At 60.8% G+C, this 114,932-nt stretch carries 107 protein-coding genes and 2 pseudogenes (1 of these 109 running past the window's edge); 74 read left to right on the plus strand and 35 right to left on the minus strand.

The annotated features are described in order from the left end of the window. Positions 1–1,063: PhoX family protein (locus tag RWK44_RS27300; RefSeq protein WP_316029656.1), on the plus strand; the 1,063-nt coding region annotated here is incomplete at its 5' end. 214 nt (positions 1,064–1,277) lie between these two features. Here the strand turns inward: RWK44_RS27300 and RWK44_RS27305 are convergent. After that, positions 1,278–2,186, minus strand: coding sequence for a LysR family transcriptional regulator (locus RWK44_RS27305; RefSeq protein ID WP_131641090.1), 909 nt, complete (start codon positions 2,184–2,186; stop codon positions 1,278–1,280). Positions 2,187–2,437: 251 nt separating this feature from the next. Here RWK44_RS27305 and RWK44_RS27310 point away from each other — a divergent pair, with 251 nt between their 5' ends. Genes RWK44_RS27310 through RWK44_RS27330 form a run of 5 tightly spaced genes read left to right on the plus strand, consistent with a single transcriptional unit; the run spans position 2,438 to position 6,693 of the window. Then, positions 2,438–3,214 (plus strand): 5-oxoprolinase subunit PxpA, encoded by a 777-nt coding sequence (locus tag RWK44_RS27310; protein ID WP_131641091.1) that lies wholly within the window; start codon positions 2,438–2,440, stop codon positions 3,212–3,214. 18 nt (positions 3,215–3,232) lie between these two features. Beyond that, on the plus strand, positions 3,233–3,475 hold the full coding sequence (locus RWK44_RS27315; protein ID WP_131641092.1) for an acetyl-CoA carboxylase: 243 nt from the start codon (positions 3,233–3,235) through the stop codon (positions 3,473–3,475). Further along, complete coding sequence (locus tag RWK44_RS27320; RefSeq protein WP_131663438.1) at positions 3,472–4,857, plus strand: acetyl-CoA carboxylase biotin carboxylase subunit; 1,386 nt, start codon at positions 3,472–3,474, stop codon at positions 4,855–4,857. The genes RWK44_RS27315 and RWK44_RS27320 overlap by 4 nt, the downstream gene beginning before the upstream one ends. After that, positions 4,857–5,732, plus strand: a complete 876-nt coding sequence (locus tag RWK44_RS27325; RefSeq protein ID WP_316029657.1) for a 5-oxoprolinase subunit B family protein — start codon at positions 4,857–4,859, stop codon at positions 5,730–5,732. Before RWK44_RS27320 ends, RWK44_RS27325 begins: the two co-directional genes overlap by 1 nt. Then, positions 5,722–6,693: a biotin-dependent carboxyltransferase family protein gene (locus RWK44_RS27330; protein WP_131663439.1), complete on the plus strand. Its 972-nt coding sequence runs from the start codon at positions 5,722–5,724 to the stop codon at positions 6,691–6,693. The genes RWK44_RS27325 and RWK44_RS27330 overlap by 11 nt, the downstream gene beginning before the upstream one ends. Before the next feature lie 22 nt (positions 6,694–6,715). Here the strand turns inward: RWK44_RS27330 and RWK44_RS27335 are convergent, their stop codons facing one another. Continuing rightward, the gene (locus RWK44_RS27335) at positions 6,716–7,735 is read right to left on the minus strand and encodes a GntR family transcriptional regulator (RefSeq protein ID WP_029875715.1); all 1,020 of its coding nucleotides are present in this window, start codon (positions 7,733–7,735) and stop codon (positions 6,716–6,718) included. Between the two features lie 550 nt (positions 7,736–8,285). Here RWK44_RS27335 and RWK44_RS27340 point away from each other — a divergent pair. The 13 genes from RWK44_RS27340 (at position 8,286) to RWK44_RS27400 (ending at position 21,174) form a co-directional block, all read left to right on the plus strand. Beyond that, positions 8,286–9,374, plus strand: a complete 1,089-nt coding sequence (locus RWK44_RS27340; RefSeq protein WP_206118575.1) for an ABC transporter ATP-binding protein — start codon at positions 8,286–8,288, stop codon at positions 9,372–9,374. Positions 9,375–9,411: 37 nt separating this feature from the next. After that, entirely contained in the window at positions 9,412–10,311 is a 900-nt protein-coding gene (locus tag RWK44_RS27345) for an ABC transporter permease (protein ID WP_221984935.1), read from the plus strand. Between the two features lies 1 nt (position 10,312). Further along, entirely contained in the window at positions 10,313–11,158 is an 846-nt protein-coding gene (locus tag RWK44_RS27350) for an ABC transporter permease (protein ID WP_316029658.1), read from the plus strand. Then, entirely contained in the window at positions 11,158–11,895 is a 738-nt protein-coding gene (locus RWK44_RS27355; protein WP_222011676.1) for an SDR family NAD(P)-dependent oxidoreductase, read from the plus strand. Before RWK44_RS27350 ends, RWK44_RS27355 begins: the two co-directional genes overlap by 1 nt. 13 nt (positions 11,896–11,908) lie before the next feature. Further along, on the plus strand, positions 11,909–12,682 hold the full coding sequence (locus tag RWK44_RS27360) for an SDR family NAD(P)-dependent oxidoreductase (RefSeq protein ID WP_222011677.1): 774 nt from the start codon (positions 11,909–11,911) through the stop codon (positions 12,680–12,682). 103 nt (positions 12,683–12,785) lie between these two features. Then, complete coding sequence (locus RWK44_RS27365) at positions 12,786–14,021, plus strand: ABC transporter substrate-binding protein (RefSeq protein WP_316029659.1); 1,236 nt, start codon at positions 12,786–12,788, stop codon at positions 14,019–14,021. A gap of 106 nt (positions 14,022–14,127) precedes the next feature. Continuing rightward, positions 14,128–15,237 (plus strand): ABC transporter ATP-binding protein, encoded by a 1,110-nt coding sequence (locus tag RWK44_RS27370; protein ID WP_316029660.1) that lies wholly within the window; start codon positions 14,128–14,130, stop codon positions 15,235–15,237. Positions 15,238–15,290: 53 nt separating this feature from the next. Then, positions 15,291–16,172 (plus strand): polysaccharide deacetylase family protein, encoded by an 882-nt coding sequence (locus RWK44_RS27375; protein WP_131641102.1) that lies wholly within the window; start codon positions 15,291–15,293, stop codon positions 16,170–16,172. Between the two features lie 12 nt (positions 16,173–16,184). Then, positions 16,185–16,517 (plus strand): hypothetical protein, encoded by a 333-nt coding sequence (locus RWK44_RS27380; protein WP_206988406.1) that lies wholly within the window; start codon positions 16,185–16,187, stop codon positions 16,515–16,517. Then, positions 16,510–17,559: a CobW family GTP-binding protein gene (locus RWK44_RS27385; RefSeq protein ID WP_222011679.1), complete on the plus strand. Its 1,050-nt coding sequence runs from the start codon at positions 16,510–16,512 to the stop codon at positions 17,557–17,559. Before RWK44_RS27380 ends, RWK44_RS27385 begins: the two co-directional genes overlap by 8 nt. Then, positions 17,556–18,770, plus strand: a complete 1,215-nt coding sequence (locus tag RWK44_RS27390; protein ID WP_316029661.1) for an ABC transporter substrate-binding protein — start codon at positions 17,556–17,558, stop codon at positions 18,768–18,770. The genes RWK44_RS27385 and RWK44_RS27390 overlap by 4 nt, the downstream gene beginning before the upstream one ends. A 19-nt stretch (positions 18,771–18,789) precedes the next feature. Next, positions 18,790–20,163: an amidase gene (locus RWK44_RS27395; RefSeq protein ID WP_222011681.1), complete on the plus strand. Its 1,374-nt coding sequence runs from the start codon at positions 18,790–18,792 to the stop codon at positions 20,161–20,163. A gap of 42 nt (positions 20,164–20,205) precedes the next feature. Next, a complete protein-coding gene (locus RWK44_RS27400; protein WP_221976212.1) occupies positions 20,206–21,174 on the plus strand; it encodes a cyclase family protein in 969 nt (322 codons plus the stop codon). Positions 21,175–21,354: 180 nt separating this feature from the next. On the opposite strand, the gene RWK44_RS27405 is transcribed toward RWK44_RS27400, so the two are convergent. The 5 genes from RWK44_RS27405 to RWK44_RS27425 are packed head-to-tail and all read right to left on the minus strand — an operon-like array spanning position 21,355 to position 26,733. Then, positions 21,355–22,371 (minus strand): ABC transporter ATP-binding protein, encoded by a 1,017-nt coding sequence (locus RWK44_RS27405; protein WP_316029662.1) that lies wholly within the window; start codon positions 22,369–22,371, stop codon positions 21,355–21,357. Then, positions 22,368–23,339 (minus strand): ABC transporter ATP-binding protein, encoded by a 972-nt coding sequence (locus RWK44_RS27410; RefSeq protein WP_316029663.1) that lies wholly within the window; start codon positions 23,337–23,339, stop codon positions 22,368–22,370. Before RWK44_RS27410 ends, RWK44_RS27405 begins: the two co-directional genes overlap by 4 nt. Then, on the minus strand, positions 23,339–24,256 hold the full coding sequence (locus RWK44_RS27415; protein WP_065282748.1) for an ABC transporter permease: 918 nt from the start codon (positions 24,254–24,256) through the stop codon (positions 23,339–23,341). Before RWK44_RS27415 ends, RWK44_RS27410 begins: the two co-directional genes overlap by 1 nt. Next, positions 24,253–25,173: an ABC transporter permease gene (locus RWK44_RS27420; RefSeq protein WP_168281429.1), complete on the minus strand. Its 921-nt coding sequence runs from the start codon at positions 25,171–25,173 to the stop codon at positions 24,253–24,255. Before RWK44_RS27420 ends, RWK44_RS27415 begins: the two co-directional genes overlap by 4 nt. 39 nt (positions 25,174–25,212) lie before the next feature. Continuing rightward, positions 25,213–26,733 carry an ABC transporter substrate-binding protein gene (locus tag RWK44_RS27425; protein ID WP_316029664.1) on the minus strand — a complete coding sequence of 507 codons (1,521 nt, stop codon included), beginning with the start codon at positions 26,731–26,733 and terminating at the stop codon, positions 25,213–25,215. A 214-nt stretch (positions 26,734–26,947) separates the two neighbouring features. On the opposite strand from RWK44_RS27425, the gene RWK44_RS27430 reads away from it, so the two are divergent. The 8 genes from RWK44_RS27430 (at position 26,948) to RWK44_RS27465 (ending at position 36,816) form a co-directional block, all read left to right on the plus strand. Beyond that, a complete protein-coding gene (locus RWK44_RS27430; RefSeq protein WP_020046928.1) occupies positions 26,948–27,733 on the plus strand; it encodes an IclR family transcriptional regulator in 786 nt (261 codons plus the stop codon). Between the two features lie 70 nt (positions 27,734–27,803). Continuing rightward, positions 27,804–28,526 carry a ribonuclease activity regulator RraA gene (locus RWK44_RS27435; RefSeq protein ID WP_020046929.1) on the plus strand — a complete coding sequence of 241 codons (723 nt, stop codon included), beginning with the start codon at positions 27,804–27,806 and terminating at the stop codon, positions 28,524–28,526. Between the two features lie 419 nt (positions 28,527–28,945). Further along, on the plus strand, positions 28,946–29,785 hold the full coding sequence (locus tag RWK44_RS27440; protein WP_246621819.1) for a DUF6030 family protein: 840 nt from the start codon (positions 28,946–28,948) through the stop codon (positions 29,783–29,785). Positions 29,786–29,972: 187 nt separating this feature from the next. Beyond that, positions 29,973–30,251, plus strand: a complete 279-nt coding sequence (locus RWK44_RS27445) for a type II toxin-antitoxin system TacA family antitoxin (protein ID WP_020046930.1) — start codon at positions 29,973–29,975, stop codon at positions 30,249–30,251. Continuing rightward, entirely contained in the window at positions 30,248–30,775 is a 528-nt protein-coding gene (locus tag RWK44_RS27450) for a GNAT family N-acetyltransferase (protein WP_168302548.1), read from the plus strand. Before RWK44_RS27445 ends, RWK44_RS27450 begins: the two co-directional genes overlap by 4 nt. Positions 30,776–31,070: 295 nt before the next feature. Then, positions 31,071–32,717 carry an acetolactate synthase large subunit gene (locus RWK44_RS27455; protein WP_316029665.1) on the plus strand — a complete coding sequence of 549 codons (1,647 nt, stop codon included), beginning with the start codon at positions 31,071–31,073 and terminating at the stop codon, positions 32,715–32,717. A gap of 350 nt (positions 32,718–33,067) precedes the next feature. Further along, complete coding sequence (locus RWK44_RS27460) at positions 33,068–34,192, plus strand: metallophosphoesterase family protein (protein ID WP_222011686.1); 1,125 nt, start codon at positions 33,068–33,070, stop codon at positions 34,190–34,192. Continuing rightward, positions 34,189–36,816, plus strand: a complete 2,628-nt coding sequence (locus RWK44_RS27465) for an AAA family ATPase (protein ID WP_316029666.1) — start codon at positions 34,189–34,191, stop codon at positions 36,814–36,816. Before RWK44_RS27460 ends, RWK44_RS27465 begins: the two co-directional genes overlap by 4 nt. 13 nt (positions 36,817–36,829) lie before the next feature. On the opposite strand, the gene RWK44_RS27470 is transcribed toward RWK44_RS27465, so the two are convergent. From RWK44_RS27470 to RWK44_RS27495, 6 genes are all read right to left on the minus strand, one after another. Then, the gene (locus tag RWK44_RS27470) at positions 36,830–38,098 is read right to left on the minus strand and encodes an MGH1-like glycoside hydrolase domain-containing protein (protein WP_316029667.1); all 1,269 of its coding nucleotides are present in this window, start codon (positions 38,096–38,098) and stop codon (positions 36,830–36,832) included. Positions 38,099–38,117: 19 nt separating this feature from the next. Beyond that, complete coding sequence (locus RWK44_RS27475; protein ID WP_316029668.1) at positions 38,118–39,176, minus strand: ABC transporter ATP-binding protein; 1,059 nt, start codon at positions 39,174–39,176, stop codon at positions 38,118–38,120. A gap of 13 nt (positions 39,177–39,189) precedes the next feature. Then, entirely contained in the window at positions 39,190–40,047 is an 858-nt protein-coding gene (locus RWK44_RS27480; protein ID WP_168281445.1) for a carbohydrate ABC transporter permease, read from the minus strand. Then, positions 40,044–40,895: a carbohydrate ABC transporter permease gene (locus RWK44_RS27485; protein WP_316029669.1), complete on the minus strand. Its 852-nt coding sequence runs from the start codon at positions 40,893–40,895 to the stop codon at positions 40,044–40,046. Before RWK44_RS27485 ends, RWK44_RS27480 begins: the two co-directional genes overlap by 4 nt. A gap of 72 nt (positions 40,896–40,967) precedes the next feature. Continuing rightward, complete coding sequence (locus RWK44_RS27490; RefSeq protein ID WP_316029670.1) at positions 40,968–42,242, minus strand: ABC transporter substrate-binding protein; 1,275 nt, start codon at positions 42,240–42,242, stop codon at positions 40,968–40,970. Positions 42,243–42,284: 42 nt separating this feature from the next. After that, positions 42,285–43,295: a LacI family DNA-binding transcriptional regulator gene (locus tag RWK44_RS27495; RefSeq protein ID WP_316029671.1), complete on the minus strand. Its 1,011-nt coding sequence runs from the start codon at positions 43,293–43,295 to the stop codon at positions 42,285–42,287. Positions 43,296–43,725: 430 nt separating this feature from the next. On the opposite strand from RWK44_RS27495, the gene RWK44_RS27500 reads away from it, so the two are divergent. Next, the gene (locus RWK44_RS27500; protein ID WP_316029672.1) at positions 43,726–45,540 is read left to right on the plus strand and encodes a putative bifunctional diguanylate cyclase/phosphodiesterase; all 1,815 of its coding nucleotides are present in this window, start codon (positions 43,726–43,728) and stop codon (positions 45,538–45,540) included. 85 nt (positions 45,541–45,625) lie between these two features. Next, positions 45,626–46,585: an HD-GYP domain-containing protein gene (locus tag RWK44_RS27505; protein ID WP_316029673.1), complete on the plus strand. Its 960-nt coding sequence runs from the start codon at positions 45,626–45,628 to the stop codon at positions 46,583–46,585. A gap of 117 nt (positions 46,586–46,702) precedes the next feature. Here RWK44_RS27505 and RWK44_RS27510 read toward each other — a convergent pair. Then, positions 46,703–47,570 (minus strand): annotated as a pseudogene (locus RWK44_RS27510) (helix-turn-helix domain-containing protein). Between the two features lie 99 nt (positions 47,571–47,669). Here RWK44_RS27510 and RWK44_RS27515 point away from each other — a divergent pair. From RWK44_RS27515 to RWK44_RS27555, 9 genes are all read left to right on the plus strand, one after another. Continuing rightward, positions 47,670–48,986 (plus strand): alpha-glucosidase/alpha-galactosidase, encoded by a 1,317-nt coding sequence (locus RWK44_RS27515; RefSeq protein WP_316029674.1) that lies wholly within the window; start codon positions 47,670–47,672, stop codon positions 48,984–48,986. A gap of 187 nt (positions 48,987–49,173) precedes the next feature. Next, positions 49,174–49,968, plus strand: a complete 795-nt coding sequence (locus tag RWK44_RS27520; RefSeq protein ID WP_003550733.1) for a DeoR/GlpR family DNA-binding transcription regulator — start codon at positions 49,174–49,176, stop codon at positions 49,966–49,968. Further along, positions 49,965–50,924, plus strand: a complete 960-nt coding sequence (locus RWK44_RS27525) for an N-acetylglucosamine kinase (protein WP_221945621.1) — start codon at positions 49,965–49,967, stop codon at positions 50,922–50,924. The genes RWK44_RS27520 and RWK44_RS27525 overlap by 4 nt, the downstream gene beginning before the upstream one ends. A 30-nt stretch (positions 50,925–50,954) precedes the next feature. Continuing rightward, positions 50,955–52,211: an ABC transporter substrate-binding protein gene (locus RWK44_RS27530; protein WP_316029675.1), complete on the plus strand. Its 1,257-nt coding sequence runs from the start codon at positions 50,955–50,957 to the stop codon at positions 52,209–52,211. After that, a complete protein-coding gene (locus tag RWK44_RS27535) occupies positions 52,208–53,125 on the plus strand; it encodes a carbohydrate ABC transporter permease (RefSeq protein WP_131663468.1) in 918 nt (305 codons plus the stop codon). Before RWK44_RS27530 ends, RWK44_RS27535 begins: the two co-directional genes overlap by 4 nt. 23 nt (positions 53,126–53,148) lie before the next feature. Next, positions 53,149–53,982 (plus strand): carbohydrate ABC transporter permease, encoded by an 834-nt coding sequence (locus RWK44_RS27540; RefSeq protein WP_316029694.1) that lies wholly within the window; start codon positions 53,149–53,151, stop codon positions 53,980–53,982. An 11-nt stretch (positions 53,983–53,993) separates the two neighbouring features. Next, complete coding sequence (locus tag RWK44_RS27545) at positions 53,994–54,947, plus strand: SIS domain-containing protein (RefSeq protein ID WP_316029676.1); 954 nt, start codon at positions 53,994–53,996, stop codon at positions 54,945–54,947. After that, positions 54,944–56,242 (plus strand): D-tagatose-bisphosphate aldolase, class II, non-catalytic subunit, encoded by a 1,299-nt coding sequence (locus RWK44_RS27550; RefSeq protein ID WP_316029677.1) that lies wholly within the window; start codon positions 54,944–54,946, stop codon positions 56,240–56,242. The genes RWK44_RS27545 and RWK44_RS27550 overlap by 4 nt, the downstream gene beginning before the upstream one ends. Positions 56,243–56,309: 67 nt before the next feature. Beyond that, entirely contained in the window at positions 56,310–57,380 is a 1,071-nt protein-coding gene (locus tag RWK44_RS27555) for an ABC transporter ATP-binding protein (RefSeq protein WP_316029695.1), read from the plus strand. Between the two features lie 93 nt (positions 57,381–57,473). On the opposite strand, the gene RWK44_RS27560 is transcribed toward RWK44_RS27555, so the two are convergent. Continuing rightward, complete coding sequence (locus RWK44_RS27560; RefSeq protein ID WP_168267557.1) at positions 57,474–58,154, minus strand: redoxin domain-containing protein; 681 nt, start codon at positions 58,152–58,154, stop codon at positions 57,474–57,476. Positions 58,155–58,389: 235 nt separating this feature from the next. Between RWK44_RS27560 and RWK44_RS27565 the strand changes: the two genes are divergently transcribed. From RWK44_RS27565 to RWK44_RS27600, 8 genes are all read left to right on the plus strand, one after another. Then, a complete protein-coding gene (locus RWK44_RS27565) occupies positions 58,390–58,557 on the plus strand; it encodes a hypothetical protein (protein WP_020046963.1) in 168 nt (55 codons plus the stop codon). A gap of 24 nt (positions 58,558–58,581) precedes the next feature. Continuing rightward, the gene (locus RWK44_RS27570) at positions 58,582–59,046 is read left to right on the plus strand and encodes an NUDIX domain-containing protein (protein ID WP_131663473.1); all 465 of its coding nucleotides are present in this window, start codon (positions 58,582–58,584) and stop codon (positions 59,044–59,046) included. A gap of 171 nt (positions 59,047–59,217) precedes the next feature. Continuing rightward, the gene (locus RWK44_RS27575; protein WP_316029678.1) at positions 59,218–59,499 is read left to right on the plus strand and encodes a hypothetical protein; all 282 of its coding nucleotides are present in this window, start codon (positions 59,218–59,220) and stop codon (positions 59,497–59,499) included. 272 nt (positions 59,500–59,771) lie between these two features. Then, positions 59,772–60,638 (plus strand): DMT family transporter, encoded by an 867-nt coding sequence (locus RWK44_RS27580; protein WP_131663475.1) that lies wholly within the window; start codon positions 59,772–59,774, stop codon positions 60,636–60,638. Positions 60,639–60,803: 165 nt separating this feature from the next. Further along, a complete protein-coding gene (locus tag RWK44_RS27585; protein ID WP_003550760.1) occupies positions 60,804–61,718 on the plus strand; it encodes an ABC transporter permease in 915 nt (304 codons plus the stop codon). Positions 61,719–61,721: 3 nt separating this feature from the next. Then, positions 61,722–62,648, plus strand: coding sequence for an ABC transporter permease (locus RWK44_RS27590; protein WP_316029679.1), 927 nt, complete (start codon positions 61,722–61,724; stop codon positions 62,646–62,648). Beyond that, entirely contained in the window at positions 62,641–64,275 is a 1,635-nt protein-coding gene (locus RWK44_RS27595) for an ABC transporter ATP-binding protein (protein WP_222060926.1), read from the plus strand. The genes RWK44_RS27590 and RWK44_RS27595 overlap by 8 nt, the downstream gene beginning before the upstream one ends. Then, complete coding sequence (locus RWK44_RS27600) at positions 64,272–65,219, plus strand: 2-hydroxyacid dehydrogenase (protein ID WP_316029680.1); 948 nt, start codon at positions 64,272–64,274, stop codon at positions 65,217–65,219. Before RWK44_RS27595 ends, RWK44_RS27600 begins: the two co-directional genes overlap by 4 nt. 27 nt (positions 65,220–65,246) lie before the next feature. On the opposite strand, the gene RWK44_RS27605 is transcribed toward RWK44_RS27600, so the two are convergent. Then, the gene (locus RWK44_RS27605) at positions 65,247–65,966 is read right to left on the minus strand and encodes a GntR family transcriptional regulator (RefSeq protein WP_168281480.1); all 720 of its coding nucleotides are present in this window, start codon (positions 65,964–65,966) and stop codon (positions 65,247–65,249) included. A gap of 143 nt (positions 65,967–66,109) precedes the next feature. Here RWK44_RS27605 and araD point away from each other — a divergent pair, with 143 nt between their 5' ends. The 7 genes from araD to RWK44_RS27640 all read left to right on the plus strand — a co-directional run bounded on the left by araD (position 66,110) and on the right by RWK44_RS27640 (position 75,022). Beyond that, positions 66,110–67,846, plus strand: a complete 1,737-nt coding sequence (gene araD, locus RWK44_RS27610; protein ID WP_316029681.1) for an L-arabinonate dehydratase — start codon at positions 66,110–66,112, stop codon at positions 67,844–67,846. Positions 67,847–67,855: 9 nt separating this feature from the next. Then, positions 67,856–69,046 (plus strand): L-talarate/galactarate dehydratase, encoded by a 1,191-nt coding sequence (locus tag RWK44_RS27615; protein ID WP_168281482.1) that lies wholly within the window; start codon positions 67,856–67,858, stop codon positions 69,044–69,046. Positions 69,047–69,068: 22 nt separating this feature from the next. Continuing rightward, positions 69,069–69,779: a ribonuclease activity regulator RraA gene (locus tag RWK44_RS27620; protein ID WP_020046973.1), complete on the plus strand. Its 711-nt coding sequence runs from the start codon at positions 69,069–69,071 to the stop codon at positions 69,777–69,779. A 60-nt stretch (positions 69,780–69,839) separates the two neighbouring features. Then, positions 69,840–71,357, plus strand: a complete 1,518-nt coding sequence (locus RWK44_RS27625) for an aldehyde dehydrogenase (NADP(+)) (RefSeq protein ID WP_316029682.1) — start codon at positions 69,840–69,842, stop codon at positions 71,355–71,357. Between the two features lie 12 nt (positions 71,358–71,369). Further along, a complete protein-coding gene (locus tag RWK44_RS27630; RefSeq protein WP_020046975.1) occupies positions 71,370–72,275 on the plus strand; it encodes a 5-dehydro-4-deoxyglucarate dehydratase in 906 nt (301 codons plus the stop codon). 93 nt (positions 72,276–72,368) lie between these two features. Next, positions 72,369–73,889, plus strand: a complete 1,521-nt coding sequence (locus RWK44_RS27635; protein ID WP_077980683.1) for an ABC transporter substrate-binding protein — start codon at positions 72,369–72,371, stop codon at positions 73,887–73,889. A gap of 71 nt (positions 73,890–73,960) precedes the next feature. After that, entirely contained in the window at positions 73,961–75,022 is a 1,062-nt protein-coding gene (locus RWK44_RS27640; RefSeq protein ID WP_316029683.1) for an Ldh family oxidoreductase, read from the plus strand. A gap of 58 nt (positions 75,023–75,080) precedes the next feature. On the opposite strand, the gene RWK44_RS27645 is transcribed toward RWK44_RS27640, so the two are convergent. Continuing rightward, the gene (locus RWK44_RS27645; RefSeq protein WP_316029684.1) at positions 75,081–76,847 is read right to left on the minus strand and encodes an SLC13 family permease; all 1,767 of its coding nucleotides are present in this window, start codon (positions 76,845–76,847) and stop codon (positions 75,081–75,083) included. Positions 76,848–77,122: 275 nt separating this feature from the next. On the opposite strand from RWK44_RS27645, the gene RWK44_RS27650 reads away from it, so the two are divergent. Both RWK44_RS27650 and ligD (RWK44_RS27655) read left to right on the plus strand, forming a co-directional pair. After that, positions 77,123–77,434, plus strand: a complete 312-nt coding sequence (locus tag RWK44_RS27650) for a DUF982 domain-containing protein (RefSeq protein WP_077980686.1) — start codon at positions 77,123–77,125, stop codon at positions 77,432–77,434. Between the two features lie 143 nt (positions 77,435–77,577). Next, positions 77,578–80,223: a DNA ligase D gene (gene ligD / locus RWK44_RS27655; RefSeq protein WP_077980687.1), complete on the plus strand. Its 2,646-nt coding sequence runs from the start codon at positions 77,578–77,580 to the stop codon at positions 80,221–80,223. Positions 80,224–80,562: 339 nt separating this feature from the next. Here ligD (RWK44_RS27655) and RWK44_RS27660 read toward each other — a convergent pair whose 3' ends face one another. Next, positions 80,563–81,117, minus strand: a complete 555-nt coding sequence (locus tag RWK44_RS27660; RefSeq protein ID WP_168281492.1) for a methyltransferase family protein — start codon at positions 81,115–81,117, stop codon at positions 80,563–80,565. 213 nt (positions 81,118–81,330) lie between these two features. On the opposite strand from RWK44_RS27660, the gene RWK44_RS27665 reads away from it, so the two are divergent. Together RWK44_RS27665 and RWK44_RS27670 are read left to right on the plus strand one after the other, a co-directional pair. Continuing rightward, a complete protein-coding gene (locus tag RWK44_RS27665; RefSeq protein ID WP_168281493.1) occupies positions 81,331–82,209 on the plus strand; it encodes an alpha/beta fold hydrolase in 879 nt (292 codons plus the stop codon). A 322-nt stretch (positions 82,210–82,531) separates the two neighbouring features. Further along, the gene (locus RWK44_RS27670) at positions 82,532–83,011 is read left to right on the plus strand and encodes a hypothetical protein (RefSeq protein WP_077980690.1); all 480 of its coding nucleotides are present in this window, start codon (positions 82,532–82,534) and stop codon (positions 83,009–83,011) included. A gap of 64 nt (positions 83,012–83,075) precedes the next feature. Here the strand turns inward: RWK44_RS27670 and RWK44_RS27675 are convergent, their stop codons facing one another. Together RWK44_RS27675 and RWK44_RS27680 are read right to left on the minus strand one after the other, a co-directional pair. Further along, entirely contained in the window at positions 83,076–83,711 is a 636-nt protein-coding gene (locus tag RWK44_RS27675) for a hypothetical protein (RefSeq protein ID WP_131641144.1), read from the minus strand. Between the two features lie 67 nt (positions 83,712–83,778). Continuing rightward, a pseudogene (locus RWK44_RS27680) lies at positions 83,779–84,071 on the minus strand (PRC-barrel domain containing protein). A 211-nt stretch (positions 84,072–84,282) separates the two neighbouring features. On the opposite strand from RWK44_RS27680, the gene RWK44_RS27685 reads away from it, so the two are divergent. The 6 genes from RWK44_RS27685 (at position 84,283) to RWK44_RS27710 (ending at position 90,662) form a co-directional block, all read left to right on the plus strand. Beyond that, positions 84,283–85,011, plus strand: a complete 729-nt coding sequence (locus RWK44_RS27685) for a FadR/GntR family transcriptional regulator (protein ID WP_131663488.1) — start codon at positions 84,283–84,285, stop codon at positions 85,009–85,011. A gap of 21 nt (positions 85,012–85,032) precedes the next feature. Continuing rightward, complete coding sequence (gene denD / locus RWK44_RS27690) at positions 85,033–86,019, plus strand: D-erythronate dehydrogenase (protein WP_131663489.1); 987 nt, start codon at positions 85,033–85,035, stop codon at positions 86,017–86,019. A 166-nt stretch (positions 86,020–86,185) separates the two neighbouring features. After that, the gene (locus RWK44_RS27695) at positions 86,186–87,253 is read left to right on the plus strand and encodes an ABC transporter ATP-binding protein (protein ID WP_131663490.1); all 1,068 of its coding nucleotides are present in this window, start codon (positions 86,186–86,188) and stop codon (positions 87,251–87,253) included. Positions 87,254–87,401: 148 nt separating this feature from the next. Continuing rightward, a complete protein-coding gene (locus tag RWK44_RS27700) occupies positions 87,402–88,706 on the plus strand; it encodes an ABC transporter substrate-binding protein (RefSeq protein ID WP_077980695.1) in 1,305 nt (434 codons plus the stop codon). A gap of 83 nt (positions 88,707–88,789) precedes the next feature. Then, positions 88,790–89,722: a carbohydrate ABC transporter permease gene (locus RWK44_RS27705; protein WP_017956497.1), complete on the plus strand. Its 933-nt coding sequence runs from the start codon at positions 88,790–88,792 to the stop codon at positions 89,720–89,722. Between the two features lie 40 nt (positions 89,723–89,762). Beyond that, entirely contained in the window at positions 89,763–90,662 is a 900-nt protein-coding gene (locus tag RWK44_RS27710) for a carbohydrate ABC transporter permease (protein ID WP_077980696.1), read from the plus strand. A gap of 95 nt (positions 90,663–90,757) precedes the next feature. Here RWK44_RS27710 and RWK44_RS27715 read toward each other — a convergent pair whose 3' ends face one another. The 4 genes from RWK44_RS27715 to RWK44_RS27730 all read right to left on the minus strand — a co-directional run bounded on the left by RWK44_RS27715 (position 90,758) and on the right by RWK44_RS27730 (position 93,541). Next, positions 90,758–91,153, minus strand: coding sequence for a hypothetical protein (locus RWK44_RS27715; RefSeq protein WP_131661231.1), 396 nt, complete (start codon positions 91,151–91,153; stop codon positions 90,758–90,760). Positions 91,154–91,193: 40 nt separating this feature from the next. Continuing rightward, positions 91,194–91,427: a BrnA antitoxin family protein gene (locus RWK44_RS27720; RefSeq protein WP_316029685.1), complete on the minus strand. Its 234-nt coding sequence runs from the start codon at positions 91,425–91,427 to the stop codon at positions 91,194–91,196. 177 nt (positions 91,428–91,604) lie between these two features. Further along, complete coding sequence (locus RWK44_RS27725; RefSeq protein ID WP_316029686.1) at positions 91,605–92,906, minus strand: MFS transporter; 1,302 nt, start codon at positions 92,904–92,906, stop codon at positions 91,605–91,607. Between the two features lie 182 nt (positions 92,907–93,088). Beyond that, positions 93,089–93,541 carry a MarR family winged helix-turn-helix transcriptional regulator gene (locus RWK44_RS27730; protein WP_003562469.1) on the minus strand — a complete coding sequence of 151 codons (453 nt, stop codon included), beginning with the start codon at positions 93,539–93,541 and terminating at the stop codon, positions 93,089–93,091. 201 nt (positions 93,542–93,742) lie between these two features. Here RWK44_RS27730 and RWK44_RS27735 point away from each other — a divergent pair, with 201 nt between their 5' ends. From RWK44_RS27735 to RWK44_RS27760, 6 genes are read left to right on the plus strand one after another with little or no spacing between them, the layout of a single operon-like run. Continuing rightward, a complete protein-coding gene (locus RWK44_RS27735) occupies positions 93,743–94,279 on the plus strand; it encodes a flavin reductase family protein (protein ID WP_316029687.1) in 537 nt (178 codons plus the stop codon). A 10-nt stretch (positions 94,280–94,289) separates the two neighbouring features. Next, a complete protein-coding gene (locus RWK44_RS27740; RefSeq protein ID WP_221980538.1) occupies positions 94,290–95,522 on the plus strand; it encodes a flavin-dependent monooxygenase in 1,233 nt (410 codons plus the stop codon). Between the two features lie 47 nt (positions 95,523–95,569). Continuing rightward, positions 95,570–96,550 carry a gamma-resorcylate decarboxylase gene (gene tsdA / locus RWK44_RS27745; RefSeq protein ID WP_221976196.1) on the plus strand — a complete coding sequence of 327 codons (981 nt, stop codon included), beginning with the start codon at positions 95,570–95,572 and terminating at the stop codon, positions 96,548–96,550. A gap of 1 nt (position 96,551) precedes the next feature. Continuing rightward, positions 96,552–97,610, plus strand: coding sequence for a maleylacetate reductase (locus RWK44_RS27750; protein ID WP_221980536.1), 1,059 nt, complete (start codon positions 96,552–96,554; stop codon positions 97,608–97,610). An 18-nt stretch (positions 97,611–97,628) separates the two neighbouring features. Further along, positions 97,629–98,477 carry a dioxygenase family protein gene (locus tag RWK44_RS27755; protein WP_221976194.1) on the plus strand — a complete coding sequence of 283 codons (849 nt, stop codon included), beginning with the start codon at positions 97,629–97,631 and terminating at the stop codon, positions 98,475–98,477. Then, entirely contained in the window at positions 98,474–98,770 is a 297-nt protein-coding gene (locus RWK44_RS27760) for a YciI family protein (RefSeq protein ID WP_168255636.1), read from the plus strand. Before RWK44_RS27755 ends, RWK44_RS27760 begins: the two co-directional genes overlap by 4 nt. A gap of 31 nt (positions 98,771–98,801) precedes the next feature. Here RWK44_RS27760 and ligD (RWK44_RS27765) read toward each other — a convergent pair whose 3' ends face one another. The 11 genes from ligD (RWK44_RS27765) to RWK44_RS27820 all read right to left on the minus strand — a co-directional run bounded on the left by ligD (RWK44_RS27765) (position 98,802) and on the right by RWK44_RS27820 (position 109,694). After that, entirely contained in the window at positions 98,802–99,845 is a 1,044-nt protein-coding gene (ligD, locus tag RWK44_RS27765; protein WP_221976193.1) for a non-homologous end-joining DNA ligase, read from the minus strand. 8 nt (positions 99,846–99,853) lie between these two features. Beyond that, positions 99,854–100,672: a non-homologous end joining protein Ku gene (gene ku, locus RWK44_RS27770; protein ID WP_168255640.1), complete on the minus strand. Its 819-nt coding sequence runs from the start codon at positions 100,670–100,672 to the stop codon at positions 99,854–99,856. Between the two features lie 12 nt (positions 100,673–100,684). Next, positions 100,685–101,584, minus strand: coding sequence for a non-homologous end joining protein Ku (ku, locus tag RWK44_RS27775; RefSeq protein ID WP_077980709.1), 900 nt, complete (start codon positions 101,582–101,584; stop codon positions 100,685–100,687). 482 nt (positions 101,585–102,066) lie between these two features. Continuing rightward, positions 102,067–102,522 carry a D-erythrulose-4-phosphate isomerase gene (derI, locus tag RWK44_RS27785; protein WP_003562478.1) on the minus strand — a complete coding sequence of 152 codons (456 nt, stop codon included), beginning with the start codon at positions 102,520–102,522 and terminating at the stop codon, positions 102,067–102,069. A gap of 11 nt (positions 102,523–102,533) precedes the next feature. After that, complete coding sequence (locus RWK44_RS27790; RefSeq protein ID WP_131641157.1) at positions 102,534–103,304, minus strand: triose-phosphate isomerase; 771 nt, start codon at positions 103,302–103,304, stop codon at positions 102,534–102,536. Beyond that, positions 103,301–104,077 carry a DeoR/GlpR family DNA-binding transcription regulator gene (locus RWK44_RS27795; protein WP_131663498.1) on the minus strand — a complete coding sequence of 259 codons (777 nt, stop codon included), beginning with the start codon at positions 104,075–104,077 and terminating at the stop codon, positions 103,301–103,303. The genes RWK44_RS27790 and RWK44_RS27795 overlap by 4 nt, the downstream gene beginning before the upstream one ends. Positions 104,078–104,177: 100 nt before the next feature. Next, a complete protein-coding gene (locus RWK44_RS27800; protein ID WP_168281503.1) occupies positions 104,178–105,113 on the minus strand; it encodes a sugar-binding transcriptional regulator in 936 nt (311 codons plus the stop codon). Between the two features lie 70 nt (positions 105,114–105,183). Further along, positions 105,184–106,116: a sugar phosphate isomerase/epimerase family protein gene (locus RWK44_RS27805; protein WP_168281505.1), complete on the minus strand. Its 933-nt coding sequence runs from the start codon at positions 106,114–106,116 to the stop codon at positions 105,184–105,186. A gap of 11 nt (positions 106,117–106,127) precedes the next feature. Next, entirely contained in the window at positions 106,128–107,639 is a 1,512-nt protein-coding gene (locus tag RWK44_RS27810) for a glycerol-3-phosphate dehydrogenase (protein WP_168281507.1), read from the minus strand. 32 nt (positions 107,640–107,671) lie between these two features. Continuing rightward, positions 107,672–109,246 (minus strand): FGGY-family carbohydrate kinase, encoded by a 1,575-nt coding sequence (locus tag RWK44_RS27815; protein WP_245503825.1) that lies wholly within the window; start codon positions 109,244–109,246, stop codon positions 107,672–107,674. 79 nt (positions 109,247–109,325) lie between these two features. After that, positions 109,326–109,694, minus strand: coding sequence for a hypothetical protein (locus RWK44_RS27820; RefSeq protein WP_222000457.1), 369 nt, complete (start codon positions 109,692–109,694; stop codon positions 109,326–109,328). A 343-nt stretch (positions 109,695–110,037) separates the two neighbouring features. Here RWK44_RS27820 and RWK44_RS27825 point away from each other — a divergent pair, with 343 nt between their 5' ends. The 5 genes from RWK44_RS27825 to RWK44_RS27845 all read left to right on the plus strand — a co-directional run. Further along, positions 110,038–110,694 (plus strand): DUF2291 domain-containing protein, encoded by a 657-nt coding sequence (locus RWK44_RS27825; protein ID WP_077980716.1) that lies wholly within the window; start codon positions 110,038–110,040, stop codon positions 110,692–110,694. Next, positions 110,691–112,235, plus strand: coding sequence for a sugar ABC transporter ATP-binding protein (locus tag RWK44_RS27830; protein WP_168281511.1), 1,545 nt, complete (start codon positions 110,691–110,693; stop codon positions 112,233–112,235). Before RWK44_RS27825 ends, RWK44_RS27830 begins: the two co-directional genes overlap by 4 nt. A 22-nt stretch (positions 112,236–112,257) precedes the next feature. Next, on the plus strand, positions 112,258–113,310 hold the full coding sequence (locus RWK44_RS27835; protein WP_168281512.1) for an ABC transporter permease: 1,053 nt from the start codon (positions 112,258–112,260) through the stop codon (positions 113,308–113,310). A 112-nt stretch (positions 113,311–113,422) separates the two neighbouring features. Then, complete coding sequence (locus tag RWK44_RS27840; protein ID WP_003550839.1) at positions 113,423–114,370, plus strand: D-ribose ABC transporter substrate-binding protein; 948 nt, start codon at positions 113,423–113,425, stop codon at positions 114,368–114,370. Between the two features lie 149 nt (positions 114,371–114,519). Beyond that, positions 114,520–114,932, plus strand: partial view of a DeoR/GlpR family DNA-binding transcription regulator gene (locus RWK44_RS27845; protein ID WP_062941572.1) — the 5' end (the start) only. It continues 430 nt past the right edge of the window; only the first 413 of its 843 coding nucleotides appear in the window; its start codon is at positions 114,520–114,522; its stop codon lies beyond the right edge, outside the window.

The raw sequence follows: 114,932 nt of genomic DNA on the forward strand, positions 1-114,932 counted from the left end.
CTCCAAGGAGCCGAACGAGCCGAACCGTTTCGGCTGGATCGTCGAGGTCGACGCCATGGACCCGACGTCGGCGCCGAAGAAGCGCACGGCGCTCGGCCGCACCAAGCATGAGGGCGCCGAGTCGATCGTCGCCAAGAACGGCAAAGTCGTCTTCTATCTCGGCGACGACGAGCGTTTCGACTATGTCTACAAGTTCGTGACCGACGGGACATTCAACCCGAACGACCGCGCCGCCAACATGAACCTGCTCGACAGCGGCACGCTCCATGTCGCCAAGTTCAACGAGGACGGCACCATGCAGTGGCTGCCGATGGTCTTCGGCCAGGGTCCGCTGACGGCGGAAAACGGCTTCACCAGCCAGGCCGATGTGCTGATCGAATGTCGTCGCTCCGGTGACGCGCTCGGCGCCACCAAGATGGACCGCCCGGAAGACGTCCAGCCGAACAGCGTCAACGGCAGGGTCTATGTCATGCTGACCAACAACACCCGCCGCAAGGCCGACCAGGTGGATGCCGCCAATCCGCGCGCGGAAAACGCCTTCGGCCACATCATCGAGATCTCTGAAAACGACGGCGACTTCACTGCCACATCAGGCAAGTGGGAAGTGCTGCTGAAGTGCGGCGATCCCTCGGTTGCGGCCGTCGGTGCGACCTTTTCAACCGAGACGACCAAGAACGGCTGGTTCGGAATGCCTGATAACTGCGCCATCGATTCCGCCGGCCGCCTCTGGGTTTCGACCGACGGCAACAACAACAAGGCCACCGGCCGCACCGACGGTCTGTGGGCCGTCGATACGGAAGGGGCGGCGCGCGCCACTTCGAAACTGTTCTTCCGCGTGCCGGTCGGCGCCGAAATGTGCGGCCCGCTCTTCACACCGGATGACGAAACCGCCTTCGTCGCCGTGCAGCATCCTGGCGATGGCGGCGAGGACTGGCCAGGCCATGGCCGCCCGTCCTATTACGAGGATCTTTCGACCCGCTGGCCGGACTTCAAGCCTGATATGCCGGTACGTCCTGCGGTCGTTGCGATCACCAAGATTGGCGGTGGCAAGATTGCCGTCTGACGGTTGAAACGCGGCGTCGAGGCGCAATGGGAGTGGTAGTCAGGCTACCAGCTAGCTGTGAAGGCCAGTTAGCTGCCGGGATGAGGGCATCATCCCGGCGCCCTTTTTTTAGAAGCTATCTGCACCTGTTCACGCTGCGTCGCCGTTTAGGTTTTCGAGCTACACACAGACCGTAGTAGGCCCGAAAATCATAGATCTTTCCACGAATGAGAGTTTATCCATTGGTGCCCGGCAGGCCGAAAGCCTGCTGAAAATATCGGCGAAAGACATGCATGGCCGGAGTGAAGTCGGTGTTGGCGCGCCAGGCGAGACCGACATCCATCGGTGGCACCGGATCCGTGATGTTGATCGTCTCGATCCGCCGGCCTTCCAGCGACCAGGGGCGGTGCACCATATCGGACAGGATCGCCACGCCGAGGTTGTTGGCGACCATGGAGCGTACCGCCTCGATCGACGACGTGCGCAGCATCACGCGGGGTTGATAGGGCGTCGTGCTCCAATACTTCAATGATGAATAGGCCGCCTCGTCCACCGTCAGCATGATGTAGGGCTCCTCGGCGACGTCTTGCAGGCCAACGCCCGCGCGCTTCAGCAGCGGATGCTGCGCCGGCACCCAGAGCCTGCGGACGGAACGCAAAAGCGTCTCTGTGGTAAGTGCGTTATTCAGGATATTCGAGGTCAGCAGCACCGAAATGTCGTAGCGGTTGACCAGCAGGCCTTCCTCGATCGACTCGCGGTTCACCTCGTAAAGCTGGATACGGAGCTTGGGATAGAGCCGGCGCATGCGCTCGATGTGGAGTGGCAGAAAATAGCCGATGACGGTGTAGGTGGCCGCGACAGTCAGATCGCCCTCGATGTCGCTGCTGACATAGTTGAGGTGCGTCGCCTCATCGACCTTGGCGAGGATCTCGTAGGCGTAGGAAAGAAACTGCCGGCCAGCGACGGTCAGTTCCATGCCCTGTGGCATGCGGGTAAACAGTGCGACGCCGATTGACTTTTCCAGTTCCTTGATTGCGGTCGTTACTGCCGATTGCGAGATAGATAGTTGTGCAGCCGCATAGGAAATCTGTCCCTGCTCGGCCGTTGTGACGAAATAGCGGAGTTGGCGGAAACTGAGGCTCATGGTTCGGTATTTCCCATCAATTTATCTGAATTCAGCCTCAAAAAATCCGATCGGCTGCATTTAGTTTATGCGCAGGGCCTCGCACTTCGGAGGCGAAATCAAACTAACTCTTTGGAAATAAACAAAACGCTTTTGCCTTTGATTTGAGCGCTAGTATCTATTTTATCGATAACGATGGCGCAAAAATTGAATTTTTCAATTCCCGTTTCGTCGCGTACGTTTTCGTCAGATGGCAATGGCGGGAAGACAGTTTGAAAGATATCGTCGACATCAACTGCGATATGGGAGAGGCCTTCGGTCGCTGGCGGATCGGCGATACGCAGGATTCGCTGCTGATCTCTCACATCAGCTCGGCCAATATCGCCACCGGCTTCCATGCGGGCGACCCGAACCTCATCGACGAGACCGTGGCACTGGCCGCCGCCCATGGCGTCGGGATCGGCGCGCATCCCGGCTATAACGACCTGCAGGGCTTCGGCCGCCGCAAGATTGTCGGCAGCAGCAAGGAACTGGTCAACGACATCATCTACCAGGTGGGGGCGCTGCGCGAGTTCGCCCGCCGTCACAGCGTGCCGGTGCAGCATGTCAAGCCGCATGGCGCGCTTTACATGGAGATGGCGGTCAATTCGGATTTCGCACAGATCTTCGTCCAGTATCTGCGCACCGTCTCGCCGAACGCCTTTGTCTTCTGCATGGGCGGCTCGGCGACGCACAGGGCGGCGCTTGATGCCGGCCAGCCTGTGGTGCGCGAATTCTACGCAGACCGCGACTACGACGACAGCGGTTCGATCGTCTTTACTCGCGATGCCGGCCGCCCGGACCCGATGGTGCTGGCGCAGAAAGTCCTGCGCGCCTGCCAGGAAGGCAAGGTCCGCACGGTCACGGGCAACGATATCGACATCGACTTTGAATCCATCTGCTTTCATTCCGATACGCTCGGCGCTCTCGATATCGTTCTCAGCATGCGCGAGCTTCTGATCGGTGCGGGAATCCGGATCGCGCCGGTGTCGCAGATCCTTGGCCAATAGATTTTGCGGAGACCGACCATGAGCAAGATTGAAATTCGTTCGCCCCTGCCGGGCACTTTCTACCGGGCTTCCGCGCCCGATGCTCCGCCCTTCAAAGCGGACGGTGATGACGTCACCGAAGCCGAGACGATCGGCGTGATCGAAGTGATGAAGACATTCCAGGAAGTTCCGGCCGGTGTTACCGGCAAGACGATCACCTTCCTCGTCGATAATGAGGAGCCTGTCATGGCCGGGCAGATCATCGCGGAGGTCGAGGCATGACGATCCGCTCGGTGCTCATCGCCAATCGCGGGGAGATCGCCGTTCGCGTCATCAAGGCGGCGAAGGCGCTCGGCATCCGGACCGTGCAGGTGTATAGCGCAGCAGACGCAGATATGCAGGCGGTGCGGCTTGCCGACGAGGCGGTGAACATCGGCCCGCCGGCGCCGAAGAAATCCTATCTCGATATTGCGGCAGTGATCGCCGCCGCCAAGGCGGCCGGCGTCGATGCCGTGCATCCGGGGTACGGCTTTCTGTCCGAAAACGGCGATTTCGCCGATGCGGTGCGCGACGCCGGCATGATCTTTATCGGCCCCTCCGGCGATGCGATCCGCACGCTCGGCGACAAGGTTGCGGCGCGGCAGGTGGCAAAACGCGCAGATGTACCGACGGTACCCGGCAGCGACGGTCGTGTCGCCGGGCTCGACGACGCGCGGTTGCTCGCAGGCGAGATCGGTTTTCCCTTGATGATCAAGGCAGCGGCCGGTGGCGGCGGACGCGGCATCCGGATCGCCGACAGCATCGCCGAGCTCGAGCAGCAGCTTCCGCTGGCTTCGGCCGAGGCGCTGGCCGCTTTCGGCGACGGCGGACTTTATCTGGAAAAGGTCATCGGCCGCGCCCGGCACGTCGAGGTGCAGATCTTCGGCGACGGACAGAATTTCGTGCACTTCTTCGAACGCGAATGCTCGCTGCAGCGGCGGCGCCAGAAGGTATGGGAAGAGGCGCCCGCCTTTCTGCTGCCTGCCGACATACGCGAACGGCTTTGCATGAGTGCGGTGGCGCTCGCGCGCGAGGTCGGCTATTGCGGCGCCGGCACGGTCGAGTATCTCTACGACGACGAAACGGGCGACTTTTACTTCATCGAAGTCAACACCCGCATCCAGGTCGAACATCCTGTTACCGAGATGATCACCGGCTTCGATCTGGTGCAGGAGATGTTCAAGGTCGCGGGCGGCGCGGTCCTTTCGGTCGCACAGCGAGACATCGCGGTCAGCGGCCATGCGATCGAGTGCCGCATCAATGCCGAGGATCCGTTCAAGGCCTTCCAGCCGTCGCCGGGCATGATCACGTCGCTGTCCATTCCGGAAGGCGAGGGCATCCGGTTCGATACGATGCTCTACGAGGGCTACACGATCCCGCCTTTCTACGATTCCCTGCTCGGCAAGCTGATCGTGCACGCAGAGACACGCGAGGCCTGCCTTGAAAAGCTCGCCGCAGCGCTCGCGGCACTCACCATCGAAGGCGTGCCGACGACAGTGCCGCTGCATCTGGCGCTCGCCCGCGCCGCAATCGTCGCCACCGGCGCCTTTCATACCCGCTTTCTCGAACAATGGCTGGAGCACGATTTCCCCGCTTCGGCCGGTCGGACCCAGGAGGTCGCCTGATGCCTGCGCGATATACGTTCGGAGGTGACGAACACCTCTTCGTCGAATGCAGCAACGAGATGTCACTCGAGGCCTTCTTCAAGAGCCTGTCCATGGCGACGGCGGTCCGCGAAAGCCGGATCAAGGGCGTCACCGAGATCTGCCCGGCCAATGCCTCCTTCCAGGTGAAGTTCAATCCCGATCTCATCAAGCCTGACGACATCCTGCAGGAGGTCCAGGCGATCGAGGGCGTTGCGGAAAAATCCGAGCCGGTCCTGAAGACCCGCATCATCGAGATCCCGGTCTTCTACAATGATCCATGGACGCACGAGACGCTGATGCGCTTTCGCGAGCGGCATCAGGATCCTGGTGGAACCGATCTCGATTATGCTGCGCGGATCAATGGCTATGGCGCTGTCGAGGATTTCGTTGCCGCGCATGCGGGTTCGCCCTGGTTCGTGTCGATGGTCGGCTTCGTGGCCGGGCTACCCTTCATGTACCAGATGGTCGAGCGGCAGCGGCAGATCGAAGTGCCGAAATATCTGAGACCGCGCACCGATACGCCCAAACTGACGGTCGGCCATGGCGGCTGCTTCGGCTGCATCTATTCGGTGCGCGGCGCCGGCGGCTACCAGATGTTCGGCGTCACGCCGATGCCGATCTTCGACCCGACGCAGCAAACAAGTTACCTGCGCGATTTCATGGTGTTCTTCCGTCCTGGCGATATCGTCAAGTTCAAACCGGTCGATCGCGACGGTTACGACACGGCAGTCGAAGAGGTCGACAAGAGGCTCTTCAGCCCGCCGATCCGCGAGGTCCGGTTCGACCTTCGCGAATTCAGCATGGATATCGACGGTTACAACGCCGCGCTGGGGGGCGTTCTCCATGGCCATTAAGGTGCTGCACCCGGGACTGTCGACCAGCGTCCAGGATCTCGGCCGTCCGGGCTATTTCCACCTCGGCATCCCGATCGGCGGCGCCATGGACCGCTACGCCATGCGCGCCGCCAATCTGCTCGTCGGCAACGACGAAGGGGCGGCGGGTCTGGAGGCGGTCTTCATGGGACCGAAGCTCGAATTCACCGAGGATGCTCTGGTGTCTATCACCGGCGCCGACATGCCGGCCAAGGTCGATGGTGTGGCGCAGCCCGGCTGGACGGCTTTCAAAATCAAGGCCGGCCAGGTGCTGAGCTTCGACTTCCTGAAATCCGGCGCGCGCATTCTGATCGCGGTCTCGGGCGGCATCGATGTGCCGGAAGCACTGGGCAGTCGCTCCACCTATCCGATCGGTGCGCTTGGCGGCTTCAAGGGCAGGGCACTGGCGGCCGGTGACGAACTGCCGGTCGGAAAGGCCGACCTTGCCGAAGAAGGAAAAACCGTCGCCGAAGAGCTGCGGCGCAAGCCCCGAACCCCGGCAGAGCTGCGCGTGCTGCCAGGGCTCTACTGGGACCGGCTGACGGATGCCGCCAAGGCGAGCTTCTTCGCCGACGAGTGGAAGGTGGCGCCTGAGGCCGATCGCATGGGCTACCGCTTCCGCGGCGGGCGCAGGCTCGAATTTCTGGACCGCAAGCAGCCCTTCGGCGCCGGTTCGGATCCGTCGAACATCGTCGACAGCTGTTATCCCTACGGCTCGATCCAGATACCAGGCGGGACGGAGCCGATCATCCTCCATCGCGACGCGGTCTCTGGCGGCGGCTATTTCATGGTCGGCACGGTGATCTCGGCGGACATGGACCTCATCGGCCAGTTGCAGCCGCATACGCCGGCGCGCTTTGTCGAGGTGACGATGGACGAAGCGCTGAAGGCGAGGGCCGATCGAGCAGCACTGCTCGACCGCCTGCGCCAAAGCCTGTCGTGAGGTGATGATGAGGGCCGGTCGATCACTCGACGTGCGTCAGGTAATCGGCAGTCACGCTGGGGCCAGGGATGATGGCAACGATCTTCATCTGGGCGATCATGCGCTTCATCGAGGCGTCGAGATGGGTCTCCAGCATGGCCGCGGCCGCATCGACGGCGCCGCGCATCAAAAGCTCGACGATCAGCCGCATCTCGGTGATTGCGGTCGGATCATCAGGCAGGCCGAGATGACGCAGCAGCCGCTCAGCGGCGTTGACGGGCAAAAGGTTGTTGCGGATCAGTTCCCGCGTCTTCTCGTTTGCCGTCGTCAGCACGCAGATGTCGATCATCTGCTCCTGGAGTTCCTCGAGCTTTTCGAGGTGGTCGACCGGCTGCGAAGCTTCAAGACCGGCCAAGCGGGTGAAGAGTTCGGTCAAGCGTTCGCGATCGACGGCGGCAGCGCCAGCCTTAAGCGCCGCGGGCTCCAGCATGCGTCTGAGCGTGAAGTGATCCTTGATCGTCTGGGCCGTCAGCGGACCGGCGATCCAGTGGGAGCTCTGATTCTTGCGGACAAGGCCGCGCTCCTGCAACCGGCTGAGGACGTCGCGCACCACCGTGCGGCTGACCTTGAAATGATTGGCGAGTTCGATCTCGATGATGCGGTACTGGCCAAAGACGACGCAGCCGGCCACGTCGCGCTCGACGGTGTTGTAGATGCGCGCCCAGGACGATCGGCTTTGCAACGCCTCATCGGCATGCTGGGCTATGACCAGGCCAAAGGACTTGATGTCCGTGCGGTTCGGCGTGAGACCCTCATCCTGAGGGCCGACCAGGAAGCCACGTCCCTGGAAACGGTGGACGAGGCCATCGGCCTCCAGACGGAGGAGGGCGCGCTGCACCGGCGCGCGCGAGGTTTGGAGAATATCGGCGATCGGCCCCTCGAGCAGGACCAGACCCAGCGGCAACTGTCCACCGACGATATTGTCGCGCAGGATATGCTCGGCAATCTCGTACCGACGCTGGGCCGTCTGTGCTGGGAGATTGCGTATCATTGGGCGGGGCATCCTCCATCCAATCGCGGATGGCAACAAAGTCGGAATTCTCTTTAGTGTATTTTGCCGTTCCGGACTATGTCAAAATAAATGTCTTTTGCATACCAAAATTGCATTTTTTCGCAGAGCGTCGCGTGAGGCGGCATTTCATCTTCGTCTAGGCCATTTTGCCCTGCAGATGGTCAGACGGGGCGAACAGCCCTCGCGTCGAGGCTCGGATGATGCAGAAATGCGCGGTTTCTGGCAACGATTCGCTGAAAAGCCGCGCATAACCGCGCATCTCGTTCCTTTCAGGATCCCTGCATGAATGCCCCGATTTTGTGATTTGTTGTTGCTCTGCACAAAATGTCGACTGTTTCATGAAAAAGCCTATTGAATACAAAAATCATTTATGTCATCAATTCTGCATAGGGATGCCGCTAGAAGCATTCTGAGGGTGAACGACAAAAAACGTCAGACTGCCGATCGATCTTCCGTCGTGTGCCTTGCCGCCCACGAACGGTTTCGGCTGCCGTTTCGCAAGGCGCGCGGCGGCATAGGAGCGATCCGTGGCTGGTGCAAAATGGAGAGGCTCTTGTCTTCGGTTCTCAAGCTCGCAGGTGTCACCAAGGCATATGGTACGCTGAACGCGCTCGACGGCATCGACCTGTCGCTGCCGAACGACAGCTACGTTTCGCTTCTGGGGCCGAGCGGATCGGGAAAGACGACGCTGCTGCGCGTCATCGCCGGTTTCGAGCAGCCGGACTCCGGCACGGTGATCTTCAAGGGCCAGCGTATCGAGACGGTACCGCCGCACCGGCGCGACATCGGTTTCGTCTTCCAGAATTTTGCCCTTTTTCCGCATCTGTCGGTCTCCAGGAACATCGCTTTCGGGCTCGAAAACCGCGTCGAAAATCCGGTGACCGATCCTGCTATCGTGCAGGCTAGGGTCAAGGACATGATTGCGCTTGTCGGCCTATCCGGCCTTGAGGATCGTGGCGTCGCGCAGATCTCTGGCGGTCAGCGGCAGCGCGTGGCGCTGGCCCGCACGCTGGTAACCGAACCGTCGCTGGTGTTGCTCGACGAGCCGCTTGGCGCACTCGACGCCAATCTTCGTGCCCGCATGCGCAGCGAGCTCAGGCTGATCCGCGAACGCTGCGGCGTCACCTTCCTGCACGTGACCGGCAGCGAGAGCGAGGCGCTTGCCATGGGCGACATGGTGCTGGTGCTCGACAGCGGCCGGATCGCGCAGGCGGCAGACGCCGATACGATCTACAACCGGCCGAAGTCGCTGTCGGTGGCGGGCTTTCTCAACTGCTACAATCTTTTCGAAGGCCGGCTCGCCGGGGAGAGCTTCCTCGGTCCCTATGGTGCTTTCCCGCTCGGCGACCAAATGCAGTTCCGCGACGACCGCACCGGCTACGCGATCCGCTACGACCGTGTTGCGATCCGCGCGGCGGAAGCGCCTGTCGCCGATGACGAGGTGAAGCTCGAGGCGACCTTCGTCGCCGACGAATATTCGGGCGCCGCGATAAACTCCTTCTTCTCGCTCGATGACGGTCGCGTCTTCGAAGTGGAATCGCATCTCAGCCAGAGCCTGCCACCTGCCTGTCGGCCGCAGTCGCGCTACGCGCTCGTCTGGAAGCGCCGGGATGCCCTCGTTTACGCCTGACACTCTTACCGCGCAGCGCGGGACGGGAGACTGATTGATGTCGATAAGTGCCACAACAGCCGAGACCGAGACCACCGTAGAACCGGTCAGGAAGGCATCCGGCAAGACGCTCTGGCTGTTGGCGCCGGGCGTCATCTGGATGCTGCTTTTTCTGGTAACGCCCATTCTGATGATGATCTACGTGTCCTTCTGGACGCAGACCACCTTCAAGATCACGCCTGATCTGACCATCAAGAGCTGGGTGACCTTCTTCACCACGGACACCTATCTCAGCGCTCTTTGGACGACGATCAGGATCTGGTTGATCGTGCTTGTCTCGACGCTGGTCGTCGGCTATCCGGCAGCCCTCTATGTCGGCCTCTTCGTCAAGAACAAGACGATCCAGACGGCGCTTCTCGTCCTCTGCGTCATCCCCTTCTGGACCTCCTTCCTGATCCGCGTGCTCGCCTGGCGGCCGATGCTGGGCAAGGAGGGGGCGATCAATCTCATCCTGCAGGGTCTCGGCATCATCAACCAGCCGATCGAGGTGCTGCTGTTCTCCGAACTCTCGGTCATCATCGGCATGACGCAGATCTATTGCGTCTTCATGGTCGGGCCGATCGCCTTCATGATGGGCCGCATCGACCAGAGCGTCATCGAGGCGGCGCAGGATCTCGGTGCGGGCTTCTGGCGCATCTTCCGCACCATCATCCTGCCGCTCACCATGCCGGGCGTGGTGGTCGGCGCGATCTTCGTCTCCGTCATGGTGCTTGGTGAATTCGCGACTGCCGCGGCCCTTTCCGGCCGCAAGGTGAACCTTCTCGGCAATATCATCGTCACCCAGGTCGGATCGCTGAAATGGGCCTTCGCCGCTGTCGTCGGCGTCGTGCTTACCGTGCTCATGGGCATTGTCGTCGCAGCACTCTTGCGCGTCGTCGACCTCAGGAAGGAGCTCTGACATGCAGGCCGGCGGCATCAAGCTCTCACTCGGCGTCTACACCGCGCTCTTCCTGATCTTCCTCTACGCGCCGATGGTGGTGCTTGCCATTCTGTCCTTCCAGACAGGGCCGGAAGGCGGACCGCAGTTCCCGATCATCGAATGGTCGACTTACTGGTACAAGCATCTCTTCGGCCTGACGCCGCCGTCGCGCATCGCGCCGCTGCCGATCAACGAAGCCCTGATCCGTTCGCTGGTGCTCTCGGTGATGACGATGATCGTTTCCACCGTGCTCGGCGTTACCTCGGCGCAGGCCTTCCGCCGCCGGTTCCCTGGCTCGGGCGTCGTCTTCTACCTGATCGTTCTCGGCATGATGGTCCCCGGCGTTCTGGTCGGCCTCGGCATGGCGCTCGTCGCCAATGCGCTGGGCATCGACCGGCATTGGTGGGGTACGGCCTTCGTGCTGCACGTGGTCTACACCTACCCATTCGCCTTTCTCGTCATGCTGGCGATCCTCAACCGCTTCGACCAGAGTGTCGAGGAGGCGTCGTGGTCGCTCGGCGTGTCGCCGGCGCGTACCTTCCGCAAGGTGACGTTCCCGCTGATCTTTCCGGGCGTGCTCTCGGCCATGCTCTTTGCCTTCACGCTGTCCTATGACGAATTCTCGCGCACCCTGTTTGCATCCGGCCGCGACCTGACGCTGCCGCTCGCCATTTACGGGACCTTCTCGGTAGAAGTGCATCCGAACGTCTTCGCCTTCGGGGTGCTAACGACGATCTTCTCCTTCGCGCTGCTCGGCGTCTACGCCGTCCTGATGATGCTTTCCATCAGGCGCGCCAAGCGCGTCGCGATTCAGGAGGAGGCGTAATGCCGATGCCTTCAGCCATCGTCACGGGCGCCGGTTCCGGCATCGGTCGGGCAATCGCCATGCGGCTGTCGCAGGACGGCTATGCCATCCTCGTCAACGATCTCCACCTCGACCGGGCGCAGACGGTTGCCGACGAGATTGCAGCGGCTGGCGGCAAGGCCGTTGCGATTGCCGGCGACGTTTCTTCCGAGACGGATACGGCGAACGTCTACAAGGCCGCGGTTTCGGCCTTCGGCCACCCGCAGCTGCTCGTCAACTGTGCCGGCATCGTCCATCAGGCGCTGTTTGAAAACCTTGAGGTTGCGGATTTCGACCGGATGTTCGCGATCCATGTGCGCGGTACCTTTCTGATGACCAAGCTCGCCCTGCCATCGATGCTTGCTGCCGGGGATGGTGTCATCATCAACGTCGCCTCGCAGCTCGGCCAGATCGGCGGCATCGAACTCGTTCACTATGCCGGAGCCAAGGCGGCGATCATCGGCATGACGAAATCGCTCGCCCGCGAGGTCTCCAACCGCGGCGTGCGCGTCAATGCCGTCGCTCCGGGGCCGATCAACACGCCGCTGGTGCGCGAACTCTCGCAGGAATGGCGCGTCCGCAAGGCCGCCGAGCTGCCGCTCGGCCGTTTCGGCGAGCCGGAAGAGGTTGCTGCCACCGTTTCGTTTCTCGCTTCCCCCGCCGCCAGCCTGTTCGTCGGCCAAACGCTTGGCCCGAACTCCGGCGACGTCATGCTCTAGCCAGGAAAACAGAATGACCACGATCTCTTCGACACCCCGCATCGTACTGATCACCGGCGCCGGCATCGGCATCGGCAAGGCGACCGCCAAGGCATTCGCCGCGCTCGGGGACCATGTGATCGTCACCGATGTCCTGAAGGTCGAGGGGCGCGCTGCCGTGGCGGAGATCGAGGATGTGGGCGGCTCGGCCGAGTTCATCGCGCTTGACGTCCGCTCGACGTCGGCGGTCGATGCCGTGGTCGCCGACGTGGAGAAACGTCACGGCCGCCTCGACGTGATCATCGCCAATGCCGGCATCGCCCACAAGGCACCGCTCGATGTGCTCGACGACGACAAGTGGGAGCTGACCTTCGACATCGATCTCAAGGGCATTTTCCGCGTGGTCCGTGCGGCCGCACCCGGCATGAAGGCACGCAAATCAGGCGCGGTGGTGGCTCTTTCCTCGATCATGGGTGTCGCCTACGGCTGGGACGAGCATGTGCATTATTCCGCCGCCAAGGCTGGCGTCGTCGGCCTCGTGCGCGGCCTGGCCGTCGAACTCGCCCGCGACGGCATCCGCGTCAACGGCATGGCGCCCGGCTACATCCGCACCGCACAGCTTCTATCGGAAGAAAACTCGCTCGGACCGAAGGGCGCGGAAGCGGCAAGCGCCTTCATCCCGATGGGGCGGCTCGGCGAACCGGAGGACATTGCCGACGTGATCGTCTTCCTGGCGTCAAACAGCGCAAGATACATGACCGGCCAGACGCTGGTCGTGGATGGAGGGCTCCTCGTGGGCCGATACTGACGGCGGGCGCGTCAGGACCGATCCCGTCCTGACGCCGAGGCTGGACGAGAACGATGGGTGGTCATGAAGGCCATCCAGGGGAACAAAAAACCGGAGAACGACAATGACAATTTCGATGGACATGAATCGACGTTCACTGCTGAAGCGATCCGCAGGCGCGATGGCGCTTGCCATCGGCGGCGGCACGCACTTCCTCTCTTCGCGGGCAGCCTATGCGCAGACCGCCAGCCTCGCCGGCGAGCAGTTGCGCACGATCGGCCTTTCGGTCACCGTGCAGGAACGCATCCTGGCCGACTTCAAGGCAGCAAGCGGCGTCGGCACAACGTCCGGCACGGCGCCGACCTTCCCGGACGCGCAGACCCGGATCCTCTCCGGTTCGAAGGACTATGACGTCTGGGAAACGATCGGCGAGCGCCTTCCCTCCGTCGTCATGACCGACAATGCCGACCCGATCGAGACTGCGGGCCTGAAGAGCTGGTCGAATATCCGCGAGATCTTCACCAAGCCTGATCGGAAGTTCGACCCCAAGGCGCAGATCGTCGGTCAGATCTGGACGGACGAGACACAGACGGCGCTCTGGATGGTGCCCTCGGTCTTCAACTTCGACTCGGTCGGTTATAATCCGGAGGTGCTCTCCGACGAGGAAGCCAACAGCTGGACGGCGATCTTCGACAGCAAGTACAAGGGCAAGTCCGGCCTGAACACCGACCCGCTGACGGCCTTCGGCCAGGCGGTCATGGCGATGAACACGCTTGGCCTCTCCAATGTCAAAAACCCCGGCAATCCGACTGCCGCGGAAATCGACGAAGCCGCGAAGTTCCTGATCTCGAAAAAGAAGGAAGGCCAGTTCCGCGCGCTCTGGGGCGATTTCGGCGAACTCGTCAACTTCCTGGCATCCGGCGAAATCGTCGTCTGCGACGCTTGGCAGCCGGCGGTTATGGCCGTCAAGGCGCAAGGAAAGCCCTGCAAATACGCTATCCCGAAGGAAGGCTATCGCGCCTGGTCGATCGGCAACACCATGCTGAAGGGCACGCCGAACAAGGAAGCCGTCGTCGCCTATGCTGACTATTGGCTGTCGGGCGAACCGGGCATCACGGTCTCCGAGCAGGGCTATTATTCGCCGACCACCAACATCAAGGAGAAGATGGCACCGGAGAAATATGCCTTCTGGTACGAAGGCAAGCCGTGGGTCGGTGCGGCTGAGCGCGGCATCAAGGAAGGCGATCTCCGCGACGGCGGTTCGCTCGAAACTCGCGCGGCAAACGTCGCTTACTGGCACCAGTGGCCGGATGAATACGACCACCTCATCCAGAAGTGGGACGAATTCCTCAGCGCTTGATGCGTACTCCCAGCGCCCGGGCATCCCACGCGAGATGCGGTGAGGGCGCCACCTGGCAGGCGGCTCCGGTCGCCTGTCCTTTAACCCGCAACCCGGAATGACCGACATGATACATGACCTCGAGCTCTACCAGATCGGCAAGGTCTACGATAACGGAACGCCGGCCGTGATCGATTTCAACCTCACCGTCGACAAGGGCGAGTTCATCGCGTTCCTCGGCCCGTCCGGCTGCGGCAAGACGACGACGCTGCGGATGATCGCCGGCTTCGAAAGCATCTCCTCCGGCAATCTGCTGGTCAGGGGCGAGCGGATCAACGATATCGGCCCGGCGCAGCGGCCGACATCGATGATCTTCCAGAATTATGCGCTCTTCCCGCACATGACGGTGCGCAACAATATCGGTTACGGCCTCGACGTGAAGCGCATGCCGAAGGCCCAGCGCAATGCAAAGGTCGATCGCATTCTCGAAAAGCTCGGTCTCGAGGACGTCGCCGACAAGCGCTGCGACAAGCTTTCCGGCGGCCAGCGACAGCGTATCGCGCTTGCGCGCGGCCTCGTGGTCGAGCCCGATATTCTGCTGCTCGACGAACCGCTCGGCGCCCTGGACGCCAACCTGCGCAAGACGATCCAGAGCGAATTGAAACTGCTGCAACGCGAGCTCGGCGTGACGTTCGTTTTCGTTACGCACGCGCAGTCCGAGGCGCTGGCGCTTTCCGACCGGATCGTCGTGATGAACCAAGGCCGGATCGAACAGATCAGCCCGCCGCATCAGCTTTATACGCGGCCGAACACGCCTTTCGTCGCGCAGTTTATTGGCCGGAATACGATCTTCAAGGGTGCGGTCAAGGGTCATGAGAAGGGGCATGTCATGGTCGACACGCCGCTCGGGGTTCTCGCCGGCGATGCCAATGGCGCGGTCGCGGACGGAGATGCGGTGAGCGTCGTGATCCCGGCGGAAGCGATCGAGGTACATGCGCTCGACACGGGCGGCCGCGACGCGATCACTGAGGCCTCCGGCGGCAATGTCATCGACGCCAGGATCCGCCGCTTCGACGTGGTCGGGCATATCTCGCATCTTTCGGTCGCCCTGCCGGATGGACGCCTGCTGGCGCTCGAAGCCCATGTCGACAAGTATCCGCCCGGCGCCTTTCCAGTCGATGCGCCGGTCGCGCTCGCCTGGAGGCCGGAAAACGCCACGGTCATTCCCGCCCACTGAACAGCCGGCCGATCAAAGCCGGACCAACGAGAACATCACAAGGAGACCCCGCAATGGCAAAAGAAATCTTCTGCAGCTTCGGCATCGACGTGGACGCCGTTGCCGGCTGGCTCGGCTCGTATGGCGGCGAAGATTCGCCGGACGATATCTCGCGCGGCCTGTTTTCCGGCGAAGTCGGCAGCCCACGGCTGTTGAAGCTGTTCGAGCGTTTCGGCATCAAGACCACCTGGTTCATCCCCGGCCACTCGATCGAGACGTTCCCGGAGCAGATGCAGGCCGTCGCCGATGCCGGCCACGAGATCGGCATCCATGGCTACACGCATGAAAATCCGATCGCCATGACGCGCGAGCAGGAGACGGAGGTGCTCGACAAGTGCATCGAGCTCGTCACCAAGCTCTCCGGCAAGCGGCCGACCGGTTATGTGGCGCCCTGGTGGGAGTTCTCCAACGTCACCAACGAACTCCTGCTCGAGCGTGGCATCAAGTACGACCATTCGCTCATGCACAACGACTTCACCCCATACTATGTCCGCGTCGGCGACAGCTGGACCAAGATCGACTATTCGAAGAAGCCGTCGGACTGGATGGTGCCGCTGAAGCGCGGTCACGAGACCGACCTGATCGAGATCCCGGCATCCTGGTATCTCGACGACCTGCCGCCGATGATGTTCATCAAGAAGGCGCCGAACAGCCACGGCTTCGTCAACCCGCACGACATCGAGCAGATGTGGCGTGACCAGTTCGACTGGGTCTATCGCGAAATGGATTACGCCGTCTTCCCGATCACCATTCACCCTGATGTCGCCGGCCGGCCGCAGGTTCTGATGATGCTGGAGCGTCTCTATGCCCACATGATCAAGCATCCCGGCGTCAAGTTCGTGACGATGAACGAGATCGCCGACGACTTCGCCAAACGCTTCCCGCGCAAAAAGTAAGAGGCAAAGCCGATGTGTTCGCTCTGCGGCATTTTGGGTGGCAACGAGCACTGGGCCGACGCGGTCGCGCGGCCCGGCGTGTATACCCGCACCGCCGAGCGGATCGACCGTCGGCGCGAGCGCGCCCGCCGTGTTGCGATCGCCAACCGCATTCTCGACGCCTTCGGTCTCTCCATCTCCGACTGGCAGGGATCCTCCTTCCTGCTGTCGACCCGGACCGGAAAGACCGAGATCATCGAAGATCTCGGACATCTGTGGCCGGCGGCCGAGCGGCTTGCGGGCCGGCCGCTCGATCCGCTGGCCGAGCCGCTTCTCGAACGGCTGGAGGCGAACCGCCATGGCTGATGAGATTCCGGCCTTCACCCCCGTTACGTTGCTGACCGGTTTTCTCGGATCCGGCAAGACGACGCTGCTGCGCCGGCTGCTGACCGATCCGGCGCTCTCGAACGCCGCTGTGCTGATCAACGAATTCGGCGAGGTCGGCCTCGACCATCATCTGCTCGAGCGCATCGACGAAAACATGGTGCTTTTACAGTCCGGTTGCCTTTGCTGCACGGTGCGGGGCGAACTGGCCGATGCGATCCGCGACCTGCATTCGAAGCGCGAGCGCGGCATCGTCCCGCCCTTCGACAGGATCGTCATCGAGAGCACCGGGCTTGCCGATCCCTTCCCCGTTCTTTCCACGTTGAAGGCCGATCCGGTTCTGCGGCATCATTTCAAGCCCTCGGGCGTGATCGCCACCGTCGATGCCGTCAATGCAGGGAGGCAGCTTGCCGCCTATCGCGAGCCGATGCGGCAGGTGGCGGTGGCCGACCTGCTGGTGCTGACCAAGACCGATGTCGCCGAGACCGACCAGGTCGCGCGGGTCACGGCGATGATCCGGCAGGTCAATCCGGATGCGCCGATCGTCCTTTCGTCGGACGATGCCTTCGATGTCGCCAGGCTGCTGGAGGGTACAACAACCGGCCGCGCCGAGGCGATGCAATCGCCGGGCGGCTTCTATTGCGACGACCCGGGGCCGGTCCTTGCCGGCGAACATTCCGCCGGCATCCAGTCCTTCGTGCTGGTGAGCGAAGGCAGGGTCGACTGGACGGCCTTCGGCATCTGGCTGACCATGCTGCTCAACCGGCACGGCGACCGTATCCTTCGGGTCAAGGGCATTCTCAACATCGAGGGCGAAGACTTTCCCGTGGCGATCCACGGGGTGCAGCATCTGGTCCACACGCCCGTTCATATGCGATCCTGGCCAGGCGAGGACCGGCGTTCCCGCATCGTCTTCATCGTCGACGGCATTGCGCCCGCGGCAATCGAGCGATCGTTCAACGCCTTCAACGGGCTCGGTGCGGCACAGGTTGCGCCGCGGCGGGTCGAGGAAATGCAGCCATGAGCAAAATGCCGATGCCGAAGAGTTTCCCGACGCCCGCGCTCCATACAGAGGGCCGGATCAAACTGCGCATCCTCGGCACGGCGATTTCGCTGCTGGAAGAACTCCGGCTCGGCGCCGAGCGTGATCTCGGCATGGACATCGAATTCGACAACCAGGACTTCATGACCGCCCAGCACAAGGCGGCGCTGGAGCCGATGACCTATGACATCTACGACCAATGCTTCCACAACCTCGATATCGTCTGGTATTGGCGCGCCGTGCAGCCGATCGACATCGGGCGGATCACCCTCTGGGACGAGATCACCGATCTGACCAAGACGGGCCGCATCGGCCCGAATGCGCGGATCGGGCAGGGCGATGCGCCGGTGACCAAGCTATTCGTGCAGCCGAACCTGGCGCTTGCCGAAACGCCGTCGCGGCGCATTTCGATGCTGCCGACGACGCATAATTTCGACAGCTTCGCCTACCGGACGGATGCGGCAAATTCCAACCAGATGATCTCCTGGGCAGCACTGCTCGACCCGCGCTGGCACGGGCGCGCCGCCCTCGTCAACGAGCCGGCGATCGGCATTTTCGACGCAGCACTTGCGGCGCAGTCGGCCGGGCTGATGACCTTCCACAACCTCGGCAACATGAGCATCGAGGAGATCGATCGGCTGCTGGATATTCTCGAAGAGCGCAAGAAGGCCGGCTTCTTCCGCGGCTTCTGGCGTTCGGCCGAGGACGCGGCGAACCTGATGACGAAGAGCGACACGCAGATCCAGTCGATGTGGTCTCTCGGCATCAGCAAACTGAACCTACGTGGCTTCCCCGTCGAACTCGCCAATCCCGCCGAGGGCTACCGCGCCTGGCATGGCGGGCTCTGCCTTTCGAAGCGGCTTTCCGGCCGCATGCTCGATGCGGCCTACGACTATCTCAACTGGTGGATCTCGGGCTGGCCCGGCGCGGTCGTGGCCCGGCAGGGCTATTACATGTCGACGCCGGAACGCTCGCGGCCGCACATGACGCCGGCCGAATGGGACTATTGGTATGAAGGCCTGCCGGCTGCGACCGACTTGCCGGGGCCTGACGGGCTCCTCCGCATCAAGGCGGGTGCTGTGCGCAGCGGCGGCTCCTACTGGCAGCGCGCCAACTCGATCGCCGTCTGGAACACGACCATGGATGAACACAATTACCTCGTGCGCCGCTGGGTGCAGTTCGTGGCGGCTTGAGCAAAGTGGAAAAGACAGAATGACACTTTCTTACGGCGCTCTCTCGATCGCTCAGCTGTCTGCCCTCATCCAGGGTGGCAGCGTCGATCCCGTCGCTGTGGCGGAACAGGTCTTGGACGCGATAGAAAGCCATGACGACAAGACTGTCTTCATCTCGCTGACGCGTGAGCGGGCGATGGCCGAGGCGCATGCTTCATCCAAGCGGCTGAAGGATGGCCGTTCTCTTGGCCGGCTCGAAGGTATTCCCGTTGCCTGGAAGGATCTTTTCGACGTCGCCGGCAGCGTCACGGCGGCGGGGTCCAGGCTGCTTCTACGTGATCAGGCACCGGCCACAGGCGATGCCGCGGTCGTCTCCGCGCTGGCTTCGGCGGGCATGGTGGCGACGGGCCGGGTCAACATGAGCGAGTTCGCCTTTTCCGGCCTTGGCATCAATCCGCATTTCGGCACGCCGAAAAACCCCCGCAGCACCCATGTCGCCCGCATCCCGGGCGGCTCGTCCTCCGGTTCGGGCGTGGCCGTGGCATCAGGTCTCGTGCCAATCTCGATCGGCTCAGACACAGGTGGCTCGGTGCGCATTCCGGCGGCGCTAAACGGTATCGTCGGCTACAAGGCGACGCGTGGGCGCTATCCGATGGCGGGCGTATTTCCGCTTGCCGGCAGCCTCGATTCGCTCGGGCCGCTCTGCCGCTCGGTACAGGATACCGTCTGGATCGACGCCGCAATGCGTGGAGGCGCGGCACCGGCGGTCGGTCGCAACGCACTTGGCGGGCTGGAGGTCGTCATTCCGACCAACGTCGTCTTCGATGATGCCGAGCCGGGTGTCGTTGCCGCCTTCGAAGCGGCGGTTGAGCGTTTGTCCGCCGCCGGGGTCATGTTCACGCGGCTGGAAATCCCTGCCTTCGCGGAAATTCTGCAGCTGATGGCAAGCCACGGAGCCCTGGTGACGGCGGAGGCCTACTGGCTGCATAGAACGCGGATCACCGGGCCGGACGCCGGACTGATCGACCCGCGTGTGGTCTCGCGCACCCGCTTCGGTGAGGAGATCACCCTTTCGCACTACCTCGACATTCTCTCTGCCCGCACGCGGCTGATCGAGGCGGTGGACCGGCTGGTCGGTGGCCGGCTGATCGCCTTCCCGACCGTCGCGCATGTGGCACCGCTGCTCGAGCCGCTGAAGACCGATGACCAGCTTTTCGTCGCCACCAACGGCAAGACACTGCGCAACACGCTGCTCGGCAATTTCCTCGACTGGTGCGGGGTGTCGATCCCTTGCGGGGCAGGCGACGCCGGCATGCCTGTCGGCTTCCTGCTGTCGGGCCTGGCGCACGCCGATGAGCGGCTGCTGTCGGCGGCGCTCGTCGCCGAACCGATCATTCGCGGCGAGACACTTTGAAGGCAGTCGCTCCGGCTGCGAACATGAACAAGGAGAGTTGCAATGTGCATGGCGTGTTATGTCGACGAAGCGACCAAAAGCAAGATTATCGCTTACAATGCCGAATTCCATAAGGTGACGAAGAGCCCCTATGGCAGCGACGACGAGATCGGCATGCTGAACCTGATCGACGCCAATTCGCGTTCGGCGATCATCGGCCGCACCGATGCCTCGAAAGTCTTTGACCTTTCGGTCGACCATTTCGTCGGCATGCCCGGCTGGTTCGGCGCCGGCGACCAGCCCTATCAGATCTGGATGACACACACGCCGCAGGGCGAGATCGTCGCCAACACCATGGGCGTCACGCGCCAACAGAACGAGCTCGTCGCCTATTCCGGCGACAGTATCTCGATGTACACCCATTGCGGCACGCATATCGATACGTTCAATCACTTCGGCTACAATGGCGAAATCTTTAATGGCTTTACTGCACGGGATCACCTCGGCAGCCGAGCCTGGGATATTTGCGGCCCGGAAAAATATCCGCCGATCTTTGCACGCGGCATTCTCCTCGATATCGCGGCGATGCACGGCGTCGACACGCTGCCGCCGAGCCACCCGATCGGCAAGGCCGACATAGAGGGCTGCCTGAAGAAGCAGGGGCTGAAGATCCTGCCCGGCGACGTGGTGCTGCTGCGCACCGGCCAGATGCTGCTTTGGCCGGATATGGCTTTCACCAGGAATACGCCCGGCCTCAACCGCGAGGGCGCGGAATATATCGCCAAGCACGGAGCGATCATGATCGGCGCCGACAATCTGACGCTGGAGCAGACGCCATCGGCGCATGAACTCAATTTCTTCCCCGTCCATACCTACCTGTTGGCAGAAGCAGGCGTGCCCATACTTGAGATGGCCCATCTTGAAGAGTTAGCCGCCGAAAAGCTCTACGAACTCGCGTTTTTCGGAGCTTGCATCAAGTTGCGCGGCGCTACGGGAACACCGATGCGGCCAATCGCGATGCCGCTGCGTTGATCGCGAGCCGCGAGAGATGCCACTCAAGCCGACCGATCGCGCACAGTCGCGGGAAAACAGGATCTCTGACGTCGTCTGGCCCGGACGATCTCGAATGATCTGGAATGCGCCTGTTGCCCCGTTCCAGTAGGTTGGCTTTTGAAGACCTGAGTTCATGAATCGCCGTTGGTTCAGGTCCCATCAAAGCGAGGGAACTCGTGCGGCGTCCGATTCACGCGCCGTCTCGGCGATTTCTGGATCGGCGTGATGACAGGCAGTCCGAAGACCAGAGGCCGCCGTTCGCGCGGTCAGGACAGGCTCCTGTTCTGCGCAGATCGACGTTGCTTTCCAGCAACGCGTTCGAAAACGGCATCCGCTGGGCGGATTTGCGGGGCTCGGCAGATCTCCCTGCAGGACGATGCGCTTGTGCTGCGCGCGACGCCTCGGATCCGGTGTCGGGACCGCCGACATCAGGGCCTGCGTATAGGGATGGGCCGCCGCGCTGAAGATCGATTGCTTCGGCCCCGTTTCGATGATCTTGCCGAGATACATGACCATGACACGGTCCGAGACATGCCGCACGACGGCGAGATCATGCGCGACGAACAGCATCGCCAGATTGCGCTCGCGCCTCAGTCCGGCGAGCAGATTGATCACTTGCGCCTGGACCGAGACGTCAAGGGCCGAGACAGGCTCGTCGCAGACAAGAAGTGTCGGATTGAGGGCGAGAGCGCGGGCAATTCCAAGGCGTTGCCGCTGGCCGCCTGAAAATTCCGAGGGATAACGGTCCGCATGCTCGGCGCGCATCCCTACGGATTCGAGCAGCTTGACCGTCTCTTCACGCCAGTTGCTCCTAGGCACGACCCCCGGGTGCAATGCCCAGGGTTCCGAAATCAGCCGGTCGACCCGCATGCGGGGATTGAGCGACTGGTAGGGATCCTGGAAAACGACCTGCATCTTGCGGCGCAATTCATGCAGCCGCCGGCCGCTGGCTGTCGTAATGTCCACGCCGTCAAGCAAAGCGCTGCCGCTTGTCGCCGGCCCAAGCTTCAAGAGCGTCCGAACCAGCGAGGTTTTGCCGCAACCGCTTTCGCCGACGAGGCCGAGCGTCTCTCCCTTGGCAATCTCGAAGCTCACATCGTCGACGGCACGCACCGGTGCCGAGGCGCCGCCGAAGTGCCGGGAAAGGTTTTGGACCTTGAGCAGAGGTTCGATCATACTGGTGATACCGGGAAGTGGCAGGCGGCCTGGCGGCCCGGCCCTACGGTTTCAAGAGAGGGGACGATCTCGGCACAGAGCCCTTCGGCGCGTGGACAGCGGGTTCTGAAGGCGCAGCCGGAGGGCACGGCGACAGGATTGGGGGCGGAGCCGGGGATCGGCACCAATTCGTCTTCATCCGTGTCCATGCGCGGCTGCGAGGCAAGCAATCCGACGCTGTAGGGATGGCGGGCATCTTCGAACAGTTCGAAGACGCTTGCGGTCTCGACGACGCGGCCGGCATACATGACGGCAACCCGATCGGCGAGTTCGGCGACGACGCCGAGATCATGGGTGATGAAGATCATGCCGGCATCGCTGCGTTTGCGGATCGTCTCCAGAAGATCGACCACCTGCGCCTGGATCGTGACGTCGAGCGCTGTCGTCGGCTCGTCCGCAATGATGACATCCGGTTCCAACGCCACGGCCATGGCGATCATGATGCGTTGGCGCATACCGCCCGAAAACTCATGCGGATATTGCCTCGCACGGCTTTCAGGGTCGGGAATGCCGATGGCCGTCAGAAGGTCGATCACGGCTTTTTCGACGCCACCTTCCGGAGTGCGGCCGTGGATACGGAACATTTCGGCGATCTGCCAGCCCACGGAATAGACCGGGTTGAGCGCTGCGAGCGCATCCTGAAAGATCAGGGCGATCCGATCGCCGCAGAGATCGCGCCGCTCGTTCCGCGAGAGCTGCAACAGCTCGACACCGTCGAAACGGATCGATCCTTGATTGATTTCGCCCGGCGGGTTGGGAACGAGATCCATGATGGCCGATGCGGTTACCGACTTGCCGGAGCCGCTTTCGCCTAGGAGCGCCAGGACCGCTCCACGCTCGAGCGAGAAGGAAACGCCGTTGAGCGCCAGGATGCGGCCGGCTGCAGTATCGAAACTGACCTGCAAATCCTCGACTTCGAGAAGAGCCATCAGCGCCTCCGGCTAACAAGACGCCAGTGCTGCGACGGGTCATTAACGATCCGGAACCAGTTGGCGAGGAGATTGAAGGACATGGTCGTGAGCATCACAGCCAGGCCGGGGAAAAAGCCCAGCCACCAGGCGGATGACAGATATCCCTGGCCCTGCGCCACCATCAGACCCCAGCTTACGGCAGGCGGCTGAATGCCGAGACCGAGATAACTCAGCCCGGATTCGAATAGCATCACCATGGCGAGATTGACCGAGGCGAGCGTCAGCATCGTGGGAGCGACGCTTGGGAGAATGTGATTGCGCAATATCCAGACAGGCCCGCCGCCGAAGACGCGCGCCGCATCAACGAAAAGCCTCTCCCGGACCTCCAGAGTTTCGGCTCTTGCGACGCGGATATAGGCAGGCATGCGGGTAACGGCGAGCACGATGATGAGATTGCCGACGCTCGGGCCGAACAGGTAGAGCCCGAAGAGCGCTACCAGCAGCGTCGGGAAACCCAGGATGATGTCGCAGATCCGCATGACAAGGTTGCCGATGATGCCACCGAAGTAACCGGCGATCACGCCGAGCAGCGTTCCGCCGATCAGGCTCGTCAGAACAGTTACAAGCGCTATGCCGATCGTCGTCGATGCCGCCTGAATGAGGCGAACGAGGAGCGGGCGCCCGAGGGCGTCGGCGCCCAGCCACAACGTCCAGGACTGGCCGAAGTCGAAGGGCGGCAGGTTGCGCGCCTTCAGCGAAATGCGGTTTTCTCCCAGCAGCGACGATGCATCCGCAAGAATGGCAAGGACGACGATCAGCAGCCAGATTGTCGCGGCGACCGCCATGGGGTCGCCTGCGAGCGCGCGCATGAACCACAAGATGCGGCGGCTTCGGCGCTCGCGGGCGGGGAGGAAGTCGGCGGACGTACTGGTCATTCGACCCTCACGCGCGGATCGATCGAAGCATAGAGCATGTCGACCAGGATATTGATGAAGAAGATGACGACGGCGACCGCGAAGATCGATGCCTGGACGATCGCGAAATCGCGCTTCAGGATGCCGTCGATCAGCAGCTTGCCGATGCCGGGAAACCCGAAAACAACCTCGACGACGCCACCGCCGCCGGCGAACTGGGCGGCGAGGTCACCGGTCACGGTCACCGCGGGCAGGAGGGCATTGCGCAGCGCATGCACGAAGGTAACCCGGCCGCCGCGCGCGCCTTTGGCCCGCGCAGTCCGGACAAATGTCGCGTTCAGTGCTTCGATCATCGAGCCGCGGACGATCTGCACCAGCGTCCCGAACGGTCTGGCAAAAAGACAGGCAACCGGCAGGATCCAATAGATCGGACCGCCGAAACCCGATGTCGGCAGAATGCGCAAGGTGACGGCAAACAGCAGGACGCCCATCAGCCCGAGCCAGAAATCCGGCACGCTGGCCGCTGCCTGCGACAGCACGTTGATAGCCCGGTCGATCCAGCCGCCGGCGTTCACAGCGGCAATCGATCCAATGACGACGGCAGCGATGAAGGCCAGGGTCAAGGCAATGGCCCCGAGCGCCAGCGTATTCGGCAACGCCTCCAGGACAACGTCCATGGCCGGGCGGTTGTGCCAAAGCGACGTGCCGAAATCGAGGCTCAGCATGTCCCCCGCCCAGTCGAGGAATTGCCACGGGAGGGAACGATCGAGGCCGAGGCGGACGCGCATGGCTTCGCGGGCCGCATCCGAGGCATCGACGGGCAGGTAGAGATTGACGGGATCGCCCGTCAATCGCACCAGGAAGAAGGCAGATGTCATCAGTGCGGCAAGTGCGAGTGCCGCAAAGGCCGCACGTTTCAGGAAGTAGGTGAAGGACATCCGCTCTCCTCAAGGGACGTTCGGCGACCAGTCTGGCGGTCAGCGGTAGCTGATCGATTTAAGCTTGATCTCGTTGCCGGCCTGCACATCGGGCGTATAGGTGACGGTCTCGGCGACGCGGGCAATCGTGACCATGTGGAACAGCGGGACGATATTGACCGCATCGACGGCGATGTAGCTGAACGCTTCCTCGAACAGTTTCTTGCGTTCGTCGCCGGTTGCCTTCGACGCGTCGCCAATCAACGTGTCGAGCCTGGTATCGGCGATGGTCGACTGGTTGCCGTCGGTGGTAAAACGGTTCGGCAGCGTGAATACGGCGTCGCCTTCGGTGTTGTCGATCTGCGTCTGCAGGATCGACGGCTGACGTTCCGTGTCCCAAGGCTTCAGCAGCTTCTTCAGCCACGGGCTTGTCTCAAGCATTTCGAGCCGGGCATTGAAGCCGGCATCCGCGAGCATCGCCTGAATGGCTTCCAGGCTTTCGGACGAATTGGGATAGATGCCGATGCGGCCGTAGATGACGATTTCCTTGTCGACCGGCACGCCATCGGCTTTGGCCGCGTCGAGCAGGGATTTCGCTTTTTCGGGATCATACGTCCAGACGGGGATGTCGGGATTGAAGCCGAAGACGGACGGCGGCACCGCCTGCATCGCCTTTTGGGCATCCTGGTGGAAGATGGTGCCGACTAGGCCGTCCCGGTCGATCGCAAGATTAAGGGCTTCACGCACGCGTTTGTCGTTGAGCGGCGGAATTTCCGCGTCGATCCTCAGCAGCGAGGTTTCGGCGTTTGGGAAGGCATGATCCTGTTCCGTGGTGCCGTCCTGGGGCGCTATTTCATATGCGATCTGCGCCTCCCCAGTGGCGACCATCGCCGCGCGAACAGCGGATTCGGCCCGCCAGATGATGGTTGCGTTCTTGATCGCCGGCTTGTCGCCCCAATAGCCGTCAAAGGCCACGAGGTCGACCGATTGCCCTGGCGTCCACGCTGCAAGCTTGTAGGGTCCCGTTCCGGCCGGGGAGCGCGACTTGCCGTCGTTCGGGGTCGCCGGCGAACCGATGTCCACGGCGGACATCTTGTTCGGCAGGATCGGCTCGACGATATCAGTTTTGATGAGGAGGGTCGTCGGGTTCACCGCTTCTGCATTGAACTTGACGCCCTTCAACGTCGCAAGTCCGACTTCGCAGGCCAGTGCCGGATCCTGCGCCCGCTTGAGAGCGGCAACGACTGCACTGGCATCGAACGCCTTGCCGTCGTGGAAGGTGACGTCGTCGCGGAGCTTGAGTTCCCAGGTCAACTCGTCCACTTGCCGCCAGCTGGTGGCAAGGCTCGGGACGACCGATCCGTCGGCCGGGCTCAGATTGACCAGCGCTTCCGTGATGTTGTTGTGTAGAATGCGAGAGTTGCCCGAAAGGTCGGTGTCACAGGGATCGAGCGACTTCGGTTCGTCGGTCACCACCACCGTCAGCTTATCCGAGGCAGCGTCGGCGCGAATTGCGCTGCCCGGAGCCAGCAGGAATGCCAGTCCGATGCTCAGCGCACCAATTCCCTTCATCTTCTTCATGAAATCCCTCCTCCAGATCCAAACGAGCGGCATCCCGTCCATCGCAGTGCCGTCTTGTGAAAACCATCCGGTTGCGCACCGCCGCAGCGGGTATGCAAATGGCTTTACTTCCTCCGCCAAGCGCGTAGTGTCAAATGTGACACTCACACCACTGAGCATGCTCGCTCAGTCCTGCGAAGTCAATATTATAATTCTCATATGGAATTTATAGTTCATGATTGAACCAAAACATGGATCACCCGTCGTCGAAAAGACCGCCCACCTGCTTGAGGCCGTTGCCGATGCGAAGACGGGAATTTCCTTGGCCGCGCTGGTTGATCAGCTTGGAGTTCCGCGTTCGACCGTCTATCGGATCCTCAATTCATTGGCCGCGCATGGGCTTGTGGCGCGGGTGAATGGTGGAGCGTCCTACGAGCTGGGGCCAAAATTCGTCGAGCTTGCGCGGCGCATCTCGCCCGGCGCCGACAGGGCAACGGTGATCGAGGCGGCAAGGCCGATCCTGACGGCTGCGGCTGACCGCATTTTCGAATCCTTCAGGCTGGCCGCCCCCGAAGGCAACGAGATGATGACGATATTTGCAGCCTCCAGTCCCGGCGATTATTCGCTTTTCATCAAGGTCGGCAGCCGCTCGCGTAAACATGTCGGCGCCGCCGGCAAGCTCGCTCTTGCCTATTCGGACTACGGTGACATAGAGGCCTATTGCAGCGGCGGACTGGAGTCGAAGACGCCATATACGATTACCGATCCGGAGGCGCTGAAGGAAGCACTCGTTGAAATTCGACGCAATGGATGCGCCGAGGACAATCAGGAATCCAACCTCGGCCTCCGGGCCTTTGCCGCGCCCGTCTTCGATTCCGAAGGTCGACTCGTCGCGACGATCAGCGTCCCGTTTATTGGTGAAGCGACGCCGGACAGGGCACGGGCAATTAAGCGCGAGGTCGTGGAGGGTGCCGCCATCTTGACAAAGGCGATTAATGGCAAGCAACCTTTGTCCAAATAAGAAACATTAAATTCTTTATTGAACTATTTTCTCGTTGTGGTAGAGCTTCCACCGGACAATGGAGGATCTCATGACGGCGTTGGACCCATCAGTTTATGCAAAGCTTTTGCGGACGAATTCTGCAAGTCTCAGCACTCTGTTGCTGAAGCGTGGCCTGAAGAACACCGCGGTTCGCGGCGTGCGGCCGCTGGCCAGCGCCGGCGGGCCGATGATCGGCCCGGCCGTCACCGTACGCTACATCCCCGCACGGGAAGATATCGACGGTTCGACTTACAGTTCGGATCCATCCAATCAACAGCGCAAGGCCATCGATACGATCCCCGACGGCCATGTTCTCGTCTTCGATTGCCGCTCCTTGGCGGAAGTCGCCGGCATTGGCGCCATGCTTGCCCGTCGTCTTGTCTATCGTGGCGCCGCCGGCCTCGTGCTCGACGGCGGCGTCCGCGATACGGCCGATATCGCACAGCTGGGACTCCCGACCTACTGCATGGGACCGGCAGCGCCGGCGAACCTGGTTGCCCACCATGCCTCAGATATGAACCAGCCAATCGCCTGCGGCGGCGTCGCCGTTTATCCCGATGACATCATCTTTGGCGACAGCGAAGCGGTGATCGTTATTCCGCGGGAATATGTCGATGACATTGCCGAAGAAGCTGTTGCGATGGAGGAGCAGGAAGAGTTTCTCAAGCTGGAAATCGAGTCAGGCAAATCGACCTTGGGGGTATACCCGCCCAACAAGGAGACCCTCGAACGTTATGAGGCCTGGCGTCAAGCGCGTCATATGACGGCATGACACCATTGCTTCGAAGTATTGTCTAAGGCTGTCGTCTGCTCGCAGATTGCGTTCGTTCTTTGAAACGCTCGCCGATGCTGCCGACATTGCAAAGCCGCCACGGGAATATTAGGGGACGAGCGCTATCCACTGGGGTAGCTGCTTGACGCTCGACACACGCAACTTCACACTTACATTGTCGAAGGTGAGTCGGACAGACTGAACCGTTTTTCGCATCCGTTGCTCATCTCAGAGGGAGATGTCAGCAGGGTTGATTGGTCCATGCGCCGACCGACACCGGTTGATCGCAAATAGGATCGAGATTGATTGAGTTCGAACTCGCAGCCGCTCCTATTTGCTTGTGAGGTTGCGCCGTGGATAAAGTGCCATCAGCAGTCGATCCTCCTCGCGACAGCCCGCCTTGGCACCGGAATTTCCCAATGCCGAGCAACCGCTGGTCCCTGCTTTGGCCAGGGCTTTTGATATCAATTTTGCTTCTTGCAGGCACCGTCGTTTTTTACCGTGAAATCCATCACCTCGAAGATCCGGTCGGCCCCTTCGAAAATCGAGCTCTCAATAAGGCTGCCCGATCATCTCGCATAGCCGCCCGCCCTGATCCGGCGGTTCCTTCTCCCCTCCCGCCGACGTCGATACCGTTGCAGCTGATCGAGGCCCCGAAGCTGGAGTTGGCAAGTCAGTTTCTGCGGATCTGGCGCGTCTCGGGGTCGAGCTTTTGCGGTGCTCTTCGAGAAGCCGGCATCGAGATGAGCGAATGGAAAGCCGCATCGATGCGCAATCGCAGCTATGAGTGTTATTTTCAGCGCATCTACGAACGGGACGAGGTGCGTCCACTCAGCTCGACCTTCGTTAAGGTTCGTGGAGATGAAATGGGCGATATTCTTGAGATCCGCGCCAAGATCATTGGGCCGACGACCGACGCCCAGGGACGTCTCGCCCCGGCCGTCCTGCGCATTTTCGAGATCATCGTGAAGCAGGCGTGCTGGCGTGATTTCGAAGATACTCTTGCCTCGATCCAAAACCTTCGAAATGTCGAATACGAACGATTCGGCTCCTATCTCAGCTTCACGCGCGAAGCAGGCGGCGCAAATATCTTCAATTTTGTTCTTGGTCTTAAGGCGACTTCAAGTTCGCAGGTGAGGACCAAGACGTATTTTTCGGCTGATCGCTGGCTAGCCGCAACAAATCCCCGCAATGTTCCCGCGAACTTCATCCTCATGAACCGCTTGGGCACGTCGAAATCTGCCAATTGCGCTCAATGACGTCGCAAGTACCAGTCACATCCGGGATCAGGCTGGAGCTTGTCTGAACATCGACGATTTGAGCGTCACCACCTTTGAGTGTGAGACGTGAGATCGCCGTGTGATTTCGGCCATGAATGCTGCGATCAACAGTAAACTTCTTGTACACATACTATGTGTACACTATACTGCGATTAAGGAGATAACTATGCCGAGAACCGCGGACAACAAAACCGAACGCTACCAGCTGCGTATCCCGCCAAAGCAGAAGGCAATGATCGCGCGCGCGGCTGCCCTCTCGAACAAGGATATGGCCGATTTCATTCTCGATAAGATCGTACCTGAAGCCGAAGCCGTCATCCAGGCTGCTGAAGTTGAGACCGTGTCGAGCCGCGATTTCATCCGCATCCTCGATCTGCTTGAACACCCGCCCAAACCGAACGCGAAACTACGCGCCGCGATCTCTGCTCTACCGGATGCCTTGTGACCCTCCCCGTCTGGCATGAAGAGCCGATCGCTAAGTCGCACGATCGGGCCGCATTCGATTGCGGCGATGCGGCAATGAACGAGTTCATTCGGCGCTTCGCTCGGCAGAGCCATGAGCAGAATGCGGCGAAGACCTTCTGCGCTATCGACAAGGCCCAACCTCATCGCATCCTCGGATTCTACACAGTCGCGCCTTCGGCCGTTACACATGAGGCCGTGCCTCCAAAGCTGACCAGAGGCCTCGCACGCCATGAAGTCGCAGGCTTCAAGCTTGCGCGCTTGGCAACCGACATAAAGGTGGCGGGAAAGGGTTTAGGCGGCCAGCTCATCGCTGCTGCAGCGCTCCGTTGCCTACGGCTCGCCAGCGAGGGCGGCGGGATACTGCTCATCATCGATGCCAAGAGCGAACGCGCCGCCCATTGGTATGCCAGCTATGGCGCCGAACCGCTGCAAGGGAAACCGCTCACCCTTGTTATGCCGCTTGCCACCTTCGCCGCCGACTTCAAGGCCAAGGGGCTCTTGTAGGCGCGTTGCCGCCAAGCCATTGATATCCTCGGATACACCAAAACAGGGCTCTGCGCCCTGCGGGCGGGAGGCGCCGGCCTGAACCGCAACATCTCACATCATCAGTCAAAGCTGTTTGCCAGCAGAATCGCGGAGAGCTTTTTTATCCCGCGGCAAATCCTATGTAGAAATTCTCGGCGGGATTGAGGACAACCGCCGATGCCGGCGAACGCATGGACAGGCCTGGAAAAGAACATATCTTCAAAGGGGCCTTCCTTTCTGGAGGCCTCGAACCAAACAGCACGGGCAAACATCAATGACCAAAGGCTCCGATCTTCTAGTGGCAGCGCTTGAGAACGAAGGTGTCGAGCGCATCTTCGGCATTCCCGGCGAGGAGAATCTCGACGTCGTCGAATCCATCCGCAAGTCTTCGATTGAGCTCGTCCTCACCCGGCACGAGCAGGCGGCGGCGTTCATGGCCGCGACCTATGGCCGCCTGACTGGAAAGCCCGGCGTCTGCCTGACAACGCTCGGGCCTGGCGCTCTGAACCTCTCGACAGGTGCCGCCTATGCCTTGCTCGGCGCGATGCCGATGGTGATGATCACAGGTCAGAAGGGGATCCTCTCGTCCCGCCAGGCGCGTTTCCAGGTGGTCGATGTCGTCGCGTCGATGAAGCCGCTGACCAAGCTCGCAAGGCAGATCGTGTCGCCGCAGATGATCCCGACGACGGTCAGGGAGGCGTTCCGCATCGCCCAGGAGGAAAGGCCGGGGCCGGTGCATCTGGAGCTTCCGGAAGATATTGCGGCCGAAGAATGCCAGGAGGTGGCGCTGATTGCGCCGCATCAGCTCGAACTGCCGACGGCAAGCGATGCGGCCCTCGATCGCGCTGCCGCCCTCATCGCCGCAGCCAAACGTCCGCTTCTGATGTTCGGGGCCGCCGCCTCGCGTCCCCGCTCGACATCCGATATTGCGCAGTTTGTGATCCGTACGCGCATTCCGTTCTTTACCACCCAGATGGGGAAGGGAACGGTGCCCGGCGGAACCGAACTTTATATGGGCACCGCCGCGCTGTCGGAGCGGGATTATGTCCACGAGGCCATTGAACAGGCAGACCTTATCATCACGATCGGGCACGACACGATCGAGAAACCACCCTTCATCATGGGCAAGGACGGCCCGAAGGTCGTTCATGTCGGATATCAGCCGGCGACCGTCGAGCAGGTCTATTTCCCGCAGTCCGAGGTCATCGGCGACATCGGCCCTTCGCTGAAGGCGCTGGCGGATCGCCTCGAGGGCAAGCTGCCAAACGCGCAGGCGCTTCTTCATCTCCGCGAGCGCATTCTCGAGCGCATCGCCGCGCGGGCAACAGAAGATCGCTTCACGCCACAGCGGCTGGTCCACGACATAAGAGAGGTGATGCCGCATGATGGCATCCTGGCGCTCGATAACGGCATGTACAAGATCTGGTTTGCCCGGAACTACCGGACGCGGATGGCGAACACGCTACTGCTCGACAATGCCCTTGCAACGATGGGAGCCGGGCTGCCATCGGCGATGGTTGCCTCGATGCTCTATCCCGAGCGGCGTGTCATGGCGATTTGTGGTGACGGTGGCTTCATGATGAACTCGCAGGAACTCGAAACCGCCGTCCGGCTGAAACTCAACCTCGTCGTCCTCGTCATCGAGGACAATGCCTACGGCATGATCCGCTGGAAGCAGGCGGTGGACGAATTCCCGGATTTCGGGATGACCTTCGGCAATCCCGACTTCGTGAAATATGCCGAATCCTACGGCGCCAAGGGAACCAGAGTCGACGATATCGGCCAGTTCAAACAGGTTCTCGAAGAGGCATTCTCCGGAGGTGGCGTCCATCTGGTGAACGTTCCGGTCGACTACTCGGAAAATGAACGCGTGCTGGTAAAGGAGCTTCGCGAACGGCTCCCTGATATATTGGAGGTCTGATAGATGGCCGACGCGAAGATGGTGGTGTTCAACCGTTCTACCTAGGACCAGGCGGCACTCTGCCCGAGGTTCACAGGCCGTATCAGCAGCCGTCCTCGTCCGTGAGCGGGATGGATACGGTGTCGAATATCCCGCAGAATTAGATAAGCGTTGGATAAGAGCTTGTTGAGCCAGGATAGGCTTGCCTCGCCTGATATCGGGAGGCATGGTCTGTCGCGGAACAACGGAATCGCGAACCGCGGACGAGGCCTACTGCGAAGCGCTACAGTGTCCTTTGTGTGTCTAAAAAGACGCGCGGCGCTGTAGGCCATGCTCGGAAGCTCGCGGCGCATCGCAAACATGGCTGATTAATGTTTTCCTTCCTGCACAGTTCGGACCTTCATATTGGCAAACGATTTGGCAATCTTCCGGAGGATTTGAGAGGGCGCCTGCGCGAGGCGCGGCATGGCGTGATCGCGAGACTAGCCGGTACGGCACGAGAGCATGGGGCAAGTGTCATCCTGCTTGCAGGCGACACCTTCGATACCGAGACGCCGACGCCGGCCGTACTTCGGCAAGCGCTTGGCGAGATGGCCCGAAACGCACCGCTGCGCTGGGTCCTGCTTCCGGGCAATCACGATTCACTGCTGGCGGATCAGCTCTGGAGTGCTGCGCGCGGCGTGGTGCCCGACAATGTCATCCTTGCGACGGAAGCGACGCCTCTTCCGCTTGGACCGGATGTCGTCCTGCTGCCGGCGCCTTGCACGACCAGGAGGCCGGGCCGCGACCTGACCGAATGGATGACGGGTGCCGCCACGCCGGACGGCTCCATCCGCATTGGCCTCGCCCATGGCCCGATCCAGGAATTTTCGGAGGATGCCGCGGCCACGAACGTGATTGCGCCGAACCGCGCGGCGCTGGCCGGCCTCGATTACATGGCGCTCGGCGATTGGCACGGATCGGTGGCGGTGGACGCCAGAACGTATTACAGCGGCGCGCCCGAGCCGGACCGTTTCAAGCATGACCGGCCGGGACAGGCGATGGTCGTTTCCATTGCAGGACAAGGGGCGATGCCGACGACGGCGGCTGTGGCAACTGCCAGCTTTTCCTGGCAGACATTGCAGCTTCCGCTGCTGGCAGCGGAAGACGGTGTTGAAGCGCTGAAGGCCGCGCTGCCGGAACCGTTCGCGCGGCGACAAACCCTGTTGCGCGTCGCGCTGTCCGGCCGTGCCCGATTGAACGGGCGCACGGCAATGACCAGCCTGCTGCAGCAGGTCGCGCCGGAATTTGCGCATCTGGAGATCGATACGGAACTGCTGGGGACCGATTGCGAGAGCGATGATCTCGAGATCATCGACCGAGCCGGTGCGTTGCGCGATACTGCGGATTTGCTGCTTGCCGAAAGCCTCGACCAATCCCGCTCTGGCGATGACAGGGGTGTGGCGCGTGAGGCGTTGATCCGCCTGTTTTCCTATTGCGAGGCGATCGATCGATGAAACTCAACGCTCTTCGCCTTCACAACGTCAAACGCTTCGCCGGCCGCGGCATATCCGTCGAAGGAATCGCCGACGGCGTGAATGTGCTGAGCGCTGCCAACGAACACGGCAAATCGACCTGTTTCGAGGCGCTGCATGCGCTGTTCTTCCAGCCGCACGGCGGCACGCCAAAGAGCGTGCAGATGCTGCGCCCCTATAGCGGCGGCAATCCGATCGTCGAGGCCGATATCACGATTGAAGCCGGCCGCTACCGCTTGACCAAGCAGTTCTATGGCGGACGGCGCGCCAGCGTCACCGATCTCGGCAGCGGCCGGCTCGTCGCCCAGTCCGACGAGGCCGAGGCTTTCATCGGCGATCTCATTTCCGGCGGAACTGCTGGCCCGGCAGGCCTGCTCTGGGTGCGCCAGGGCGTCACCGGCATCGAAAATCGCAGCAAGAGCGAGGAAGAAAACGACAAGCGGGTGCGCGAAAGCCTGCTGTCTTCGGTGCAGGGCGAGGTGGAGGCGCTGACGGGCGGACGGCGCATGTCGGCAGTGCTCGAAGCCTGCGAGGAAGAACTCAATTGCCTAGTCACCGCGACGCTCCGGCCAAAGGCCGGAGGCCGCTTTGCCGCCGCGCTCGACGATCGTGATCGGCTGCAGGCGGAGGAGGCGCGGCTGGCCAAGGAGGTGGAGATGCTGCACGGCGCGCTCGACCGCCGCCGCTCAGTGCAGGCGAGACTCAGCGAACTGGAAAATTCGGACGAAGAGGCCGGCCGGAAGGCGGCGATTGCCAATGCCGAGTCTGTGCTCGAGGCCGCTAAACTGCACGACAGGGAACTCAAGGCACTCGATGCCGAAGCTGCCCTGGCCGCCAGCCGTCGCGATGAGGCGCAGCAGGCATTCGACCGCTTCCACGCGGCATTGAACCGCAGTGACGAACTCGCGCGGCGTTTCGCCGTGACGGAAAAAGAGCTTTCAAATGCAGCCGAGCGACGCGCGGCATCGCTGGCCGAAAGCGAGGCCGCTACGGCGGAGGTTCAGGCAGCCGAAGAGGATGAGCGGGTAAACCGCGAATTGCTGGCGCGGCTGGAGGCAGCACTCCGTTCGCGTCACGCCGCAGAGCGGCTGGCGGAGGTTCGTCTGCATCTCGAACAGGCGGAAGCGGCGCGGCGGCAGATCGAGGACGGGGAGGCTGCGCATGCATTGCTCGCCATTCCAGCCGATGCGATCGAACGGCTCGAAGCGTTGGACCTCAAGATCGTTGGCCTGCGTGCAGCAGCCGAGGTCGGCCTTCCCAGGCTCAGGATCGACTACCTGAAGGACGCCTCCGGATCGGTGAGCATGGACCGCCAGCCTTTGCCTGGGGGTGAGGACAAGAGCTTTGCCGGGGTGGCGAAACTCGACATAGCAGGCATCGGTACGCTGACCATCCATTCCAGCCGGCAGGCAGAACAGGACGGGGCGCTCGAGGCTGCGGAAGCGACGCGCCAAACATTGCTTGCCAGGCTCGGTGTCGACAGTTTGCGGGCGGCGCGACAGCGCGATATTGCCGCCCGGAGCAAGCAGGAGGAACTGGGGCGGGCACGCCAGCGGTTCGCCGATGTGGCTCCGAATGGCATCGACCAGCTTCACCTCGATGCCGCACGCTTTGCGGAACTCAGCCAGGGTCCAGTCGAACTCGACGCCGACCCGGAAGAGGTGCGCGCCCGTCTCGCGGATGCGACGCAGCGTATCGACCTGGCGCGAAACTGGGCGCGGGAAGCGTCGGTGATGCGCATGGAGGCCGGCGAGGCAATATTGCGGGCGCAGACGGAGCACGCCAAACTTGGCCAGGAGCTCGAGGCTATCGCGGCGATCATCGGTCCCGAAGCCGGCCGACCGGAATTGCAACGGGACCTTGCGGCAAGGCTTTCCAGCGCCAAAGAACAATGCGATGCGGTTGAGCTCCGGGCCGGGCCTTTGCGCAGGGCCGGGCGGGACCTCGCCGGCGCGGAAGCCGCCCTTGCCAGGGCACGTTCGGTCGCCGACGCCGCAGCACGTGAAATTGCCAGGCTACGCGAGGAGCTTGCCGACCTCGGCGGTCAGATCCGCACCCGATCAGACAGTGCGGTGGAAGAAAACTGGTTGGAAACTCGTGGTTTGCTTGACGCGGCGCGGGAGCAGGTGAAGCGTTTCGAGACGGAGGTCGCCGTGCTGGATCGCCTGCGCAAGGCGCTGACGGCGACGCGAGCAGCGGCGCGCGACCTCTATCTTAAGCCTGTCATGAACGAACTCGCCCCGCTGGTCGGCCTGCTGTTTGACGACATCACGATTACCTTCGACGGCGACACCTTGCTGCCGCAGATCGTGCGCCGCAATGGCCTGGACGAGGATGTCGATCGCCTGAGCGGCGGCATGCGGGAGCAGCTCTCGGTGCTGACCCGCCTCGCATTCGCAAGGCTGCTTGCCCGCGACGGCCGGCCGGCGCCTGTCATCCTCGACGACGCGCTTGTTTATTCCGACGACGACCGGATCGAGCGGATGTTCGATGCGCTGCACCGCCAATCGCGCGACCAGCAGATCCTGGTCTTCTCCTGCCGCCAGCGCGCCTTCGCCAAGCTGGGCGGCAATGTGCTCACGATGCAGCCGTGGCAGCCGGATTGATGAGGATCAATGCTCAGGCGAGCACTCTGCCACGCTCAAGCCACAGATAGGCTGCAGCCGTCCAAGAAAAGCCGAGGCCGCCGCAACCTTCGCCGGTGACCGGATCGAAATATTCGGCGAAACCTTCCGTTTCGATCGCTGTGACGGTCGATTTCCGCAGGTCTTCGGCCACATCCGCATGGCCATTGCGCCTGAGTCCGTCGATCAGCAGCCAGTTGATGATCGCCCAGGCGGGGCCGCGCCAGTAGCGCTTCGGCTCCCAGCTGGCGATGCCGGGTTTGGTCGTGGGGAAGGCAACTTTGAGATCCTTGGACCAGGCCTTCATTTCCGAGACCAGGGCGTTCGCAACCTGCTTGTCGAGGTCCAGCGAGAGGAGGGGGATGAAGCCGGCTTGCGTGGCGGCTTCGACATCTTCGCCGGAGATCAGGTCGCGCGAGACGAAGCGGGCGAGGTCCGGCCGCCACTGGGCCATTATCGCCGTACGGCTGCGGTCGTTGAAGGCAGCGATCTCGATCGCGTCCTCTGTCCGGCCAAACAGGCGGGCGAGTTGTTCCAGATCTTCGCCCGCCTTGAGAAGGATGGCGGTCGTCTGGATCTCGGCGACCTTGAAGGACGCCTTTTCCCATTGTTTCGCCGGATCCCAACCACAGGCGGCATAGGTATCGACCAGATGAATGAAGCGGCGGTAATCCTCGTCGCGCGGGCGCATGTCGGCATCCACATGACCGATATCCTTACGCACGACAGGCGTGTCGGTTGTGACGGGCACGCGGGCAAGCGCGATGTCCCAGGCGGGAGAATTGTCGCTGCCGCTTTCCCAGGGATGCAGGAGTGCTACGAGCCCCGTGCCTCCAGGGTCGCGGGCGGAATACCACCAGCGGTGCCATTTCAGCGCCGCCTCGTAGAGGGGCAGGGTGCGCGTCTCGTCCTCCTTGCCGGCGACCTCATGCAGCTTGCGCAGTGCGATCGCGAAGACCGGCGGCTGGGTTATCCCGGAGGTCGGGATCGTATGATTTGTGCGCCAGACGGTCGGCCCCGGGAAATAGGTTTCGCTTGGCGCGTGGAAGACGATATGCGGGATCATTCCATCCGCCCACTGGCCCTCGACCAGCCGCTCCAACTCGCGATAGGCGCGGCCGGTATCGTAGAGCGCGAAGCCCATGGCGACGAAGGCGGAATCCCAGTTCCACTGGAAGGGATAGAGCCGCTCGGTCGGCACGGTATAGCCGCCGCGATCGTTCTGGGCGAGGATGCGCTTCGCCTGGTCGATATGCGTGTTCATTCTGGATGCTCCGGTATTCTTAGGCCAAAACGGCCGGAAAGGACTTGCCGCTTTCGGGCGAAAGCCAGGTGATGCGCTTTTGGTCGAGCTTTAGGCCGATCGTCTCGCCGCTCTTCACGGTCTCCGAAGCCGGCAGGATGACGCGGACCGGCTGGTCATGGATCGACCCAGTCAACAGCAGATGCGAGCCCATCGGCTCGGCAACGCGAACCCGCATTTCGAGGCCCTGCGGCAGCGACGCGAGTTCGACGGCCTCGCCGCGCAGGCCGAGGATGATTTGATCGCCGGATTCCTGCGGCGCCACGAGCCGTTCGGCGCCTACGGCCACCTGGCCGTTCGAAACCGGCACCTGTATGAAGTTCATCGGTGGATTGCCGATGAAGCCGCCGACGAACCGTGTCGCAGGGTGATTGTAAATCTCGACCGGATGACCGACCTGCTCGACCACGCCGCCATGCATGACGGCGATGCGGTCGGAAAGACCCATCGCTTCCGTCTGGTCATGGGTGACATAGATTGTCGTCGTGCCTGCCGATTGCAGCACGGTCTTGAGTTCGGTGCGCATTTCGAGGCGGAGCAGCGCGTCGAGGTTCGAAAGCGGCTCGTCCATCAGCAGAACCTTCGGTTCGACGGCAAGGGCGCGAGCGACCGCAACGCGCTGGCGCTGGCCGCCGGAAAGCTTGTTCGGGTAGCGGTCGAGATATTGCTCGATATGCAGGAGGCCGGCGGCCTTCTCGACCTGCGCCTTCACGCGTGCGTCGTCGGCCTTCTGCATCCGCAGCCCGAAGGCGACGTTTTCGTAGACCGTCATATGCGGAAAGACGGCATAGTTCTGGAAGACCATCGCAAGCCCGCGATCCCGGGGTGCCAGGCCGATCACCGACTTGTCGCCGATGCGGACATCTCCCGATGTTGCCGTCTCGAGGCCGGCGATGATGCGCAGCAGCGTGGTCTTGCCACAGCCGGACGGACCGAGCAGCGAGACGAATTCGCCGTCGTTGATCGTCAGCGAGACCTCTTTCAGCGCCTGGAAGGCTCCGAAGCTCTTGCGGATGCGGTCGATGACAATATTGGCCATATCGATGGTCCCGTTATTTGGAGGAAATGCCCCAGATCGCGAAGAGGTAGCGCCTGACCGCGAAGATGAAGACAACCGAGGGAAGGATGAGCATCAGGCCCCCGGCAAAGCGGTAATGCATCGGGCTTTCCGAAAGCACGGTCAGCAGGTAGGCGGTCAGCGTGCGATTGCGCACCGTCAGCACCGAGGCGGCAAAAACCTCGTTCCAGGAGATGACGAAGGCAAAGACCGCGGTCGCGACGATGCCGGGCAGAGCGAGTGGCGCCACCACCTTGAAGAAGGCCTGGATGCGGGTGCAGCCGAACACCCAGGCGGCTTCCTCCAATTCCCTGGGCACGCCGAGGAAAATGCCCTGGGTGACAAGAGCCGCGAAAGGCAGCGCCAGCACCGTATGAATAAGGCCGACGCCGAGGATCGTATCGTAGAGGCCGAGCCGGATGAAGGAGACAGTCAGCGGCAGCGCCAGGATTGCCAGCGGAAAGGCGCGGGTCAGCAGCACCAGAAGCCGGTAGCTGTCCTTGCCGCGGAAATCGTAGCGTGCGAGCGCGTAACCCGCCGGCGCGCCGAGCAGGATCGAAAGCGCCACCGTAATGCCGGCTGCCCCCAGCGAATTGAGGAAGGATTGCACGACGCCTTCGGTCTTCAGGAAGAGAATGAAGGGCTCCAGCGACAGACCAGTCGGCAATCCCGTCTTCGGCCAGACATAAACACCCTGGCGGCCGCCGAGTGCGCCGAGCGCCACCAGATAGATCGGCACCAGCACCCAGGCGCAGAGTGCGGCGATGCCGCTCCAGAGAAGCCAGCGCCGCGAGGAGACGAAGCCGGCGGCGTTGGGGGTGTCCGCGGTCGTGCTTATGATGTCCGTGGTCATGGCAGGCGCTCCGGATCGACCTTCAAGGCTTTGAGATAGATGAGCGTGGCGGCAAGCGAGATGATCATGATCAGCACCGCGTAGGCGGCGGCGACGCTGTAGTTCTGGTTCTGGTTCTGCCAGTTGTACGCCTCGCCGACGAGAACCGGGAAATTGCGCCCGCCGAGCGCATAGACCACCGCGAAGACCTCGAAGGCGAGCACGGTGCGCAGGATGAGCGCCGATTGCAGGGCGGGGCGGATCAGCGGCAGGGTGATGCGCCAGAAGCGCGTCCACGGACCCGCGCCGAAGATTTCGGCGGCTTCCTTGAATTCCTTCGGCACCTGGTTCAGACCGGCGACGATGATGACCATGACGATGGCCGTGCCGCGCCAGATTTCGGCAACGGCGATCGCGAGGAAGAGCGCGACCGGCGTCTGGTAGGAGAGCCAGCTTGCCTGCCTGCCGATGATACCGAGGCCGAAGAGCAGCGAATTCAGATAGCCGGTATTCTGCAGGATCGACAGCCAGACGAGGCCGGCGGCGAGGTCGGAAATGCCAAGCGGGATTGTCCAGATCCACAGGATCGTCTCCCGCCCGCGGCCGACCTTGGCAACCATCGTGCCCATGGCAAGCGCAATGGCGATCTGCACCGGCACGACCGCGATCGTCAGCAGGAAGGTGTTCTTCACCGAGCGGGTGAAATTGATGTCGGTGACCATGCGCTCGGCATTTGCGAGCGATGGCGCGCCATTGTCCGAAACCGCCAGCCAGATCGTCTGCACCAGCGGCACGACGAAGAGCAGCGCCAGGAAGGCGACGGATGGCAGGATCAGCAGATAGGGCATCCAGGGTCGGCTGTTGGTCATCGGCTCCGGCCTTGAAGAGCAGAGTGTCGGAAGAGCGCCCGGGCATCTCGCCCGGACGCTTCATGGGCGGATTTATTCGACCGGGCAGGGTCCGTCGCTCTTGGCGTCAGGCGCCCAGCAGGCAGCCTTCGTGTCAGTCATCAGCTTGGCCATCGTGGCGCCCTGGGCCTTCAGAACGTCGGCGACGGGCTCGTTCTGCAGCACGATGCGCTGGAAACTGTCCATGTAGACCTTGTTGAACTCGCCGCCCTTGTCACCAAGGCCGACCGGGAGCAGCGAGATGACTGCGTCCTTGGAAGCCTGGGTGGCGGTGACCGCACCGGCGAGCAGGGCGACGCCGGCATCGAGATCCGGCGGCAGCTTGACGTTCAGGGTCGGGAAGAAGCCGACCTTGGAGGCGGTCAGGAGCTGTGTGTCCGGCATGGAAAGGTGTTCGATGATCTTTTCTGCGCCGGCCTTGTCGGGCGCGCCCTTCGGGATTGCGAGACCGGCAACGACCGGCATGTAGCCGCGACCCTTCGGACCCGCAGGAGCCGGGAAGACGACATAATCGTCAGGTGCTGCAGAAATGGCATTCTTCAGGCGGGCGATATGGTCCCAGGCGACCATGACTTCGCCGGCTGCCAGCGGCTCCTGCATGAAGTCGTAGCTGGTCGAGTTCGGCGTCACATAGGCCCATAGCGCCTTCAGCTTCTCCCAGCCTCCGGCCGCATCCGCACTCTGGAAGGTGCGCACGACACCTCCCGTAAACGACGGATAGAAATAGCCCTGGAAGTAACGCGCCATCAGCCCCTTCGGGCCGGCCGGGAAACCGATCTGCGGCTGGCCCGTCGCCTCCTGCATGTTCTTGCCCCACGTGATCAGCTGATCGTAGTTCAGCGCGTTCACGTCGGCGCCGGCCGGCAGGTATTGCAGGGCTTCCTTCTTGGCGGCCATGACATAGGTCGCCTGCATCCACGGGATATACTGCTGGGTCGACTTGCCGAGCTTGCCGAGGTCGAGCAGCGACTGCGGCATGCCACTCGCTGCCAGCTTCTTGGCGAGATCGTCGAGCGGTTCGAGCGTGTCCTTGTCGGCAAGCGGCGAAAGCTCGCCATGCAGCGCACCGACGAGGCTGACGGTGTGCTTGCCGGCCTGGCGTTCGGCTTCCATACGGACGGCAAACTGCGGCGGCTCCTCGACCACGTAATCGACCGGGCCGACGTCCTTCAGGAGTTCTTCGCGGACGACGGTCGCCTCCTCGATCGGACGAAGCTGGGTGGACACGAAAACCGTCTGGGCAAGCACCGGTGAGGCGAAGGCCAGCACGGTGGAAGCCAGAATTCCAAATGACATGATATGTTTCATCTTCTCCTCCTTCATTGTTCTTTGTTTGAGATGCACTGCTGTCTATGCCGCTCTAAGCGGACGGCGATGGCTGTCGCGATCGACGAATTCGATCGCGTGAAGCTCCTGGAGTTCTTCGGCGGGTTCGCCGCCGATGGCGCGCAGCAGCAGCGAGGCGAAGCTCGCGCCGAGGTGTTCGCCGGTCATGCGCATGGTCGAAAGCGGCGGGCTGGTGAACGCGCCCATCGGCAAGTCGTCATGGCCGACAATGCTGATCTGGTTGCCGCCATCGACCTCGCGCAGCGCGCGGAGTGCCCCGATCGCCATTTCGTCGGTGGCGCAGACGAGTGCGGTCGGACGCGACGGCTGGCGCAGAAGTTCGAGTGCTGCGAGATAACCGCCCTGCTCCAGCGGCGCGCCTTCGGCGCAGAGATCGGTCGCAAGGCCGCATTCCTCCATCGCCGCCCGCCAGCCGCGGCAGCGGTCATGTGCGAAGTAATATTCCTGCGGGCCGGCGATATGGCCGATGCGGTGGTGGCCGGAGGCATGGAAGCGCAACGTCGCGGCCCGGAAGCCGGCAAAACCGTCGCCATCGATATAGGGATGGGGCATCAGGCTTTCTGTGCGGCCGTTGGTGACGAAGGGGATGCCGCGCGACTGCAGGAATTCGACGCGCTCGTCCTTCCGCTTGGTGCGGACGAGAAGCATGGCATCGACGCGGCGGCCATCGACGAAGCGGCGGCAGATGTCGAGCTCGCTCTCGCCGCGCGGTACCGGCGCAATCACCAGATTGAGGCCGGCAGCAGCAAGATGTTCGGCGCAGCCTGACAACATATCGAGGAAATGCGGGGGGCCGATATGACCAGGATCGCTCGGCAGCGTGACGGCAACCAGTTCGGCGCGCTGCTTGCGGAGGCGGCGGGCCGAAGCATTCGGCCGGTAGCCGACCTTGTCGGCAGCCTCGCGAACCCGCTCGCGCGTAGTGGCCGACACATCGGCATAACCGTCGAGCGCACGCGACACCGTGGTGATCGACAGTCCCAGCGATTGCGCGAGCTGTTTGAGATTGGCCAAAGATCTTCCTCCCGAAGTGACAAAAAGATTCTCCAAAACGTTTTGGGAGTCAAGCCAAAACGTTTTGGAAATCCTGCGATTCGCTCTGGCTGGGTAAAAGCGCGGGAGCTGCAGGAGACAGCTGAGAACGCAACAGGGCCAAGCCCTGCCAATCAGAGGCGCGCCGGGCAGGCGCCAATCAGGGCATCACACCCGTTCACAGCCCGGAACGGCTGTTCCACGAGCAAAAGGAGATGAGTCCCACGATCGATTATTCAAGGCCTGCGTGAGCCGATCGACCCTGCCTCGGGTCTGGACTTTCTAACTCCGCTTCGAGGCTCGGTCGCTGATGGCCCGCGAGGTGCGTTCATTCGATCAAAATGTAATCAACGGCGTAACCTGATTTGAAAGTCGGTTTGGTACGGAGAGTCTCCTTCCGGGAAGTGACGTCATGATCCTTGAGTTGCAGAATGCCATTCTGGAAATGATTGCCAAAGGGGAACCGCTGGCAGCAACGATCGAGCAACTTTGCCTCAAGGTTGAGGCCGCCGTTCCTGGGATCATCGCTTCGGTGCTGACGTTCGACGGGAGCCGTCTTCACACACTTGCTGCACCCTCCCTTCCGCCTGATTATTCAGCGGCCGTTGACAATCTTGAAGCCGGTCCTCTTGCGGGCTCCTGTGGCGCCGCTGCCCATTTCGGAGAAGCGGTCGTTGTCACCGATATCGAGACCGATCCTCGTTGGCAGGACTTCAAATCCCTGGTCCTTCCGCTGGGGTTTAAGGCTTGCTGGTCCAGCCCGATCAAGCGTGGCGAGCGGGTGATTGGTAGCTTCGCCTTCTACTATCGAGACCACCGTGGTCCAAAGGCCCTCGAACGGGACCTCGTCGAGGCTTGTGTCCATCTCTGCACAATCGCCATCGATCGCGAAGAGCGGGTGATGGAACGTCAGCGGCTGACATATAGCGACGCCATGACGGGACTGTCGAATCGCGCTCGTTTCAACCAGCTTCTCGCCGAAGATCTGCCTCGATCCCGGCGCGCCTGGGGCATCCTGCTTGTTGACATCGACAACTTGAAACTCGTGAACGACACGTTCGGGCACGCAGCCGGCGACGCATTGATTCAAGTGGTCGCAGACCGGATCGCCGCAACAGCAGGCGCCAAAAACACGTTTAGGCTTGGTGGAGATGAGTTTGCTGTCATTGTGTCGGACGACAAAGACCTTGATCTGAATGCGAGAGCATCCGACATCCTCAAAGCACTGTCTTCTCCTTCAACGTGCGACGGTCATGTCGTCTTTCCCGCCGCCACGATTGGCGGCGCGTTGGCGGAGACGGAAACAAACCCTGACCAGATCCGTCAGAACGCCGATGTGGCGCTCTATCATGCGAAAGAACACAATCGCGGCCGCTACGTGCAACACTATCCCGGCCTGGGCACCGCCCTGACCAGACGCTTCAGGGCGGTTCGCGATGTGGGTGTCGCCCTGGAAGACGATCGGATCGATGCGCATTACCAACCGATCTTGCGCCTCGATACACGGGAAATTGTAGGTTTCGAAGCCTTATGTCGAATGACCACGCCTTCCGGCGAAATCATAGCTGCAGCGCATTTCCATGAGGCGACGAAAGACGCGCATATTGCTGCTGAGCTGACCCAACGGATGTTGCTGAGGGTCGCGAGAGACATCCGCAGCTGGCTCGCCCGAGGCCTTCCTCTCCAGCATGTCGGCATCAACCTGTCCGCCGCAGATTTTCGCGGCGGTAATCTGCAAGACAGGCTGTGCCGAATTTTCGGGGAAGCAGAGGTTCCTCTCAAGCACATCATCCTCGAAGTGACGGAATCGGTTTATCTCGGGCAACGGGACTATGTCGTAGCGGACGAGATAAAGGCTCTTCGGTCCAAGGGCTTGCGGGTTGCCCTCGACGACTTTGGCACGGGCTACGCGTCTTTGACCCATCTGCTGACGGTGCCGGTCGACATTATCAAGATCGACAAATCCTTCATCGACCGAATGGTGCCGGGCGATGCTGGGACCTTCATCGTCGAGGGCCTGATCGGAATAGCTCGCAAGCTCGGAATCCGGGTCGTCGCGGAGGGGATTGAAACAGAACCCCAAGCTGCTCAATTGAGCAGGCTGGGCTGCAAGCTCGGACAAGGCTATCTGTTTTCGAAAGCAGTCGATCGAACGGTTGCCGCGGCCATTTTAGAGCAGCATGGACAACGGCTCAACCAAGACAAGACCCGTGCCGGAGCCCTATAGCCTGAGCGAGGTTTTCGCGCTCGGGCCGGCACCGGATACCTGAGACAACGCTTGAGTACCAAGACTATTTTTGAACGGATCAGAGATGCGAAAACGGATACATGTCAGCCAGCTGCGGGTAGGAATGTATGTCGAGGACGTCGAAATTGAGGGAGAAGACAGGACACGCCGGTTCAAGCCTTTCCTGATCTCGGCCGCCGGTCAGGTCGAGAGTTTGATGGCAAACCGCCTGATGACTGTCGTTATCGACGTCGGAAAAGGCGCGGATGTCGACGCGGGTGCACCACAGGATATCGACCGGGCTGCGTTTGACGCCGAGCTTCGTGCCGTGTTTTCGGCCAAGGATATCAAGCAGGCAAGGGAGTGCGTCGAGGATACAAGACCGCAGATCGGTCAAATGCTTGCCCACGCCAGGATCAAAGCCGCGTTCGCCAGTGATGTGGCAAGCGCAGCCGTGGAGCGGATCATGTCGGCAGCCTTCGACAATGCCGGTGCGCTGATCGCAGTCGCAAAGCTGAAGGAAAAGGATGAGCTGACGTTCCTCCACTCGCTGGCGGTTAGTGCATTGATGATCACCCTAGGGCGCAGCCTCGGTCATGGAGAAGAGGAGGTACGGGTCCTGGGATTGGGCGGACTGGTTCACGATCTTGGAAAAATGGCGCTGCCGGACGAAATTTTAACGAAACCCGGCAAGCTGACGGCCGAGGAAATGGATCTTGTCCGAGGGCATCCTCAGCGGGGATATGAGCTGGTTTCCCATGTCGCGCATGTCCCGAAGCCGGTGCTCGACATTTGTCGCTACCACCACGAGAAATTCGACGGCTCGGGCTATCCTGGCCGGCTCGTCGGAAAGAAGATCCCTTACGTCGCCCGGCTTGCGGCGATTTGTGACGTTTACGAAGCGCTGACCACGATCAGGCCGTATAAGCGCGCCTTCTCGCAAGCAGAGGCGATCAACATGATGATGAATTCGCCGGGCCATTTCGATAGCCAGCTTCTTTCCGCATTCGTGTCAAAAATGGTGATCAGCGGCACGCTCCACTAAAGCGGTTTTTGCCGTAAGGCGCATCGTATCGGCTGCAACTCTGCTCCGGATCGGCGTTATTTCGGCAGCGGAGGCCAGGGTCAAAAGAGCGATCTCTCCTCGCCGGTTTGAATCCCATCAAGGCGCCGGAGTGTTCTTGGAGTTTACCGCTTCCCGGAAATGACGGGGGGTCGTACCGGTTCGCTCCTTGAAAATCTCGTAAAAGCGACTGCTGGAGCCAAACCCGCAGTCAAAACCGATCTGCAGGACCGGATCGTCCGTGTCCGTCAGCAGCTGCATCGCGCGGGCAATCCGATGTCGGGTCAGGTATTCGTTGACTGATATTCCCAAAACCTTTCGGAAAGCGCTGTTGGCGGTGCTTGGATGCATGCCCGCGAGTTTTGCGAGATCGGCTACGCTCACCGGATCAGCGTAGCGGGAATTGATGAGGTCGATCAGCAGCTCGACGTGGCGCACCGCGTGGCCGGCCAACGATGTCGGAGAGACATGTGTTGGCGAATTGTCGCTTTCAGCATTGTCCAGAATCAGACGTCGTATTCGCAGTCGCGCTTCCTCCACGACCAATTTCCGTCTGGCCGCACTGCCGCCCTGCCATTCCTTTTCCCATCGTGGGAGGGTCAAAGCATCCATCGTTTCCTGATTTCCCTGCGCCAGAAATCTCCCCTGCATGATCGACTGCCTTGCCTTTCTGTCCACCGGCAGACCCAGAAAATCGACAAGGGGAAGATAGAGGCATACGAGCGGCGCGTTTTCGGCAACAGCGATCGTCTGATGGGGAATCGCGGCCCAGAATAGAACTAGGCGGCCGGCCTCAACCTGTTCCCGCCTTCCATTGAAAATGGTAGGTCATCTGACCTGCCATCAGCAGGTTTAATTCAACGTGGTCGTGCCAATGCGGTGCGGCCATCGCATCAGCGATGTGACGCTCGATCAGGAACTCCCCTCGGGAGCCAATCCATTCGCCGCGGCTTTGGGTATGTTTCATGCGTCCAAGACTCGAATTCCGGAATTAATAGGCCGATGCCGGGAGGAAATTCTGACCTAGAAGGAGCACTAAGCAATCACAACCGATAGGGAGATTGCAATGCCGAAGATTTGCCTGGTAGGCGCTGGTAGCACCGTTTTTGCACAGAACATTCTGCGAGATGTCCTGTCCTCGCAGAGAGGCGGCGACTACGTCATCAGCCTCTTCGATATCGATCCAGAGCGACTGAAGACATCAGAGATCGTCGCTCGCCGGATCTGCGAGTCGCTTAAGCTTTCAAACGTCAGGATCGACGCCACGCTCGACCGGCGGGAAGCGCTGCGCGGTTCCGATTTCGTGATCCTCATGATGCAGGTCGGTGGCTACAAACCGGCGACCGTCACGGACTTCGACATTCCAAAAAAATATGGTTTGCGTCAGACGATCGCCGACACCCTTGGCATCGGCGGCATTTTCCGCGGTTTGCGGACGATACCAGTCCTTGAGGCGATCTGCCGAGACATGCAGGAGGTCTGCCCGCAGGCTCTTCTGATGCAGTACGTCAACCCGATGGCCATCAACTGCTGGGCGATCAAGGATCTGGCCCCGGAAATCCGCACCGTCGGCTTGTGTCACAGTGTGCAGCACACAGCCGGGCATCTCGCGCAATGCCTCGGCGAGGACATTGCCGACGTGAACTATGTTTCGGCTGGGATCAACCACGTCGCCTTCTTCCTGAAATATGAGAAAATTCATAGCGACGGACGGCGGGAAGACCTTTATCCGAGACTGAACGCTCTCGCCGCCGATGGCCGCGTTCCGCCGGACGATCGGGTGCGGTTCGATGTTCTCAAACGGCTCGGCCACTTCGTCACCGAATCCAGCGAGCATTTCTCCGAGTATACCTCCTGGTACATCAAGGAGGGACGAGGGGATCTGATCGATCAGCTCAATATTCCGTTGGACGAATACATCCGGCGCTGCGAGGTGCAGATCAAAGAGTGGCATGCCCTTCGCAAGGAACTGGAAGGCGACGAGCCGATCGAGGTGTGCCGCAGCAACGAATACGCGGCCGGCATCATTCACGCCGCGGTAACCGGCAACCCGGCGCTGATATACGGCAATGTCCCAAACAACGGCCTGATCGAGAATCTGCCCGATGAATGCATCGTGGAAGTGCCTTGCCATGTCGACAGAAACGGAATTCAGCCGGTCCGGGTCGGTCGGATCCCCTCTCAGCTTTCCGCCGTCATGAACTTGAGCGTTTCCGTTCAGCAGTTGACGGTCGAGGCGGCTCTTACAAAAAACCGCGAGCGCATCTACCAGGCCGCTCTGCTCGATCCGCATACGTCCGCGGAATTGTCGCCAGACCAAATCTGGAACCTTGTCGACGACCTGATCGTCGCACATGGCGATTTGCTGCCGAGATATCAGTGAGATCCCGCGGGTAAGCCAGCCACAAACGCATGGCAGTTCATTCGTTTAGACGCGCCGCGAATTCACGGCGCGTTTTTTCATTCCAGGGCCATCCAATTAATCAAAAAACGTCAGAAAATTGATTGACACTGATCATTTGAAATGGAATCATGATCGAAATTGGGATTGACCGTGAGGGAGGTTTTCGTTGAGCCAGGCAGTTGGAGTGAAGGTCGATCGACTGGATGCCATTCGCAGCCACCTCTACGCGAACGGCTTTTCGACCATTCAGGCGCTTGCCGATGCGATCGGAGCATCGCTTGCCACGGTTCGTAGAGACTTGCAGATCCTTGAGCAGGAGGGCGCCATTGATCGCGTGCATGGCGGAGCGCGCATTGCCGAAGGATCGTCGGTTGAGGTTGCATTTCAGGAGCGCGAAAAGCGCCATCTATCGGCCAAACGGGCGATTGCCACCGCGGCCTACGACCTGCTTCATCCGCGTACGGCAATCTTTCTCGACGCGGGAACCACCGTCCTGCAGCTTGCGCGCCTCGTTCGCATCAACCCCATGCCGCTCAGGATATTCACCAACGGCCTGACGGTGGCGCAGGAGTTTCTGAATATTCCGAATTTGGAAGTGGTGCTTCTCGGCGGTCAGCTGCGCAGCGAGAATGCGTCGCTTGTCGGACCTCAGGCGGAGGCAATGCTGGAAACATTATGGTTCGACCAGCTCTTTCTTGGCGCCAGCGCCATTAGCTCCGACGGTGCGATCTACAGCGTGGACAGTGCGGAAGCGAGCCTCAACCGGCGCATGCTGGCTCGGTCGGCCAATCGTTTCGTCCTGGCCGATTCCTCGAAATTCGGAACCACGGCGACCTACAAGGTCGCGCCGCTGGACACCGCGAAAGTCATCACCGATTCCGGGCTTTCGCGGCATTGGCGCGAGGAGCTTGTCAACTTCGGCGTCGACGCAACAATCGCGGATCTGAGGGCGAAAGAGTGAGCGACGCGCTGATCCTCGGCATCGACGGTGGCGGAAGCAAGGTGCTGGTTGCGCTTGCGGACAAGCGTGGCCGGATATTGCGGCGTTCCCGCGGCCATGGCGTCAATCCCATGGACAATCCGAATTGGCTCCATGAGCTGGAGCAGCATCTCCTTCCCTTTCGCGATGAAGGAAATCTGGCGGCCGTCGCCGCAGCGCTGCCCGCCTACGGCGAGGTTGAGCGCCTGTCGGCTCTACAGCGCGATGCGATCGAGCGCCTGTTCCCAAACGTCCACCGCCGCGTCCTCAACGATGTCGACGCGGCGCACCTCGGTGCTTTTGCGGGCCAGCCGGGCATCCTCATTCTTTCCGGCACGGGTTCAATGGCATGGGCGCGTAATTCCAAAGGCCAGTCGGCGCGGACCGGCGGCTGGGGAGATCTCATCGGTGACGAGGGCAGCAGCCATTGGATTGGGCGCAGGGCGCTCAATCTCGTCAGCCAGAGCTTAGATGGGCGTGCTCCGGCAACAGCCCTCGCAAAGGCCCTGTTTGACCACCTTGGCGTCGACCCGAACGATCCCATGAACGGGCTCGGCGATTGGGCCAGCTCCCTGGCGAACCCACGGGCGGACATTGCAGCAATTTCGACCCTGGTCGATCAGGTCGCACTTGGCGGCGATAAAGGGGCGGTCGGGTTGATCGAGCAGGGCGCCGATGAACTCGCGAAGCATTATGCGGCAATTGCCGGCCATTGTGATCCGAATGCCGACTGGACCTATGCCGGCGGTACTTTTTCGAGCCGGCTTCTTTTGGAGGCGCTTGAACGGCGAATTGGCAGGCCTCCGGCTTTGCCGAAACTTCCCCCGATTGGCGGCGCGCTCCTGGCTGCCGCCCAACTTCTCGACTGGCCGTTAGACGACGGCTGGTTCGGGCAAATCGTGGCCACGGCCGAAGGCGGTGACTGCGCATCCCAGTAATTGAGCTCAAGAATAATGAAGGATGGGAACATGCATAAATTGATCTTGCCTCTACTTGCATCGGCGGCCTTGGCAATCGCCGTACCCGCTCTGGGCCAGGACGCCAAGCCGCTTGCCGGTCAGTCGATCACGGTGCTCATGCCATCGCCGCAGGGACCGAACATCGCCTCTGACTTCGAGGCCGAAACCGGCATTCACGTCGACCTCCAGACCCTGTCGTGGGACGACATCCGCCCGAAGCTGGTGACGGCCTTGGTTGCCGGTACAGCGCCAGCGGATGTGACCGAATTCGATTGGTCCTGGACCGGTCAGTTCAGCGCGGCCGGTTGGTATATGCCGCTCAACGACGTGATCGACGCCGATACGGTGAAAGATATCGGCGTTGCCAAGATCTTCACGGTCGACGGCAAATTATTGGGAATACCCTACACCAACGACTTCCGGGTGATGCTCGTCAACAAGAAGCATTTCACGGATGCAGGCATTACCGAGATGCCGAAAACACTGGACGCACTGGTCGCCGCAGCCAAGAAGATCAAGGAAAAAGGCATTGTCGAGTATCCGATCGGCCTGCCGGTTTCAGCGACAGAAGGCGCGTCAACGAGCTGGTACCTGCTGACCAAGGCCTTCGGTGGCGAACTCTTCGACAAGGACTTCAATCCGCTCTTCACTTCGCCGGATTCGGCTGGTTACAAGGCGCTTGCTTTCGAATTGATGCTCCTCAAGGAAGGGCTGGTCGATCCGGCGTCTACCGGCCTGAAAGACAGCCAGATCAATGAGAGCATGTTCGGGCAGGGCATCACCAGCATCATGATCTCCGGTGAGCCCGGTCGTCTCGGCCAGATGAACGACCCGAAGCAGTCGAAAGTCGCCGGCCAGGTTGAAGCGATCCTCGTGCCGACGGCAAGCGGTGAAACACGCAGTTTCGGCCTTCCGGAAGCGCTGGCTATTCCAAACGTCTCTCCCAACAAGGAGGCGGCGATCGCTTTCGTCAAATGGTTCACCAGCAAGGACTTCCAGAAGAAGAATGCCGTGAACGGCTTCCTGCCGACCCGCACTTCGGCGCTTTCCGAACTCAACGAGTCCGGAAAGCTCAACAGCGGCGACGCTCTCGTGGCGCAGTCGAAGACGGTTGAGCCGCTGTTCCCGCAAGGCACGCCGCCTTGGTACCCGCAATTTTCCAGCGGCGTAAACACAGCGATCAATAGCGCTGCCAAGGGACAGATGAGCGTCGACCAGGCGATGGAAGCTATCGCTTCCGCCGCCAAGCAGGCAATGGCGCAATGACAGCTTGGGCGTCGGAAGAGGCCACGAGCAAACGTGGGGTCGGCTTCAACGCCGACGCCACGCTCGGCTTGCTGTTGGTGTCGCCCATCGTTCTCACGATGGCAGCTTTGGTCTTCTACCCCATGGGAAGAACCGTCTGGGACAGCCTGCACAGGGTCAACCCCATGCAGGCCGGCACGCCATTCGTCGGCCTGGAAAACTACAGCCGAATGCTTTCGGATGGCCAGCTCGCGACGACCTGGAGCAACACGCTGACATACGTTGTTCTGGCCGTCGTGGCCGAAACCGTGTTCGGCGTTCTTGCCGCCGCTCTCATCAATCAGATCAAGGTCGGGCGACAGTGGGTGCTCGCAGCGGTGATCTTGCCCTGGGCGCTGCCCGGCGTTGTGAATTCGGTCATTTGGCTTTGGATTTATCAACCGGGCGCGGGCCTGTTGAACGGCATCCTTTCGGCGCTCGGGCTCCCCTTCGAAAATCACGTCTGGTTCAACGATCGGACCAGCGCCATCGTCGCCGTAACGGTGGTCCATGTCTGGCGCATGATGCCTTTGACGATCGTCATCGTCCTTGCCGCGATGCAGAGCATCCCTGCTCATCTCTATGAGGCTGCACGGATCGATGGAGCCACGCGCGTTCAGATGTTCGGGTGGGTAACCCTTCCGCTGGTTCGCAGTGCGATCGCTGTCGCCATGACCAACGCAACCGTGAACGCTTTCAATCTCTTCGACGAGGCCTGGGTTCTGGCGGGCGCCAGCCTCGAGACCCGACCGGTGCTCGTCCAGATCTACCTCGAAACCTTCCAGAATCTCCGCTTCTCGTATGGCATGGCGCTATCGGTCGTGATCACTCTCGTGTCTCTGCTGATTTCGCTGGTCTATGTCCTTCGTGTCTACCGCAACACACGGTTCGACTGATGAAATCCACTATTGCCTATCGAATGATGATTTGGGCCGGCGTCGTCGTCCTGTTGATCTGGTCTTTAGGGCCGATCTACTGGACCATCGCCAGTTCGGTTACGCCCAGCGAAGACTTTTCAACCCGACCAATCAACTTCTTTCCGCAGCACTTTACGCTCGATCACTATTCGCGGCTGCTTGGCATCAATATTGCGCGGATCGGAGGTGTGGAGGTGTTCAAACAGTTCCGGGCCGCATTGCTCAACAGCGTGGTGACATCGATCGCCTCTACGCTGCTTTGCGTCGCGATATCCTCTCTTGGGGCTTACGCGTTCACCAGGCTTCAGTTTCCCGGCCGCAAAGCGCTTTTTGTCGCTGTCGTCGCGACCCTGGCCATTCCCGCCTACGCTGTCTTGATCCCGCTCTATCAGATCATGATCAAGCTGCATCTCGTCGATACCTATCTGGGCGTCTCGCTGATCTATGTCTCGGCCTTCCTGCCTCTGTCGCTCTGGCTGTTGCGGAGCGTGTTCGAAGCTCTTCCGATCGCACTGGAAGAGGCGGCGCAACTCGACGGAGCGGGCCGGCTCTACATCTTCTTCAACATCGTCCTGCCGCTGGCCGGACCGGGTCTGACGGCAGCGGCAATCCTTACATTTCTGGGCGCCTGGGGACAGTATCTCGTACCGCTCATTTTTTCGCCGCAGGCAACGAAGCCGCTAACGGTTCTAATTCCAGAATTTGTAACGAAGAACTTCATCGACTACGGCCTCATCACAGCGAGTGGCTCGATCGCGATCGTCATCCCCGCCCTCGTCGTCATTTTTCTCAACCGTTACCTCGTCAGCGGCCTGTTGGCTGGTTCCGTCAAATAATCGGAGACTTCATGAACACGACCGAAAAGGTTATTTTCGAGCAATTTCCCTATTGGGAGAAGGCCATTGGATTGAATTCAGCTATCGATAGCGCGGAGCCGCTCGTCTTCGTCGGCTGCGGCACGTCCTTCAATCTGGCGCTTGCTTTAGCGTCTTATTCGAATATGGCCGGACGCAGGGCAATCGCGGTCCCCGGCGCAGAGTGGCAAAACCGGCCGTCGGCTTTCTGGCCGGAGTGGCGCAACACGCACGTCGTTGCGCTTTCCCGCAGCGGCGAGACGACAGAAACAGTCGCCGCAGCAAAGGCAAGCCGCGCCGCCGGCGCCTTCGTGACGGCGATCACCGTCGAACCGGAAAGCTCTCTCGCGAAAAATTGCGATCGGATGGTCGCTGCCGAAACTCATCCCGACGAAGGTATCGTCATGACGGTATCGGCGAGCCTCATGGTCCTTCTCGGTTTGCAGATGATCGGGCAGAAGGTTCCTGCCTCCGCCGTGAATTCCGCCCGCCAGCTGGCGAGCGCTCTCGATGCGGCGCTTCCTGGAATGATCGCCGACCGGTCGCACTTCGTCTTTCTCGGTGGCGGGCCGCTCTTCGGCATCGCCTTGGAGGGAGCGCTCAAGCTCATGGAAATGAGCCAGATCATGACCCAGGCCTTCCACCCGCTGGAATACCGTCATGGGCCGATCAGCCTCGTTGACGCAAAGACGGTTGCGGTCATGCTGTACAGCTCCGACCAGAGGGAGGCGGAAACGAAACTGGTGGGAGAACTGAGAGAAAAGTGCGCGGTCGTCATCGGCGTGGGTGGTCCAGGCGATCTGGAACTCGCCGTCGATGTCGATCTGTCGCTTGCTGGTCTCGTTGTCCTTCCGGCGCTGCAGGTCCTCGGCGAACGCGCCGCGCAGGCTCGGCAAATCGACACGGTCTCTCCCCGTCACCTGACGAAGGTTGTAACGCTCGCATGACGTCGATCGAAGAGAACCGGCAGACCGCCCTGCGAAAGCTTTTCGGTGCCCGAAACCTGCCTTTTCCCCATGGCGTCACTTCGGTCTGCTCGGCGCATCCGCTGGTCATCGAGGCCGCGCTTCGGCGCGCCGGCATGGAGCGCCGGACGGTCCTCATCGAAGCCACCTGCAATCAAGTCAATCAGGAGGGCGGCTATACCGCGATGACGCCGGCGGACTTTCGCCGGTTCATCGAGGACATCGCCGCAGCGGCTGACTTTCCAGCCGAACGCATCATCCTGGGAGGCGATCACCTCGGCCCCAACCCCTGGAGAAAACTGGCGGCCGAGGAGGCAATGCTGCGCGCCGCGGCTATGGTGACGGCCTATGTCGAGGCAGGGTTCGAAAAGATTCACCTGGACGCGTCGATGGGCTGTGCCGGTGAACCAGCGGCGCTCGATGACGAATTGACTGCGGCGCGGGCCGCTCGATTGGCAAAGGCCGCTGAGGAGGCCGCTCTTCGTTCAGGCCGCCCTCCGCCGGTCTATATCATCGGAACCGAGGTGCCGCCTCCAGGTGGTGCAACGCACGCACTCGAAGACATCGAAATTACCCGGGCCGATGCGGCGATGAAAACGCTGGCGGCTCACCGGGCGTCGTTTGCCGAAGCAGGTTTGGCGTCGGCGATGGAGCGGGTCATTGGGATCGTGGTCCAGCCGGGCGTGGAATTTGGCAATACCGACGTGGCGCTCTACAAGCCTGAACGGGCCACGAGCCTCATTCGTTCGCTGGACGACATGCCGGGCTTGGTTTTCGAAGCACATTCCACCGACTACCAGCCGGCCGAAGCGCTATCTGCTCTCGTCGACGGCGGCTTTGCAATCCTCAAGGTCGGACCAGGGCTGACTTTCGCGCTGCGCGAAGCGCTCTACGGTCTCGATGCGATCGCTGATGTGCTTGCAGCGAGGGCGCCGCGAGCCGGACTGGTGAGGACCATGGAAAAAATCATGGTCGAACAACCGGCAAGCTGGGCGGCCCATTATGGCGGCAGTCCCGATGAGCAGCGACTGCAACGGCATTTCAGCTATAGTGATCGAATTCGCTATTACTGGCCGGATCCTCGCGCATCCGCCGCGGTCGGCGAATTGTTCAGCCGGCTCCCCGATGAAATTCCCGAAACTCTGATCAGCCAATATCTCGGCCGACTCTATTCCGACGTGGTGTCAAAGCGGGTCGCTCCGAAGGCCCGCGAACTCTGCCTTGCTGCGATCGACGCGGTACTGGCGCCTTATTCAGCCGCCACGGCAAGCCGATGAGCAATCGACAGCCGTGTCCAACGAGCGGCTGCGTCCCGAAGAAACCAACATTCAGCCGGAGAAAGTTATGGCGTCAGTAAGTGTGGCGAATGCTCGCAAGAGCTACGGTCACTTCGAAGTTCTGCATGGGGTGGATATTGATATCCAAGACGGCGAATTCGTAATCCTGGTCGGTCCCTCCGGGTGCGGGAAGTCGACATTGTTGCGGATGATCGCCGGCCTCGAAGAGATTTCAGCTGGCCGGATATCGATCGGCAGCAAGGTCGTGAACAATGTCGCGCCAAAGGAACGCGATATCGCGATGGTTTTTCAATCCTACGCGCTCTACCCCCATCTGACAGTCGAGGCGAATATGGGTTTTTCGCTGAAGCTGGCGAAAGCCCCAAAGGAACAGACCAGGCAACGTGTTCGAGAGGCCGCTGAAATTCTGGGGCTCGGGCATCTGCTCGACAGATATCCGAAAAACCTGTCGGGTGGCCAACGTCAACGTGTGGCGATGGGCCGTGCCATCGTTAGAAATCCGCAGGTCTTCCTGTTTGACGAACCATTGTCGAACCTGGACGCGAAGCTGCGTGTGCAGATGCGTTCGGAAATCAAGCAACTGCACCAGCGACTGAAGACAACGACCATTTACGTCACCCACGATCAGATCGAGGCCATGACGATGGCCGATCGGATTGTTGTGATGCGGGACGGCTTCGTCGAGCAGATAGGCTCGCCACTCGATCTCTACGACCGGCCGGCAAACCTCTTCGTTGCGGGCTTCATCGGTTCGCCGGCGATGAACCTTATTCGAAGCCAGGTCAGCACTTCAGGGCCGCTGGAGTTGATCGCGGACGGCGGAGGTAGGCTGCCACTACCCGAAGCAGCGCCATTGGAACGCGGTGCACAGCTCATCTACGGCATTCGCCCTGAGCATCTCACAATCGGACAAGGTCCCGTTGCCGTTGAGGTCGTTCTCGTCGAGCCCACCGGTGCTGAGATCCAGGTCACCACGAAGTTTGGTGAGGATCATCTTGTTGCGACGGTAAGAGAGCGCCTTGATCTCCGCGCCGGCGACCGGATCGTCATTGCCCCGGACCTCAGTAAACTGCATCTGTTCGACGCAAAAACCGAACAACGGTTGAAGTCTGTCTAACATGACTATTTTTTCGGACTGGCGGAACGTGGAGGTCAAACTAATGACAGGTCGGAGACGAGTTCGCCAACGCTGGCCAATGGTTGCTGAGAGTCAGCGTTCAAGGCTGCCGGCGGCGGCGATTATCTCCGCCGCAGTCGGGAAGATGCAAAGACTGTTCGGTCCGTCCAGCGCCTCAATTTGCGACCAGGCGATGGTGCCGTTCGCATTGACCAGGAAGTGCCCGACGAGCTGGGTGGCGTGGTTCGAGAAGATCGCCATATCGGCTTCATCAAGCTCGAAGCGGTCCTTGGCGTTGAGTATCGTATTGGCTTCCATCGGCTGTAGCACTTCGGGCAACTCCCCCGTGGGGTTGATGCGCGCCGCCTGGAACTGCGCCATCGTCGCGCTATAAGGCCATTCGGGCTGCTTGCTGCTCCCATCGGGCAGGAACTCCGCATGGGGCACACCATAGGCCCGATGTGTGTGGCAGTCGGGATCGCATAGCAGCGTTACTGGTGTCGGACGGTGGCGGAAATACAGGCGAGCGCGTTCTACCGGTGTGTTGATAACGGCCACGGTCTCCACTCCGGAGGCGCGCAGGGTGGGCTGTATGCCAGCAAGCTGTTCGACCTGGCGCCGACAGAACGGGCAGTGCAGCCCGCGAAAGAACCCGATCAGGAACGGGCGACCGCTCAAATCGGCGAATGAGACCGTTCCGTCGAAGTTGGCGGTGGCGAGTGCGAAGGCGGGGGCGGTTTCTCCTGGTTGCAGCGGGCGATTCTGGTCTCCCATGGAATAATTCCTTTGTCGTATGGTCCAGGTGGACGACCGAAATTTAACTATATCACTTGTCGCAAGGAGGCCCAGCGTTCGCTGCTAAGATCGCCGAATGTGATTCGGTAAGCCATTGCCGCTCCGACCGGCGTCGAAGCTGACCCTTTCATTGAGCCGCCTGCCGTCGTCGAGAGCTTGCCGGTATCGATAGCCGTACCTATCTTTATTTAGAGCAGGCTAATGGAGCAACGAGATGGCGGAACTTGAGGCTGATACTCCATTCGACTCGACGATCGAGATCATTCCTCCGGAAGACGCAAAAGAGCAGCCGGATAGTCGTGCATGCCTTTGCTGCAAGCGGCGGCGTCAGTGGATGGACGACGACGGGTGCGGCATCTGTGAGGAGTGCCTGGCCTCGTGATCGATACAAGAAGGGCACAACGCGATGGTCATTCGCAGCGCCGGACTTCTCATCCACCGGCGCATTTGCAAGGACTACGAAGTCCTTCTCGTCCATCCGGGCGGTCCTTTCTGGGCTAGGAAAGATGAGGCTGCATGGTCGATCCCCAAGGGGCTGATCGAGACCGGCGAAGATGAGCTCGCGGCGGCAATCAGGGAGACTGCCGAGGAGCTGGGTGTCGCAGTCGATGGCAGGTTCACACCGCTGGGCGAATACCGACAACCAGGCGGTAAGATAGTCGTCGCGTGGTCGATCGAAGCCGATCCGGTACTGGACGTGAACGCGATACGGAGTTCCAAATTTGAAATAGAATGGCCACCACGGTCAGGCCGGCTAAAGAGCTTTCCAGAGGTCGATCGCGCGGGTTGGTTTTCCCTACGCGAAGCGGCCATAAAGCTGTTGAAAGGGCAGCGACCGATGCTTGCCGACCTCCTGACGCATCTGGAATGATAGGCCCGAATTATTGATTGAGCCGCGCCATTTCGCTGCACCCATGCATGACGTGCGCGGCAGCCATGAGTTGCTTCTGAAGACAGCCGTCCTATCTGACAGTCACCGCCATATGACTGAAATCGAGAAATCGAGCTGCGATCCGCCTTGAGCACGCGCGAGGAGACAATCATGAACGGCATTTCCAAAACCCTGAACGACATGACGCTTGTCGAACGCTCGAGCCTGCTCGACACCGTCGCCGATGCCTTGGAAGCATCGGCCGAGGAGGCGGAAGGTGAGGGCGACACCCGCTTCGTCGCCAACTCCATCTGCGTCGCCAATACGATTCGCGGACTATCCGGGGACATGACGCCCCGCGATCTGCAGGCGGCCGAGTTGCTCCTTGAGCAGGGCATCATGCTGGTCCACCAGTTCTCGAACCGGGCGAAGACGAACGGAATGATCCACTAACAGTGAGCGAGGCGCTCCCGTCAGCAATGCGCTCTGTCAGTGTGGACGGCGGCTGAAGGATTGAGATAAAGCCGTTGATCCGTACCGGGGAATAGCGGATGCCGCCGGCCCCTGGCGAGAACGAGTAGTCTCCGTTGCGGCAAACCGCGGGAGCGGGAGATTAGCAGACACGCCAGGAAGGCTTTATTTCCAATGGATCTCCGGTTCAATGCGCTGCCGTGTCGAGTGGCCGATATAGCAGGGTTCACCTTTGTTCGGTCAGGAGAAGCGTAATGCAGCCTGGTCGCACAGGCCTTGCTGTCTGCTTGATGGTGGCTGCCGCTTTCTTAAATAGTCTCGACGCGGTCATCGTTCGTTTGCTGGCCGGCGACGTGCATCCATTGATGATCGGCTTTTTCCGGTCATTTTTCGGGCTCCTTGTCGTCACGCCCTGGATCGTGTCACGCGTCGACCTGAAATCCTCTCCCTATCGTGTTCTGCATGTCGTGCGTGCGGGTCTGAAGCTTGCCTCACTGGTTGCTTTGTTCGTCGCCTTTGCGCACGCGCCACTCGCCGATGCCACGGCGGTCAATTTCACCATGCCGATGTTTCTCGTTCTCGGTGCGTGGCTGGTACTCAAGGAACATGTCGGCATCTCCAGCGTGGCCGGCATTGTCGCAGGTTTTATCGGCGTCATGATCATCATTCGCCCCGGAGCGTCCGGTTTCGACCAATGGCTGCTTTTTGCACTGGCAGGAGCGGTCTTGACGGCGGCCAGCCAATTGATGCTGCGGCGGATGGCATTGAGGGATAGTGCCGACCGGCTGGTTGCATGGAATCTGATAGCGACGGTGCCGCTAGGCCTGATCATCATGCTGCCGGTCTGGTCAATGCCGACCTGGAACCAACTCGCACTGCTTGCCCTGCAAGGGGCACTCGGCGCTCTCAACATGACGCTGATCACGCGCGCCTTCGGCATGGCGGCCGCGAGCGTCCTGGCACCGCTCGACTTTCTCCGACTGCCCGTCGTGGCCCTTATGGCCTTCTCATTTTTCTCGGAAGTTCCGGCCGCACAGACGTGGATCGGCGCGGCGGTGATCATCGGCGCGGCCATTGTCGGAACCCGCGGCATGACATGGCGACGCAAACCGCCGCGATAAGCCCTGATCATTTTTGGGGTTCACAAAAATTTTAGATGCACTAATATTTCAGTTATAACGCCGGTCGTCGAGCCGTGCCTGTTGCCGGAGGGGTATTACAGGCAGCACAGACGAAGACGAAACCGGACATCACGAACCCCATGGGGTTCACTCGGGAGGAGTGGCATGAAGAGTTTCATCGGCAAACGCGCGATCGCCAGTGGCGTATCGCTCGTGGTGCTTATCGTCATCGTGTTCTTCCTGTCCCGGCTGACGGGCGATCCGACCGACCTCTACCTGCCGATCGATGCGACCACCGAAATGCGCCAGCAATTCCGTGAGATGAACGGTTTCAACGATCCGTTGATCATCCAGTTCGGCCGTTATGTTTCGGATCTCGCCCAGGGCAATTTCGGTCAGTCACTGCGACAGGCCCGTCCGGCCATGGATGTCGTGCTGGAGGCTTTCGTCTGGACCTTCTGGCTGGCTGTCATCACCATGGCGCTGGTCACGGTCGCCGCGATCGTCATCGGTTCGCTCGCGGCGTTTCGCGTCGGCGGCGTCTTCGACCGTCTCGCCACTTTCTTCTCGCTGATCGGCGCTGCGGCGCCGGACTTCTGGCTGGCCATCGTGGCGATCGTCATTTTCGCCGTCAAACTGCATGTTCTGCCGACATCGGGAACGGGAACTTTCTGGCACTGGGTCCTGCCGGTCAGCGTGCTGTTCATCCGGCCTTTCGGCCTGATCCTGCAGGTGGTCCGCGGCTCGATGATCAGCGTTCTGTCTTCCGCCTATGTGAAGACGGCCCGCGCCAAGGGGGTCCGCTCGAACTCAATCATCTTCATTCACGGACTGCGCAACGCCATGCTGCCGGTGATCACCGTCATCGGCGACCAGGCGGCCGCCATCCTGAACGGTGCCGTCGTCGTCGAGACGGTGTTTGGTTTTCCTGGTATCGGCAAGCTGATGATCGATTCCATTTTGCTTCGCGATTTCGCCGTCGTGCTGGCCGTCATCATGGTCTCGGCACTGGCGATCTTCATCATGAACCTGTTGATCGACATCGCCTATGCGCTGCTCGATCCGCGCATCCGGTATTGAGCGATGACGATGGCCGACACACAAATCCTCGCCGAGAAAAAACCAAGCGGCCCGATCGGGCGCTGGCTGACGATGCTGTGGGCGGACAAGCTCGCTTTTTTCGCGGCTCTGTTCCTCTTGATCGTTCTGCTCTGCGCGCTGTTTGGCCCGTTCCTGCTGGAGGCCATCGCCACCAAGCAGAACCTGCGGGGCCGCAACGCACCGCCGTTCGATATCACCCGCGGATTGCTTTATGTCCTCGGCGCCGATGCGCTCGGCAGGCCGCTTCTTGCCCGCGTCATCGTGGCGGCGCAAAACACCATCCTGGTGGCCGCGGCAGCCGTGCTCGCATCATCCGTCGTTGGTACGGCGCTCGGTCTGGTGGCAGGTTACAGCCGCTCTTCTGCTGCTCAATGGATCATGCGCCTCGGCGACGTCATCATGTCCTTTCCGTCGCTGCTTCTGGCGGTGATCGTGCTCTACATGCTCGAGCCCTCGGTCACCAATATCGTCCTCGTCCTGGCGATCACCCGCATTCCCATCTATCTGCGCACCACGCGCGCCGAAGTGCTGGAAGTGCGCGAGCGGATGTTCGTGCAGGCGGCGAAGGTCATGGGAGCATCGTATTGGCGCATTGTCTTCCATCACATCCAGCCGGTGATCTTCCCAACGCTGGTGACCATCGCAACGCTGGATTTCGCTTTCGTCATGCTGGCGGAGTCCTCCCTGTCATTCCTGGGCATCGGCATTCAGGCGCCGGAGATCACCTGGGGCCTCATGGTTGCTCAAGGACGACCCTATCTCACCAATGCCTGGTGGCTTTCCTTCTGGCCGGGCCTTGCAATCATCCTGACGACGCTGTCGCTGAACCTTTTGTCGAATTGGCTGCGCATCGCGCTCGATCCGACGCAACGCTGGCGCCTTGAAATGAGGGGCAGGAAAAATGGCTGAACATCTTTTGGAAGTGCGTGACCTCTCGGTCGAGTTTCACACCGCCAGCGGGACCGTCAAGGCGGTGCAGGATGTCAGCTGGCATCTCGATCGCGGCGAGACGTTGGCGATCCTTGGGGAAAGCGGTTCAGGCAAATCCGTGTCGGCCTCGGCGGTCATGAATCTGATCGACATGCCGCCCGGTAAGATCACCAGCGGCGCCATTCTCCTCAACGGGCGCGACATGCTGAAAATGACGCCCGAGGAGCGGCGCTCGATCAACGGTGCCAAGATCGCCATGATCTTTCAGGACCCGCTCGCCCACCTCAATCCGGTCTATCCGGTCGGCTGGCAAATCACCGAGATGATGACGACGCATGGCCAGTCGGCGGAGCGCGCCGGCGCGAGGGCGCTCGAATTGATCAGACGCGTCGGCATAACCGATCCTCAGGCGGCGATGCGAAAATATCCGTTCCAGTTCTCCGGCGGACAGCGGCAGCGCCTGATGATCGCCATGGCGATCGCCTGCAAGCCCGATATCCTGATCGCGGATGAACCCACCACCGCGCTTGATGTGACGGTGCAGGCGCAGGTGCTGGAACTTCTGCAGGAGTTGCAGCAGGAAACCGGCATGGGCCTGTTGCTGATCACCCACGACTTGGGCGTCGTTGCCGAGATCGCCGACCGGGTCGTGGTGATGAATTCCGGCTGCGTGGTCGAAACCGGCAATGCGGCCGAAGTCTATCGCAACCCGCAGAACGCCTATACGAAGAAGCTGATTGCTGCCGCACCGGGGAAGGGTGCGATGGCGCAAGAGCGTGACCGACAGGGCGAACCGCTGCTGCGCGCCATCGGCTTGAAAAAGAGTTTCGGTGCATTCCAGGCGCTGAAGGGCGTGGACTTCGTCATCATGCCCGGCGAGACGGTTGCCGTTGTCGGCGAGAGCGGTTCCGGCAAGTCAACCCTTGCCCGGGCGATCGTTCGCCTCGATGATCCGCAGGAGGGCCAGGTTCTCTACCGCGGCAACGATCTGCTTGCGATGACCCCGAGGGAAATATTCGGGCTGCGTCGCGATTTGCAGATGGTCTTTCAGGACCCGACCCAGTCACTGAACCCGCGGATGAGCGTATTCCGGTTGATTTCCGAAGCTTGGGTCATTCACCCGGATATCCTGCCGAAAGCGAGATGGAAGGAAAGAGTGGCCGAGCTGCTGGTCAAGGTTGGCCTGAAACCGGATATGGCCGACCGGTATCCACATCAGTTTTCCGGCGGCCAGCGCCAGCGCATCGCGATTGCCCGGGCGCTGGCGATGGAGCCGAAACTGATCATCTGCGACGAGGCGGTTTCGGCACTCGACGTGTCGATCCAGGCGCAGGTGATCGCCTTGCTTGAGGGCCTGCGTCGCGAATTCGGCCTTTCCTACCTCTTCATCGCACACGACCTGCCGGTGGTTCGCGATTTTGCCGATCGCGTCATCGTCATGAAGGCCGGCGAGATTGTCGAGGAGGGGCCGGTCGAACAGATCTTCAACGCGCCATCCCACCCCTACACGCAGGCGCTTCTTGCCGCGAGCCTCGATCCCGATCCCGAGATCCAGGCCACCCGACGCGCCGCCCGCCAACGACAGGAAGGACTCGTTTCCGCATGAAGCCCGATGTTATCGTCGCCTATCCGCTCCGGCCCCATCAGATGGCGATGCTCGAGGAAAGCTACACGCTGCACCGGCTCGATCTTGTCAAAGGCGAAGAGCGGGATGCTCTCTTGCGGCAAGCCGGCCCGGTCTCTTCCGCATTGGTCTGCAACGGCCATGTGACCATCGACGAAGCCCTGCTTTCGAAATTGCCGGCATTAAAGCTCGCCGCCTGTTCCTCGGCTGGCTACGACCAGATGGATGTCGAGGCGATGACACGGCGCGGCATCAAGCTCACCAACACATCCGAAGTGCTGTGCGATGACGTTGCTGATATGGCACTGCTTCTGCTGCTTGCGGCACGTCGGCGCCTGCCGGAAGGCGATCGCTATGTGCGCTCCGGCGACTGGGGTCAGAAAGGGATGATGCCGCTGACGACATCGACCTCGGGCAAGAAGGCCGGGATCGTCGGCCTCGGCCGCATAGGGATGGCCATTGCCAAGCGATGCGAAGCTGTCGGACTGACGGTCGGCTATTACGGCAGGACGAAGAAAGAAGGCAACGATTTTGCCTATTTCGACACGCCGGTAAAACTGGCGGACTGGGCCGATATCCTAATAGTCGCGACACCGGGCGGCCCCTCGACCGAGGGGTTGATTTCGGCGGACGTGCTGAATGCGCTCGGACCGACCGGCAGCTTCATCAACATTGCCCGCGGCACCGTGGTCGACGAGCCGGCCTTGATCAAGGCCTTGCAGGAAAGGCGGATCGCCTCGGCCGGCATCGATGTCTACCTCAACGAACCCAATCCCGATCCGCGCTTCGCAGCGCTCGACAACGTCGTGCTCTATCCCCACCATGCCAGCGGTACCGAGGAAACGCGCGACAGGATGGCGCAATTGACGGTCGACAACCTTGCCGCCTTCTTCGCAGGCAGGCCGCTGCTGACGCCGGTCAATTGACTCCGGCAAAACCCGCGGCGCGGCAGATCAGACGAAGTAGTCCGGGAACTCCTTCCGCAGGTCTTCCACTTTTGCGACGGTGCGGCTGAGATGCTCGCGGATCGCGTCGACGGCACCCTGTTCGTTGCGCGCGGCGATCGCATCGATAATGGCGTGATGCCCATCGAGAATGCTGACGATCTTGCCCTTCTCGGGCAGATGCAGGCGACGAATACGCTCGAGATGGCCGGAGCGCTCGCGTATCAATTGGTGGAGGCTGCTGCGCTTGGCGCCTGCGAACAATGTCTGGTGAAAGAGCTCGTCGAGCTCCTGGAAGATCGCGATCTGATCGGCGTCGTCGGCGACTGCCGCCTGCATCTTGATGATCGACCGGGCGCGGGTAATGACGCTCGGATCCTGGTCCGGATCGGTTGCGAGGCGGCGGCAAACCTCCGTTTCCAGTGCAACGCGGAGGAAATGCGCCTCGTAAATCTGCAGGACGTCGATCCTGGTCACCACAGTGCGGGACTGCGGATAAATGCGAACCAGACCCTCCTGTTTGAGAAGCTGCAATGCGTCACGGATGGGAGTCTGGCTGACTTCATAAGTCTCGGTGAGCTCGGTGCGCGACAGCGTGGTGTCCGGCGGCAACTGAATGGTGATGATGCGCTTGCGCAGATCATCATAGACTCGCTGGACGGTACTGCCAGCGACGACCGGGAAGCCGGGCGCGGTCAGGCCGAATGTAGAGGCGAACTGGGAATTCATGTGAGGCGTCCTTTTCGACTCCATTCATAGCTTTGCACGACCTAATGCACAAGAACGCAAACTTTCCATTGATATATATGTCAAACTAAAATATCAGTTGGTGCAAACGCTGAAATAAGCAAGCGAAAAGGTGGGAGAAGGCCGTGACCGCGAGGAAAACCTACGAGCAATTGCGGTCCGCCCGATGGATGCTGCCGGATGATCAGCGCTCGTTCGGCCATCGGTCGCGGACCATGCAGATGGGTTACGCGCCGGAGGATTGGCAGGGAAAGCCGATCATTGCCGTGATCAACACCTGGTCCGACGCGCAGCCGTGCCACATGCATTTCCGTGAACGCGCCGAATGGGTGAAGCGGGGAATTCTTCAGTCGGGTGGGTTCCCCATGGAACTGCCCGCTCTTTCCCTTTCCGAAAACTTCGTCAAGCCGACGACGATGCTCTATCGCAATATGCTGGCGATGGAGACCGAGGAACTGTTGCGGAGCCATCCTGTCGATGGCGCCGTTCTGATGGGTGGCTGCGACAAGACGACACCAGGCCTTGTCATGGGCGCAGTCAGCATGGGCATTCCCTTCATTTATCTGCCGGCCGGCCCGATGCTTCGCGGTTACTATGCCGGCAAGACGCTGGGCTCCGGTACCGACGGCTTCAAATATTGGGACGAGCGCCGCGCCGGCATGATCACCCAGGAGGAGTGGCAGGGCATCGAAGGCGGAATCGCCCGCAGTTACGGCCATTGCATGACCATGGGCACGGCATCCACGATGACGGCGATCGCCGAGGCTATGGGATTGACGCTGCCGGGCGCATCCTCGATCCCGGCAGCCGACGCCAACCACCAGCGCATGTCGGCGGCCTGCGGCCGCCGCATCGTCGATATGGTTTGGGAGGATCTGACGCCGGACCAGATCATCACGCCCGCTGCCGTCGACAACGCAGTCACGGTCGCAATGGCGACCGGCTGCTCCACCAATGCGATCATTCACCTGATCGCCATGGCGCGGCGCGCCGGCGTCCCGCTGGAGCTTGATGATCTCGATCTTATCGGTCGCACGACGCCGGTTCTCGCCAACATCCGGCCTTCCGGTTCGACCTACCTGATGGAGGATTTCTTTTATGCGGGTGGCCTGCGCGCCCTGATGAAGCAGCTCGGCGACAAGCTCGATCCCACCGCGATCACCGTGACGGGCAAACCCTTGGTGGATGGTCTGGACCAGGTGAAGATCTACAATGACGACGTTATCCGGCCATTGTCGAACCCTGTCTATCACGAAGGTTCGCTGGCCGTGCTCAAGGGGAACCTGTGTCCGGACGGCGCGGTCATCAAACCGGCGGCCTGCGACCCGAAATTCCATCGCCATTGCGGCCCGGCGCTGGTCGCCGACAGCTATGCGGAGATGAAGAAGATCATCGATGATCCAGACTATCCGCTGACGCCGGACACCGTTCTCGTTCTCCGCAATGCCGGCCCCCAGGGCGGACCGGGCATGCCGGAATGGGGCATGATCCCGATGCCGAAGGCGCTGTTGAAGCTCGGCCTGCGCGACATGGTGCGGATCTCGGACGCCCGCATGTCCGGAACCAGTTTCGGTGCCTGCGTGCTGCATGTCGCACCGGAATCTTATGTTGGCGGGCCTTTGGCGCTGCTGAGAACGGGGGACATGGTCGAGCTTGATATTGCGGCACGCAGCCTCAATATGCTGGTTTCCGAAGAAGAGATCACAGCGCGGCGGGCCGCCTGGGCGGCGCCGACGCGGCACTATGAGCGCGGCTACGGCTTTATGTTCTCCGGCCATATCGAGCAGGCCGACAAAGGCTGCGACTTTGATTTCCTGACGACGCAATTCGGTGGCAAGACGCCGGAACCGGCTATCAACTGAGGCACCACGATGTTTGATCCCGATCGACGTACGATTCCCGCACAGCCCCCCAAGGCTGGCTTCGCTGCCGGTCCGTCCAAGTTGGACGCCATCCGGTCAGTCACCCTGTCGCTCGTTTACCTGCCTTTGGCGCGGCCGATTAGCGATGCCAAGGTGTTGACGGGCCGGCAGAAGCCGCTGACCCAGGTGGCCTTTCTGTTTTGCGAGATCGTCTCCGAGGCCGGCCATAGCGGTCTCGGTTTCAGTTACTCGAAGCGGGCAGGCGGACCTGCCCTTTATGCACATGCCTGCGAGCTTGCGGACAACCTGATCGGCGAAGACCCCAACGACACCGCGCGCATCTGGGACAAGCTCTGCTGGGCCGGAGCCTCGGTCGGCCGCTCCGGCATCGCAACGCAGGCAATCGCCGCCATCGACATCTGCCTCTGGGACCTGAAGGCGAAACGCGCCGGCCTGCCGCTTGCAAAACTGCTTGGCGCCCATCGCGACAGTGTCGCCTGCTATAACACCTCCGGCGGCTTCCTGTCATCGAGCGTCGAGGAAATCCGCGATGCCATCGACCACTCGATCGCCTCAGGTATCGGCGGCATCAAGATCAAGGTCGGACAGCCGGACCCGATGATCGACCTTCGCCGGCTTGATGCGGTGACCAGCCATATCGATGGCCGTGTCCCGCTGATGGTCGATGCAAACCAGCAATGGGACCGCACGACGGCCTTGCGCTTCGGCCGGCTGGTCGAACCGCTCAACCTCGAATGGATCGAAGAGCCGCTCGATGCCTATGACGCCGAGGGCCATGCGGCACTGGCGCGGGAACTTGCCACGCCGATCGCCACCGGCGAAATGCTGGCAAGCGTCGACGAGCACATGGCGCTGATCCGGGCCGATGCGGTCGACTTCATTCAGCCGGATGCGCCGCGTGTCGGCGGCATCACGCCCTTTCTGCGCATCTGCACGCACGCCGAGGTGAAACGCATGCGCCTGGCCCCGCATTTCGCCATGGAAATCCATCTGCATCTGGCCGCCGCCTATGCGCACGAGCCGTGGGTCGAGCATTTCGATTGGCTGGCGCCCCTGTTTAACGAACAACTCGAGATCAAGGACGGCCGGATGATCGTGCCGGCACGTCCGGGGCTCGGCTGCAGCCTGACGGGCAAGGCGCGTGATTGGACTGTGGAAACCCGCAGCTTCGGCGCCTGAACGAGAACGAGGAGGAGGAAATATGAACCCCGCAACCCGTGAAAAGCTGATGGGTGTCTCCGTCGCGACGCTCTGCTCGGCCCTGTTCAAGCGCGGCTTGAGAAACCAGACGATCCAGGATGTTCGGCCGGTCCAGCCGAAGGGCCGCAATATGGTCGGACCGGCCTTCACGCTGCGCTACATGCCGGCGCGCGAGGACCGCAACGCGATGAACGTCTTTCGCAACCCTAAACATCCGCAACGGCTTGCGATCGAGACTTGCCCGGAAGGCGCTGTTCTGGTGATGGACAGCCGCAAGGATCCGCGCGCAGCCTCTGCCGGCGACATCCTGATTACCCGCCTGATGATGCGCGGCGGCGCCGGCGTCGTCACCGATGGCGGTTTCCGGGACGCCATGACGATCGGCGGCCTCGATATCCCCGCCTATCACCACCGTCCCTCCAGCCCGACGAACCTGACGTTGCACGAGGCGATCGACATCAATGTGCCGATAGGCTGTGGCGATGTGGCGGTCTTCCCAGGCGACATCATGGTCGGCGACGACGACAGCGTGATTGTCATCCCAGCCGAGATCGCCGACGAGATCGCCGATGAAGCAGTCGAGATGACCGCTTACGAGGATTTCGTGACAGAACGCGTCAAGCAAGGTCATACGATCATTGGCCTTTACCCGGCCACCGACGAAAGCAATCTGACGCTCTTTGCCGAATGGCGGAAGGTGAATGGCCGCTAACGCGGCGCATCTTGAACAACGGAATCAGGACGGAGCAAGGCTCCGCCGAGGAGAATCGCAATGAACTGGACCCCTTCAGGCAGGCATTTCATCGCCGGCGATTGGATTGCCGGAACGACGACATTTCGGTCCGAGCCGGCGCATGGGCAGGCACATGACTTCGCTGTCGGCACAACGGAACTGGTCGACCGCGCCTGCCGCGCTGCTGAAGCTGCCTTTGCAGCATTTTCGGCAACGACACGCGAGGAGCGCGCCATTTTCCTCGAGGCAATCGCCGAGGAGATCGACAAGCGTGGCGAGGCCGTTACCCTCATCGGAACGCAGGAAACCGGACTTCCAGAGGGCCGGCTCAACGGCGAACGTGCTCGTACCACCGGCCAACTCAGATTGTTTGCCGAGCATATCCGCAAGGGCGCGCATCTCGACGCGCGCATCGATGCGGCGCAACCGGACCGGCAACCGGCACCGCGCCCCGAGATCCGCCTGGTGCAACGGCCGATCGGCCCCGTCGCCGTCTTCGGCGCTTCGAATTTTCCGCTGGCGTTCTCGACCGCCGGCGGCGATACGGCAGCCGCGCTTGCGGCGGGCTGCCCGATCGTGGTGAAGGGACATTCAGCCCATCCCGGCACCGGAGAAATCATCGCCGAGGCGATCGCCGCTGCTAGCGAACGCACCCGAATGCCGGCCGGCGTCTTCAGTCTGATCCAGGGCGGCCGCCGTGATGTCGGAACGGCTTTGGTGACCCATCCGGTCATCAAAGCCGTTGGCTTTACCGGCTCGCTTGCCGGCGGGCGGGCGCTCTTTGACCTTTGCGCCCAGCGCCCTGAGCCGATCCCGTTTTTCGGCGAATTGGGCAGCGTTAATCCGATGTTCCTGCTGCCGGCCGCTACCGCTGCCCGGGCGGAGGCGATCGGTTCAGGCTGGGCCGGTTCCCTGACGCTTGGTGCCGGCCAGTTCTGCACCAAACCCGGTATCGCCGTCGTCGTCGACGGACCGGAGGCGGACAAATTCATTAGTGCCGCCAAGGCGGCTCTTGAAAAGGTGGCGCCGCAGACGATGCTGACCAAAGGCATCGCCACGGCCTATCACGACGGCGTGGACCGCCTGCGGGCAAGCAATGCCGTCGCGCCGGTTCTCGCTGCAGAGAGTGCCGGCCGCGACGCAGCGCCGAACCTGTTTGAGACCAACGGCTCGGCCTGGCTTGCCGATCACTCGCTCAGCGAAGAAGTATTCGGTCCTCTCGGCCTCGTCGTGCGCGTCGGCTCTCCTGAAAAGATGCTCGCCCTTGCCGAAAGCTTCCAGGGACAGTTGACCGCGACGATCCATATGGACGACGCCGACCTTCGCCTTGCCCGCGACCTGCTGCCAATCCTCGAACGGAAGGCGGGCAGAGTGCTGGTCAACGGCTTCCCAACCGGTGTCGAGGTTGTCGATTCCATGGTGCATGGCGGACCCTACCCGGCCTCGACCAACTTCGGCGCGACCAGCGTCGGGACCATGTCGATCCGCAGGTTTCTGCGACCCGTCGCCTACCAGAATTTCCCCGCGGACCTGTTGCCCCAAGACCTGCGCAATTGAAGGAGTGCCAAATTGATTGCCCCGACTGAACTTCGCGAGATCATTCGCAACGGCCTGCTGTCCTTCCCTGTCACGCCTTTTGATGCCGAAGACCGGTTTGCCGCCAAGCCATTTTCAGCGCATCTGGAATGGCTGTCATCCTACCCCGTTGCCGGCCTGATCGTTGCCGGCGGCACCGGCGAGCTGTTTTCGCTGACGCCGGGTGAGGTGGTTGAGGTGGTAAAGGCCGCCCGCGCCGTATCCGGCGATGCGCCCGTTATTGCCGGATGCGGCTACGGCACGCGGATTGCCTGCGACATGGCGCGCGACATCGAGGCGGCCGGTGGGGACGGCATTCTTCTGCTGCCGCATTACCTGACCGAGGCGCCGGCAGATGGCATTGCCGCGCGTGTACGGGCCGTTTGCAAGGCCACCAATATGGGTGTCATCGTTTATAATCGTGGCCAGGCGCGGGTTTCGGCCGAGCAGCTTGCTCAGCTTGCCGACGAATGCCCAAATCTGATCGGCTTCAAGGATGGAACCGGCGACATCGATACGGTGCGCCGTGTCACGATCGCGCTCGGGGACCGCCTTTCCTATATTGGCGGCATGCCGACACACGAACTGTTTGCTCAAGCCTATCGCGGAGCCGGCATGCCGACCTATTCCTCGGCGGTCTTCAATTTCGTGCCTGAAACGGCACTGAGATTCCACAAGGCGTTCCTCGCCGGTGAAGACGCGGCCTGTGAGCAGATGCTGCGCGATTTCTACTATCCCTTTGCCCGCATCCGCGATCGCAAGGCCGGTTATGCTGTTTCTGCGGTCAAGGCAGGCGTGCGTTTGCGCGGCTTTGATGCCGGTCCGGTGCGGGCGCCGCTGACGGATCTTACCGACGAGGAAGTCGAGATGATGCGCGAACTGATCGCTTCGGCCGGGTAAAATTTCGCGCCTGCCGAGTGGATGCCGGAGCACCGGAAAACGGGACACAGATTTACTGTGAGGAGCGCCAAAGGCGCATGGGAGGAGAACGAAATGAAACTGCATTTGTTAGCTGCCTGCTTTTCAACAACGGTGCTCGCGCTGAGTTTCGGCTCGGCTCAGGCGCAGGATGCCAAGAGCAACGTCACTATTGTGCTTGCCGAAACGGTCGATGTCGTCGAGCCCTGTATGGCTGCCCGCCAGGACGTCGGCCGGGTCATTTCTGAAAACGTCAACGAGATGCTGGTGGAATTCGACTACGTCAATGGCGGCCTCAAGCCCCGCCTGGCGACGGAATGGTCGAAGATTGACGACGACACCTGGGAGTTCAAGCTGCGCCCGAATGTCAAATGGCACGATGGCAAGCCGTTCACCGCCAAAGATGTCCAGTTCACCATCGAGCGCAACAAGAACAAGAAGCTCAGCTGTGAGACCGGCGGCAAATATTTCGGCGGCACCGAGTTCAGCTTCGAAACGCCGGATGCCAACACGATCCGGATTACGACAAAACCGGCGCAACCGATTCTTCCGCTTCTGATGACCGTGATGGCCGTGGAATCGGCCGAGGCGACACCAGCAGACGAATTCACCCGCAAGCCGATCGGCACTGGCCCCTATACGTTCGACAAATGGGAAATCGGCCAGTCGATCGTGCTGAAACGCAATCCGGAATATTGGGGGGAAAAGCCGCAGGTGGAACAGGCGACCTATCTGTTCCGCTCCGACAGCGCCGTTGCTGCCGCCATGGTCGATGCCGGCGAAGCCGATATCGTCCCGGCTGTATCCGTGCAGGATGCCACCAACAAGGAAACCGATTTCGCCTATCCGAATTCGGAGACGACATCGCTGCGCATCGATACGCGCGCAGCACCCCTTAACGACCGGCGCATCCGTGAAGCGATGAACCTCGCTATTGATCGTCAGGCGATGCTCGGAACACTGTTCCCCGAACAGGCCAAGATCGCGACACAGCTCGTCGTGCCGACCACGATCGGCTACAATGCCGATATTCCCGCCTGGCCGTATGATCCCGAAAAAGCAAAGGAACTGGTCGCAGCAGCGAAAACGGACGGCGTGCCGGTCGATCGCGAGATCCGCATCATCGGCCGTAATGGGCAATATCCCAATGCCACCGAAGCGATGGAAGCGATGATGGCAATGCTTCAGGAAGTTGGGTTGAACGTAAAGCTCGACATGTATGACGTTTCCGTGTGGAACGGCTACTTCGTTGCACCCTTTGTCGCCGATTCCGGTCCGACTCTGACCCAGTCGCAGCACGACAATGCGACCGGCGATCCCGTCTTCACCGCATTCGTGAAATACGCGACCGACGGCTCGCACTCCATGGTTCGCGATCCTGCCGTCGACGCGCTGATCGCCAAGGCGACGTCTGCCACCGGCGACGAGCGAACAAAACTCTGGAAGGAGCTGTTCGCCAAGGTGAATACCGAAATCATCGCCGACATCCCGATGTTCCACATGGTCGGTTTCACCCGCGTCTCGCCGCGTCTCGACTTCAAGCCGACGATCGCGACGAATTCCGAACTGCAGTTGTCGCAGATCCGCTTCAAGTAAGCCGGGTTGCCGCACTTAAGCACGGGCCGCCCGCAAATAGCGGCCCGTGCTTTCCATGACGTGAGGGAGGAATGCCTATGCCGCTGATTGACCGCATTGCCCTGACCCAATTCGCCGAGCAGATATTGACCCGCGCCGGCATGGAGCCCGACAAGGCCGAAACGACTGCCGCCGTGCTGGTGGAAGGCGACATGATCGGTCACGAAACCCATGGCGTCAGCCTTTTGAACTGGTACGTCGAGGCGTTGGAGGACGGTTCCCTTGCGAAGTCCGGCAGCTATGAGGTCGTCAATGACCGCGGCGCAGCCTTTGTTTGGGACGGCAAATCCCTCCCAGGCGCATGGCTGCTGACGAAGGCGATCGAGCAGGCCTGCGAACGGGTCGGCGATCATGGCGTTGTCACCGCCGCGATCCGCAACTGCCACCATACCTGCGCTCTTTCAGCCTTCATGCGGCAGGTCACCGACCGCGGTCTGATCGTGCAGCTGTCGGTCTCGCATCCCGCGGCGAGCCGTGTCGCGCCCTATGGCGGCACGAAGCCGCTTCTGACGCCAAACCCGATGGCGGCCGGCTTCCCGACGTCCAGGGATCCAATCCTGATCGACGTCTCGGCCTCGATCACCACCACGACCATGACGCAAAACCTGGCGAAGGCCGGCAAGAAATTTCCTGAGGCCTGGGCTCTCACCGCCGCAGGCGAGCCGACCGATGATCCACGCGAAGTGGCCGAACGGGGCGGGACAATGATGCCTCTTGGCGGCCAGTTGAAGGGGCACAAGGGTTTTGGGCTCGGGCTGATCGTCGAATTGCTGGGGCAGGGGCTTTCCGGCAAGGGACGGGCCAACACGCCGTCCGGTGTCTTTTCGCAAAGCGCTTTCCTTCAGGTCATCGATCCCGCCTTTTTTGCCGGGCTGGATGCCTTTACGGCGCAGTCTGACTTTCTCGCCTCTGCATGCCGCAGCAATCCTCCGGCGCCCTGGAACAATGGCCCCGTTCGCATGCCGGGCGACAGCGCCGCACGAAAGCGCCGCTCGGCGTTGGAAGAGGGCGTGCCGGTCGGCGAGGTGGCTTGGCAGAAGCTTTGTAAACATGCCGAGATCCTGGGCTTGCCTCTTCCTGACGTCGCTGCTTGACGAAAACATCTCGGCTTCGAAACTTCTATCGGTCGCCGCAACGCCCGGTCAGGTGCAATCAGATCGGCCAGACCAATAGCAGGATCGGCACACTGACGACCACCACAATGAGCGAGAGCGGCAGACCCAATCGCGCGTAGTCACCAAACCGATATCCGCCCGGTCCCATCACGAGCGTGTTGCACTGGTGTCCGATGGGGGTGAGGAAGTCACAGCCGGCTCCAATTGCCACCGCCATCAGAAAAGCATCGGGTCTAAAGCCCAGCTTCTCGGCAAAGGTCGCGGCGATCGGGGCCATGACCAGAACCGTCGCTGCGTTGTTCAAAAACGGGGTTACGGCCATGGCCGCAACCAGGATGAGAGCCAACGCACCGAAGGGCGGGAGCATTTCGGCGGTTCGCGAGAGGAGGTCCGCGATGATGTCGGTGGTTCCTGTGGTCCTGAGCGAGTCGCTGATCGGAATGAGAGCGGCCAGCATGATCAGAATGGGCGCATCGAGATGCTGATAAACTTCCCGCAAAGGGATGGATCCGGTGACCACCATCAAAAAAGCTGCGGCGAAAAACGCCGTCGCAACGGGGATCCCGCCAAAGGCCGTGGCCGCCATCGTCGCCAAGAGGATGATGACGGGGACCAGGCCATTGCGGGCGCTGCCGAGCTTCAGATTTCGTTCGACGAGCGGTAGGCATCCCCACTCGCGCAAAAGATCCGGTAATTTCTGCAGGTTGCCCTGCAGGACCAAGACGTCCCCGTTGCGGATCTTGATCTCCCCCAGACGCTCGGTGAAGCGTTTGTCGCGGCGGCTGACGGCAAGAAGGTTGAGGCCGGTATTGTCAAAAAGCGAGACGTCTTTTGCGCTGACGCCGATCAATCGGGAATGTTCGCCGACAATGGCTTCGACAGAACCTATGTCGCGGCGCGCCTCCGGCTGGTGCTTGCGATCGGACAGTTGAAGCTTGGCTTCGCTGACGATCTTGTCGAGCGCGCTCTGCTCGCCCTCGATAATAAGCAGGTCGCCATCCTTGAGCACGGTGTCGGGAAGGGGCGTGCGCTTTTGCCCGCCGCCGCCGATAATGGCGGTGACCATCGCATCGCCGCCGGCAGGTTTCTGCAGCCAGCTGACCGACTGCCCGATCGCCCCGGACGGCGCTGCGACCTTGGCTTCGGTGGTATAGTTTTTGATCGCTACCGCCTCGTCCATCGATGTCTCTACACGCGATCTTTCAGGCAGCAGCCTGTAGAAGAGCGCCAGAAAAACAACGCCGGCGACCGAGAGCGCCAGGCCGACAGGCGTATAGTCAAACATCATGAACGGCTGCCCGGTGATCTCCTCGCGCACCCGGGACACGATGATGTTTGGCGACGTGCCGATCTGCGTCATGAGCCCTCCAAGCAGGGAGGCGAAAGACATCGGCATCAAGAACATGGACGGCGATACGTTTGACTTTCGCGCCATTTGCACAGCGACCGGAATCATGATCGCCAGCGCACCGATGTTTTTGATAAAGGCTGACAGGGCTGCGACTATGGCAACCAAGATGATCAGCTGCATCCTTGGCCCACGTCGTTCGGGCGAAAATCTGCGCAAGGCGACATCCATGATCCCCGATCTGGATATCGCCGCACTCACGATGAGCGCGCTGCCGACGATAATGACGATGTCGTCGGCAAAGCCGGTAAAGGCATTTTTGGCGGGGACGACCCCGATAATGATCGCGATGAGAAGTGCGCTCACGGCGACGATATCATATCGATAACGATCCCATAGAAACGCACCCATCATCAGCGTGATGACGAGAACGGACAGCCATTGATCCCAGCGCATCTTTGCATCCTGATGGTAGCGATTAACGCTTGAGCCTGGATAACGATGCTTGGTGAGGTGAATTTTTTGTTCCGATACTCACCGCTCTATCTTCTGACAGTTGCGGCGGGTTGATCCCAGGACGCATGCCGAGGCAGGCGCTACAGGAGCTGGACGGGCCAATGCCGGTATCGAGAAGATCATCTGAGAGACGCTTCACGGCGGTCCTTGAACCGTCGGCGCCCAGCCACAATATCATTTCGTCAGGACCATTGGTGGCATGAAAGGAGGAAAAGATGCCGCTGAACGATGTTCCATGGATCCGGCCGGTGACGATCCGGCTGCAGTGCGGTTTAGAGCGTACCTTCACAGGCGTTTACGACGCCTTGGATTTTCTCGAGAACGAATGGCCGCTGCGTCATGGAGAGCGCCATGAGCGAGCGGTGAAGACGTGCCGCGGCGCGCTTAACGGGATCATTCCCGGCATCGTCGCGCGTGAGGCCTTCGTGGCGGCCTGTCTCGAAGTCGGAATGCCGGCCGTCCTGGTCCCGTGGAAGAGGAAGCCCGCTCCGCATCCGCCCCGGCCAGCGCGTCACGCGGCCATCTAGGGTATCAGTGATGACCTCGCCTCCGATGAGGCGAGGTCTTGCCGAAGCGCGCGTTTTCCCGATGAGCGCCGGTATAAACGCCCTGATGGAACTTCCAGCTGCCAGCCGGCATTTCGCTGTCGGGGCTGCTTTCTGGAGCGATTATGGCCAGCGACAAACTATCGACTTATCGATCGAAGCGCGATTTTCAAAAAACGGCCGAGCCGAGCGGTGAAAAGCGCCTGACGCGCAGCAACCGCCGTCGCTTCGTCATCCAGAAACATGATGCCACCCGGCTGCACTACGATCTGAGACTCGAGTTGGACGGCGTCTTCAAGTCCTGGGCTGTCACGAAAGGGCCATCCCTCGATCCGCACGACAAGCGGCTGGCCGTCGAGGTGGAGGATCACCCACTGGACTATGGTGATTTCGAAGGCACCATTCCGAAAGGCCAGTATGGCGGCGGCACTGTCATGCTGTGGGATCGGGGCTATTGGGAACCGGAAGGAAAGAAGAGCCCGGAGCAGGCGCTGGCAAAAGGCGATTTCAAGTTTACGCTGGAAGGCAAACGCCTGCACGGCAGCTTCGTGCTGGTGCGGATGCGCAACGATCGCGACCGTGGCAAGCGCACCAACTGGCTGCTGATCAAACACCACGACGAGTTCTCCGTCGACGAGAACGGCGCGACTATCCTCGAAGAAAATCAGACATCGGTTGCCTCCGGCCGAACCATGGAAATGATCGCGGCCGGCAAAGGACGAAAGCCCAAGCCTTTCATGGTCGAGGGCGGCGATGTTCGGGCCGATGCGGTCTGGGACAGCAATCAGGGACTGGCTGCCGACGAGAGAAAAGAGGATGCCCGAACTGGAGGAGACTCCAAGACGGTGACACAGGTCGATTTGCCGGATTTCATTGCGCCGCAGCTCTGCCAGACCCTGGAGCGCCCTCCGGCAGGCACCGGCTGGATTCACGAGATCAAGTTCGACGGTTACCGGATCCAGATGCGCGTGCTGGATGGTGAGGCGACGCTGAAGACCAGGAAAGGGCTCGACTGGACTGCAAAATATCCCGATATCGCCGAGGCGGCATCGGCATTGCCCGATGCGATCATCGACGGCGAGATCTGCGCCCTCGACGATAGTGGCGCTCCTGATTTCGCGGCCCTGCAGGCTGCCCTTTCGGAAGGCAAGACCAGCGAACTCGTCTATTTCGCCTTCGATCTACTCTATGAGGGAGGGGAGGATTTGCGATCTCTGCCGCTCGTCGAGCGCAAGGCGCGGCTTCAAAGCCTCCTGTCCGACGCCGGCAGCGATCCGCGCATTCGTTTCGTCGAACATTTCGAGACTGGCGGCGATGCAGTTCTCCGGTCTGCATGCAAGCTCTCGCTGGAAGGCATCATCTCCAAACAAGCGGATGCACCCTATCAATCCGGCCGTACTGAAAGCTGGGCGAAGTCGAAATGCCGCGCCGGCCATGAGGTGGTAATTGGCGCCTACGCAAAGACCAACGGGAAATTCCGATCCCTGCTGGTCGGCGTCTATCGTGGCGACCACTTCGTTTATGTCGGCCGCGTCGGCACTGGATATGGCGCAAAGAAAGTCGAAACGCTGCTGCCGAAGTTGAAGGCGCTCGAGACGGCGAAATCGCCTTTCACCGGTGTCGGCGCACCGAAAAAGGAGGCCGAGGTCACGTGGCTGAAGCCCGAGCTCGTGGCGGAAATCGAATTCGCAGGATGGACCTCAGACGGTATTGTCCGGCAGGCGGCCTTCAAGGGGCTGAGGGAAGACAAGCCGGCGAAAGAGGTCAAGGCTGAACGGCCGGCGAAGCCCGCGCGAACTGACGTGCCGCAGCCGGCGGTGCAGGCGAAGGCCAGGCCCGTCCGCCGAAAAAGCGCCAAAGCCGAGGTCATGGGGGTGCTGATTTCAAACCCGGACAAGCCGCTATGGCCGGATGCGAATGACGGCGAAGCGGTCACCAAGGAAGAGCTGGCCCGCTACTACGAAGCCGTCGGTTCCTGGCTGATCGAGCACATCAAGGGACGCCCATGTTCGGTCATCCGCGCACCCGACGGGATCGGCGGCGAGCAATTTTTCCAGCGCCATGCGATGCCCGGCACCTCGAACCTTCTCGAACTGGTCAAGGTCTTCGGCGATAAAAAGCCCTATCTGCAAATCGACCGGGTCGAAGGCTTGGCCGCCGTCGCGCAGATCGGCGCGGTCGAGCTGCACCCCTGGAATTGCGAACCGCATCAGCCCGAGGTGCCCGGGCGTCTCGTCTTCGACCTTGATCCAGGTCCGGACGTGCCGTTCTCCGCTGTGGTTTCGGCGGCCCGGGAAATGCGGGACCGTCTCGACGCGCTGGGCCTGATCAGCTTTTGCAAGACGACTGGCGGCAAGGGTCTGCACGTTGTCACTCCGCTCGCGGTCAACAAGCGCAAGCCGCTTTCGTGGGCTGAAGCGAAGGGTTTTGCGCACGATGTGTGCCAGCAGATGGCGCGCGACAATCCCGATCTCTATCTGATCAAAATGACGAAGAGCCTGAGGAACGGCCGGATCTTCCTCGACTATCTGCGCAACGACCGGATGGCGACGGCGGTGGCGCCTTTGTCACCGCGCGCCCGGCCGGGCGCCACCGTCTCGATGCCACTGACCTGGACCCAGGTCAAGTCGGACCTGGACCCCAAGCGCTTCACCATCCGCACCGTTCCTGCTCTTCTGGCGAAATCGTCGGCCTGGGAAGACTATTGCGACGGCCAACGGCCACTGGAACAGGCGATCAAGCGCTTCGCCAAGGCGCGGGTCGCGGCTTGATTGAGGGGCTTACCGCGGACCGGGTTCGAGGTGATAGTTAGCGCGAACCGCAATTGCTTTGGGAGTTCGCGCCCGGCGATCCACCGTGGCGACAGCCGGGCCAGGCGTCGGATTAATGCCATGTGTTCAAGTTGGATTTGTTGCAGGCAACGACACTCGCCTGGCCACGATCGACAGTTTCCGTGGAGCAGTCCGAAAAGTCCATCGGTCGGAGGCTTTCGACGCTGATTGCTTTATCGCATCGTCGAGAGGTCAGTCGCCTGTCGAGCCGCTGCCTCGTGGTACAGCTTCATCGCGTCCGACGCGGTTCCGCCATGCGTACCCTCCCTCGGAAGCAGGTTACCGCCAATCGAACCACGGTGTCAGCAAGCCCGTCTTGCGCCGATAGGCTTCATATTCGGATGCCAGCGGTGATAGGGAGAACTTCCTCTCCTCATTGCGGGCTGCAATCACGTAGACAACCGTAAAAAATAAGACCGGCAGGATCGACCATATCGACCAAGATGCCAGCGCCCACCCCGACCAGAAGAGCAGGTAGGACGTGTAAAAAGGGTGCCGCAGGTAGCGATAGGGACCGTCGGTGACAAGACTATCTGGATGATCGAGAGTGAACACGAAGCGCAACCTGGCCTGTCGCGAGGCCGACACCGCCCACCAGAACAAGCCCGCCGACCCGATTTCAAATCCCAGTCCTACTACTTGTACCCATAGCATCTGGGTCCCGGACCAAACCAGGTACAGGAAAAACGCCGTCGTCGCGATGACGCCGATGGTGATCAGCTTTGCTCCGGCTTCCATCTTCGGTGAGTTGAAGTGGCCTCGCAACGACCACGCGTAGGACCCGACGATAGTCAGGCTGGTGATCGAAATAATGAAGTCCAGAAGAAATTGCATCTCGATACCCAGCTTGAAAGGTTGGTTACAATTGCTGCTGCGACAGACCTAACCCGTATAAAACGCCAAGGCAAATGATTGATGTATGATACGTAACCGCATCGAAACGTGTCGTGATTGCACGGCCTGGTTTAGATCTGGTTTACGATGATTATGCACCTGCCGTAGATCTTTTTGTGCAAGATTTTGGCTGCGCTTTAGGGGTCGCAGCTTATGGACGTATTTCACTGTACAATCGACACCAGCCACGGCGCTGTGCGCATCAGTGACACTATCGATGGCGCTGCACCACTACTTATGATACACGGTTCCGGCAGCTCACGGACGGTCTTTTCACGGCAACTACACAGCCATTTGTCCCGGAATTGGCGTCTGATTGCGCTCGATCTTCCGGGGCATGGCGAATCGAGCGACGCTCGAGATCCGCAGTCAACTTACACTGTCACCGGTCTTGCCGACTGCATAGGAGAGGTGGCAGCGCGCCTGGGGCTTCGTCGCTTTCCCGTGCTGGGATGGTCGCTTGGCGGTCACGTCGCGATTGAGATGGCGGGCAGCGGCAACGGCATTTCGGGCCTGATGTTGTGCGGCACGCCACCGGTCCCCAGCGGTCTCCTCGGAATGCTGCGGGGATTCCATCCATCATTTGATATTCTTCTGGCATCAAAAGAGAACTTTACATCGCGTGACGTGGAGCGGTTTCAGTCTCTTTGCTTTGGAGACACGAGCAACCCCTCCTTTCGCGATGCTATAGCGCGTGCAGACGGGAGACTAAGGAGCGTTTTTTCTCGCGCAATGTTGCGGGGGCAGGGGGTGGATCAGCGCCGCACCGTCGAACAGGCTGATATACCCATTGCTTTTGTGAATGGATTTCATGACCCCTTTGTCAAACTCAGCTATTTTTCGGGCCTGAACATCCAGTTGCTCTTCGAAGGCAAAGCGCATGTAATGGAAGGTGCTGGTCACGCGCCCTTCTGGGAAAAGCCGGAGAGCTTCAACTCGATGCTCGACCGGTTCCTGAACACAGTCGCCGCTCATGAAGCCAATATCGATCTGAAAAATCATCACTTTCTTTCGAACAGATCAATGTTCTAAAAGCGATACGCGGAGCTGCGGTCTCCTGTGCTTACAGTTTCCGAAACATGTCGCGGGAGATCGACGAGTGGCTCGAAAGACGACACAGGATCTTTCAAGCCAGGTAATCGGATCGGAATGCGAGGGATGTGGCTCGCCATTTGCCGCGGCCACGAGCTCGTACTGCAAACGACGTGGTTTCCATCGGTCGTAAAACAATATTTGACGTCTAAGTTCATTATGCGACGGTCATGGTCGGGCAACCGCCATTGCCTTTCCCGCAGACCGATCCCGCCCTATCATTCAGAGGCGCCTGCATGAAATCCAGGGAGATGGGAGAGCGATGCAGAAACGTTTAGGCCTGTTAGCGGCAGGAGTCTTTCTCCTCCAGCCATGCTCCTTCGCCAACGCACAGGCACCGAATGCCCTGGAGAGGGCCATCGGAGATGCGCAGCCATGCAGGTCGTTGAAGACCAAGGTATCGAGCTTCGGTATCAGTGTGGAGGTAGGCGTCGACAAGCTCGATTCGGTGAAGATCGAAAACCTGCAATTGTCGGTCAATGGCAACACCGCGGAGGCGAGCGCCCGCGGCACGCTTGCTTGCAAGACCTCGGACGAAGCGCTGGTACAAGGAGGGTTTTCAGCGACCGCTGAGGTTCGGCTGAAGGTCGACCTTACGACCTGCAAGATGACCGAGACCTCCATCGAGATCGTGAAGACCGGTGGCCGGTTCGGCGACATCGTCAAAGGACTTGAGACTGAAATCTCTGGCGCCCTCCGGCGAAGTCTGGAGAGGAACGTGGCCAAGCTTTGCGAGAAGTGATCAGCGGATCGACACCGTTAGACAGGAAGGGGATCGAAGACTGCGTTGCAGAGGTGCCGCCGCCTCAGCGGAGCAACCCATCGCGACAGAACTCTTCCCAGCCGAGAGGTTTCGAACGTGACGCATCGTCGGGGTCGGCATCAAGTTTCGAAGGGGTCTTGGCCTTGGTCTTCAACGAACGCGTCAACTTCGCTTTCAAGGCTGCCCGTCGTCGTTTCTCGGCCGTCGCTTCAGCATCCTCTTCGCGCCAGACTGTCACCATGTCTCGGTCGAGGATGTCCTCCACCACGCGCGGGTCGAATACGTGGAAGGTAATTTTCCTCGCCCGCCCACGCAGCTTCACCGTGCGGGTTCCTGCACTGGGCAAGCGCCCGTCGCTGAGCCAGCGATGTCTCTCGGTAGTAGAGATCGTCAGGATATCCTGGATTTCACGGGGGATCACAGGCAGGCTTTCGATGTCTTCGAGCGCGTTGGAAACGACTGACGAAGCAGCACGGAACGCACTCTTAGCCGTTTCAGCCATCGCCAGTGTCAGAGCACCCGCCTCGATTTCGAGCGACTTTCTCACCGCCAAAGGCAGACGTGCGCGAATCTCCAGCAGAATCCCCTTCGCGCGAACGGATGATCCGAGCGTGGCTGCGGTCGATAGGGGCCACTCCTTGATCAGCTCCGCATCGTCGGTCGTTTTGGGTTTTGCCATGTACGAGTAGATGGGCCTTCCGCCCTGCAGCGTCAACGACTACGTCAGGACGGAGGGCATCATGTGATTACGCCCAGTCGCGGTACTCGGGCATCTGTTTGAGCTCGTCCTTGGTCCAGCTCGTAAAGGCATGAACGTCGCCGTCTTCATCGCGCATGAACCCAATATCCGAGACCGGAACTGCAACAGGGTTCGAGCCGATACCCAGAAAGCCTCCGACGTCGCTGACCGAGAAGCCGCCGGCGCCCGCGCCATGGATATGATCGAACTTGCCGACTTTGTGATCCGGCTCCATAGAATGGTGGGGACGGCAGGGGTAAGTTCTGAAGTCGTCAAGCGTACGTGGTTGGTGTGTTCCATGATCGTTTCCTCCTTTGTGAAGGAGGGGTCAGTCCGTCCGGCGCCGTGATCAGCTGGTTTTCTCGGCGTGCTGATATTGCCATTCACAAAACTGCTCCAAATAACGGTTGGGTAGATCGCGCGCCGTCATCCGTTGACAATCCTCTCTTGCTCAGGTCTACTGGTCCACTTACCGGACCAGTAGACCTGAGCGCGGGGAGGGGGAAAAGCAATGGACGTTCGAGCGATGCTCGAAGACGACGTTGCGGCGCTCGGTGGAGCGCCGAAGAAGTCGATGAAAGACTTCGTCGTCCAGAAGATTGCGACCTTCATTGCCACCGGCATTCTCAAGGTGGGCGATCCGCTGCCAAGCGAACGTGAACTCGCCTCCGCACTCTCGGTCAGCCGCGAGACCGTCCGTGGGGCGATCCTTATCCTTTCCACGCATGGGATTCTCTCGGTTGCGCACGGAACGCGCACGGTAGTGTCATCAGAGGACGTCGGCGAATTGGCCGTCCAGGCCGCGCGGTATCGCGACATTGCGGCCTACAGTCTTGACCATGTTCACGAGGCGCGGCTGCTGATCGAAGCAAAGGTCGTCAGGGCTGCCGCGCTCAAGATGGAGCCTTCAACTCTTGATTATCTCGGCAAGTCGATCGCGGCACAGGAAGCCGCCTGTGACGATCCTGTTCGTTTTTTGATATGTGACCGGGAATTTCACACCGCTATCTACCGTTCCAGCGGTAACGCGGTGCTGGCTGATATGGCCGCCGACCTCTATTCCTATCTTCTGAGCCACCGAAGGCGCGTCGTATCGCAGCCCGGGAGCATCGCCACCAGCATCGCCGATCACCGGATGATCCTCGCCGGTTTGGAGACGCGGGACCCGGACGCCGCCGCCGCGGCCTTCGCAATCCACGAAACCCGTATTTATACGACGACCAAGTTACTCTTCTCGTAGTTCGCAGGGAGGCGAAACACGATGCATATTCTCATTATCGGGGCGGGAGGAATGATCGGCCGGAAGCTTGCTGCCAACTTGGCGCGCAGCGGCTCCCTCGGCGGCCGAACCGTTACGCGCATGACGCTCGTGGATATCGCGCCTCCGCCGATACCCGCCGGTGGCGTTGCGCCGGTGGAAGCGCTGGCTGCCGATATCTCCGAAAGCGGCGCAGCGGAAGCCCTGGCGGCCCGCCGGGCTGACGTGATCTTCCATCTTGCCGCGATCGTTTCCGGCGAAGCCGAGCGCAATTTCGAACTCGGCTACCGAGTCAATCTCGACGGCACGCGATCGCTATTGGAAGCGATCCGCCGGGAAGGAGCCCGCCAAGCCTATGTTCCCCGGTTCGTATTCTCCTCGTCGATCGCGGTCTATGGCTCGCCGTTTCCCGATCCGATTCCCGACGATTACGTGCTGGCACCTCTGACCAGCTACGGAGTCCAGAAGGCGATATCCGAGCTTCTGCTTGCGGACTATTCGCGGCGCGGCTTCATTGACGGCGTCGGAATTCGGTTGCCGACCATCGTGATCCGGCCTGGTGCGCCGAATGCCGCGGCATCGGGCTTCTTTTCCGGAATCCTGCGTGAACCCCTTGCAGGCCAGCGGGCTGTTCTTCCGGTCGAGGAAACGGTCAAGCACTGGCTGGCAAGTCCGCGTTCCGCCATCAAATTCCTGATCCATGCTGCGACGCTCGACACGGCGGCGCTGGGTGTCCGGCGCACGCTTACCATGCCGGGCGTCGCCGCCACCGTTGCCGACCAGATTGCCGCCTTGCGCCGTGCTGCCGGTCCCGAGGCGGCGGAGTTGATCGATCGTCGCCGCGACGAGGTCATTGAAGGGATCGTCGCCGGATGGCCGAAGTCCTTTACGCCCGAACGCGCGACGCAACTGGGTTTTTCCGCCGAAACCACGGTGGACGAGCTGATCGAGGTCTATCTCGCCGAAGACGCTCCGGGTGCGTCCGGATGAGATTGGGCTGGGCTAAAACCGCGCCATAGGAGGAGAGTACCGCCAGGGCACACCCGCATATGCGGGATTGCAACGGCAGAAGGACTTGAGAAGATAAGGCCGCCGGCAAGATATACGAAAATACGAAGACATAGCATGTAGCGCTCGATTTCTGGGAGGAGTGGGTATGGCAGGCGTTCAATTCGCGGATGTGCGGAAATCATTCGGGTCGTTTCCGGTGATCAAAGGCGTGGATATCGACATTGCCGACGGGGAGTTCGTGATCCTGGTCGGCCCGTCGGGTTGTGGAAAGTCCACTCTTCTGCGGATGCTGGCGGGACTTGAGAATATTTCCGGCGGTGAGATCAAGATCGGCGGGCGCGTGGTCAACACGCTGCCGCCCAAGGACCGCGACATCGCGATGGTGTTCCAGAACTATGCGCTCTATCCGCATATGACGGTACAGGAGAACATGGGTTTCTCGCTGATGCTGAACAAGGCGCCGAAGGCGGAAGCCGAGAAGCGGGTGAAATATGCCGCCGGCATCCTCGGTCTCGACAAATTGCTCGACCGTTATCCGCGCCAGCTTTCCGGCGGCCAGCGCCAGCGTGTCGCCATGGGGCGGGCGATCGTCCGCGATCCGGAAGTCTTCCTATTCGACGAACCGCTCTCCAACCTCGATGCGAAGCTGCGCGTCGCCATGCGCGCCGAAATCAAGGAACTGCACCAGCGGCTGAAAACGACGACGGTCTACGTCACCCACGACCAGATCGAGGCCATGACCATGGCCGACAAGATCGTCGTCATGCATGACGGCGTCGTCGAGCAGATCGGCACGCCGCTCGAGCTTTACGACAAGCCGGCCAATCTCTTCGTTGGCGGGTTCATCGGCTCGCCGGCGATGAACATGATCAAGGGCAGGCTCGACCCCGAGAACCCGACAAGTTTTAAGGCGCCTGATGGCACGGCGCTCCCGGTTTCCAACCCGCCTGCCGACGCCCTGGGCCGCGACCTCGTCTACGGGCTTCGCCCGGAATACATCCTGCTCGATGCCAATGGCCTGCCCGGTGAAATCGTGGTGATCGAGCCGACCGGCTACGAGACGCATCTTATCCTCAGGCTCGGCGGCAGCGACCTCAGCTGCGTCTTCCGCGAACGCGTCAGCGCGCGGCCGGGCGAGACCCTGCGCGTTGCGATCGACGCCGCGCATGTTCATCTCTTCGATGCCGAGAGCGGCCGGAGATTGACCAACTGACGCCGTCCGGCGGCTGCGCGGGGCGGAGGAGCCCCCGTCGCCCGCAAGCCGGCAGCACCCCGTTTTAGGGATTCAAGGACCGTCGTTCACAATGCGGGAGGTGAACGTCGGGGAGTTCGCACCCGCTTTTCTGAAGAGGAGGAATATCATGAGTTTTAAGAGACGTGACTTTCTTGCCGCCTCGGCTGCCGTTGCCGGCGCCGCCGGCCTAGGCATCCGGCCGACCTTCGCGCAGGCCGAACCGACCTATACACCGGAAAGCGGCGCCAGCCTGCGGCTGTTGCGCTGGACACCCTTCGTCAAGGGCGATGAGGAGGCCTGGATTGCAAATACCAAGAAATTCACAGACGCGACCGGCGTAGATGTGCGCATCGACAAGGAAAGCTGGGAAGATATCCGCCCAAAGGCTGCCGTCGCGGCCAATGTCGGTTCCGGCCCGGACCTCATCATGTGCTGGTTCGACGACGCTCACCAGTATCCCGACAAGCTGGTCGACCTGACCGAGCTCGCCAACTATCTCGGCAACAAATATGGCGGCTGGTATGATGGTGTGAAGGGCTATGCGGCGCGCGGCGACACATTCATCGCCATGCCGCTGGCCGCAATCGGCAATGCGGTGGTCTATCGCGACACTCACGTGAAGGCGGCCGGCTTCAGCGAATTCCCGAAAGACACGGCAGGCTTGCTTGAGCTTTGCAAGGCGATGAAAGCCAAGGGCACGCCGGCAGGCTTCCCGCACGGCAAGGCCGTTGGCGACGGCAACAACTACGCCCATTGGCTGCTTTGGAGCCACGGCGGCAAGATGGTCGACGAAGGCGGCAAGGTAACGATCAACAGCCCGGAAACGCTGGCTTCGATCAACTATGCCAAGGAGCTCTATGCGACCTTCATTCCAGGCACGGAAAGCTGGCAGGACGTCAACAACAACCGTGCCTTCCTCGCCGGCCAGGTTTCGCTGATCGCCAACGGCGTCTCGGTTTATTACACAGCCAAGAACGACCCGAAGCTCGCCGAGATCGCCAAGGACATCCGCACGACGAATTTCCCGGTCGGCCCGGTTGGCCAGAGCGTCGAGCTTTTCCAGACGAGCTCACTGCTTCTCTTCAAGCACACCAAATATCCGGAAGCGGCGAAGGCCTACATCAAGTTCATGATGGAAGCCGACCAGATGAATGCCTGGATCCAGGGCTCCAGCGCCTATTGCTGCCAGCCGCTCAAGGCTTTCGCCCAGAACCCGATCTGGACATCCGATCCGATCCACGCGCCTTATGCGCGCGCCTCGGAAAAATTGCGCCCGAACGGCTATGGCGGCCCACTCGGTTATGCCTCGGCAGCGACCATGGCCGACTACGTTCTGGTCGACATGTATGCGGCCGCCGTCACCGGCCAGATGTCGCCCGAAGATGCGATGAAGGAAGCTGAACGCCGGGCAAACCGCTACTATCGCGTCTGAGCCGCGCTTCAAAGCAAGCGGCATGCCGGCTTCGGCATGCCGCTAGCACTCTGCGAGTTCAAAACGTAATCTGGAGATAAGCAATGTCGATGGTGAATCCGGAGGATAGACGCGGGCCGATCTCTTCGCTCCTGCAGAACAACAACGTGCTCGGCTTCCTGTTCATGCTGCCGGCGGCGGTGTTCCTCGTCTGCTTTCTCACCTATCCGCTGGGGCTCGGCGTCTGGCTCGGCTTCACCGATACGAGGATCGGCCGCGACGGCATCTTCATCGGGCTGGAGAACTACCAGTTCCTGATGGACGACGGCGTCTTCTGGCTGTCGGTCTTCAACACCATTCTCTATACCTCCGTTGCCTCGGTGCTGAAATTCGCGCTCGGCCTCTGGCTGGCGATGCTGCTCAATCAGCACCTGCCGTTCAAATCCTTCTTCCGGGCCATCGTGCTGCTTCCCTGGGTCGTGCCGACGGTGCTTTCGGCCCTGGCCTTCTGGTGGATCTACGATTCCCAATTTTCGATCATCTCCTGGTCGCTGATGCAGCTGGGACTGATCAGCGGGCCGATCAACTTTCTCGGGGACCCCATAAATGCGCGCATATCCGTCATCGTCGCCAATGTCTGGCGCGGCATTCCCTTCGTGGCGATCTCGCTGCTTGCGGGGCTGCAGACGATTCCGGCGTCGCTGCAGGAGGCCGCCTCGCTCGATGGCGCCACGAGCTGGCAGCGTTTCCGCTATGTGACGCTGCCGATGTTGACGCCGATCATCGCCGTGGTGATGACTTTCTCGGTGCTCTTCACCTTTACGGATTTCCAGCTCATCTACGTGCTGACCAAGGGTGGACCCGTCAACGCGACGCATCTGATGGCGACGCTATCCTTCCAGCGCGGCATTCCAGGCGGTCAGCTCGGCGAGGGTGCGGCCATCGCGGTCGCCATGGTGCCCTTCCTGCTCGGCGCCATCATGTTCAGCTTCTTCGGGCTGCAACGGCGCAAATGGCAACAGGGCGGCCAGGATTAAGGCCAGGGTTAGAGCCAAATTGGGGTTAGGGAGAGTGACGATGTCGATAAATTCAAACGCCGCCGATCAGGTCGTGACCGACAATGCCGAAGGTATGAGCTATCTGAACCGCCTGCCGCGGCGGATCGTGATGCTCTACCTGCCGATGGCGGTCTTCGTCGTCGTGCTGCTCTTCCCGTTCTACTGGATGGCGATCACCGCGGTGAAGCCGAACGATCAGCTGACCGACTATAACAACTACAGCCCCTTCTGGGTCGTGGGGGCGACGCTCGATCACATCAAATACCTGTTCTTTGAGACATCCTATCCGGGCTGGCTGTGGAACACGATGCTGGTGGCGGTCTGCTCCACCTTCCTCTCGTTGGTGGCGTCAGTCTTCGGCGCCTATGCGATCGAGCGCGTCCGCTTCACCGGCTCGCGTTCGGTCGGCCTCGTCATTTTCCTCGCCTATCTCGTGCCGCCGTCGATCCTCTTCATCCCGCTTGCCTTCATCGTCTTCAAGCTCGGGATCTATGACTCGCGGCTGGCGCTGATCTTCACCTATCCGACCTTCCTCATTCCCTTCTGCACCTGGCTGCTGATGGGCTATTTCCGCTCGATTCCATTCGAGCTGGAGGAAAGCGCGCTGGTGGACGGCGCCAACAGGTGGCAGATTCTCACCAAGATCATTCTGCCGCTCGCAGTACCCGGGCTGATTTCAGCTGGCATTTTCGCCTTCACGCTGTCCTGGAACGAATTCATCTATGCGCTGACTTTCATCCAGTCGTCGGAAAACAAAACCATTCCTGTGGGCGTACTGACCGAACTGGTGCGCGGCGACGTCTTCGAATGGGGGGCACTGATGGCGGGAGCATTGTTCGGCTCGCTTCCGGTGGTCATCCTCTACTCGTTCTTCGTGGACTACTACGTCTCATCGATGACCGGGGCGGTGAAGGAGTGACATTCTACCCCGGACACGCCCTTGCTTCCTGCAGCATGCGACTGCTTGTTATTGCAGGAGGCGTGTCCGCGAAAATGGGATCACGTGCCTTCCCATCATGTATCGAAACCTCGTCTTGCCGAGATCGAATAATTGTAAACTGTCGCGTAGCTCGTCGATACGAGCAGCGGAAATGCGATGGTCTTGAGTATTTCCGGTGTGCCGGTCGCCGCATGGATTGCCACGAGAATGCTGGCTGAGCCGAGACAGGCAATGAGAGGCGGCGCCCAAAATCGTACCGATCCGACGAAGCGCTTGGAAAGCCAGTCAATCACAGATTTCAGGAAAAGCGTCAGGCAGGCGGATATCGTACCCTGCACAAGCCCGGCATAGAGCGGCAATGGCATGGCGTGCGCCCGATTGGCGAAGACCGCCCAGCTGCCCATTACCAAAGAGGCGAAGAGAACATGGACAAGGCCGCTGCGGAGAAGCCGGTGCAGTGCATTCGGCATCACAACGACCACCCGTGGCGGACAAGATGGTGCAACAGGGTCAGAGCCTGTTCTTCATCGCGGCGCGCAAAATGTCGTTGATCCGATCCTGCCAGCCAGGGCCATCTTCCTGGAAATAGGCAAGCACATCACTGTCGATCTTGAGCGAAACAAGCTCCTTTGTATTCGGCAGCGCCGGCCGCTCAACCGCTGGCTCCGCCTTCTTCTTCGCGGGATTGAACAACGCTTCGGCAGCATCCATTGGATTGACAGGTCTGCGGGGCGAGTTTGCCATCGTTATGACTTTCTATTGCCTGTCGGATCGACATATGAGCGGCATACGGGATCTCGGCTGCTTCGTCGACTATTTAGCTCGTTTCATCAGGGCGATCTAGCCGACCTGCTCGACCGCCGGCGTGCGGGAGCCATTGCCGGCAGGTTCTGGATGCCAGACCTGCCGACAATCTGGGCGTCAATCAGCCTTTTTGCGATACAGCAATGTCATGAGTGCGAGGACGCATCCCAAGACTCCGACGGATGCAAAGATGTAGAAGTTCCACTGCGGAGCCAGGCCTGCACCCAGAACCGCACCGCCGATAGCCGGTCCTATCATGCCGCCGATACGGCCGATGCCGAGCGAGAAGCCAAGGCCGGTTCCACGGATTTCGACCGGATAGAGGTTTCCGACGAGAATGTTGGCGAGGATCTGCGTACCGATCGTTCCCGTACCGGCAAGTGCGACGAGACCATAAACCTGGAGGCCCTGATCCACCTGCGTCAGCGACCAGATCGAGCAGGCACCGAGAAGAAACATCCCAGCCACGACTATTTTGACATTTCCGCGGTCGGCAATCCTTGCGCCGATCAGGAGGCCGACGGCCGCTCCGAGATTGAGCGTTACGGAGAAGAGGAGGGCAGAACCGAGGTCATAGCCCATCTTGTTCATGATGGTCGGAAGCCAGTTGACCATGCCGAATGTGAGCAGAAGCGAACAGAAGTGAATGCCCCATGCGTTCAATGTCGGCAGCAGGCGACCTTCGGAAAACAGCGACCGGATGCCCACCTGGCGTGACGCAACGGGCCTGGCTACGGGATTGGGCAGCCCGTACTGGTTTGCGATTTGGTTGGCTTCGGTCTGGCGGTTCTTCGTTGCCAGCCATTCGGGGGACTCGGGGATGAGGCGGATGAAGAAAGGCAGAAGCAGGATCGGTGCACCGCCGATGATCATCAGTGGACGCCATCCGTATTTCTGTATCAGCAGCATTCCGAGGATACCCGAGATGATGCCGCCGGCCAGATAACCGAGAAGAGCAATCGAATAGGCCATTGCCTTCCGTTTCGGCGGAGAAAACTCGATGATTAGAGCGGTTACCGTCGGAAAAAGAGCTCCAAGGCCCAGGCCGGCGAGAAAACGTGTTCCCTCAAAAGCGAGAAAGTTCGGCGCAAGACCGCTGCCGATCATCATCACGGAAAAGCTCAGCAGACTGCCGATGATGACCTTGCGACGACCTATCCTGTCAGCAAGTGTTCCGGCAACGAGAGCGCCCAGCAGCATACCGAATAGGGTGATGGAGGCAGCCCGTCCGACCATGCCCGGTGTCAGGCCCCAACTGGCTTCACCGAGCAATGCCGGCGCGACTGCGCCGTAAACGATCAGGTCGTAACCGTCGAACAGGATCAGCAGACCGCAAAGGGCGATGATGATATTCGGGCTGCGAACGCGTTCGTTGATAATAGCGAGATCTTGTATGGCCAATGTTCCCTCCCCATACATTTGCGTACAGGAAGTACGCTCCAGCCAGCGGCAGGTTCGCGTCGATCCGTGTACAAATCCTCCTGGATCATTGCCGGCGTGGTTCCTCCCAGCGCCAGACTCACCCGCAAACGGGTTATGTCAAGACAACGATGACACGCTATTAAATACTTGCGAATAAAATATTTGCAACTGCAAACTTTTCAGCTCGCAACTTTTCCCTTTCCGGACATTGCCGGCAGGTTGCTGTGCATGCGGCGCAGCGCCTTCTTCAGTGCTGCGACCTCCTCGTCCGACATGTCCTGAACCGCGGTGCGTTCAAGCTCGACGGCAAGCGGCATGAGCCTTTCCGTCAGCGCCTCGCCCTGGGGGGTCAGCCTTACGATGACGATGCGGCCATTATCCTCCGGACGTGTTCTCGACACCAGCTTGCGTTTGGCCAGTGTGCCGACGAGGCGCGACAGCGTCGAAATCTCGACAGAGACGACGTCGGCGAGATCCCCCAGGGTGCTCTCGCGGCGCTCCTTGAGCATGGCCAGAACCCGGTACATCGCCACGCTGAGATTGTCTTCGGCGATTCTCTGCGCGAACACCTCGGCTATCCGCACGCCGGCGCGATTGAGAAGATAAGGAACGGAATCGGTAAGTTTGTACATGTCTCTGTCTGCTGGCGGGATTTCGCTTGCTGAGGGCTCTCTCCGACATGCACCTAAATGACCGGAATGACAACACGATTGGCTTTCAGCCGTCGAGAAAGGCTGAGTAAGGCAAGCATTTTCCCGCCCAAATTATAAACTTGCGTTGACAATAGTTGCAAATGCAATAATCTGGATGCTAAGGAGACACGGGAGGAAATCATGTCTGCCACTGCCCTCGGCATAGCGCCGGCCCCCGCACCTATCAGCGATGCGTTTCGATCGACCATGCGCCGTTTCCCGGCGACGGTGACAGTCATTTCTGCTTGTCGCAACGGTGCTGATCATGGAATGACGGCCACCGCCGTCACATCACTTTCGATGGATCCGCCATCTCTCATCATCTGCCTGAACAATCGCACCTACCTGCATGACATGCTGCTTGAGGTGCCGGAATTCGCAGTCAGCGTCCTGACCGACAGGCAGGCAGCCGTATCGGAAGGTTTCAGCGGCAAGATTGCGCCTGAGCGTCGGTTCGACGCTGCCGATTGGGTTCGCCATGAGCGCGGCATGATGGTGCTGAATTCCGCTCATGCCTCGGTTGTCTGCCGCCGCATGGGCGCAGTTCCCTATGGAACGCACACGATCTTCATCGGGCAGGTGGTGGATACACGCCATTCCGAAAACACGATCGCGCTGATGTACGAAAACTCGAAATATTGCGCGCCACAGCACGCGCTTCCTGCATCCCAGAACTGAAGGTAGTTTCATGAACAATACAGCCGCCCTGTTTCCCGCCTCGGCGCGGGTCAAGACCGCATGTCTTGCAGATCGCATCGCCCCGATGCTGGACGAAATCCGTGCAGGTGCGCGCGATACCGAAAAATCCGGCCGTGTGCCGGCGCGCTCTATCGATCTGCTGCGCTCCGCCGGCTATTTCAATATCGTCAAGCCGGCCCGCTTTGGCGGCGACGAAGGATCCTTTGCCGAGCTTGTCGATGCAAATATCGAGTTGTCGTCGGCCTGCGCCTCCACCGGCTGGGTTGCCGGCCTCCTTTCCGCCCATCAATGGCTCCTTGCCATGTTCGATGAAAGGGTTCAGCAGGACGTGTGGGGCAGCGATCCGGATGCGCTGCTTTGCGGTTCCTACGCGCCGGTGCGCATGGCGGAACGCGTCGAGGGTGGTTTCCGGCTATCCGGCGATTGGGCCTTTGCGAGCGGATGCGAGAATGCCCAATGGGCGCTCTGTGCGGCGATCATTCCGCCAAACGGCGAGGGGGAGCGTCCTGGACCGGCGTTCCTTCTGGTTCCTGCCAGCGATTATACTATTGCCGAGACCTGGGATGTGGTCGGCCTCGCGGGCACCGGCTCAAAAAGCCTGATCCTCAAGGATGTCTTCGTTCCCGAATACCGCATATTGAGCTTTCCGGATGCGACCTCCGGCAGAACGCCGGGCGGACGTGGCTACAAGGGTATCGGGCTTTTCAACATTCCGCTCCTCATGGGGGTTCCGTTCTGCCTCGGCAGCACGGCCGTCGGTGCGGCGAAGGGCGCACTGGATAGCTATATCGACCAGATCGGGACCCGTGTGACACGTGGTGCAGTGGCCGGTGGCAACAACAAGATTGCGGAGTTTCCGACGATCCAGCTTCGCGTGGCGGAAGCCTCCGCATCGGTGGATGCCGCCCGCGAAATCATTCTGCGCGATATTGCCCGGGCGCAGCAACTGGCCCAGGCCCGCGAGGATGGCATCGGCGAGATCACCGAGGAGGATCGGATTCTCGCCCGTCGGAGCCAGTCCTTTGCCGTCAGCCTGGCCCTTCGGGCCGTCGAAGCCCTCAATGCATCGACAGGCGGCCTCGGCCTCCAGATGTCCAACCCCGTCCAGCGGGCATGGCGCGATGCAAATGCCGTCGGGCGCCACATTTCCATGAACTGGGATGCCGTCGGCACCATGGCCGGCCAGCAACTGCTCGGTCTTCCGCCCAAGGGACAATTCTGATCGGCCATCCTCAGCATTTCGATTCAAGACAGGAAAGAGAGCATATCGTGCAAGGCAAGATCGCGCTTGAAGAACATTTCGCCATTCCCGAGACGCTGCAGGACTCTGCCGGATTCGTGCCGGGCGACTACTGGACGGAACTTTCCGCCCGTCTCCTGGATATCCAGGACAAGCGTTTGCGGCTGATGGATGCCCACGGCATCGAGAAAATGATCCTGTCGCTGAACGCTCCGGCCGTGCAGGCGATCCCGGACAAGGCAAAGGCGCTGGAGATTTCCCGACGCGCCAACGACTTCCTGGCGGAGCAATGCGTCAAGAACCCGAACCGTTTTCTGGGATTTGCAGCATTGCCCCTGCAGGATCCGGATGCGGCCGCGCAGGAATTGCATCGCTGCGTGACGACGATGGGTTTCGTCGGCGCACTGGTCAATGGCTTCTCGCAGGAAGGCGACGGAACGACGCCGCTCTACTACGACCTGCCGCAATACCGACCGTTCTGGGCCGAAGTCGAAAAGCTCAACGTTCCCTTCTATCTGCATCCGCGCAACCCGCTGCCGCAGGATAGCCGGATCTATGCCGGCCATTCCTGGCTGATGGGTCCGACATGGGCGTTCGCGCAGGAGACTGCCGTTCATGCGCTGCGCCTGATGGGATCCGGCCTGTTTGACGAACATCCGGCCTTGCGGATCATCGTTGGCCACATGGGCGAGGGACTGCCATACATGATGTGGCGCATCGACAACCGGAATGCGTGGGTCAAGGTGGAAAAGAGCTATCCGGCCAAACGCCCGATTGCCGATTATTTCAACGAAAATTTCTACATCACGACGTCGGGGAACTTCCGCACGCAATCGTTGATCGATGCTATGCTGGAAATCGGCGCGGACCGAATTCTGTTCTCGACAGACTGGCCATTCGAGAACATCGACCATGCTGCAAACTGGTTCGACAGCACGACCATCTCCGAAGCCGACCGTCTGAAGATCGGTCGCACCAACGCGGTTTCACTCTTCAAACTCGATCGATAGCATGGTTGCACCTTTCAGATACACGGCCAGCGCGGCCCAGGTGATATTCGGGAGCGGCTCGTTGAACCGTCTCGCCGAGGCGATTGCAGGGCAGGGCGGCAAACGCGCCCTGATCCTTTCGACCCCGCACCAGAAAGCGGAGGCTGAACGGATCGCCGCTTCCCTCGGCCCGCTGGCGGCTGGACTATTCCACGATGCGACGATGCATACGCCGGTCGATGTGACCGAGCGCGCGATGGCGGCCTATAACGCAGCCGGTGCCGATTGCGTCGTCGCGATCGGCGGCGGATCGACGATCGGTCTCGGCAAGGCAATCGCCTATCGCAACGACGCGCTGCAAATCGTGGTGGCGACGACCTATGCGGGGTCGGAGGTTACACCAATCCTCGGCCAGACAGAGAACGGGCAGAAAACGACGATCCGTGGGGCCGGCATCCTGCCTGAAGTGGTGATCTACGATCCTGAACTGACACTGGGATTGCCGGTCAACATCAGCGTCAGCAGCGGGCTCAATGCGATGGCGCATGCGGTCGAAGGTCTCTACGCCCAGGATCGCAACCCCATTTCGTCCATGATGGCGGTCGAGGGCTTGCGCGCGCTAAAGCAGGCTTTGCCTCAAATCGTCAATGCACCTGGGGACATCGGGCCGCGAAGCGAAGCGCTATACGGTTCCTGGCTGTGCGGCACGGTGCTCGGAGCAGTTGGCATGGCCCTGCATCACAAGCTTTGCCATACGTTGGGCGGTAGCTTCGACCTGCCGCATGCCGAAACCCATGCGGTCATTCTTCCCCATTCTGCTGCCTACAATGCCGCAGCCGCGACGGATGCGCTAAAGCCCGCTGCCGATCTTTTTGGCGGCTCGCTGGGCGGCGGTCTTTATGATTTTGCCGCTTCGATCGGCGCGCCCATGGCGCTGCGGGATCTGGGTATGAAGGAAGCCGATCTGGATCATGCGGCGGAACTCGCCGCCCGGAACCCCTACTGGAACCCGCGCCCGATCGAACGGAAAGCGATCCGGGCTTTGTTGCAGAGCGCCTGGGAGGGCGCGCGGCCGCGTTAATGCTAGGAGGATGGCCACGTGCCTGAATATTTCACCGAAGAGAGATCCGTGGAAGCCGTCAACTCGCGGATGGGGCAGGGCGTTGATCCGCGCCTTGCCGAAGTCATGGCGTCGCTCGTCAAGCACCTGCATGCCTTTGCCAAGGATATCAGCCTGACCCAGGAGGAATGGGAGCTGGCCATAAGCTTCCTGACCCGTACCGGCCATCTCTGTCATGATGAGCGACAGGAGTTCATCCTGCTCAGCGATACGTTGGGTTTGTCGATGCTGGTGGATGCGATCAACAATCGGCGTCCGCCAGGCGCCACGGAAAATACGGTGTTTGGACCGTTCCATGTCGAAGGGGCGCCCGTACGGCAGATGGGTGAAAACATCTCGCTCGACGGCAAGGGCGAGAGCTGTCTCTTCATCGGCCGGGTGCTGGATCTTGACGGCAATCCGATCGAGAGAGCCCGGATCGATGTATGGTCGGATAATTCCGATGGCTTCTACGACGTCCAGCAACCGGATATACAGCCGAAGTGGAACAACCGGGGCATTTTCGTCACCGGCGCAGATGGCGCCTATAGCTTCGTTGGAATAAAGCCGGTTTCCTATCCGATCCCGGATGACGGCCCGGTCGGCCAGATGTTGGCGTCCCTCGGCCGCCATCCCTACCGTCCAGCCCATACCCATTACCTGATTACGGCTTCAGGTTATCAGAAGCTCGTCACCCACACGTTTGTCGGCGACGATCCTTATCTGGAATCCGATACGGTGTTTGGCGTTAAAAACAGCCTGGTCGCGCCTTTCGAGCGTGTCGATCACCCGACGGTCTGGCGCTCCGATTTCGACTTCGTGCTGACGCCGGTGGAGAATAGACAATGATCGTCGCCCGCTACGCGGTATCCGACCCCGGCAAGGCTGCCGAACGCTCGCGATTGCTCGATGAGCACAAGGCCTATCTGCATGGCGCGCCGATCCGCATCCTGCTGTCCGGACCTTCTGCACCGCCGTCGGAGGGCAAGGGTTCCACCGCAATCGTGATCGCGCAAGTCGAAACGCTCGCCGCGTTCGAGGCGTTCAGCGCAGGCGACCCCTTCGTCCGCTCCGGCATTTACGCGAGCGTCGATATATTCGAATGGCGGCCCAGTTTTGGGCTTCTTCTCGAGAACCTCTGATCGGCGTTTTGACCTTAGAGCAAGGATGATTTTAGCTCATATCGAAGACGGCGGCGTTGTCCTGAACCTCGCGCAGCCCCTTGTAGGAGGCATGGCGGAGATTGCCGTCATCCGTCCAGCCGCGAAACTCGATCTCGGCGATCAGCGTCGGCTGCACGAGGACGAGGCGCTTGCCCTTCAGGGGAACGACCGGCCGGCTCGTCTTCAACCGGTCCAACGTCTTTTTCAGGTATTCAGCATCTCTGGCACCGAAACCGGTTCCGACCGACCCAACGTAAATCCAGTCGAGCCCTTGTCTGCCGGCCAGCAGCAGCCTGCCGATGCCGCCGCGGGCGGATGCCGACTGCTCATAACCGACGATCATGAAGCTCTCGCTCTGGACGCATTTGATTTTCAGCCAATCGCCCGTGCGACCGCTGCGGTAGGGCCGGTCGCGGTGCTTGGCAATGATGCCTTCCAGATGACGATGGCAGGCGTGCTCGAGGAGGTCTTCGGCCGGCAGCTCTATCTCTTCGGAGATGCGGATCGTCTGATCATCGCCTTCCGGTATCAGGTCTTCAAGCAGGTGCCGGCGTACGTCAAGCTCGGTGCCGGTCAGATCGTGTCCATCGAGATAGAGAAGGTCGAAGGCAACGAGGATTGACTCGGTCGACACCCGCTTGCCGCCCCGCCCGCCGAGAGAACGTTGCAGGGCGCCAAAATCCGATCGGCCGTGATCATCGAGTACAACGGCCTCGCCATCGAGAATGGCGGTCGTCACCCCAAGCTCTTTTGCTGCCGCAGCGATGGCGGGGAAGCGATGGGTCCAGTCATGGCCGCCGCGAGTAATGACTCGCACGCCCTTCGGTTCAATATGGATTGCCAATCGATAGCCATCCAATTTCACCTCATAGAGCCAATCCGGCCCCACGGGCACAGTCGGCTTCAGCAGTGCGAGGCACGGCTCAATGCGCGACGGCATTGGATCGAAGGGCAGACTGGGCTGGTCAGGATCGCGCTTGCGGATCGGACGAGACTGCAGCGTTGAGTGAGATTCGTCGAGCAAGGGCAGAATTGGGCGGCGCGGGCGCGTCATGATCAGGTCTAGCGCCTCCCCGGGCGGTTTTCCGCTTCGACCGACTTGCGCAGGGCATCCATGATGTTGATGACATTGCTTGGTGCCGGCTCTTGCTTTTCCTTGGACTTGGACGTTGTCCTGCTCGGCTTTTTCATCTGCTTCTTCTTCGCGTCGATGATGTCGAGGAGTTTGTCCTGAACCGGATCGGAAACCATCTTCGGGCTCCAGTGCTGCGTCTGCTTTTTGATGAGCTGCTGGACAAGCGGCATCATTTCGCTGTCGGCAGGCTGGTCATCGACTCTCTCGAAATAGGTCTCTGCATCGCGCACCTCATCCCCATAACGCAGCGTCCAAAGTACGATGCCCATGCCGCGTGGCTCCAACATGACGGCGCGTTCCCGTCTCGAGATCACCAGTCTCGATATGCCGACCATATTCTCGGCGGCCATGGCGTCGCGAATGACTGAAAACGCCTCCTGGCCGACCGGATCGTCCGGAGAAAGATAGTAGGGCGTATCGAGCCAAATCCAGTCGACGCCGTCGCGCGGTGCGAAAACTTCGATGTCGATTGTTTTGGTACTGTCGAGCGCGATACTTTCGAGTTCCTCGTCTTCCAGAATGACATACTCGTTCTCGCCGCGTTGATAACCCTTGACCTCGTCCTCATCCTTCACCTCCTTGCCGGTGACGGAATCCACATAATGGCTGACGACGCGGTTCTGCGTCTCTCGGTTCAAGGTGTGGAAGCGGACCTTCTCGTTTTCCGAGGTCGCGGGCATCATCTGCACGGGGCAGGTGACAAGCGAGAGCTTGAGATAGCCTTTCCAGTGGGGACGAAGGGCCATTGCATCCTCCGATCAGCTGGCGCGGCGGTGTTGAGCGGCGCCGGTGCCACGCGACTTCGCCGATGTAGCACGCGCTGCCTTCTGGCGCGCTTTTCCGGCATTTGCGTTAGCTGCGGTGCGCTTGTTCTTGGCGGGCGCGGGCACTCCGGCACTTTCACGCAGCGCCTGAAGCAAGTCGCTCGGCTTTGATGCGGGAGGCGCCTTCTTCTTCGGCAGCGTACGGCCCTCTATCTTGGCCTTCACCAGCTCGGCGACGGCCTCCTCATAGCGATCATCGAACTGCTTCGGATCAAATTCACCTTTCTTCGTATTGATGATGTGCTTGGCAAGTTCCAGCATCTCGCCTTCGATCTTCAGGTCCGGCATTTCCTCGAAAGCCTTCTGCGACGAACGGACCTCATAGTCATAGTTCAAGGTGGAGCCGACCAAACCGTTGCCGTGCGGCCGAATGAGAACGGTACGCAGACGCCGGAACAAGACCGTACGAGCAATTGCAGCAACCTTGGCCTTTTTCATGCCGTCGCGCAGCAGCTTATAGGCGTCTCCGCCTAATTTGTCGGGAGCAAGGTAGTAGGGCTTGTCGAAATAGACATCATCCACTTCATCGCAGGGAATGAACGCCTCGACCGTAAGTGTCTTATCGCTGTTCGGAATCGCGGCCGCGACTTCGTCGGGTTCAAGGACGACATATCGCCCGTCCTCGATCTCGAAACCTTTGACCTGATCCTCGCGCTCGACGGGATCGCCGGTTTCGCTGTCGACGAACTCACGCCGAACCCGATTGCCAGTCTTTCGGTTAAGGGTGTTGAATGCGATCCGTTCGGACGAGGATGCGGCCGTGTAGAGCGCGACGGGAAACGCAACTTCTCCAAACTTGATGTAGCCTTTCCAATTCGCCCGCGGGGCAACCATCTGCGCGACTCCCTCACACAACCAACGCGAGTCAACTCAATCACCCGGCTGATTGTTCCGCCGCGAAACGAATCTAATTTCAATGACTTAACGTACGACAGCCTCCCGTATTCCGAGTCCGGAGATGTTCTTGATTCGATGCATCTTTTTGTCACGGCGTGCGTTTCAAGAAGACGGCAACCACAGGAATAGATGACATGACCAAGCGCGAACTGATCGATACCGGCACCGACAAACGCTATGTCCGCCGTAATAAGCAGGGACAGTTTAAGGAGAGTGATGACGTCGGTCGCTCGCTAGCTGCCGATCGCCGCTAAACGGCCAAGACGAAAGCAAAGGCCGGCGAGGGCGACCGAGGCGATTGCAACGTCAAACATTGACGAGATCGCCAACCGCATCGATCTCCCGCATCGGTCTCTTCGGCCAGACAGCCGATGCGGGTCGTCCTGCCGCCGACAAGCCGTTTCTTGGTCGCGGCAGGATCAGCGGGCGCTGTACTTTGCGTCGAGATCATCCATGGCCTTAACGTTACCGGCAGAGCGGCCGTTCTCGTCGAAGGTCTGGGCAAGAAATGCGTCAGCGATCGACTTTGCAAGCTCGGTTCCGATGACGCGGGCTCCCATGGTGATGATCTGCGCATTGTTGGAAAGTGCTGCACGCTCGGCAGAATAGGTGTCGTGCGTCAGGGCAGCACGGATGCCCGGAACCTTGTTGGCCGAGATGCAGACGCCGATGCCGGTGCCGCAAACGAGGATCGCCTTGTCGTAGGTGCCGTCGATGACGCCTGAGGCAACGCGATCCGAGAGGTTGGCATAGAAAGGATCAGCGCCGGCGCTGGTACGCGAGACTTCGTAGACGTCGAAGCGGTCCTTCAGATGGTCGGCCAGAACCTTGGCGAGGCCTTCGCCGGCGCTGTCTCCTGCAATGGCAAGTTTCATTGTCTTTCTCCTCAGAGTTTGGCGGCACATCTGGCCAGGATGTCGAGGTAACCTTCGACATTCCAGGCCGAACGGCCAATGAAGAGCCCGTCGATATGCGGGCTCGAGATCAGTTCTTCGCAGTTCTGCGGGTTGACCGACCCCCCATAAAGGCAGGGGATCTTCCGGCCCAGCACAGTTTCGGCGACGGCGATGATTTCAGACTGGCGTGCATCCGCATATTCCGCGGTCGCCGGGATGCCCTTCTCGCCGATCGCCCAGACCGGCTCGTAGGCGAGCAGGATTTCGGCGCTTTTCTGGGCGCCGGAAAGTTTCGAAAGCGCCCCGCGCACCTGGATCGCGAGGATATCGGCGGCCTTTCCGCTTTCGCGGTCGGAAAGCGTCTCGCCAATGCAGATCAGCGGAATTAGGCAGTGGCGAACGGCTGCTTCGGTCTTCAGACCCACTGTCTCGTCGGTCTCTGCAAAATGTTCGCGCCGTTCGGAATGACCGAGCTCGACGAGATCAAGATTGCAGTCCTTCAGCATCACCGGCGAGACTTCGCCGGTCCAGGCACCCTGATTGGCCCAATGCATGTTCTGGGCGCCGACCTTCACCGAGGTCTTGGCAAGCAGCGACTTGACCTCGCGTACCGCTGTGAAGGGCGGAATCACAAAGCGCTGGATACGCGGGTCACGCGCGGCATCGGCAGCTTCGAGGCCGCGGGCGAAATGCTCGGCTTCAGCAAGCGTCTTATTCATCTTCCAGCTGGTGCCAATCCAGAAGCGCGGCTTTTCGGTCATGTCGGATCCTGCGTTGATGCGATGGTGAGCGTAATGCCCGCCTGCTCGAATTCCTCGAGGACACTAGCATCCGGTGCGCTGTCAGTGATAATCGCGTCGAAGTCGGCCAGGTCGGCCATGACATGCAGGGCAGTGTGGCCGATGCGCTGATGGTTGACCAGAAGGCAGGTCCTGGTCGACGACGCGATCATCGCCCGTTTGGCGCGCACGACGTTATCGTCCATGTGATAGGCGCGCCCGCCGCTGACGGCGGGCGTCGAAATGAAGGCGATGTCGGCTCTCAGGCGCGACAGTGCCTCCTCGGTGACGACGCCGAGATAGGCGTTGAATTTGGCCGAGTAGATCCCGCCGAGCGCGATCAGCGTGATGCCGGTTTCGCCTTTCAGCCGCTCCATGATCGCCGCGTTGTTGGTGATCAAGGTCAACGGCCGCTTCTGCAGCAGCATTTCGCCGAGCACGGCCGCCATCGAGCCGTCGTTTACCATCACCGTCATACCCGGCTCGACCAGTTCCAGCGCGGTCTCGGCCATAGCCAGCTTGGCCTCGTTGCCCTGGCGTTCGCGAATGCGGAAGTCGCTTTCGAACTGCGTTCCGGCGTCAATGGTCGCGCCGCCGCGAACCTTGCGCAGGACGCCGGCCTGCTCGAGATCGTCGAGATCGCGATGGATCGTCATCTTTGACACGGTGAAGCGATCGGCAAGGTCGTCGAGATCGACGGTCTTGTTTTCGACGAGCAGGTTGACGATCAACTGCTGCCGCTCTTCCCGCCTCATCCCGATCTCCACCCTCGTTTGATGTTAAGATAACGGAGTATGCGTGATAATCAACATTTATTATGTTATTTTGCGATCAAATATTGTTGTGTTTCCGTAGCTACTTCAGCAGCGACTGCGCGGTTCGTTCGTCGGTGATCAGCCCGAAAAGGCGACGGCTATTCAGAATTGCCCGGATGGCCGCCACTTTCGACTGTCCGCCCGCCAGCGCCACGAGCCGCTCTTTCTTGGTTTTGGGAAAAGATGCAGAGAGCGTGCGCGCCGTCAGCGCGGTCTCGAGGATATGGCCGTCGGCGTCGAAAAAATGTCCGAGGATTTCGCCGACGCCGCCTGCGGCAGCAATGTCGTCGATTTCACCCGGTTCGACCATGCCGGACAAAACCAGCTGCGCCTCGGCATCGACAGTTCCCAGGCCGACGAGCTTGAGGTCGGCATTATTGGCAAGATCGAAGACCTCCTTGACGGCACGCTGCGCCTTCAGCACTTCGCGGTCCTCGCCGGTATTGGCAAAAAAGGGAACCGGCATGACATAGGCATGGGCGCCGGTCTTTTCGGCGATGCGATGCATCACGTCATAGGGATTGGCGCCGTAGTTTCGTGTCAGCCCGCCAAGCAACGAGACGAAGCGCAGGTTCTTCGCGCCCACCCTCGGCATATATTGCACGGCGGCGGAAAGCGTGCGGCCATGACCAAGGCCGATCACCGTATTGTCGCCGCGCTCGATCTCGCGCTTGAGATAGCCGGCGCCTGCATGGCCGAGTGCGCGCAGCGGCAAGCCTTCCTCGCCGAGATCGGGGGCGACCTCGCAATATTGAAGCCCGAACCGTTCCGAAAGCCGCATCTCCAGCTCGACGCATTCGACGATATCCCCGTCGATGGTAACTTTGACGACACCATCGGCGACCGCTCTGGCGATCAGTCGATGGGCCTTTACCGACGGCACGCCGAGGCGGCGCGCAACGTCGGACTGCGTCAGGCCACCGGCATAGTGGAGCCAGGCAGCACGCACGGCAAGCGTATCATCGGCGTCCGTCATCACGGCTCCTTTTCGAAGGTCATGCGGCGATTCCGCCGTATCACAGTGCTGCCTTTTAAAGATCTCCGCCTCAGATGTTCAAGTCGGCGATGCCGGTGTCGATATGCGGCGCCCAGAAGGCGACGCTTTCGGCAATCTGCGGGATGACCTGGCGATCGTTCGGCTCGCGTTCCTTGAAGGAGAGTTCCAGGCAGATTTCATTGTCCTTCGCCCCACCTTCGGCCAGCGCCTGGAGCAGAGGTGCCGGCTGGATGCGGCCCTTGGCGTTAAATTCGGCGGTAAAGGGCCGGTGCCCGCCCTTGTCCATCAGGCTCTGTTTAATGTGGATGATCGGCGATATCGGCGGGACGGCGCGCGCCCAGGCATAGGGGTCGTAGTCATCGGGATCGGCGGAGGTGATGTCACCATGATCGATATCCGCCATCATCCACATCGGGATGGCCATTCCGGCCGCTGTCAGCCGCTTCTGCAGCGACAGGCAGGCGCCGATCGTCTCACCGAACTCGCGGCCGATGCTCATCGGCTCCCAGAACATGTAGGAGAGGCCTGCGGCGCGCGCGTGCTCGGCGACATCAGCCCAACAATCGATGGCGATCTTGATCAGTTCCTCGCGTCTGGCCGGGTCGTCGAAGTCCTTGTAGGTGAAGATCGCAAATTGCGTGCCGACCGAATGGCCGCCGAGATCGGCGGTGATGTCGGCAAAGGTCTTGAACCAGTCGACGTAATAGCGGCGCACATCGGCATCCGGATGTCCGAAATGGTTGAGGCGCCCATAGGGGCCTGTCATGCCCGAGGTGACCCGTACGCCGGTGCGTTTCAGCGCCGCGCTTATCGTGCGCGTCAGGCGGCGGATGACGGGTGCCTGCCAGCTCGGATTGATAAACTCGTGGGTCAGTTGGAGGTCGCGGATCCGCAAATCACGCGCAACCGTATCGATCAGATCGTCTGGATCGGCAAAGCGGTTCACCAGCGGATTGGTGTTGAGCGAAAGGGTCAGCGGCATGGCGGCATCCTTCAGGCGGCGGCAAGGCGGGTGGAAGCAAACCACTCGCCAAAGGCCGCGCGTTCCGCTTCGATCAGATGGAGGTAGTGTTTGGTGCGGCGATAGAGGATGTCGTCCGCCGTTTCGGCCCATTCCGTTGCGACGAGATAGCGGGCCTCGGCCTCATAGAGCTGTCCGCCGAAATGCCGCCCGAGCCCTTCCATGCTTGTCGCGCCGGCAACCACGTTCCTGGCGCGAGCGCCGTAGAGACGGCCGTAGTGATGCACGAGTTTGCGCGGCATCCAGGGATAGATATCGCGCAGGCTGTTGGCGAAGCTCTCGTAGTCGGCATTCGGAATTTCGCCGCCGGGCAGTGGCGCTTTCTCAGTCCAGTCGCCTCCCATATTCGGGAAAATATGCTTGAGACGCTGCATGCCGCGTTCGGCGAGCTCGCGGAATGTGGTGATCTTGCCGCCGAAGACGTTGAGCAGCGGAGCGCCGCCTGTCTCGTCGAGATCGAAGACATAGTCGCGGGTAACAGCGGACGGATTGCCCTTACCATCGTCAAACAGCGGGCGCACGCCGGAGAAGCTGTGCAGCACATCGTGGCGACGCAGCTTTTCCTTGAAGTAGCGATTGACCGCCTGGAGTAGATACTCGATCTCCGTCTCGTCGGCGGCGACATCCTCGGCCCGGCCTTCGTAAGCGATATCGGTCGTCCCGATCAGCGCCTTGTCACCCTCGTAGGGATTGATGAAAATGACGCGTTTGTCGTGGTTCTGGACCAGATAGGCATTGGCGCCCGGCCAGAACTTCGGCACGATGATGTGGCTGCCCTTGACGAGCCGGACGTTGCGGCCGGAGTTCGATCCGGCGACGCGATTGATGATGTCCATCACCCAGGGGCCGGCGCAGTTCACCAGACATTTGGCACGGAAGGTTCGCGTCTCTCCCGTGGCGTTGCTTTTCGTGACCACAGTCCAACCGCCGTTCTCGCGACGGGCCGAAACGGCCGGCGAGCGGGTCAGCACCAGAGCGCCGTTTTCCGCTGCGCTCACCGCATTCAAGGTCACGAGGCGGGCGTCGTCGACCCAGCAATCGGAATATTCAAAGCCGCGTGTGTATTGATCGAGGATCGGCGTGCCCTCGGGGTCGCGGAGCAGGTTGAGCGTGCGGGTCCCGGGCAGCTTCTTGCGGCCGCCGAGATGATCATAGAGGAAGAGGCCGAGCCGCACGAGCCATGCGGGGCGATCCTCTGGGCTGTGCGGCAGGACAAAGCGCATCGGCCAGATGATATGGGGCGCGGCATTGAGCAGCACTTCACGCTCGATCAGCGCCTCACGCACCAAGCGGAATTCGTAATATTCGAGGTAACGCAGACCGCCATGCACCAGCTTGCCCGAGCGAGACGAGGTTCCCTGTGCCAGATCGTCCTTTTCGCACAGCACGACCTTCAGGCCGCGACCAGCGGCATCGCGTGCTATCCCCGCACCGTTGATGCCTCCGCCGATGACGAAGAGATCCAGGAGTTCGGGTTCGGTCATGTCATGCTCCTTCAATGTCTGCTGCATCAGAATTACGCGCCCAGCGGCGACGTCGTTGCGGCTTCGGCAAGCTTGTCCCAGGCGGGCGCCATTGCCTGGCGTACATCGGTGTAGGCAGAAAAAAGCCGGTCGAACCTGTGGGCCTCGCTGGCATCCGGTATCTCCGGATCGCCGAGCAGCGGCGTCACCCAGTCGGCAATGCAATCGTCCATGCTGGAATAGACGCCGACAGCCACCGCGGCCATCATCGCCACGCCGGCCGCCCCGGTCTCCTCGCGGCGCGACTGGCGGATCGGTGCGTTGACGGCGGCCGAAAGTGAGCGGCGAAGGGCGACGGAGCGTGTTGCCCCGCCGGTGACCCGCAGCTCTTCGGGCATCGCGCCCATCGCCGCGTAGCAGTCGCGGGTGGCAAGCCCCAACCCTTCGACCACGCTGCGCAGCAGGTCGGGGAAGCCGTGACGCATCGAAAGCCCGGTGAAGCCCGCGCGCGCATTGGCGTTGACGAAAGGCCCACGTTCGCCCGCTTCGGAAATGTAGGGATGGTAAAGCACCGACCCCGGCCGGCTTTCTGCAAACCAGCCGTCGATGCGCGCAATGAGGTCTGCATGCGAAGCAGGCTTGCCTGCCTCGGCCATCAGATAGGCGGCGACGTCGAGGATCCAGTCGACGTTGATCGTGGCACCCATATTCGTCTGGACCTGGGTGACGATGCCGGGGATAGGCAGGGCGATCACATAGCCGGTCCCTTCACGATTGAGCTGAACGTCGGCAACGGACTTGGCGCGCAAGTGCACGCCGGTCGAGCCGATCGTCGAGCAGGCGGCGTTGTGAGCGCCGCTGCGCACGCCTGCACCAAGCGCCGTCATCACCATGTCGACATAGCCGAGGCAGACCGGCGTTCCGGCAAGAAGCCCACAGGCCTTCGCCGCCTGCGATGTCAGTGGGTGGCTGATCTCGCTGCCGTCGATGATTTCGGGCAGGAGCCTGCGTCTATGGTCAAGGCCGAGCGCGTCGATCACGACTGCATCATACTGGCGCGTTCTGAAATTGCCGAAGGTGAAACTCGCCTCAGATGGATCGGTTGCCCGCACGCCTGTGAGGTTGAGATAGAGCCAGTCCTTGCAGTGCAGCGCCGTCTCCGCCCGATCGAGAAGATCCGGCGTGAAGCGGTCCATATGGGCAAGTTGCGCGCCCTGCTGGCAAGTGTTGAGCCCGGTGCCTGTTGCCTCGAAGCGGGCACGGTTCTGCGTTCCGCCGGCGAGCGACGTCACTGTCGGCGCGGCGCGCGCATCGAGCCACAGCCAGGCGTCGGCGACCGGCCGATTGCCGCGGCCGACGAGCCAGGTGCCGTCGCCCTGTCCGGTGACGGCGATAGCTGCGGTGCGGGATGCAAGATCAGGGACTTTTTCGCCGAGGCCACGCAACGCGCTGGCGCAATCGAGCCAGGTCTGATCCAGCGACTGCGTTGCCGAGCCATCGTCTCCGGTGGCGTATCTATTGCGCACGGAGGCAGTGGCGATCTGGCGGCCGGACAGATCGAAGGCGACAGCCTTGATGACCGAGGTGCCGGCATCTATCCCAATGATGATCTTCTCGGTCGATGTCATTGCAGGCCTATCTCGCCACCACCGCAAGCGCCGCGGCGGGCCATACGCGCATCAAATTCATCTGAAATCCTCCCGATCCCTAACTCTCTGCGATGATGCATGCGGCTGCCAACTTCGGTTCTTTCACGAGCAACGGCAAGCGCGGCCACTTCGGCAAATCCCAGGATCGGCGCGCCGCAGAAACCTTCCTAACCTCGCTCGAAAAGATAACATAAAGATACCATAATGCTAGTAAGATTTTTCTAGCGGTGTAATTTTTTTCATCTAAAATAGAGGAGTTGGGAGTTTGCTTCCCCGCCGCCGCGCTATCGGCAGGTGGCGTCAAAAGCGGCAGAGCGCGCAATGGTGCAGCTGTGAGATAACAGTTAAAAAACATGTGGATGGCGAAATTATGCGGCTGAATGACAGATGTGAAAGTGTCTGCATTTGCCGCCGCTTTTTGCTGCACCGCAGCGTGATGAACAAGATGTGAGGTCGTGCATTTCAGTCAAGTTGCCGCGAAAGTGCCGTTGACAGCTTATAAAATATATAACATCATCTACGGCATAAATAACATACTTCTATCACGGAAGTCCCTTCCTGATGGAGAATTTGCAGGCCAAGGCGGTTGGAGGAGACAATCGCCGGTCTTGTTGAGGAGGCTTCCGATGCGAATTTTCGTCCAGAGTTGCGCTCTTGCGGGCGGCCCGCCGGCTTCCGTTCCGGTGCGACGCAGTGCTTCAGCCCGTCTGCGGTCATCATCGCGCTAGCCTTCTTCACCTCGCTATTCCAAGCCCAAAGGCCGAACGGACATGAGTACATCGCCCGATTATCCAGCATCAAAGCCGAGCAGCAGCAATCGCACGCTCCTTGTCAGCGCGGCGTTGACGGCCATCGTCGTTGCAGCGATCGCGTTCGATACGACGGTCGTCAGGATCGGCTCCGAAAACGATGTCCGCCAGCAGGCATTCTCTCCGGAAACCTTCGGCGCCGAGCAGTTCCCGAAGATCAAGGCGAATGTCGAGGAGCGGGCCGTTGCCGCCGCCGATCTCGCGGCCGCCATTGCCGCCGACAAGAAGGCGGCGGCCGAGAAATACGGCACCGCGACGAGCACGGGCCCGGTCATCCCCGTCACGCTGACCGGCGTTTTCGGCGCTCGCAAGTCGAACACCAACGAAATGAAGATCGATGGATTGCCTCCCGAGACGGTGGTCCGTGTCCAGACCGGCCCTGCGGTCAACGGCACGGACCTCCGCGATGCAACCGGCACCATCGAATTCGGCCAGTTTACCAACCAGATCCAGTATCAGGATGCCGGCTCGGCCATCAATAACGAGATGAAGAAGGCGGTTTTCGCGGGCCTGGATGCTGACGCCCTGGACGGAAAGCAGGCGACCGTGGTCGGCGTCTTCAAGCTCATCAACCCGAAGAACTGGCTCGTCACGCCGGTGAAGGTCGAGCTCAAATGAACCAGCCGCAACGCAGCAACGGGGCGAAAGGCGAGGTCGTCCTCGCCGCCCGCAATATCGCAAAATCCTACGGCAGCGTTCACGCCCTCAAGGGAGTGAACTTCGACATTCATCGCGGCCAGGTCACAACCCTGTTCGGGGAGAACGGCGCGGGCAAGTCGACCCTGATGAAGATCCTTTCGGGTGTGGCGCAGCCAAGCTCCGGCGAGATCATTCTCGACGGCTCGCCGATCAGCTTTACCTCGTCGACCCATGCGCGCGAGTGCGGGATCTCCATCATCCATCAGGAGCTCAGCCTGGCCCCCAATCTCAGTGTCCGCGACAATATTTTCATGGGCCGGGAGATCATCAAGGGCGGTGTCGTCGACTTCGCTGAAGAGGAGCGTCAGACCCGGGCGCTGATGGAAGAGCTCGAGGAAGATATCGATCCGCTGACCCGGGTCGAGGATCTTCGCCTCGGCCAGCAGCAGATCGTCGAGATTGCACGGGCACTCTCCGTCAATTCGCGCATCCTGATCATGGACGAGCCGACCTCAGCGCTGAGCGCGACCGAGGTGGAAGTGCTCTTCAAAGTCATCCACGACCTGACGAGCCGCGGCGTGTCGATCGTCTACATCTCGCATCATCTGGAAGAGGCGCTGCAGATCACCCATCACGCCGTCGTTCTGCGCGACGGAAACATGACGGCCTATGCCGAGCGCAAGGATATCGATCTCGAATGGATCGTCCGCAACATGGTCGGCGAGAATTTTGACCTTGGCAGCCCACCGGAAGGTCACCCGTTCGGAAACGTCTCGCTTTCCATCGAAAACCTCAGTGTCCCCGGTCCCTCCGGCGCTGCTTATAATGCAGTCGATCGTCTGTCTCTCAAGGTGCGTGCCGGCGAAATCGTCTGCATCTACGGGCTGATGGGCGCCGGGCGCACGGAACTGCTCGAGTGTGTTGCCGGACGTCTGCGCGCAAGTGGCGGACAGGTTCTGCTCGAAGGACAGGACGTCAGTGGGCTCAGCATCGCCGGGCGCATTGCCAGCGGTCTGGTGCTCGTGCCCGAAGATCGCCAGCGCGACGGTCTCGTCCAGACGATGACGGTCGGCTCCAATCTATCGCTTGCGAGTATCCGCGCCTTCACCCAGGGGCTTTTCACCTCCGGCCATCGGGAGCGCGATCTCGTCAATGACGCGATCCGGCGGGTGCATGTGAAAACCGATGGCGGTGCTGCGTCGATCGGCTCGCTCTCCGGCGGCAACCAGCAGAAGGTCGTCATCGGCAAGATGCTGGCAACCCAGCCAAAGGTCATCCTGCTTGATGAGCCAAGCCGCGGCATCGACATCGGCGCCAAGGCGGAAGTTTTCAAATTGCTCGCGGAGCGCGCCAAGCAGGGATTGGCGGTCATCTATTCGACGTCCGAAGTCAATGAATGCCTGAGTATCGCACACCGCATCATCGTCATGCACCGCGGCAGGATATCGGCCGAGTTCGGCTCGGATGTCACCAAGGAAAAGATCATGGCCGCCTCCGGCGAAGCCGTGATCGCGCACTAGCCTGGATTATGGAGCACTGATTATGTCAGTCACGAACGTCACCGAAAAGAAAACAGTTTCCAGCGGGCAAAAGCGCAATACCAATATCGTGCGTCTCATCCTGGAGGGCCGGGCCTTCTTCGCGCTGATCGTCATCATCGCGGTCTTCTCGTTCCTGTCGCCCTATTACTTCACACTGAACAACTTCCTGATCATGGCGTCGCACGTCGCGATCTTCGGCATTCTGGCGATCGGCATGCTGCTCGTTATCCTCAATGGCGGTATCGATCTGTCGGTCGGCTCAACACTGGGGCTTGCAGGCTGCATCGCCGGTTTCCTGATGCACGGCGTCACGCTGACCTATTTCGGCGTCATCCTCTATCCGCCGGTCTGGGCCGTCGTCGTCATCACATGTGCGCTCGGTGCGCTGGTCGGTGCGGTCAACGGCGTGCTGATCGCCTATCTCAAGGTGCCGGCCTTCGTCGCCTCGCTCGGCGTGCTCTACGTCGCCCGCGGTATCGCGCTCTTGATGACCAACGGCCTGACCTACAACAATCTCGGTGGCCGTCCGGAACTCGGCAATACCGGTTTCGACTGGCTCGGCTTCAACCGGCTCGCAGGCATTCCGATCGGTGTCATCGTGCTTGCGGTTCTCGCCATCATTTGCGGCATCGTGCTGAGCCGCACCGCCTTCGGCCGCTGGCTCTATGCCTCAGGCGGTAACGAGCGGGCCGCCGACCTCTCCGGCGTCCCGGTCAAGCGCGTGAAGATCATCGTCTATGTGCTTTCGGGCGTCTGTGCTGCGATTGCCGGCCTGGTCCTCTCCTCGCAGCTGACCTCCGCCGGCCCGACGGCAGGCACAACCTATGAGCTGACGGCGATCGCAGCCGTGGTCATCGGCGGCGCGGCGCTGACCGGCGGCCGCGGTACGGTTCGCGGCACCATGCTCGGCGCCTTCGTCATCGGCTTCCTTTCGGACGGCCTCGTGATCATCGGCGTCTCGGCCTACTGGCAGACCGTGTTCACCGGCGCTGTGATCGTTCTCGCCGTCCTCATGAACAGCATCCAATACGGCCGCCGGGTCAAATCGTCCTGACGGCTGAGACCGAAACTTATCCACGACGGCAGGCTGGAGTCCAGGAACGCCGATTGGGGAAAGCAACGCCGGATCACCGGCAATAACTGAGCTCACGAATGGGAGAGAGACTATGTTTAAGAAAGGCATGCGCATACTTCTGGCCGCCGCGGCCGTAGCACCGCTTCTGGCAAGTTCGGCTTGGGCAGCGGGCATGATGACGATCATCGTCAACGATCCGTCGAATCCCTATTGGCTGACGGAAGGCAATGTCGCCAAGGCAACCGCCGAAAAGCTCGGCTACACGGCCTCGGTCAACGCCCACAAGGGTGACACCAATACCGAAAGCAACCTGATCGATACGGCGATCACCAACAAGTCGGTGGCGATTATCCTCGACCCGGCAAACGCCGACGGTTCCGTCGGAGCGGTCAAGAAGGCCGTTGCTGCCGGCATCCCGGTCATCCTCGTCAACGCCGAAATCAACCAGGAAGGCCTGGCCAAGGCGCAGCTCGTTTCCAACAACGCACAGGGCGCCGCACTTGGTGCGCAGCAATGGGTCGAAGCGATCGGCGACAAGGGCAACTATGCCGAACTCTTCGGCGCTCCGTCCGACAACAATGCTGCAACGCGGTCGAATGGCTACGAAACTGTCCTTTCGCAGTATCCGGATCTGAAGAAGGTCGCCAAGGAAGTTGCCAACTGGGACCGCACCCAGGGCCACAACAAGATGCAGTCGATGCTGCAGGCCAACCCGGATATCGTCGGCGTCATCTCGGGCAATGACGAAATGGCGCTCGGTGCGATCGCCGCGCTCAAAGAAGCCGGCAAGCTCGCCAATGTGAAGGTCGGCGGCTTCGACGGTTCACCGGATGCCGTTGCTGCCATCAAGGCAGGCGAACTCCAATACACCGTTCTCCAACCGGTTGCCGTCTTCTCCGAAGAAGCCGTCAAACAGGCCGACAATCTCATCAAGACGGGTAACACCGGTGCCAAGAGCGAGAAGCAGCTCTTCGATTGCCTGTTGATCACCAAGGACAACATTGACAAGTACACTGGCCCGTTCGTTCTGGCGCAGTAAACGGAAGAGGGCGCTCGCAAGAGCGCCCTCACTTTCATGCTGGAAGCGATGGTCGACGGTTCAATCGTCGGTTGCGTTTCGCCTTTTTGCCTTGGCGCGGCAATCACTGTACGAAGCTGGGATCCATAATTCAGCGACAGGGGTGACCCGTGACACAGAAGACCAGCCGGGACGACGATCTGTTGGACCAGCTCACCAGCGACAGCCGGCAGACGCGCCAGATCGCGCGCCGCCGCATGATTGCAGAGGCCGTGATGGGTGAAGGCTCGATGCGGATTGAAGACCTGACCGACCGCTTTGGGATCAGCCTGATGACGGCTCATCGCGACGTCGATGAACTCGTCAGCCGCGGCCTCTTCAGGAAGACGCGTGGTATCGTCACGGCGGCGGCGACCAATCTCATCGAATCCAGCGACGTCTACCGCTCGAACCGTCAGTCGGCCGAAAAGAAGCTGATCGCCGAGGCGGCAATGCAATTCGTCGAACCGGGGCAGGCGATCTTTTTCGACGACTCGACCACGGTTCTTCAGATGGCGGCACATCTGCCTTCGAAGGCGCCGGT

Origin of the sequence: Rhizobium sp. 25PS6, assembly GCF_032464655.1 — a bacterium.
GTDB classification, from domain to species: domain Bacteria; phylum Pseudomonadota; class Alphaproteobacteria; order Rhizobiales; family Rhizobiaceae; genus Rhizobium; species Rhizobium laguerreae.

Bases quoted from the DNA above. Each gene is read 5' to 3' on its own strand.
- RWK44_RS27305 (WP_131641090.1), bottom strand. From the start codon at position 2,186: ATGAGCCTCAGTTTCCGCCAACTCCGCTATTTCGTCACAACGGCCGAG.
- RWK44_RS27315 (WP_131641092.1), top strand. From the start codon at position 3,233: ATGAGCAAGATTGAAATTCGTTCGCCCCTGCCGGGCACTTTCTACCGG.
- RWK44_RS27320 (WP_131663438.1), top strand. From the start codon at position 3,472: ATGACGATCCGCTCGGTGCTCATCGCCAATCGCGGGGAGATCGCCGTT.
- RWK44_RS27325 (WP_316029657.1), top strand. From the start codon at position 4,857: ATGCCTGCGCGATATACGTTCGGAGGTGACGAACACCTCTTCGTCGAA.
- RWK44_RS27330 (WP_131663439.1), top strand. From the start codon at position 5,722: ATGGCCATTAAGGTGCTGCACCCGGGACTGTCGACCAGCGTCCAGGAT.
- RWK44_RS27335 (WP_029875715.1), bottom strand. From the start codon at position 7,735: ATGCCCCGCCCAATGATACGCAATCTCCCAGCACAGACGGCCCAGCGT.
- RWK44_RS27340 (WP_206118575.1), top strand. From the start codon at position 8,286: ATGGAGAGGCTCTTGTCTTCGGTTCTCAAGCTCGCAGGTGTCACCAAG.
- RWK44_RS27345 (WP_221984935.1), top strand. From the start codon at position 9,412: ATGTCGATAAGTGCCACAACAGCCGAGACCGAGACCACCGTAGAACCG.
- RWK44_RS27350 (WP_316029658.1), top strand. From the start codon at position 10,313: ATGCAGGCCGGCGGCATCAAGCTCTCACTCGGCGTCTACACCGCGCTC.
- RWK44_RS27355 (WP_222011676.1), top strand. From the start codon at position 11,158: ATGCCGATGCCTTCAGCCATCGTCACGGGCGCCGGTTCCGGCATCGGT.
- RWK44_RS27360 (WP_222011677.1), top strand. From the start codon at position 11,909: ATGACCACGATCTCTTCGACACCCCGCATCGTACTGATCACCGGCGCC.
- RWK44_RS27365 (WP_316029659.1), top strand. From the start codon at position 12,786: ATGACAATTTCGATGGACATGAATCGACGTTCACTGCTGAAGCGATCC.
- RWK44_RS27370 (WP_316029660.1), top strand. From the start codon at position 14,128: ATGATACATGACCTCGAGCTCTACCAGATCGGCAAGGTCTACGATAAC.
- RWK44_RS27375 (WP_131641102.1), top strand. From the start codon at position 15,291: ATGGCAAAAGAAATCTTCTGCAGCTTCGGCATCGACGTGGACGCCGTT.
- RWK44_RS27380 (WP_206988406.1), top strand. From the start codon at position 16,185: ATGTGTTCGCTCTGCGGCATTTTGGGTGGCAACGAGCACTGGGCCGAC.
- RWK44_RS27385 (WP_222011679.1), top strand. From the start codon at position 16,510: ATGGCTGATGAGATTCCGGCCTTCACCCCCGTTACGTTGCTGACCGGT.
- RWK44_RS27390 (WP_316029661.1), top strand. From the start codon at position 17,556: ATGAGCAAAATGCCGATGCCGAAGAGTTTCCCGACGCCCGCGCTCCAT.
- RWK44_RS27395 (WP_222011681.1), top strand. From the start codon at position 18,790: ATGACACTTTCTTACGGCGCTCTCTCGATCGCTCAGCTGTCTGCCCTC.
- RWK44_RS27400 (WP_221976212.1), top strand. From the start codon at position 20,206: ATGTGCATGGCGTGTTATGTCGACGAAGCGACCAAAAGCAAGATTATC.
- RWK44_RS27405 (WP_316029662.1), bottom strand. From the start codon at position 22,371: ATGATCGAACCTCTGCTCAAGGTCCAAAACCTTTCCCGGCACTTCGGC.
- RWK44_RS27410 (WP_316029663.1), bottom strand. From the start codon at position 23,339: ATGGCTCTTCTCGAAGTCGAGGATTTGCAGGTCAGTTTCGATACTGCA.
- RWK44_RS27415 (WP_065282748.1), bottom strand. From the start codon at position 24,256: ATGACCAGTACGTCCGCCGACTTCCTCCCCGCCCGCGAGCGCCGAAGC.
- RWK44_RS27420 (WP_168281429.1), bottom strand. From the start codon at position 25,173: ATGTCCTTCACCTACTTCCTGAAACGTGCGGCCTTTGCGGCACTCGCA.
- RWK44_RS27425 (WP_316029664.1), bottom strand. From the start codon at position 26,733: ATGAAGAAGATGAAGGGAATTGGTGCGCTGAGCATCGGACTGGCATTC.
- RWK44_RS27430 (WP_020046928.1), top strand. From the start codon at position 26,948: ATGATTGAACCAAAACATGGATCACCCGTCGTCGAAAAGACCGCCCAC.
- RWK44_RS27435 (WP_020046929.1), top strand. From the start codon at position 27,804: ATGACGGCGTTGGACCCATCAGTTTATGCAAAGCTTTTGCGGACGAAT.
- RWK44_RS27440 (WP_246621819.1), top strand. From the start codon at position 28,946: ATGCCGAGCAACCGCTGGTCCCTGCTTTGGCCAGGGCTTTTGATATCA.
- RWK44_RS27445 (WP_020046930.1), top strand. From the start codon at position 29,973: ATGCCGAGAACCGCGGACAACAAAACCGAACGCTACCAGCTGCGTATC.
- RWK44_RS27455 (WP_316029665.1), top strand. From the start codon at position 31,071: ATGACCAAAGGCTCCGATCTTCTAGTGGCAGCGCTTGAGAACGAAGGT.
- RWK44_RS27460 (WP_222011686.1), top strand. From the start codon at position 33,068: ATGTTTTCCTTCCTGCACAGTTCGGACCTTCATATTGGCAAACGATTT.
- RWK44_RS27465 (WP_316029666.1), top strand. From the start codon at position 34,189: ATGAAACTCAACGCTCTTCGCCTTCACAACGTCAAACGCTTCGCCGGC.
- RWK44_RS27470 (WP_316029667.1), bottom strand. From the start codon at position 38,098: ATGAACACGCATATCGACCAGGCGAAGCGCATCCTCGCCCAGAACGAT.
- RWK44_RS27475 (WP_316029668.1), bottom strand. From the start codon at position 39,176: ATGGCCAATATTGTCATCGACCGCATCCGCAAGAGCTTCGGAGCCTTC.
- RWK44_RS27480 (WP_168281445.1), bottom strand. From the start codon at position 40,047: ATGACCACGGACATCATAAGCACGACCGCGGACACCCCCAACGCCGCC.
- RWK44_RS27485 (WP_316029669.1), bottom strand. From the start codon at position 40,895: ATGACCAACAGCCGACCCTGGATGCCCTATCTGCTGATCCTGCCATCC.
- RWK44_RS27490 (WP_316029670.1), bottom strand. From the start codon at position 42,242: ATGAAACATATCATGTCATTTGGAATTCTGGCTTCCACCGTGCTGGCC.
- RWK44_RS27500 (WP_316029672.1), top strand. From the start codon at position 43,726: ATGATCCTTGAGTTGCAGAATGCCATTCTGGAAATGATTGCCAAAGGG.
- RWK44_RS27505 (WP_316029673.1), top strand. From the start codon at position 45,626: ATGCGAAAACGGATACATGTCAGCCAGCTGCGGGTAGGAATGTATGTC.
- RWK44_RS27515 (WP_316029674.1), top strand. From the start codon at position 47,670: ATGCCGAAGATTTGCCTGGTAGGCGCTGGTAGCACCGTTTTTGCACAG.
- RWK44_RS27530 (WP_316029675.1), top strand. From the start codon at position 50,955: ATGCATAAATTGATCTTGCCTCTACTTGCATCGGCGGCCTTGGCAATC.
- RWK44_RS27535 (WP_131663468.1), top strand. From the start codon at position 52,208: ATGACAGCTTGGGCGTCGGAAGAGGCCACGAGCAAACGTGGGGTCGGC.
- RWK44_RS27540 (WP_316029694.1), top strand. From the start codon at position 53,149: ATGATGATTTGGGCCGGCGTCGTCGTCCTGTTGATCTGGTCTTTAGGG.
- RWK44_RS27545 (WP_316029676.1), top strand. From the start codon at position 53,994: ATGAACACGACCGAAAAGGTTATTTTCGAGCAATTTCCCTATTGGGAG.
- RWK44_RS27550 (WP_316029677.1), top strand. From the start codon at position 54,944: ATGACGTCGATCGAAGAGAACCGGCAGACCGCCCTGCGAAAGCTTTTC.
- RWK44_RS27555 (WP_316029695.1), top strand. From the start codon at position 56,310: ATGGCGTCAGTAAGTGTGGCGAATGCTCGCAAGAGCTACGGTCACTTC.
- RWK44_RS27560 (WP_168267557.1), bottom strand. From the start codon at position 58,154: ATGGGAGACCAGAATCGCCCGCTGCAACCAGGAGAAACCGCCCCCGCC.
- RWK44_RS27565 (WP_020046963.1), top strand. From the start codon at position 58,390: ATGGCGGAACTTGAGGCTGATACTCCATTCGACTCGACGATCGAGATC.
- RWK44_RS27570 (WP_131663473.1), top strand. From the start codon at position 58,582: ATGGTCATTCGCAGCGCCGGACTTCTCATCCACCGGCGCATTTGCAAG.
- RWK44_RS27575 (WP_316029678.1), top strand. From the start codon at position 59,218: ATGAACGGCATTTCCAAAACCCTGAACGACATGACGCTTGTCGAACGC.
- RWK44_RS27580 (WP_131663475.1), top strand. From the start codon at position 59,772: ATGCAGCCTGGTCGCACAGGCCTTGCTGTCTGCTTGATGGTGGCTGCC.
- RWK44_RS27585 (WP_003550760.1), top strand. From the start codon at position 60,804: ATGAAGAGTTTCATCGGCAAACGCGCGATCGCCAGTGGCGTATCGCTC.
- RWK44_RS27590 (WP_316029679.1), top strand. From the start codon at position 61,722: ATGACGATGGCCGACACACAAATCCTCGCCGAGAAAAAACCAAGCGGC.
- RWK44_RS27595 (WP_222060926.1), top strand. From the start codon at position 62,641: ATGGCTGAACATCTTTTGGAAGTGCGTGACCTCTCGGTCGAGTTTCAC.
- RWK44_RS27600 (WP_316029680.1), top strand. From the start codon at position 64,272: ATGAAGCCCGATGTTATCGTCGCCTATCCGCTCCGGCCCCATCAGATG.
- RWK44_RS27605 (WP_168281480.1), bottom strand. From the start codon at position 65,966: ATGAATTCCCAGTTCGCCTCTACATTCGGCCTGACCGCGCCCGGCTTC.
- RWK44_RS27615 (WP_168281482.1), top strand. From the start codon at position 67,856: ATGTTTGATCCCGATCGACGTACGATTCCCGCACAGCCCCCCAAGGCT.
- RWK44_RS27620 (WP_020046973.1), top strand. From the start codon at position 69,069: ATGAACCCCGCAACCCGTGAAAAGCTGATGGGTGTCTCCGTCGCGACG.
- RWK44_RS27625 (WP_316029682.1), top strand. From the start codon at position 69,840: ATGAACTGGACCCCTTCAGGCAGGCATTTCATCGCCGGCGATTGGATT.
- RWK44_RS27635 (WP_077980683.1), top strand. From the start codon at position 72,369: ATGAAACTGCATTTGTTAGCTGCCTGCTTTTCAACAACGGTGCTCGCG.
- RWK44_RS27640 (WP_316029683.1), top strand. From the start codon at position 73,961: ATGCCTATGCCGCTGATTGACCGCATTGCCCTGACCCAATTCGCCGAG.
- RWK44_RS27645 (WP_316029684.1), bottom strand. From the start codon at position 76,847: ATGCGCTGGGATCAATGGCTGTCCGTTCTCGTCATCACGCTGATGATG.
- RWK44_RS27650 (WP_077980686.1), top strand. From the start codon at position 77,123: ATGCCGCTGAACGATGTTCCATGGATCCGGCCGGTGACGATCCGGCTG.
- ligD (WP_077980687.1), top strand. From the start codon at position 77,578: ATGGCCAGCGACAAACTATCGACTTATCGATCGAAGCGCGATTTTCAA.
- RWK44_RS27660 (WP_168281492.1), bottom strand. From the start codon at position 81,117: ATGCAATTTCTTCTGGACTTCATTATTTCGATCACCAGCCTGACTATC.
- RWK44_RS27665 (WP_168281493.1), top strand. From the start codon at position 81,331: ATGGACGTATTTCACTGTACAATCGACACCAGCCACGGCGCTGTGCGC.
- RWK44_RS27670 (WP_077980690.1), top strand. From the start codon at position 82,532: ATGCAGAAACGTTTAGGCCTGTTAGCGGCAGGAGTCTTTCTCCTCCAG.
- RWK44_RS27675 (WP_131641144.1), bottom strand. From the start codon at position 83,711: ATGGCAAAACCCAAAACGACCGACGATGCGGAGCTGATCAAGGAGTGG.
- RWK44_RS27685 (WP_131663488.1), top strand. From the start codon at position 84,283: ATGGACGTTCGAGCGATGCTCGAAGACGACGTTGCGGCGCTCGGTGGA.
- denD (WP_131663489.1), top strand. From the start codon at position 85,033: ATGCATATTCTCATTATCGGGGCGGGAGGAATGATCGGCCGGAAGCTT.
- RWK44_RS27695 (WP_131663490.1), top strand. From the start codon at position 86,186: ATGGCAGGCGTTCAATTCGCGGATGTGCGGAAATCATTCGGGTCGTTT.
- RWK44_RS27700 (WP_077980695.1), top strand. From the start codon at position 87,402: ATGAGTTTTAAGAGACGTGACTTTCTTGCCGCCTCGGCTGCCGTTGCC.
- RWK44_RS27705 (WP_017956497.1), top strand. From the start codon at position 88,790: ATGTCGATGGTGAATCCGGAGGATAGACGCGGGCCGATCTCTTCGCTC.
- RWK44_RS27710 (WP_077980696.1), top strand. From the start codon at position 89,763: ATGTCGATAAATTCAAACGCCGCCGATCAGGTCGTGACCGACAATGCC.
- RWK44_RS27715 (WP_131661231.1), bottom strand. From the start codon at position 91,153: ATGCCGAATGCACTGCACCGGCTTCTCCGCAGCGGCCTTGTCCATGTT.
- RWK44_RS27720 (WP_316029685.1), bottom strand. From the start codon at position 91,427: ATGGCAAACTCGCCCCGCAGACCTGTCAATCCAATGGATGCTGCCGAA.
- RWK44_RS27725 (WP_316029686.1), bottom strand. From the start codon at position 92,906: ATGTATGGGGAGGGAACATTGGCCATACAAGATCTCGCTATTATCAAC.
- RWK44_RS27730 (WP_003562469.1), bottom strand. From the start codon at position 93,541: ATGTACAAACTTACCGATTCCGTTCCTTATCTTCTCAATCGCGCCGGC.
- RWK44_RS27735 (WP_316029687.1), top strand. From the start codon at position 93,743: ATGTCTGCCACTGCCCTCGGCATAGCGCCGGCCCCCGCACCTATCAGC.
- RWK44_RS27740 (WP_221980538.1), top strand. From the start codon at position 94,290: ATGAACAATACAGCCGCCCTGTTTCCCGCCTCGGCGCGGGTCAAGACC.
- RWK44_RS27750 (WP_221980536.1), top strand. From the start codon at position 96,552: ATGGTTGCACCTTTCAGATACACGGCCAGCGCGGCCCAGGTGATATTC.
- RWK44_RS27760 (WP_168255636.1), top strand. From the start codon at position 98,474: ATGATCGTCGCCCGCTACGCGGTATCCGACCCCGGCAAGGCTGCCGAA.
- ligD (WP_221976193.1), bottom strand. From the start codon at position 99,845: ATGACGCGCCCGCGCCGCCCAATTCTGCCCTTGCTCGACGAATCTCAC.
- ku (WP_168255640.1), bottom strand. From the start codon at position 100,672: ATGGCCCTTCGTCCCCACTGGAAAGGCTATCTCAAGCTCTCGCTTGTC.
- ku (WP_077980709.1), bottom strand. From the start codon at position 101,584: ATGGTTGCCCCGCGGGCGAATTGGAAAGGCTACATCAAGTTTGGAGAA.
- derI (WP_003562478.1), bottom strand. From the start codon at position 102,522: ATGAAACTTGCCATTGCAGGAGACAGCGCCGGCGAAGGCCTCGCCAAG.
- RWK44_RS27790 (WP_131641157.1), bottom strand. From the start codon at position 103,304: ATGACCGAAAAGCCGCGCTTCTGGATTGGCACCAGCTGGAAGATGAAT.
- RWK44_RS27795 (WP_131663498.1), bottom strand. From the start codon at position 104,077: ATGAGGCGGGAAGAGCGGCAGCAGTTGATCGTCAACCTGCTCGTCGAA.
- RWK44_RS27800 (WP_168281503.1), bottom strand. From the start codon at position 105,113: ATGACGGACGCCGATGATACGCTTGCCGTGCGTGCTGCCTGGCTCCAC.
- RWK44_RS27805 (WP_168281505.1), bottom strand. From the start codon at position 106,116: ATGCCGCTGACCCTTTCGCTCAACACCAATCCGCTGGTGAACCGCTTT.
- RWK44_RS27810 (WP_168281507.1), bottom strand. From the start codon at position 107,639: ATGACCGAACCCGAACTCCTGGATCTCTTCGTCATCGGCGGAGGCATC.
- RWK44_RS27815 (WP_245503825.1), bottom strand. From the start codon at position 109,246: ATGACATCGACCGAGAAGATCATCATTGGGATAGATGCCGGCACCTCG.
- RWK44_RS27825 (WP_077980716.1), top strand. From the start codon at position 110,038: ATGAGTACATCGCCCGATTATCCAGCATCAAAGCCGAGCAGCAGCAAT.
- RWK44_RS27830 (WP_168281511.1), top strand. From the start codon at position 110,691: ATGAACCAGCCGCAACGCAGCAACGGGGCGAAAGGCGAGGTCGTCCTC.
- RWK44_RS27835 (WP_168281512.1), top strand. From the start codon at position 112,258: ATGTCAGTCACGAACGTCACCGAAAAGAAAACAGTTTCCAGCGGGCAA.
- RWK44_RS27840 (WP_003550839.1), top strand. From the start codon at position 113,423: ATGTTTAAGAAAGGCATGCGCATACTTCTGGCCGCCGCGGCCGTAGCA.